General features: G+C 59.5%; 108 protein-coding genes, 3 tRNA genes and 1 other annotated feature (1 of these 112 cut by a window edge). Of the genes, 46 read left to right on the top strand and 65 right to left on the bottom strand.

Annotation, left to right across the window (positions count from 1 at the left end; genetic code table 11):
- On the bottom strand, positions 1-325 hold the 5' portion of the coding sequence (locus AC5I5B_RS17280; RefSeq protein ID WP_003502301.1) for a DUF1269 domain-containing protein. Its footprint begins 212 nt before the window's first position; the window shows 325 of its 537 coding nt (coding positions 1-325); it begins with the start codon at positions 323-325; its stop codon lies off the left edge, out of view.
- A gap of 229 nt (positions 326-554) precedes the next feature.
- Between AC5I5B_RS17280 and AC5I5B_RS17275 the strand changes: the two genes are divergently transcribed.
- The 3 genes from AC5I5B_RS17275 (at position 555) to AC5I5B_RS17265 (ending at position 1,461) form a co-directional block, all read left to right on the top strand.
- Positions 555-631 (top strand) — tRNA-Pro (locus tag AC5I5B_RS17275).
- A gap of 139 nt (positions 632-770) precedes the next feature.
- Positions 771-1,031: a hypothetical protein gene (locus AC5I5B_RS17270; RefSeq protein WP_020012294.1), complete on the top strand. Its 261-nt coding sequence runs from the start codon at positions 771-773 to the stop codon at positions 1,029-1,031.
- 226 nt (positions 1,032-1,257) lie between these two features.
- On the top strand, positions 1,258-1,461 hold the full coding sequence (locus AC5I5B_RS17265) for a hypothetical protein (protein ID WP_111834302.1): 204 nt from the start codon (positions 1,258-1,260) through the stop codon (positions 1,459-1,461).
- Between the two features lie 219 nt (positions 1,462-1,680).
- Here AC5I5B_RS17265 and AC5I5B_RS17260 read toward each other — a convergent pair whose 3' ends face one another.
- Together AC5I5B_RS17260 and AC5I5B_RS17255 are read right to left on the bottom strand one after the other, a co-directional pair.
- Complete coding sequence (locus tag AC5I5B_RS17260; protein ID WP_020810810.1) at positions 1,681-2,235, bottom strand: dual specificity protein phosphatase family protein; 555 nt, start codon at positions 2,233-2,235, stop codon at positions 1,681-1,683.
- A 138-nt stretch (positions 2,236-2,373) separates the two neighbouring features.
- Positions 2,374-2,961 carry a YqaA family protein gene (locus tag AC5I5B_RS17255; protein ID WP_003502297.1) on the bottom strand — a complete coding sequence of 196 codons (588 nt, stop codon included), beginning with the start codon at positions 2,959-2,961 and terminating at the stop codon, positions 2,374-2,376.
- Between the two features lie 522 nt (positions 2,962-3,483).
- On the opposite strand from AC5I5B_RS17255, the gene AC5I5B_RS17250 reads away from it, so the two are divergent.
- Entirely contained in the window at positions 3,484-4,128 is a 645-nt protein-coding gene (locus AC5I5B_RS17250) for an exopolysaccharide biosynthesis protein (RefSeq protein WP_020012290.1), read from the top strand.
- A gap of 3 nt (positions 4,129-4,131) precedes the next feature.
- On the opposite strand, the gene AC5I5B_RS17245 is transcribed toward AC5I5B_RS17250, so the two are convergent.
- Positions 4,132-4,410, bottom strand: a complete 279-nt coding sequence (locus AC5I5B_RS17245) for a hypothetical protein (protein WP_020810808.1) — start codon at positions 4,408-4,410, stop codon at positions 4,132-4,134.
- A 176-nt stretch (positions 4,411-4,586) separates the two neighbouring features.
- On the opposite strand from AC5I5B_RS17245, the gene AC5I5B_RS17240 reads away from it, so the two are divergent.
- Positions 4,587-4,661: transfer RNA gene (locus AC5I5B_RS17240), tRNA-Asn, on the top strand.
- Positions 4,662-4,762: 101 nt separating this feature from the next.
- On the opposite strand, the gene AC5I5B_RS17235 is transcribed toward AC5I5B_RS17240, so the two are convergent.
- Positions 4,763-5,167: a DUF2934 domain-containing protein gene (locus AC5I5B_RS17235; protein ID WP_111834301.1), complete on the bottom strand. Its 405-nt coding sequence runs from the start codon at positions 5,165-5,167 to the stop codon at positions 4,763-4,765.
- A 170-nt stretch (positions 5,168-5,337) separates the two neighbouring features.
- Here AC5I5B_RS17235 and AC5I5B_RS17230 point away from each other — a divergent pair, with 170 nt between their 5' ends.
- A complete protein-coding gene (locus AC5I5B_RS17230; protein WP_003502291.1) occupies positions 5,338-5,577 on the top strand; it encodes a hypothetical protein in 240 nt (79 codons plus the stop codon).
- 58 nt (positions 5,578-5,635) lie between these two features.
- Here the strand turns inward: AC5I5B_RS17230 and AC5I5B_RS17225 are convergent, their stop codons facing one another.
- From AC5I5B_RS17225 to AC5I5B_RS17215, 3 genes are all read right to left on the bottom strand, one after another.
- Positions 5,636-6,079, bottom strand: a complete 444-nt coding sequence (locus tag AC5I5B_RS17225) for a TIGR02594 family protein (protein ID WP_020810805.1) — start codon at positions 6,077-6,079, stop codon at positions 5,636-5,638.
- Positions 6,080-6,192: 113 nt separating this feature from the next.
- On the bottom strand, positions 6,193-6,750 hold the full coding sequence (locus AC5I5B_RS17220) for a methylated-DNA--[protein]-cysteine S-methyltransferase (RefSeq protein ID WP_111834299.1): 558 nt from the start codon (positions 6,748-6,750) through the stop codon (positions 6,193-6,195).
- 135 nt (positions 6,751-6,885) lie between these two features.
- On the bottom strand, positions 6,886-7,155 hold the full coding sequence (locus tag AC5I5B_RS17215; RefSeq protein WP_003502285.1) for a DUF982 domain-containing protein: 270 nt from the start codon (positions 7,153-7,155) through the stop codon (positions 6,886-6,888).
- A 189-nt stretch (positions 7,156-7,344) separates the two neighbouring features.
- On the opposite strand from AC5I5B_RS17215, the gene AC5I5B_RS17210 reads away from it, so the two are divergent.
- The 4 genes from AC5I5B_RS17210 to sseA all read left to right on the top strand — a co-directional run bounded on the left by AC5I5B_RS17210 (position 7,345) and on the right by sseA (position 12,132).
- The gene (locus AC5I5B_RS17210) at positions 7,345-8,784 is read left to right on the top strand and encodes a cryptochrome/photolyase family protein (RefSeq protein WP_111834298.1); all 1,440 of its coding nucleotides are present in this window, start codon (positions 7,345-7,347) and stop codon (positions 8,782-8,784) included.
- A 122-nt stretch (positions 8,785-8,906) separates the two neighbouring features.
- Positions 8,907-9,944, top strand: coding sequence for a cysteine synthase A (locus AC5I5B_RS17205; RefSeq protein ID WP_020810800.1), 1,038 nt, complete (start codon positions 8,907-8,909; stop codon positions 9,942-9,944).
- A 12-nt stretch (positions 9,945-9,956) separates the two neighbouring features.
- Entirely contained in the window at positions 9,957-10,694 is a 738-nt protein-coding gene (locus tag AC5I5B_RS17200) for an alanyl-tRNA editing protein (protein WP_020810799.1), read from the top strand.
- 16 nt (positions 10,695-10,710) lie between these two features.
- The gene (gene sseA / locus AC5I5B_RS17195; protein WP_111834297.1) at positions 10,711-12,132 is read left to right on the top strand and encodes a 3-mercaptopyruvate sulfurtransferase; all 1,422 of its coding nucleotides are present in this window, start codon (positions 10,711-10,713) and stop codon (positions 12,130-12,132) included.
- A gap of 59 nt (positions 12,133-12,191) precedes the next feature.
- Here sseA and AC5I5B_RS17190 read toward each other — a convergent pair whose 3' ends face one another.
- The gene (locus AC5I5B_RS17190; protein ID WP_111784511.1) at positions 12,192-13,076 is read right to left on the bottom strand and encodes a DUF4344 domain-containing metallopeptidase; all 885 of its coding nucleotides are present in this window, start codon (positions 13,074-13,076) and stop codon (positions 12,192-12,194) included.
- Positions 13,077-13,239: 163 nt separating this feature from the next.
- Between AC5I5B_RS17190 and AC5I5B_RS17185 the strand changes: the two genes are divergently transcribed.
- The 3 genes from AC5I5B_RS17185 (at position 13,240) to AC5I5B_RS17175 (ending at position 16,345) form a co-directional block, all read left to right on the top strand.
- Positions 13,240-13,707 carry a DUF1203 domain-containing protein gene (locus tag AC5I5B_RS17185; RefSeq protein WP_003502273.1) on the top strand — a complete coding sequence of 156 codons (468 nt, stop codon included), beginning with the start codon at positions 13,240-13,242 and terminating at the stop codon, positions 13,705-13,707.
- Positions 13,708-13,805: 98 nt separating this feature from the next.
- Positions 13,806-14,141: a PilZ domain-containing protein gene (locus tag AC5I5B_RS17180; protein ID WP_004441225.1), complete on the top strand. Its 336-nt coding sequence runs from the start codon at positions 13,806-13,808 to the stop codon at positions 14,139-14,141.
- A gap of 215 nt (positions 14,142-14,356) precedes the next feature.
- Positions 14,357-16,345, top strand: coding sequence for a bifunctional 2',3'-cyclic-nucleotide 2'-phosphodiesterase/3'-nucleotidase (locus AC5I5B_RS17175; protein ID WP_111834521.1), 1,989 nt, complete (start codon positions 14,357-14,359; stop codon positions 16,343-16,345).
- Positions 16,346-16,389: 44 nt separating this feature from the next.
- On the opposite strand, the gene AC5I5B_RS17170 is transcribed toward AC5I5B_RS17175, so the two are convergent.
- Positions 16,390-17,358, bottom strand: coding sequence for a LysR family transcriptional regulator (locus AC5I5B_RS17170; protein ID WP_111834296.1), 969 nt, complete (start codon positions 17,356-17,358; stop codon positions 16,390-16,392).
- A gap of 149 nt (positions 17,359-17,507) precedes the next feature.
- Here AC5I5B_RS17170 and AC5I5B_RS17165 point away from each other — a divergent pair, with 149 nt between their 5' ends.
- Positions 17,508-18,125 (top strand): FMN-dependent NADH-azoreductase, encoded by a 618-nt coding sequence (locus AC5I5B_RS17165; RefSeq protein WP_026363437.1) that lies wholly within the window; start codon positions 17,508-17,510, stop codon positions 18,123-18,125.
- Between the two features lie 33 nt (positions 18,126-18,158).
- On the opposite strand, the gene AC5I5B_RS17160 is transcribed toward AC5I5B_RS17165, so the two are convergent.
- From AC5I5B_RS17160 to ilvA, 3 genes are all read right to left on the bottom strand, one after another.
- Positions 18,159-19,424 carry a GGDEF domain-containing protein gene (locus tag AC5I5B_RS17160; protein ID WP_080866074.1) on the bottom strand — a complete coding sequence of 422 codons (1,266 nt, stop codon included), beginning with the start codon at positions 19,422-19,424 and terminating at the stop codon, positions 18,159-18,161.
- Between the two features lie 117 nt (positions 19,425-19,541).
- On the bottom strand, positions 19,542-19,853 hold the full coding sequence (locus AC5I5B_RS17155) for an HlyU family transcriptional regulator (protein ID WP_080866073.1): 312 nt from the start codon (positions 19,851-19,853) through the stop codon (positions 19,542-19,544).
- A 75-nt stretch (positions 19,854-19,928) separates the two neighbouring features.
- The gene (ilvA, locus tag AC5I5B_RS17150) at positions 19,929-21,203 is read right to left on the bottom strand and encodes a threonine ammonia-lyase (RefSeq protein WP_107675418.1); all 1,275 of its coding nucleotides are present in this window, start codon (positions 21,201-21,203) and stop codon (positions 19,929-19,931) included.
- Between the two features lie 80 nt (positions 21,204-21,283).
- On the opposite strand from ilvA, the gene AC5I5B_RS17145 reads away from it, so the two are divergent.
- Both AC5I5B_RS17145 and AC5I5B_RS17140 read left to right on the top strand, forming a co-directional pair.
- Positions 21,284-22,741: a TrkH family potassium uptake protein gene (locus AC5I5B_RS17145; protein WP_003502258.1), complete on the top strand. Its 1,458-nt coding sequence runs from the start codon at positions 21,284-21,286 to the stop codon at positions 22,739-22,741.
- Between the two features lie 107 nt (positions 22,742-22,848).
- On the top strand, positions 22,849-23,103 hold the full coding sequence (locus tag AC5I5B_RS17140; RefSeq protein ID WP_003502257.1) for a heavy-metal-associated domain-containing protein: 255 nt from the start codon (positions 22,849-22,851) through the stop codon (positions 23,101-23,103).
- A 380-nt stretch (positions 23,104-23,483) separates the two neighbouring features.
- Here AC5I5B_RS17140 and AC5I5B_RS17135 read toward each other — a convergent pair whose 3' ends face one another.
- From AC5I5B_RS17135 to AC5I5B_RS17060, 16 genes are all read right to left on the bottom strand, one after another.
- Positions 23,484-24,977 carry an ABC transporter substrate-binding protein gene (locus AC5I5B_RS17135; RefSeq protein WP_111780880.1) on the bottom strand — a complete coding sequence of 498 codons (1,494 nt, stop codon included), beginning with the start codon at positions 24,975-24,977 and terminating at the stop codon, positions 23,484-23,486.
- Positions 24,978-25,207: 230 nt separating this feature from the next.
- The gene (locus AC5I5B_RS17130; protein WP_035212373.1) at positions 25,208-26,218 is read right to left on the bottom strand and encodes an ABC transporter ATP-binding protein; all 1,011 of its coding nucleotides are present in this window, start codon (positions 26,216-26,218) and stop codon (positions 25,208-25,210) included.
- A gap of 12 nt (positions 26,219-26,230) precedes the next feature.
- Positions 26,231-27,298 carry an ABC transporter ATP-binding protein gene (locus AC5I5B_RS17125; RefSeq protein WP_060724072.1) on the bottom strand — a complete coding sequence of 356 codons (1,068 nt, stop codon included), beginning with the start codon at positions 27,296-27,298 and terminating at the stop codon, positions 26,231-26,233.
- Between the two features lie 139 nt (positions 27,299-27,437).
- Positions 27,438-28,343: an ABC transporter permease gene (locus AC5I5B_RS17120; protein WP_111834295.1), complete on the bottom strand. Its 906-nt coding sequence runs from the start codon at positions 28,341-28,343 to the stop codon at positions 27,438-27,440.
- On the bottom strand, positions 28,333-29,277 hold the full coding sequence (locus AC5I5B_RS17115) for an ABC transporter permease (RefSeq protein ID WP_003502250.1): 945 nt from the start codon (positions 29,275-29,277) through the stop codon (positions 28,333-28,335). Before AC5I5B_RS17115 ends, AC5I5B_RS17120 begins: the two co-directional genes overlap by 11 nt.
- Before the next feature lie 70 nt (positions 29,278-29,347).
- Entirely contained in the window at positions 29,348-29,836 is a 489-nt protein-coding gene (gene cueR, locus AC5I5B_RS17110; protein ID WP_111834294.1) for a Cu(I)-responsive transcriptional regulator, read from the bottom strand.
- A gap of 11 nt (positions 29,837-29,847) precedes the next feature.
- Positions 29,848-30,858, bottom strand: coding sequence for a 2Fe-2S iron-sulfur cluster-binding protein (locus tag AC5I5B_RS17105; RefSeq protein WP_495752755.1), 1,011 nt, complete (start codon positions 30,856-30,858; stop codon positions 29,848-29,850).
- Between the two features lie 12 nt (positions 30,859-30,870).
- Positions 30,871-33,375, bottom strand: a complete 2,505-nt coding sequence (locus AC5I5B_RS17100) for a heavy metal translocating P-type ATPase (protein WP_111817221.1) — start codon at positions 33,373-33,375, stop codon at positions 30,871-30,873.
- A 233-nt stretch (positions 33,376-33,608) separates the two neighbouring features.
- A tRNA-Leu gene (locus AC5I5B_RS17095) sits at positions 33,609-33,694 on the bottom strand.
- 135 nt (positions 33,695-33,829) lie between these two features.
- On the bottom strand, positions 33,830-34,558 hold the full coding sequence (locus AC5I5B_RS17090; RefSeq protein WP_020810782.1) for a thermonuclease family protein: 729 nt from the start codon (positions 34,556-34,558) through the stop codon (positions 33,830-33,832).
- A gap of 163 nt (positions 34,559-34,721) precedes the next feature.
- A complete protein-coding gene (locus tag AC5I5B_RS17085) occupies positions 34,722-35,255 on the bottom strand; it encodes a MerR family transcriptional regulator (protein ID WP_003502237.1) in 534 nt (177 codons plus the stop codon).
- Positions 35,256-35,529: 274 nt separating this feature from the next.
- Entirely contained in the window at positions 35,530-35,868 is a 339-nt protein-coding gene (locus tag AC5I5B_RS17080) for an integration host factor subunit alpha (protein ID WP_003502236.1), read from the bottom strand.
- A gap of 244 nt (positions 35,869-36,112) precedes the next feature.
- Positions 36,113-37,084 (bottom strand): beta-ketoacyl-ACP synthase III, encoded by a 972-nt coding sequence (locus AC5I5B_RS17075; RefSeq protein WP_111834293.1) that lies wholly within the window; start codon positions 37,082-37,084, stop codon positions 36,113-36,115.
- 4 nt (positions 37,085-37,088) lie between these two features.
- The gene (gene plsX, locus AC5I5B_RS17070; RefSeq protein WP_026363445.1) at positions 37,089-38,150 is read right to left on the bottom strand and encodes a phosphate acyltransferase PlsX; all 1,062 of its coding nucleotides are present in this window, start codon (positions 38,148-38,150) and stop codon (positions 37,089-37,091) included.
- A 101-nt stretch (positions 38,151-38,251) separates the two neighbouring features.
- Positions 38,252-38,815 (bottom strand): YceD family protein, encoded by a 564-nt coding sequence (locus AC5I5B_RS17065; protein WP_003502233.1) that lies wholly within the window; start codon positions 38,813-38,815, stop codon positions 38,252-38,254.
- 8 nt (positions 38,816-38,823) lie between these two features.
- Positions 38,824-39,363 carry a ubiquinol-cytochrome C chaperone family protein gene (locus AC5I5B_RS17060; RefSeq protein WP_060724066.1) on the bottom strand — a complete coding sequence of 180 codons (540 nt, stop codon included), beginning with the start codon at positions 39,361-39,363 and terminating at the stop codon, positions 38,824-38,826.
- A gap of 270 nt (positions 39,364-39,633) precedes the next feature.
- Between AC5I5B_RS17060 and AC5I5B_RS17055 the strand changes: the two genes are divergently transcribed.
- A complete protein-coding gene (locus AC5I5B_RS17055; protein WP_003502231.1) occupies positions 39,634-40,164 on the top strand; it encodes an outer membrane protein assembly factor BamE in 531 nt (176 codons plus the stop codon).
- Between the two features lie 75 nt (positions 40,165-40,239).
- On the opposite strand, the gene AC5I5B_RS17050 is transcribed toward AC5I5B_RS17055, so the two are convergent.
- From AC5I5B_RS17050 to AC5I5B_RS16995, 12 genes are all read right to left on the bottom strand, one after another.
- Positions 40,240-42,378: a sodium-translocating pyrophosphatase gene (locus AC5I5B_RS17050; RefSeq protein WP_111834292.1), complete on the bottom strand. Its 2,139-nt coding sequence runs from the start codon at positions 42,376-42,378 to the stop codon at positions 40,240-40,242.
- Positions 42,379-42,596: 218 nt separating this feature from the next.
- Positions 42,597-43,820 (bottom strand): MFS transporter, encoded by a 1,224-nt coding sequence (locus tag AC5I5B_RS17045; RefSeq protein WP_111834291.1) that lies wholly within the window; start codon positions 43,818-43,820, stop codon positions 42,597-42,599.
- Between the two features lie 21 nt (positions 43,821-43,841).
- Complete coding sequence (gene nusB, locus AC5I5B_RS17040) at positions 43,842-44,339, bottom strand: transcription antitermination factor NusB (protein ID WP_031233928.1); 498 nt, start codon at positions 44,337-44,339, stop codon at positions 43,842-43,844.
- Positions 44,340-44,343: 4 nt separating this feature from the next.
- Positions 44,344-44,790, bottom strand: coding sequence for a 6,7-dimethyl-8-ribityllumazine synthase (gene ribH, locus AC5I5B_RS17035; protein WP_111834290.1), 447 nt, complete (start codon positions 44,788-44,790; stop codon positions 44,344-44,346).
- Positions 44,791-44,967: 177 nt separating this feature from the next.
- Complete coding sequence (locus tag AC5I5B_RS17030; RefSeq protein WP_099085492.1) at positions 44,968-45,600, bottom strand: LysE family translocator; 633 nt, start codon at positions 45,598-45,600, stop codon at positions 44,968-44,970.
- A gap of 203 nt (positions 45,601-45,803) precedes the next feature.
- A complete protein-coding gene (locus AC5I5B_RS17025; protein ID WP_003502222.1) occupies positions 45,804-46,415 on the bottom strand; it encodes a riboflavin synthase in 612 nt (203 codons plus the stop codon).
- Positions 46,415-47,659: a bifunctional diaminohydroxyphosphoribosylaminopyrimidine deaminase/5-amino-6-(5-phosphoribosylamino)uracil reductase RibD gene (gene ribD / locus AC5I5B_RS17020; RefSeq protein ID WP_099085494.1), complete on the bottom strand. Its 1,245-nt coding sequence runs from the start codon at positions 47,657-47,659 to the stop codon at positions 46,415-46,417. The genes AC5I5B_RS17025 and ribD overlap by 1 nt, the downstream gene beginning before the upstream one ends.
- Positions 47,660-47,661: 2 nt before the next feature.
- A complete protein-coding gene (gene nrdR, locus AC5I5B_RS17015) occupies positions 47,662-48,141 on the bottom strand; it encodes a transcriptional regulator NrdR (RefSeq protein ID WP_003502218.1) in 480 nt (159 codons plus the stop codon).
- 12 nt (positions 48,142-48,153) lie between these two features.
- A complete protein-coding gene (gene glyA, locus AC5I5B_RS17010) occupies positions 48,154-49,443 on the bottom strand; it encodes a serine hydroxymethyltransferase (protein ID WP_003512506.1) in 1,290 nt (429 codons plus the stop codon).
- 211 nt (positions 49,444-49,654) lie between these two features.
- The gene (locus AC5I5B_RS17005; protein ID WP_003502206.1) at positions 49,655-50,986 is read right to left on the bottom strand and encodes a L,D-transpeptidase family protein; all 1,332 of its coding nucleotides are present in this window, start codon (positions 50,984-50,986) and stop codon (positions 49,655-49,657) included.
- A 374-nt stretch (positions 50,987-51,360) separates the two neighbouring features.
- The gene (gene ldtR, locus AC5I5B_RS17000) at positions 51,361-51,870 is read right to left on the bottom strand and encodes a transcriptional regulator LdtR (RefSeq protein ID WP_026363448.1); all 510 of its coding nucleotides are present in this window, start codon (positions 51,868-51,870) and stop codon (positions 51,361-51,363) included.
- 234 nt (positions 51,871-52,104) lie between these two features.
- Positions 52,105-52,542 carry a DUF6163 family protein gene (locus AC5I5B_RS16995; RefSeq protein ID WP_003502204.1) on the bottom strand — a complete coding sequence of 146 codons (438 nt, stop codon included), beginning with the start codon at positions 52,540-52,542 and terminating at the stop codon, positions 52,105-52,107.
- Between the two features lie 174 nt (positions 52,543-52,716).
- Between AC5I5B_RS16995 and hemB the strand changes: the two genes are divergently transcribed.
- The 3 genes from hemB (at position 52,717) to AC5I5B_RS16980 (ending at position 55,222) form a co-directional block, all read left to right on the top strand.
- Positions 52,717-53,730 carry a porphobilinogen synthase gene (hemB, locus tag AC5I5B_RS16990; RefSeq protein ID WP_111793082.1) on the top strand — a complete coding sequence of 338 codons (1,014 nt, stop codon included), beginning with the start codon at positions 52,717-52,719 and terminating at the stop codon, positions 53,728-53,730.
- A 97-nt stretch (positions 53,731-53,827) separates the two neighbouring features.
- Positions 53,828-54,286 carry an RDD family protein gene (locus AC5I5B_RS16985; protein WP_003502200.1) on the top strand — a complete coding sequence of 153 codons (459 nt, stop codon included), beginning with the start codon at positions 53,828-53,830 and terminating at the stop codon, positions 54,284-54,286.
- A 177-nt stretch (positions 54,287-54,463) separates the two neighbouring features.
- Positions 54,464-55,222, top strand: a complete 759-nt coding sequence (locus AC5I5B_RS16980; protein ID WP_003502198.1) for an arginyltransferase — start codon at positions 54,464-54,466, stop codon at positions 55,220-55,222.
- Positions 55,223-55,319: 97 nt separating this feature from the next.
- Here AC5I5B_RS16980 and parC read toward each other — a convergent pair whose 3' ends face one another.
- Positions 55,320-57,572, bottom strand: coding sequence for a DNA topoisomerase IV subunit A (parC, locus tag AC5I5B_RS16975; RefSeq protein ID WP_087743751.1), 2,253 nt, complete (start codon positions 57,570-57,572; stop codon positions 55,320-55,322).
- Positions 57,573-57,801: 229 nt separating this feature from the next.
- Here parC and AC5I5B_RS16970 point away from each other — a divergent pair, with 229 nt between their 5' ends.
- Positions 57,802-58,992, top strand: a complete 1,191-nt coding sequence (locus AC5I5B_RS16970; protein ID WP_060724060.1) for an aq_1923 C-terminal domain — start codon at positions 57,802-57,804, stop codon at positions 58,990-58,992.
- Between the two features lie 41 nt (positions 58,993-59,033).
- Here the strand turns inward: AC5I5B_RS16970 and AC5I5B_RS16965 are convergent, their stop codons facing one another.
- The 4 genes from AC5I5B_RS16965 to aspS all read right to left on the bottom strand — a co-directional run bounded on the left by AC5I5B_RS16965 (position 59,034) and on the right by aspS (position 65,197).
- Positions 59,034-60,515 carry a SulP family inorganic anion transporter gene (locus AC5I5B_RS16965; RefSeq protein WP_111834288.1) on the bottom strand — a complete coding sequence of 494 codons (1,482 nt, stop codon included), beginning with the start codon at positions 60,513-60,515 and terminating at the stop codon, positions 59,034-59,036.
- 74 nt (positions 60,516-60,589) lie between these two features.
- Positions 60,590-60,645, bottom strand: a sequence feature (sul1 is cis-regulatory element that is thought to sense ions involved in sulfur or methionine metabolism; They are found in Alphaproteobacteria).
- A gap of 77 nt (positions 60,646-60,722) precedes the next feature.
- Entirely contained in the window at positions 60,723-62,828 is a 2,106-nt protein-coding gene (locus AC5I5B_RS16960; protein WP_111834287.1) for a methyl-accepting chemotaxis protein, read from the bottom strand.
- 103 nt (positions 62,829-62,931) lie between these two features.
- Positions 62,932-63,408: an FUSC family protein gene (locus tag AC5I5B_RS16955; RefSeq protein WP_003502188.1), complete on the bottom strand. Its 477-nt coding sequence runs from the start codon at positions 63,406-63,408 to the stop codon at positions 62,932-62,934.
- A 1-nt stretch (position 63,409) separates the two neighbouring features.
- Complete coding sequence (gene aspS, locus AC5I5B_RS16950) at positions 63,410-65,197, bottom strand: aspartate--tRNA ligase (RefSeq protein ID WP_111834286.1); 1,788 nt, start codon at positions 65,195-65,197, stop codon at positions 63,410-63,412.
- A 181-nt stretch (positions 65,198-65,378) separates the two neighbouring features.
- On the opposite strand from aspS, the gene AC5I5B_RS16945 reads away from it, so the two are divergent.
- From AC5I5B_RS16945 to AC5I5B_RS16910, 8 genes are all read left to right on the top strand, one after another.
- Entirely contained in the window at positions 65,379-66,650 is a 1,272-nt protein-coding gene (locus AC5I5B_RS16945; protein WP_020810429.1) for an MFS transporter, read from the top strand.
- A gap of 82 nt (positions 66,651-66,732) precedes the next feature.
- Positions 66,733-67,893 carry a ribonuclease D gene (rnd, locus tag AC5I5B_RS16940; RefSeq protein ID WP_003502177.1) on the top strand — a complete coding sequence of 387 codons (1,161 nt, stop codon included), beginning with the start codon at positions 66,733-66,735 and terminating at the stop codon, positions 67,891-67,893.
- An 81-nt stretch (positions 67,894-67,974) separates the two neighbouring features.
- On the top strand, positions 67,975-68,580 hold the full coding sequence (locus AC5I5B_RS16935) for a hypothetical protein (protein WP_162695516.1): 606 nt from the start codon (positions 67,975-67,977) through the stop codon (positions 68,578-68,580).
- Between the two features lie 184 nt (positions 68,581-68,764).
- Complete coding sequence (locus AC5I5B_RS16930; RefSeq protein WP_111834285.1) at positions 68,765-69,793, top strand: adenylate/guanylate cyclase domain-containing protein; 1,029 nt, start codon at positions 68,765-68,767, stop codon at positions 69,791-69,793.
- A gap of 154 nt (positions 69,794-69,947) precedes the next feature.
- Positions 69,948-71,306, top strand: coding sequence for an esterase-like activity of phytase family protein (locus tag AC5I5B_RS16925; RefSeq protein WP_080864281.1), 1,359 nt, complete (start codon positions 69,948-69,950; stop codon positions 71,304-71,306).
- 138 nt (positions 71,307-71,444) lie between these two features.
- A complete protein-coding gene (locus AC5I5B_RS16920) occupies positions 71,445-71,792 on the top strand; it encodes a YunG family protein (protein ID WP_003502169.1) in 348 nt (115 codons plus the stop codon).
- 171 nt (positions 71,793-71,963) lie between these two features.
- A complete protein-coding gene (locus AC5I5B_RS16915; RefSeq protein ID WP_111834284.1) occupies positions 71,964-72,311 on the top strand; it encodes a hypothetical protein in 348 nt (115 codons plus the stop codon).
- A 150-nt stretch (positions 72,312-72,461) separates the two neighbouring features.
- Positions 72,462-73,094, top strand: a complete 633-nt coding sequence (locus tag AC5I5B_RS16910) for a DapH/DapD/GlmU-related protein (RefSeq protein WP_111834283.1) — start codon at positions 72,462-72,464, stop codon at positions 73,092-73,094.
- A gap of 31 nt (positions 73,095-73,125) precedes the next feature.
- Here AC5I5B_RS16910 and ppx read toward each other — a convergent pair whose 3' ends face one another.
- Genes ppx through AC5I5B_RS16890 form a run of 4 tightly spaced genes read right to left on the bottom strand, consistent with a single transcriptional unit; the run spans position 73,126 to position 78,834 of the window.
- Positions 73,126-74,649, bottom strand: a complete 1,524-nt coding sequence (gene ppx, locus AC5I5B_RS16905; protein WP_003502164.1) for an exopolyphosphatase — start codon at positions 74,647-74,649, stop codon at positions 73,126-73,128.
- Complete coding sequence (locus AC5I5B_RS16900; protein WP_371412705.1) at positions 74,646-76,949, bottom strand: RNA degradosome polyphosphate kinase; 2,304 nt, start codon at positions 76,947-76,949, stop codon at positions 74,646-74,648. The genes ppx and AC5I5B_RS16900 overlap by 4 nt, the downstream gene beginning before the upstream one ends.
- On the bottom strand, positions 76,946-77,674 hold the full coding sequence (hdaA, locus tag AC5I5B_RS16895; protein ID WP_003502161.1) for a DnaA regulatory inactivator HdaA: 729 nt from the start codon (positions 77,672-77,674) through the stop codon (positions 76,946-76,948). The genes AC5I5B_RS16900 and hdaA overlap by 4 nt, the downstream gene beginning before the upstream one ends.
- Before the next feature lie 2 nt (positions 77,675-77,676).
- Entirely contained in the window at positions 77,677-78,834 is a 1,158-nt protein-coding gene (locus AC5I5B_RS16890; protein ID WP_035212361.1) for an AI-2E family transporter, read from the bottom strand.
- 242 nt (positions 78,835-79,076) lie between these two features.
- Between AC5I5B_RS16890 and AC5I5B_RS16885 the strand changes: the two genes are divergently transcribed.
- The 4 genes from AC5I5B_RS16885 (at position 79,077) to AC5I5B_RS16870 (ending at position 82,806) form a co-directional block, all read left to right on the top strand.
- Positions 79,077-79,871 (top strand): class I SAM-dependent DNA methyltransferase, encoded by a 795-nt coding sequence (locus AC5I5B_RS16885; protein ID WP_111784513.1) that lies wholly within the window; start codon positions 79,077-79,079, stop codon positions 79,869-79,871.
- A gap of 123 nt (positions 79,872-79,994) precedes the next feature.
- The gene (purM, locus tag AC5I5B_RS16880) at positions 79,995-81,068 is read left to right on the top strand and encodes a phosphoribosylformylglycinamidine cyclo-ligase (protein WP_003502155.1); all 1,074 of its coding nucleotides are present in this window, start codon (positions 79,995-79,997) and stop codon (positions 81,066-81,068) included.
- A complete protein-coding gene (gene purN, locus AC5I5B_RS16875; RefSeq protein ID WP_020809928.1) occupies positions 81,065-81,739 on the top strand; it encodes a phosphoribosylglycinamide formyltransferase in 675 nt (224 codons plus the stop codon). The genes purM and purN overlap by 4 nt, the downstream gene beginning before the upstream one ends.
- Positions 81,740-81,870: 131 nt before the next feature.
- A complete protein-coding gene (locus AC5I5B_RS16870) occupies positions 81,871-82,806 on the top strand; it encodes an omptin family outer membrane protease (RefSeq protein WP_495752754.1) in 936 nt (311 codons plus the stop codon).
- A 57-nt stretch (positions 82,807-82,863) separates the two neighbouring features.
- On the opposite strand, the gene AC5I5B_RS16865 is transcribed toward AC5I5B_RS16870, so the two are convergent.
- On the bottom strand, positions 82,864-83,481 hold the full coding sequence (locus AC5I5B_RS16865; RefSeq protein WP_003502139.1) for an NUDIX domain-containing protein: 618 nt from the start codon (positions 83,479-83,481) through the stop codon (positions 82,864-82,866).
- 55 nt (positions 83,482-83,536) lie between these two features.
- Positions 83,537-85,759 carry a molybdopterin-containing oxidoreductase family protein gene (locus tag AC5I5B_RS16860; protein WP_162695515.1) on the bottom strand — a complete coding sequence of 741 codons (2,223 nt, stop codon included), beginning with the start codon at positions 85,757-85,759 and terminating at the stop codon, positions 83,537-83,539.
- A 41-nt stretch (positions 85,760-85,800) separates the two neighbouring features.
- On the opposite strand from AC5I5B_RS16860, the gene AC5I5B_RS16855 reads away from it, so the two are divergent.
- Positions 85,801-86,664, top strand: coding sequence for a 23S rRNA (adenine(2030)-N(6))-methyltransferase RlmJ (locus tag AC5I5B_RS16855; RefSeq protein WP_003502135.1), 864 nt, complete (start codon positions 85,801-85,803; stop codon positions 86,662-86,664).
- Positions 86,665-86,667: 3 nt separating this feature from the next.
- On the opposite strand, the gene AC5I5B_RS16850 is transcribed toward AC5I5B_RS16855, so the two are convergent.
- Positions 86,668-87,615 (bottom strand): lysylphosphatidylglycerol synthase domain-containing protein, encoded by a 948-nt coding sequence (locus AC5I5B_RS16850; protein WP_080866056.1) that lies wholly within the window; start codon positions 87,613-87,615, stop codon positions 86,668-86,670.
- A 187-nt stretch (positions 87,616-87,802) separates the two neighbouring features.
- Between AC5I5B_RS16850 and AC5I5B_RS16845 the strand changes: the two genes are divergently transcribed.
- The gene (locus AC5I5B_RS16845) at positions 87,803-88,561 is read left to right on the top strand and encodes a ribonuclease T2 family protein (RefSeq protein WP_111780898.1); all 759 of its coding nucleotides are present in this window, start codon (positions 87,803-87,805) and stop codon (positions 88,559-88,561) included.
- A gap of 112 nt (positions 88,562-88,673) precedes the next feature.
- On the top strand, positions 88,674-89,270 hold the full coding sequence (locus AC5I5B_RS16840; protein ID WP_087743731.1) for a glutathione S-transferase: 597 nt from the start codon (positions 88,674-88,676) through the stop codon (positions 89,268-89,270).
- Between the two features lie 115 nt (positions 89,271-89,385).
- Here AC5I5B_RS16840 and AC5I5B_RS16835 read toward each other — a convergent pair whose 3' ends face one another.
- Positions 89,386-90,042, bottom strand: coding sequence for an outer membrane protein (locus tag AC5I5B_RS16835; protein WP_003502127.1), 657 nt, complete (start codon positions 90,040-90,042; stop codon positions 89,386-89,388).
- Positions 90,043-90,390: 348 nt separating this feature from the next.
- On the opposite strand from AC5I5B_RS16835, the gene AC5I5B_RS16830 reads away from it, so the two are divergent.
- From AC5I5B_RS16830 to AC5I5B_RS16810, 5 genes are all read left to right on the top strand, one after another.
- Complete coding sequence (locus AC5I5B_RS16830; protein WP_003502126.1) at positions 90,391-91,179, top strand: SDR family oxidoreductase; 789 nt, start codon at positions 90,391-90,393, stop codon at positions 91,177-91,179.
- Entirely contained in the window at positions 91,176-93,221 is a 2,046-nt protein-coding gene (gene uvrC / locus AC5I5B_RS16825; protein WP_060726133.1) for an excinuclease ABC subunit UvrC, read from the top strand. The genes AC5I5B_RS16830 and uvrC overlap by 4 nt, the downstream gene beginning before the upstream one ends.
- Before the next feature lie 103 nt (positions 93,222-93,324).
- Positions 93,325-93,912, top strand: coding sequence for a CDP-diacylglycerol--glycerol-3-phosphate 3-phosphatidyltransferase (gene pgsA / locus AC5I5B_RS16820; protein WP_003502124.1), 588 nt, complete (start codon positions 93,325-93,327; stop codon positions 93,910-93,912).
- Positions 93,912-94,166: a molybdopterin converting factor subunit 1 gene (gene moaD, locus AC5I5B_RS16815; RefSeq protein ID WP_031234579.1), complete on the top strand. Its 255-nt coding sequence runs from the start codon at positions 93,912-93,914 to the stop codon at positions 94,164-94,166. Before pgsA ends, moaD begins: the two co-directional genes overlap by 1 nt.
- A 4-nt stretch (positions 94,167-94,170) precedes the next feature.
- Positions 94,171-94,626: a molybdenum cofactor biosynthesis protein MoaE gene (locus AC5I5B_RS16810; RefSeq protein ID WP_111834282.1), complete on the top strand. Its 456-nt coding sequence runs from the start codon at positions 94,171-94,173 to the stop codon at positions 94,624-94,626.
- Positions 94,627-94,687: 61 nt separating this feature from the next.
- On the opposite strand, the gene AC5I5B_RS16805 is transcribed toward AC5I5B_RS16810, so the two are convergent.
- Positions 94,688-95,584, bottom strand: coding sequence for a branched-chain amino acid ABC transporter permease (locus AC5I5B_RS16805; protein WP_099085504.1), 897 nt, complete (start codon positions 95,582-95,584; stop codon positions 94,688-94,690).
- Positions 95,585-95,636: 52 nt separating this feature from the next.
- On the opposite strand from AC5I5B_RS16805, the gene AC5I5B_RS16800 reads away from it, so the two are divergent.
- Positions 95,637-96,197, top strand: coding sequence for a CGNR zinc finger domain-containing protein (locus tag AC5I5B_RS16800; RefSeq protein WP_020813538.1), 561 nt, complete (start codon positions 95,637-95,639; stop codon positions 96,195-96,197).
- Positions 96,194-96,706, top strand: coding sequence for a hypothetical protein (locus AC5I5B_RS16795; protein ID WP_111834281.1), 513 nt, complete (start codon positions 96,194-96,196; stop codon positions 96,704-96,706). Before AC5I5B_RS16800 ends, AC5I5B_RS16795 begins: the two co-directional genes overlap by 4 nt.
- Positions 96,707-96,912: 206 nt before the next feature.
- On the opposite strand, the gene ndk is transcribed toward AC5I5B_RS16795, so the two are convergent.
- On the bottom strand, positions 96,913-97,335 hold the full coding sequence (gene ndk, locus AC5I5B_RS16790) for a nucleoside-diphosphate kinase (RefSeq protein WP_003502118.1): 423 nt from the start codon (positions 97,333-97,335) through the stop codon (positions 96,913-96,915).
- Between the two features lie 103 nt (positions 97,336-97,438).
- On the bottom strand, positions 97,439-98,134 hold the full coding sequence (locus tag AC5I5B_RS16785; protein ID WP_026363455.1) for a glutathione S-transferase family protein: 696 nt from the start codon (positions 98,132-98,134) through the stop codon (positions 97,439-97,441).
- 237 nt (positions 98,135-98,371) lie between these two features.
- Between AC5I5B_RS16785 and AC5I5B_RS16780 the strand changes: the two genes are divergently transcribed.
- Both AC5I5B_RS16780 and AC5I5B_RS16775 read left to right on the top strand, forming a co-directional pair.
- The gene (locus tag AC5I5B_RS16780) at positions 98,372-99,418 is read left to right on the top strand and encodes a GGDEF domain-containing protein (RefSeq protein WP_162694788.1); all 1,047 of its coding nucleotides are present in this window, start codon (positions 98,372-98,374) and stop codon (positions 99,416-99,418) included.
- A 69-nt stretch (positions 99,419-99,487) separates the two neighbouring features.
- A complete protein-coding gene (locus AC5I5B_RS16775) occupies positions 99,488-101,371 on the top strand; it encodes an ABC-F family ATP-binding cassette domain-containing protein (RefSeq protein WP_003502110.1) in 1,884 nt (627 codons plus the stop codon).
- 59 nt (positions 101,372-101,430) lie between these two features.
- On the opposite strand, the gene AC5I5B_RS16770 is transcribed toward AC5I5B_RS16775, so the two are convergent.
- From AC5I5B_RS16770 to AC5I5B_RS16750, 5 genes are all read right to left on the bottom strand, one after another.
- Positions 101,431-101,913, bottom strand: a complete 483-nt coding sequence (locus AC5I5B_RS16770; protein ID WP_003502109.1) for a GlcG/HbpS family heme-binding protein — start codon at positions 101,911-101,913, stop codon at positions 101,431-101,433.
- 88 nt (positions 101,914-102,001) lie between these two features.
- A complete protein-coding gene (locus AC5I5B_RS16765) occupies positions 102,002-102,610 on the bottom strand; it encodes a response regulator transcription factor (RefSeq protein ID WP_112292804.1) in 609 nt (202 codons plus the stop codon).
- Positions 102,607-104,313, bottom strand: a complete 1,707-nt coding sequence (locus AC5I5B_RS16760) for a sensor histidine kinase (RefSeq protein WP_495752753.1) — start codon at positions 104,311-104,313, stop codon at positions 102,607-102,609. Before AC5I5B_RS16760 ends, AC5I5B_RS16765 begins: the two co-directional genes overlap by 4 nt.
- A 119-nt stretch (positions 104,314-104,432) precedes the next feature.
- Positions 104,433-106,373: an EAL domain-containing protein gene (locus AC5I5B_RS16755; RefSeq protein WP_031234577.1), complete on the bottom strand. Its 1,941-nt coding sequence runs from the start codon at positions 106,371-106,373 to the stop codon at positions 104,433-104,435.
- A 112-nt stretch (positions 106,374-106,485) separates the two neighbouring features.
- Positions 106,486-107,673 (bottom strand): GGDEF domain-containing protein, encoded by a 1,188-nt coding sequence (locus tag AC5I5B_RS16750; RefSeq protein WP_003502105.1) that lies wholly within the window; start codon positions 107,671-107,673, stop codon positions 106,486-106,488.
- A gap of 340 nt (positions 107,674-108,013) precedes the next feature.
- Here AC5I5B_RS16750 and AC5I5B_RS16745 point away from each other — a divergent pair, with 340 nt between their 5' ends.
- Positions 108,014-108,940, top strand: coding sequence for a Gfo/Idh/MocA family protein (locus tag AC5I5B_RS16745; RefSeq protein ID WP_003502104.1), 927 nt, complete (start codon positions 108,014-108,016; stop codon positions 108,938-108,940).
- Positions 108,941-108,971: 31 nt separating this feature from the next.
- Here AC5I5B_RS16745 and AC5I5B_RS16740 read toward each other — a convergent pair whose 3' ends face one another.
- From AC5I5B_RS16740 to AC5I5B_RS16730, 3 genes are all read right to left on the bottom strand, one after another.
- Complete coding sequence (locus AC5I5B_RS16740) at positions 108,972-110,000, bottom strand: sensor domain-containing diguanylate cyclase (protein WP_111792523.1); 1,029 nt, start codon at positions 109,998-110,000, stop codon at positions 108,972-108,974.
- A gap of 196 nt (positions 110,001-110,196) precedes the next feature.
- Positions 110,197-110,646 (bottom strand): DNA polymerase III subunit chi, encoded by a 450-nt coding sequence (locus AC5I5B_RS16735; RefSeq protein ID WP_003502102.1) that lies wholly within the window; start codon positions 110,644-110,646, stop codon positions 110,197-110,199.
- A 25-nt stretch (positions 110,647-110,671) separates the two neighbouring features.
- Complete coding sequence (locus tag AC5I5B_RS16730) at positions 110,672-112,165, bottom strand: leucyl aminopeptidase (RefSeq protein ID WP_111834516.1); 1,494 nt, start codon at positions 112,163-112,165, stop codon at positions 110,672-110,674.
- Between the last annotated feature and the right edge of the window lie 294 nt (positions 112,166-112,459).

The raw sequence follows: 112,459 nt of genomic DNA, 5'->3' as shown, positions 1-112,459 counted from the left end.
CGTCGATACCGAAATCCGTCAGCGAACCCGCAAGGGCGCCCGTGCCGGCACCAATCGCGCCGCCGATGGCAAATCCCGCCAGCGGATTGAGGAACAGCAGGCCGACAAGGCCGCCCCACAGACCGCCAGACAGGAAACCGGAGCTTGCGCCGATTGCCGTCAGATTGACGCTCTGCTTCAGATGCACCTTGCCGTCTTCATCGCGAACGACGACCACGGCATCTTCCAGATCAACCAGATATTCCTTTTTCAGGCCTGCAAGCTTCAGAAGCACCCTGTCGGCCACTTCCGTTCCGTCAAAACCAACAACGACGAGTTCGGACATAGTTCGTCTCCCTGAGTTTCAATTCCGCTGCGATTGAACGCCGAAGAACGCAGCTTGTTCCGGCAATGATGGAAAGAGGATGTGTCACGCGTTTGACGGTCGCCCATGCCGGAAAGCATCACCCTGCCCCGGCCCCTTCCTGCCGTCCACACCCTTTGTTCCTTTTTTTATGAAAAGACCATTTTCCGCTTGCACCCTAACAGGCTTATATATAAACGGCTTTCAGGTTCGGAGCGTAGCGCAGCCCGGTAGCGCACTTGACTGGGGGTCAAGGGGTCGTGGGTTCGAATCCCGCCGCTCCGACCATTAAAATCAGATAGATAGCCAGTTCCCCCAGAGCTGGCTATATTTGTTTTAGCTCTCTAGTAATGAGCGCTATGCGCGAGTTTAAAAGACCCTGTTCGGGTGTGCATTTATCCAAGCCTTGAGAACGAAGTGTGCTGAGATGGCAAAAAAACCGAAAATAGAACACTCAGAATTCTCGGGCGAGTTTGAAGACGAGGGCATCACTGTCCTTGTTGATATCTACCGGCCGGCTGGCACCCAGCAGGATTGGACGCTCGAGGTTATCAGCGAGCATGACGATGTCACCACCTGGGACGAACCTTTCGCTACCGACAAAGACGCCTGGGAAGAATTCCTGGCCACTTGTGAGAAGGATGGGATTCGCAGCTTCCTGGATGGCGAGGATCCGTCGGTTCATTAACGTTTGATTCCACGGCACCAAGTCGTCGGGGTTGTGGGCCGGAATCCCGTGCTCCGACCATTCTCTTCTTGATCCGCCATTTTTGATTGAGAGCGTCCTCCGGTTAAATTTCCGAGAATACAGGCTCAAGTGTAAAGCCGCTCGCCATCGAAGGACGGCGCGCATTGCCTTGTTGACTCTCCGCTAAAATTAGAACATTTAGTGAACAAAAGAGAGGTCATCCACTATGCCCGACGCTGAAAAAATCACCCCTACACGGCCCGACGACATAGCGGGATATGTCATCCAGTGTCATGACGGCGATGCGAAGGCGGCTGTCAAAGCGCTTCTCGGCGAAATCGAGCATTTGCAGGAACAGCTTTCCCTTGCGGTCGCCATCATGGGAAATGGATATACGCGCGGTTGGAAGCCCGACGCGAGGCGGGATTAGAATCGTCTCCGCCACAGTCTTTGGGCGCGATGACGCATGCCGGCAAGCCAGATAGTCAATTGAGCCTTAGACAAAAATCCCTCGCCATGTCGGCTGCCGGGGCGGAGAGATGAGTTTAAGGCTGCGTGGTAGCCCGCTGGGTGGGCGGTAGCCGGCAGGGTGTCCCTACGAAGGGCGGTGCCGGCATCTGTTGCCTACACCGCCTGCTCCACGCGATGTTCAATATTCGTTGGACGCGATCGCGAAATCGTCGATGACTGGCATCTTTTCCGCGTTTTCCCACGTCCGGTCCATGGCGTAGGTTTGCGACAGATAAGGAATGCCGATATGGCCGAAGCGGAAGGAAAGCTGGCTTTCCGCCTGCTCCTCATCAAACCGTGCGACGCGGCTGAGATAGAGAGCGGTGGCGAGGCCTGTCCTGTCCGCACCGGCCTTGCAATGAATGAGAATGGGTTTCGGCGCATCGCGCATGATCGCGACCAGCTCGTTGACCCTGTTCATGTCAAGCTCCTGGCTGGCCGACATGCCGAAATCGATGTGATTCAATCCGAGCTCGCGGGAGGTCTCGACCTCATCCCGATACCAAGCCTTGGCTTCATTCGCACCGCGCAGATTGATGACCGTCCTGATACCATGGTCCCTGGTATAGCGGACGAGCTGCTCATTGCTCGGCTGGTTGGAGCGATAAAGCTGCCCCGCGACTACCTCGTGAAAATTGCCGAGGAGCTGAATGGCGTAGAGATAACCGCCCGTGGCAAGCACAGCAATACCCATGCCCCAAAAGGAGCACTTCCAGAATCTTCGCATAATAAAACGGTTCCCTCATTCGACGAGAGAACCGATACAGGTGGATTCTGACAGTAAGCTGAAAGTTCTGCGACAGTATTGTAAGAGTAGAAAATTTGCGCTTGATCAACGCACAAAAACGTAGACCGCATAGACCGCAATGAGTGCGGCCGCCGCCGCCGCGGTGATGGCGCCAAGACGTTTCTCGATGAAATGGCGTACCGGTTCACCGTATTTCTGCAGCAACCCGGCCAGGATGAAAAAGCGCGCACCGCGCGTGACGACAGCCGAAAGAATGAAGAGGCCGAGGCTGATATTGGCAGCACCGGAGAGAATTGTGACGACCTTGATCGGCGGCAGATGCGCGAGCCCCGATGTCACCAGCAGGAGAACGATTGTCTCGTAATCCACCGAGTTCTTCAGATGCTCGAAGCTGTCGAGCTTGCCGTAAAATTCGAGAATGGGCCGGGCAAGGCTCTCAAAAGCATAATGACCGAGGAACCAGCCGGCGATGCCGCCGAGAACCGAGGCGACGGTTGCAACGAGTGCATAAAACATCGCCTTTTTCGGCTTGGCCAGCACCATGGGCAGGAAAAGCACATCCGCAGGTACGACGAAGACGGAGCTTTCCACGAAAGCCACGATCGCCAGCCACCATACGGCGGTTTTGCGCGCAGCGAGCGCCATCGTCCAGGCATAGATGTTTTTCAGCATTTCATGTCCCCGGGGAAGAGTGTTGCGGAGTGAAGACAGGCAGGAGCCAGGGTAGGCCGGCGGTAATTCATGTGGTTTGCCGACGGCGGCCGGCGGGCCGGAGAGACCGAACCCGAATGAGAATTAGAGACAACGCAAGAGAATGGCAAATGTTGGAAAATTTATTTTTGCATCGCAAAAAATCATAATGACAAGCATTTCCCGCCCATACCGAGAGCCGGTTGCTGCAATGCAAAATTTCACCCTGTGGTAGATAAGTTCGCCTTTTTGCTGTAGAATGAAGGCGGACGGAAGAGGAGGAAGTTATCATGGAATATGTAAGCTTCGTTACATCGATCAATCCGGTCATACTTGTCATTCTGCTGGTGGTTCTTCTTGCAGGGGCTTACAGCAGCTGGGTTTCGCACTGAGCAGGACGGAACCACTCGACCAAATGTGAAAGGCTCCGTTTCTATCAATGATAGGCATTGGGCTGGATGAATGTTATCAAGCCCGGAGTTAAAACAACTCCCGGGAAGCCGTATGACGAACGAATTCGCATTCACTGATACGTCTGAAAAGCTCAGCACGACGCTTGAGAAGCTAATAGGAAAGCTGCAGGGTCAGACGATCACGTTGCGCGAGTTGATGGAAGCAATCGGCGAACAGGGCCTGTTGCTCATCTGCGCGATCGCATCCCTACCCTTTCTCATTCCGGTTTCCATTCCCGGCGTCAGCACGGTCTTTGGCGCAGCGATCATCCTTGTCAGCCTGGCAATCACCCTCAATCGCCTGCCATGGTTGCCGGCAAAAATTCTTGACCGGCAGATGGAAACGGCAAAGCTTGTTCCCGCCCTTCAAAAAGGCGTCGCCATTGTCTCCAAGCTCGATGGTTTCATCCGTCCGCGCATTCCCGCGCTGACGACGGGCATCATCGCCAACCGGATAAACGGGCTTGCGCTGATGACGGCGGGCGTATTGCTGATGATGCCGCTCGGCTTCATTCCCTTCTCCAACACCCTTCCGGGTGTCGCGATCCTGCTTTTTTCGGCCGGGATGATTCAGCGGGATGGCGTCACCGTGCTCGGCGGCTATCTCTTCCTGGGTCTGACGACGATTTATTTCGCAGCGCTCGCCTATGCGGCTTTCTGGGCCGGCCAGGGCATCAGCAGCTCCATCGGCGCTTAAGACCTATCGCCGGCCGCCATTACGGCTGTCGCGGCCGTTCTGCCGCGACGCCCACCAGACCGCCAGCCGTCGCCGCTGGCGGCGAACCACGGGCAGATCGTGGGAAAGCACGATGAGACCAAGCGGAATCATCCAGAAACCAAGGACGGGCAGGAAACCCAGCGTTCCGCCCACCACCAGAGCCGAGCCCGTCGCGATCCTGCCGACGCGCGAACGCGGCATGGCAAGGCTCCATTTTCCGACATGGAGACGATGCGTTCTGTGGTCGATACCGAATTTCATTCCATCCTGCCCTTTTTCATCTGGCCTGTGGATAATTTTTTCACCGTCGACAAGCCCGGAAAATCGGGACTCTGGAGGGATAAAACAAGAGGAATGCGTTTTTTTTGAAAAAACCGCTTGGCAAATCGGAAAAGCATTTGTATTACCCCGCTCACACCGCGCCAAGCGGTGCACGTTCCCTGGTAGCTCAGCGGTAGAGCATTCGACTGTTAATCGACAGGTCGCCGGTTCGAATCCGGCCCGGGGAGCCATCTCTCTCAAAAACATGTTTTGAAGAGCGAAGTGCCGCTGCAATTCGCTCGATTTGGATCGGGGATTTTCCTGCATTCCCGGTTATTCAGCCGTCAAACGGTCAGGTCTTCTTGATCGCCCGTTTCGTCGCCCTTGTGGCGTTGGTCAGTGCCGGCGGATCACTTGCCGGAAAACTCTCCTCAAGGCTCTCGGTCAAATCGTCGTCCTTGTTTCTGACCGTAGATTTCTGCTCCTTCTCAAGCGATTTTACCGCCGGGGATTTGGCCTTTGCCGAGGCTGCCTTTTTCGCTGGCATTTTCTTCGCAGGCGCCTTCTCCGCTGACGCCTTCGCGGCAGCTGGCTTCTTCACGCCATTCCCGCTTTTGGACTTTGCCGCTTCCGCATCTGCGGAAAGTTCCCGTTCTGCCTCGATCCAGTGTCTTTCATGATGCCCGTCGGGTCTTCCTTCCCTCTCCCATATTGCGCGCGCTTTTTCACGGATTACGGCTTCGCGGTCATGGCTCATAACGGACCTCCCTCTTCGTGTTGCACCGGTTTTGATTGTGCCACTGAAAAAACAAAAAAAGCCAGAGTTTGTTCCGCGCGGTTTCGTCGCGGGTGAGCATTTCCGCGTGAAAGGGAACCGTTGTCGACCGCGGATCGTTTGCCCTGCAGAAACCCGCAGGAGACCATTTCATGAACACCCCGCAAAAGCCGAAAACCGAACCGCTTGATATTCGCGACGAGGATGTCGCGCGTTTCGAAACCGACAGCGAGCTGAAAGCAAAGGACGGCGAGATTTACCCGGACGAGAGCATGAGCCTGCGTGCACGCCGGCAGGCGGCAAGGCAGCATGAGGACGCCTTCATCGTCGCCACGGACCTTGAGGACGATGACCAGCGCGAGGCGGCGCCGGGCACCAGAGAGCAGCCATAGGCCGAAAATGGAAAAGGCGGGTCAAAGCCCGCCTTTATCAAAGGAATGCCTGGAGATTTTATCGACGGACCGACACGATGGCCTTGCGATTGAAGTTCGACACCTGCACCCGGCCGGACTGATTGCCGCCGAGGATCTGGGCGGTCTTGCCGCTCATGCTTTTCAAAATGCCGGCGTGATAACCGCGGCCGTTGCGAATGACAACGACATCGCCCGGCTTGGCCTGGCCCACCGGAACGGCATAACCGAAGGATGTCCAGGACTTCGCAAATCCATAGGATTTGGGAGACTGCCGGCCGGCCTTGCTGGCGACAGCATGCAGGAAAAGGCCGCACCATGGGGTGCTGCGGGGATTTGCGCCAAGAATATTCTTGAGGCTCTTGTTGTTCTTGGACTCGTGCAGCCCGGTGTATTTTTCCGCCTGGTTCAGCATGCCGGCCGAGGCCGATGCAACGACTGTAAAAGACAAGGCAACGGATAGAATTAACGCGGATACTCTCAAACGTCTCGCCCTTATGTTAGAGGGCGCCCGTGTATTGTGACAATTTAGCGACAATTTGACGAGAAATGGGCAGAAATCAGACACCTATTCATGTGCGCTGATCTGTCATTGCTTCAGAACAGGCTGCCCTGCACCTCATCGGCGCGGCTGCGGCCGGCATTTTCGAGATCCAGCATGCGCAATTTGGTGGTGGTTCCGCCCGGTGCGGAGAAGCCGCCAAGCCTGCCGCCGGCAGCGAGAACCCGGTGGCAGGGAATGATCAGCGGCACCGGATTTTTCGCCATGGCCTGACCGACATCGCGGGCCTTTTCCATGCCGAGACCAAGCGTTTTTACGATGCCGCCATAGGTCGTGGTGTCGCCCCAGCCGATCTGCCGCGCAACGGCGTAAACATCGAGGAAAAATCGCTCCTGTCCGGCGAGGTCGAGTTCTACGGTCGTAAAATCGATCTGCTCGCCGCCGAAATAACGGGTGATCATTGCAATCACCTCACGCGTGCGTGTTTCCGGAACGGCGATGGAGGCGGATGGCAGGCGCTTCTGGAGAAGTTTTTCAGTCTCACCGGCGTCAGGGCTGGGCAATTGCAGACGCGCGATACCGCGCCCCGCCCAGGCAAGGCCGCAATGGCCGAGGGCCGTCGGAAAAACAATATAGCCGTAGTTATTGCTCATTGCCGTCACTCATTCGCCTTTTCGCATGCACGATGCCATATCCCGCATTCGAAACAACCCGTTTCCTGCCTCTCAACAAACAAGGCCACCCGTTTTTGCCGGGTGGCCTTTTACACGTCAGTCCTGAAAATCCGCTCAGGATGCGATTTTGCCCTGCTCTTCGACAAGGCATTGCGCCTGCCGGCTGGCGGCAACGAAGGCCGTGCGGGCGATTTCTCCCGCCACATCGCCCATCAGCGAGGCGCGGCACAGACGCAGCGCCTGTTCATGCGCCTTGTCGCCACGTTCGGGCCATTCGTGCTGAAGAAAATCGAAGGCTTCGTAAACGCCATTGAAAATCCGGGGAGCACCGTTTTCAAGGGAGATGGTAACGGGCTTTTCCCACTTAACGTCGTTCAGCAACATTGATTGCACTTCCATGCTCTATTAACCCGCGACAAACGCCGGCCCCTCCAGTTGGTTCCCTTCATCAGCGGTTTCAAGGGCGAAAAAATAACCCTCGAGAAACCATGTACCTCCATCTTTCCATTCTAGCCGATTTGCGGAACAAAGCGTCTCAACACTCGTTCAAGCGGAAGTGAACCGGGTCCTTTCATGCCGACAACAGCCTCCCCCGTCATCGTCTGGTTCCGCAAGGACCTGCGCCTTTCGGACAATCTTGCCCTGCTTGCCGCCGTGGAGCATGGCGGCCCCGTCATCCCCGTCTATGTCAGGGAAAAATCCTGCGGCCCGCTCGGCGGCGCGCAGGGATGGTGGCTTCACCACTCCCTCGCCTGCCTTTCCGCCGCGCTGGAAAAAATCGGCGGTCGCCTTGTTCTTGCCAGCGGCGACGCCGGCGAGACGCTGCGCCAGCTGATATCCGAAACCGGTGCTGACGCAGTATTCTGGAACCGCCGTTACGATCCGGCAGGCATGGCGACAGACAAGGCGCTGAAGCAGAAGCTGCGCGACGATGGCCTGACGGTTCGCAGTTTTTCCGGGCACCTGCTGCACGAGCCATCCCGGCTCCAGACGAAATCCGGCGGTCCCTACCGGGTCTATACGCCCTTCTGGCGGGCGCTGGAGGGCGGCGAGGAGCCGCATGCGCCGACGGACGCGCCGAAGAGCCTGAAAGCGCCGAAGGCATGGCCGGAATCTGAGAAGCTCTCCGATTGGAAGCTCTTGCCCACTAAACCAGACTGGGCGAAACACTTCAGCGACATCTGGGCTCCCGGCGAGGGTGGCGCGCAGGAGAAACTCGATGATTTCATCGATGGCGCCCTGAAAGGCTATGAAGAAGGTCGCGATTTTCCGGCAAAGGACGCAACCTCCATGCTCTCGCCGCATCTGGCCCTGGGTGAAATATCACCTGCCACCGTCTGGCACGCGACGAAGGGGCTTTCCCGCAATATCGCCTCAAACGATATCAGCCGTTTCCGCAAGGAAATCGTCTGGCGGGAATTCTGCTATCACCTGCTGTTTCATTTCCCTGGGTTGGACGAGAAGAACTGGAACGAGAGTTTCGACGCCTTCGGCTGGTGGGACGACGAGACATCCTTCAAGGCCTGGACACGCGGCATGACGGGTTATCCGATCGTGGATGCCGGCATGCGGCAATTGTGGCGACACGGCACCATGCATAACCGGGTGCGCATGATCGTTGCCTCCTTCCTCATCAAACATCTGCTGATCGATTGGCGGAAGGGCGAGAAATGGTTCCGCGATACGCTTGTTGATGCCGACCCGGCCTCAAATGCCGCCAACTGGCAATGGGTGGCGGGTTCAGGCGCGGACGCCTCGCCGTTTTTCCGCATTTTCAACCCCATCCTGCAGGGCGAGAAATTCGACGCCGATGGCAACTATGTGCGCCGCTTCGTGCCGGAGCTTGAAAAGCTCGACCGGAAATACATCCACAAGCCGTTCGAAGCGCCCAAAGAGGTCTTGAAGAAGGCGGGCATCGAGCTTGGCAAGACCTATCCGCTGCCGATCGTCGACCATGGAAAGGCGCGGGAAAGAGCGCTTGCCGCCTATGCCGAAGTCAAGAAAAACGCATAAAATTGGGTATCGGCAAAATTTTGCGTGGCTAAGCCAAAGCCGGGAAGATAATTTCTTGCGTTGAAGCGGTTGTAACGGGACATAACGGCACCTAATTTCCGCTCAGACAAGAAGGCTCAATCATGACCATTCACTCCTCTGCGCTCAGTGCTATTGGCAACACGCCGCTCATCCGTCTGAAAGCCGCCTCTGAAGCGACGGGGTGTGAAATCCTCGGCAAGGCGGAGTTCCTCAATCCCGGCCAGTCGGTGAAGGATCGCGCCGCGCTCTACATCATCCGCGACGCCGAACGGCGCGGGCAGTTGCGGCCGGGTGGCACTATTGTGGAAGGCACGGCGGGCAATACCGGCATCGGCCTGTCGCTGGTCGCCAATGCGCTCGGCTACAAGACGGTCATCGTCATTCCCGAGACGCAGAGCCAGGAAAAGAAGGACGCGCTGAAACTTCTTGGCGCGAAGCTGGTCGAAGTTCCGGCAGCACCCTATTCCAACCCGAACAATTACGTGAAGGTCTCCGGCCGGCTGGCGAAACAGCTTGCCGCAACCGATGAAAACGGCGCGATCTGGGCCAACCAGTTCGACAATATCGCCAACCGTCAGGCCCATATCGAAACGACCGCTCCTGAAATTTGGGACCAGACGGATGGCAAGGTCGATGGTTTCATATGCTCGGTCGGTTCCGGCGGAACACTTGCGGGCGTTGCTGATGGCCTGCGCGATTTCAATCCTGACATCAAGATCGGCCTTGCCGATCCCGAAGGTGCCGCCCTCTACGAATTTTACAAGCACGGCGTCCTGAAGTCGGAAGGGTCCTCCATTACCGAGGGTATTGGACAGGGCCGCATCACCGCCAATCTGGAAGGTTTCACGCCTGACTTTTCCTATCGCGTCTCCGATGCAGAGGCGCTGCCGGTTCTGTTCGATCTGGTCACGAAAGAAGGGCTTTGCCTCGGCGGCTCCTCCGGCATCAACATTGCCGGCGCAATCCGCCTTGCCCGCGAGCTCGGTCCGGGGCATACAATCGTGACGATATTGTGCGACTACGGCAATCGTTATCAGTCGAAGCTCTTCAATCCGGATTTCCTGCGTTCCAAGGGACTTCCGATTCCACAGTGGCTGGCGACGAAAAGCGAGATTGCGGTTCCGTACGAAACCGTTTGAGGACATGCCGAAATGCCTGTGAATGCCCTGTTCCGTGACGATTTTTATCTTTCCACCGCAGAAGCGATCGTCACGGCGGTGCATGAGGATGGCGGCATAGAGCTGGATCAGACCTGCTTTTACGCCACCTCCGGCGGCCAGCCGGGCGATAGCGGCTTTCTCGAGCGGGCAGACGGGTCGCGCATCGAACTCGGCATCACCAAAAACGGTGCCGACAAGAGCGTGATCGTCCATGTGCCGCTCGAAGGCCAGCCTTCTCCGGAGATCGGCGAAAAGCTGACCCTGCATGTAGACTGGCCACGCCGCTACAAGCTGATGCGCATGCATACCGCCTGCCACCTTCTGTCCGTTGTCTGCCAATGGCCGATCACCGGAGCTGCCGTCGGCGAGGACGAATCGCGTGTCGATTTCGATATGTCGGAGACCATCGACAAGGATGAGGTCACGGCAAAGCTGATGGACCTGGTGAAAGCCAACCATCCCGTCTTCCTGCAATGGATTACCGACGAGGAGCTGCAGGCCAATCCGGGCATCGTCAAATCCAAGAATGTTCGCCCGCCAATGGGCCTCGGCCGGGTCAGCCTTGTCTGCATCGGCGAAAATTCTGCCATCGACAGCCAGCCCTGCGGCGGCACCCATGTTTCCGAAACGCAGGAAGTGGGCGATATTCACATTGCCAAGATAGAAAAAAAGGGCAAGGAGAACAGGCGGTTCCGCATTCGTTTCGGCGCGCCTGAAGCTGCTGCCTGAAATCAGGAGAGACATCGTGAGCACGGATAAGAGCCGTTTCGTCGTTTCGGCGGACTGGGTAGAAAAACAGCTCGGCACGGCCGGGTTTCGTCTCGTTGATGCCTCGTGGTATCTGCCGGCGCATAAACGCAACGGCGCGGAGGAATTTGCGGCCGATCACCTGCCCGGCGCCGTGTTCTTCGATCAGGACAAGATCGCCAATCATACGACCGGCCTGCCGCATTCCCTGCCCTCGCCGGAGTTCTTTGCCGAACAGGCTGGCGAGCTAGGGCTCAGCGATACCGACACGATCGTGGTCTATGACGGCCCCGGTTTCTTTTCCGCACCGCGCGTCTGGTGGATGCTGCGGGTGATGGGCGTGCGCAAGGCCTATGTGCTGGATGGCGGTCTGGACGGCTGGAAGCGCGAGGGCCGGCCGCTCGAAACCGGCACGCCGGAAATCGAACCCGCAACCTTCACACCCGATTTCAACGAAAAGCGCGTGACGTCGCTGTCAACGATGCGCGGCATCGTCGACAGCGGTGAAAAGCAGATCGCCGATGCTCGCGGCGCAGGCCGCTTCACCGGCGACGAGGCCGAGCCGCGTGCCGGCATGCGTGCCGGCCATATGCCCGGCGCGCGCAGCCTGCCCGCGACCGCCTTTTCCGAGAACGGTCATTTCAAGGACCTCACCGCCATCCGCAAGATGGTGACCGACGCCGGCATCGATCTCGGCAAGCCCGTTGTCACCAGCTGCGGCTCGGGCGTTACCGCAGCCGTCATCACGCTGGCGCTTGAATCACTCGGCCATCAGGACAATTCGCTCTATGATGGCTCGTGGTCGGAATGGGGCGGACTGGAAGATACGCCTATTGTTGCCGGCCCCGCCGAGCCTGTTCCCGTGGTGTCGCATGGGCCTTTGAAGGCGCATGTGACACAGCTGGAAATGACCGCGCCGCCGAAGGTCAGCCTGCCGATCCCCGTCAACATTCAGACGGCGCTGATGCGGGTCAACAATATTCCCCTGCATTTCTACCGTTATCTCTACTGGCGGGTGGGGAAACGCTGGCACTGGCAAAAGCGCATGCGCATGAGCGATGCGGAGCTTTCCGCCATCCTGCGCGATCCAAAAAACAGCGTCACGGTCCTTTATATGAACGGTGCGCCCGCCGGTTTCTTCGAACTGAACAAGGCGAGCGACGAGGTGACAGAGCTGTCCTATTTCGGCCTGCTCGAAGAGGCGATCGGTGCCGGTGTCGGCAAGTGGTTCCTCCTGCAGGCGCTTTATGCCGCCTGGCAAGACAATCCGCAGCGGGTGACGGTGACCACCAATACGCTCGACCATCCGCGCGCGTTGCAGCTTTACCAGATGATGGGCTTTTCGCCCGTCGGCACCTATGAAGCCTGGGTGGAGCCGCTCGCCGATACGGAACTTCTGGAAATCTCGATGCGCAATTGAGGGGTGGCTGGCCTCCTCCCCGTTCAGGAGGCCAGATCACCAGCGTCCGGCAATCTACCTCAGATTTCCCGTTCGAGATTGACCGCCGTCGGAATATGGCCGCCGGCGGCCCCCTTGTCTTCCGTGACCGTGTTCAGCAGATGATCGGCAATCAGCTCCGCCTGGAATTTACCAAGCTCGTAGCAATAGGTGATTTCGCGCTTTTCGGCTGACCAGTAGACATCGGGGCGGCCGCAGGACCTGGCCGTCAGCTTGACGTCTCCCTTCAGGCCATAGCCGCCAAAGCTGCGGCTGATGAGATCGAGAATCTTCGATTCCTTGACCATGATGGCATAGGGCTCAAGTTCTGGATCACGCGGCGGCACATAGCTGACGGCAAATCTGGATGGCGTCTGGCTGCGGTGGGTGCTCAGAAAATTCTCCCAGGCCGACGCAACGCCGGGATAGGCGGCGGCGCATTTGTCGAACTCGGCATTGTTGAGCCCCATCATGGCAGCCAGATCGCCATAACCATCCTTGTCGCGACCGACCATCAGGCAGGCCATGTTGCGGTCGCGGCTCCTGTCGGGCACCAGCGCGGAAAAGACCGGAGCCTCGTGCTCCGGCAGGGTCTCCGTCTCACGTGCGAGATACCAGCTGTCGGTGGCGTTGACGAGCGCGGTGTCGAGCCATTCCTCATTGGCCTGAAGGATGAGCGTGCCGGCCAGCTGATCGGCCGGGGCCTGAACACTTGCCGTGTCCGCTGTCCCGAAATCCGAGATCAGCATGCGTGCGCCTTCGTGATAAAGCGAGAAGATCGCGTTGCCGATAACGAAATTGACCGCCTGCTGAAGCTGATCGTCGGACAGGCCGTCGAGACCGGAGGCGACCTGCGCCTCGGCCTGCATCGGAGCCGTCAACGATACGAAAGCCAGCGGAACGGCGGCCAGAAAACGACGGAACATAAAATCAGACCTTCCGGGAACGAGGAGCGTCACTGATTCCCGAAGCTAACGAGTCACGCAATGGGCTGGTTGCATCGCCTGTCAAGAATCGGGTGGATAGTGATCCGTTTCGGGACCATAGCTGCAAAGAAGCAACGCCGATCCCAACCCAGGAGGCCCCGACATGACCGATCTCGTTTTTACCGCAATGCCGGCTAAGGAAGCCGAGGCCTTCCGGGCGGGAGCCGCCGACGCCTATGGCAATCCGCCGGAAAAAGCCGTTTCTCCAGGCGGCATGCCCTGCCGCCACTGCCTTCGCCAGATCGGCGAAGGCGACGGGATGCTGATCCTCGCCTACCGGCCTTTCCCCTCGCTACAGCCTTATGCGGAAACGGGACCGGTTTTTCTGCATGCCGAGGCCTGTGAGCGCTATCCCCAGACACAGGCTGTCCCGCCGATGCTGGACAGCCCGGATTACATCGTGCGGGGTTATGGAGCCGATGACCGCATCGTCTACGGCACCGGCGCGGTGACGGCGACGGGCGAGATCGTGTCGCGCGCACTGCGCCTTCTGGAGCGCGCGGATGTCGCTTATGTCCATGTGCGATCCGCCCGTAATAATTGCTATCAGTGCCGTATCGACACAGCATAATCGGCAATTACCTGCAATTTTAAGAGAAGAACTAAACGGCTCTCAAGCTTTTTGCGCCATGATGCATGGTATCGGAAACAATTGATTTGAGCAGCAACATGACAAATAACCTCAATATGGCGACCCGGACTGCGCCCCGCAGCAAAACCAGAATTTTTGCGACCGTGCATTATTTCAGCCAGTCGACCAGGGGACGCGTGGTCGATCTTTCGGCGACGGGGATGGCGCTCGAACTGGACGGCCCTTTCGCCGCCGCCAAGGGCAGCCGGGTCAAGGTGCAGAGTGAAGATCTGGGCTTCATCGAAGGCGTCGTGCAGTGGCAGCACATGAACCGCCTCGGCCTGCAGCTCAAGCTTTCCACCAACACACTGGCGCAGCTCTCCTCCTATTTCCGCTTCTTCCATGAAGACGTGAAACCGACCCTCGCCCGCTAATCCGCTGGTCCAACGAAGAGGAATGCGCAGGGCGGACGATGCGTATTCTCCGGTACGGCGACACCCGTGCCGCGCTGCCGTGACAAAAAATTTATCAAACGGTTGAAAACAGGCCCATCCGTCACGGGCCTGTCATTTTGGTGATGGACTCCTCTGCGATTGCTTCTACCCTGTCGTTTTTCATGACAGAGCAAGCTTCATTCGAAGGAGTTCCCATGTCGTCGCTTCTCGCTCTCCACCCCATCACCCGACGTTCGCTTCTGGGCGGCATCGCGGCCTCCTCGGCGCTGGTGCTGCTGCACCCTTTTGCTGCGCGCGCAGCGACCAACCAGGCGCATCTGCGCATCATGGAAACGACTGACATCCATGTTCATGTCTTTCCCTATGATTATTACGCCGACAAGCCGAACGACACGATGGGGCTCGCCCGCACCGCCTCGATCATCGACACCATCCGCGCCGAAGCTGGTAACTCGATGCTGGTGGACAATGGCGACTTCCTGCAGGGCAATCCGCTCGGCGACTATATCGCCTATGAGCGCGGTATGAAGGCCGGCGACAAGCACCCCGTGATCAATGCCATGAATGTGCTGGGCTATGATTGCGGCACGCTCGGCAACCACGAATTCAATTACGGCCTCGACTATATGTCGAACACGCTGGCCGGCGCGGGTTTCCCTTACGTCTGCGCCAACCTCACCAAGGGCCAGCTTGCTTCCGATCCGAAAAACGACGAGCTGTTCTTCAAGCCCTATGTCGTTCTGGAAAAACAGATCCGCGACGGCGGCGGCGTGACGAGCCCGGTCAAGGTCGGCATCATCGGCTTCGTGCCGCCGCAGATCATGATGTGGGATTCCAAGAACCTCGAGGGCAAGGCGCAGACGCGTGACATCGTCGAGGCTGCGAAAGCCTGGGTGCCTGTCATGAAGGAAGAAGGCGCTGATATCATCATCGCCCTTTCCCATTCCGGCATCGACGGCAAGGGCCAGACGGAGCGCATGGAAAACGCCTCGCTTTATCTGGCTGCCGTCGAAGGCGTCGACGCCATCTTCACCGGCCACCAGCATCTCGTTTTCCCCGGTCCGAAGACCTGGGACGGCATTGAGGGTGCGGATGCGGTCAAGGGCACGCTGATGGGCAAGCCGGCGGTGATGGCCGGTTTCTGGGGCTCGCATATGGGCCTCATCGACCTGCTGCTTGAAAAGGACGGCAAAAGCTGGAAGATCGTAGACTTCACCTCCGAAGCCCGGCCGATCTATCACCGTGACGAAAACCGCAAGGTCGTCGCCGATTTCACGGATAAAGCGGAAGTCCTCGCCGCCGCCAAAGCCGATCATGAGGCGGCACTTGCCTATGTGCGCCGTCCGGTCGGTAAAACCTCCGCGCCGCTCTATTCCTATTTCGCACTGGTAGCGGACGATCCATCCGTGCAGATCGTTTCCAATGCCCAGACCTGGTATATCAAGGACATGCTGAAGGAAGGACAATACAAGGATCTGCCCGTGCTTTCGGCAGCAGCACCCTTCAAGTCGGGCGGCCGCGGCGGCGCGGATTATTACACCGATGTCCCCGCCGGTGACATCGCCATCAAGAACGTCGCCGATCTCTATCTCTACCCCAACACGGTGCAGGCGGTGCTGATCAACGGCGCGCAGGTGAAGAACTGGCTGGAAATGTCGGCCGGCATGTTCAACACGGTTGAGGCCGGCGCAAAGGATGCGCCGCTGCTGAACGCGGATTTCCCGTCCTATAATTTCGATGTCATCGACGGTGTGACCTATCAGATCGACATTTCCAAACCGGCGAAATTCGACAAGGACGGCAAGGCCGTCAACCCTGATAGCAACCGCATCGTCAACCTGCAATTTGAAGGCAAGCCGATCGATCCCGAGCAGAAATTCGTGGTCGCCACCAATAATTACCGGGCAAGCGGCGGCGGCAAATTCCCCGATATCGCCGGCGACAAGGTGATCTTCGTGGCGCCCGATACCAACCGCGACGTGATCGTGCGCTATATCATCGATCAGGGCACCATCAACCCGTCTGCGGATGCCAACTGGTCCTTCGCGCCTGTCGCCAATACCACGGCGATCTTCGAGACCGGCCCCAAGGGCCGTCACTATGCGGCTGAGATCAAGGGCGCGAAAATCGAGGATGCCGGTGACGGCGCGGAAGGTTTCGCGAAGTTCCGTCTGGTTCTCTAAAAGCTTCGCCCTCCCGGCTGAAACCGGCCGGGAGGGCGAGACTGTCACTCAGCGGCGACAGCAATGGTCCTCTGCTTGCTGGCCGCAAGCATCCCGTTGAAATCCTTGTGGTTCGGGCAGGCAGACAGGCGCTGCTGAAATGCTTCGGCAAGCCACTGGCCTGCGGGGCCTGCCGGTGAATCCACCCGCCGCAGCGCAAAGAGCGGATATTCGCCCTGCTCATAGGCCTCCAGCTCAAGCGCTTTCAGGCTGCCATTGGTCAGATCATTGCGCACGATCGATGCGGGCAGACCGCCCCAGCCAAGACCACCCTTGATGAGCTGGTATTTCGTGGCGATGTCGCTGACCCGCCATGTCTTGTAAGAGAGAACATTGAAATCGCGGCCCTTGGTGAGGCCCGATGCATCGGTGACAACAAGCTGGACCTCCTCGCGCACGTCGGCGAGAACCAGAGGCCGCTCGATCTGCGCCAGCGGGTGATCCGACGCGACGACGGGCAACATGAAGGAATGGCCCACCTTTTCGACAACGAGCTCATCATCCTGGCGCAGCATCGCCCCGCCGATGCCGATGCCTGCCTTGCGGGAGAGCACCATATCCATGACCATGCCCAATTCGCCGACATTGAGGCTGAGGGTGACGGTCGGGAACTGTGTGCGAAAATCGCGCAGCACGGCCACCACGGCCTCCGCTGGCACCATGGTACTGATGGCGACCAAGAGTTCCGCCTCAAGCCCCTGCTTCAACCCTTTGGCGCGGGCGCGCATCTCCTGCAGGCCGGCGACGATGCGCCTTGCATCCTCAAGCATGGCGCGGCCCTCATCCGTCAGTTTCGGCTGGCGCACGCCGCTGCGCTCAAACAGCGTGACTTCAAGCTGCGCCTCGAGATTGGCAATCGTGTAGCTGACCACCGACTGCGCGCGATTGAGCGCCCGTGACGCAGCGGAAAAGCTGCCGGTCTCGGCAACCGTCAAAAACACCTGCAATTGGTCGAGCGTCGGGTTCGCGTCCATGTTCCATCCATTTCATCGATAGATTGCTTCCATATTATCACAGTTTTCTTGATGGCAGTAATTTTTCATATAGAGCGCAAAGGAAGGGCATCGTGCTCTCCCGCCCTCCCAAGGCGCCCGTCAATTCATCGCTTATGCAAGGAAAGACCATGTCCAACATTCTGCTCATCACCTCCAGCCCGCGTGGCGACGAATCGGTTTCCAACAAGTTTTCGGGTGAGCTCGCAAACAAGCTGAAGGCCAAGTCGGCTTCCAACACCCTTGTCCACCGCGATCTCGCCGCTGACCCGATCCCGCACCTCGACACCGTCAAGACCGCAGCGATCCGCAAGCCGGCCGACCAGCGCACCGCCGAAGAAGCGGTTGCCGCCGATTATTCCGACAAGCTGGTTACAGAGCTTCTTGCAGCCGACACGGTCGTCATCGGCACCGGCCTCATCAACTTCAACATCTATTCCGGCCTGAAGTCGTGGATCGACAACGTCGCCCGCGCCGGCCAGACCTTCAAATACACCGAAACCGGCCCGGTTGGCCTTGCCACCGGCAAGAAGGTCTACATCGTGCTGGCCGCCGCCGGCGTTTATTCCGAAGGCCCGGCCGTATCGATGAACCATGCCGTTCCCTACCTCAAGACCGTTCTCGGCTTCATGGGTATGACGGATGTGGAAGTCATCTATGTCGAAGGCCTGGCATTTGGTCCGGAAGCCGTCGAAAAGGCTGTGGCCGCCGCCGAAGCCAAGGTTGAAGAGCTGGCCCAGGCCGCCTGAGACAATTGAACGGAGGCTGATACCGACAAGGTATCAGCCGACCCACATTCCGTAACGGCCGTGGACCTGATCCCGGCCGTTATTTTTTGCCGCATAGAGCCGCGAGTCGGCTTCGGAAAGAAGTTCGAGGAATACCCGCCCATCCTCCAGACCGGTCGCGACACCGATACTGACAGTCAGGGGCGTTCCGTCGGGCCGGCGCAGACCCGTCAGCACGGCTGCACGAAGACCTTCGGAAAAGGCAAGTGCGGCCTCGTGCGTCATCGCCGGAAGCAGGGCCACAAATTCCTCGCCGCCGAAACGGTAGAGATGGCCATGTGGTTGAACCGACCGCTTCATGACTGCTGCGAATTCCCGAAGAATTTCATCGCCCCGCAGATGGCCGAACGTATCGTTGACAGTCTTGAAATGGTCGATATCGACGATAAGCACGCTGATCGCCCGCCTCTTCTCGGCGCAGTCAAGCACGATGGAGGGCGCGTCGAGCTCCATGCGGGCGCGGTCCGAAACACCCGTCAGCATGTCCCGTCCGGAGCGAGATAACAGCTCTTCGTAGCGCTCACGGAAGGTCAGATCGTTGAAGACATCCGCAATGTTGCGGCGTATCAGGAAACGGCCCTTGGCCGATGTCAGCCACAGATAGATGGCGAAGAGCAGCGAATAGACCGCGACGGCCGCCATCTTCGCCTTCCAGCCATCATAAAACACATCGACCGGCGCGTTGAACAGAAGCCGCAGCGCACCGTAAAAACCCGCCTGATCGAGACTGAGGATGACGACACCGCAGATGCCGAAACGCAGGACGATATGGCGCTGCAGATACCGCCCCAGTTTTTCATAAAACAGGATGATGGCGATGGCGTCGATGTAAAGCAGACTGGTGCCCCAGACCATCAGCACACCCATCTCGTCCAGAAAGCCGGTACTGACAGACTGCCCGGGCACGATCGCCACCGTCTGATGAAAGCGGATGATCTGGGCCATGATGACGGTCAATATGTTGCCGAGAAAAAGGCCATAGATCGGCTGGCGCACCACCGCAGCATCCTCGCGCATATAGAGCATGAGGATCATCATCAGCTTGCCGGCAAAAAGAATCGAGGAACCGGGCGACGCCACGCCGAAAGGCAGCTGCACGTAAAAGACGGCCGCCAGATAGGTTTCCAGAAAATGCATGACCCCCAGCGCGGTGAGAAAAACACCGATGCCGAGAATATGCCGGTAATGAAGGAAGGCCGTCATTACCGAAAAATAGACGATGGCCTCCGTCAAAAAGAGGGCCAGATTTGCCCACTGCATCGGCACATGCCTTATCGATTCACGTCGCGCGGGTTGATTGGCGCGACTCCATGCCCTTCAGAGACGATAGGCCGAAGCAAACAACGGAATCTTAATGTGCGGGGCAAGAAAACGTCATCATTTTCCTGGGAAAAGCGATGCGCCGTTCTGATCGATGATGAGCTTCGCTTTGCGGATCGTGAACTCCACCGCATCGTCCAGGCTGCTGAAGACATCGGCGCGCACGAATTCATGCACCAGCACCTCGTCGCCGGCCTTTTTCTCAATGCGGCCGGCCAGGCGGAACTGACCGCCTTCCTTGATCGGCGTCGCATAGATCAGATAGTCGCCATGCGCATGCGGCTCAGCCTGCGACACCTTCTGCGGCGCGTCCGAGGACGGCTGGCCGGAGCCGAAGGCCGAGAGGATTTTGGAAAAAAACGATGCCATGGCTTTCACTCCCTCAATCTATGTCACGTTTGAAGGGCGGAGGTGATCCGCCCTTCCCTGTCTTTAACTCCCCGATCAGATGATCAGGTTCGACAGGATGTCGTTTTCGGTGATGTCTTCATAACCGAGACCGGCGGCCTCGAAGCGCTCCAGCAGGCCGGCGAAATTTTCCGGCGCGTTGGTTTCAATGCCGATCAGGATCGAACCGAAATTGCGGGCCGATTTCTTCAGATATTCGAAACGGGCGATATCGTCGTCCGGACCGAGCAGGTTGAGGAAATCGCGCAGCGCGCCAGGGCGCTGCGGCAGGCGCAGGATGAAATATTTTTTCACGCCGGTGTAACGCATTGCGCGTTCCTTCACATCCGGCAGGCGCTCGAAATCGAAATTGCCGCCGGAGACCACGGCGATAACCGTCTTGCCTTCCAGCCTCTCACGACCGAGCTTCTCCAGCGCGGCGATGGAGAGCGCACCCGCAGGCTCCAGCACCACGCCTTCGAGGTTCAGCATCTCGATGATCGTCACGCAGATGGCGTTTTCCGGAATGAGCATGACCTGCTCGGCCGGGAAATCCTTCAGCGCCTTGAAGTTCAGGTCGCCGATGCGGGCGACGGCGGCGCCATCGACGAAATTGTCGACCTTGGTGAGCGTCACCGGTTCACCGCGCTCCAGGCTCTTCTTCAGGCTCGGCGCACCCTCGGGCTCGCAGAATACGAAGTTCTCCTTGCGGACGGTGCCCGCCAGAAAGCCGGTGAGGCCAGCCGAAAGACCGCCGCCACCAACAGGCATGACGACGATGTCAGGCTTCGTGCCTTCCGGAAGCTGGTCCATGATCTCGGCAGCAACCGTAGCCTGACCCTCGATGATGTCTTCATGATCGAAGGGCGGCACCATGTAGCCGTCATTATCCTGTACGTGCTGGCGGGCAGCGGCGTAACACTGGTCGAATATATCGCCCACGAGACGGATGCTGATGAATTCACCGCCGAAGATGCGGGTCTTCTCGATCTTCTGCTGCGGTGTCGTCACCGGCATGAAAACAACGCCGTGAACGCCGAAATGGCGGCAGGCGAAAGCAAAGCCCTGCGCATGGTTGCCGGCCGAGGCGCAGACGAAAATCTTGTCCTTGCCGGCCTTGGCCACCGCCTTGCGCAGAAAGTTGAATGCGCCTCTAATCTTGTAGGAACGAACCGGGGACAGATCCTCACGCTTCAGCCAAATCGACGCGCCATACCGACGGCTGAGATGTTCATTCAACTGCAGCGGCGTTTCCGGAAATATCTCCCGCACTTCCCGCCGCGCTGCTTCCACAAGCTGCTTGTCCACGATAGTCAATCCATTGAAATTCATAATGGCACCCGCTATGCCATAGGAAGGCGTCCGAGACAAAGACTCATTTCAGCGCGGCAACGAACTCCGGGTTTCATTTCTTGAACAGCAACCTTCTGCGCTCGGTCATATATGTGGCGTCCATCTTCGGGCTCTACCTTGCGACGGCCATGTTTCTGCCGGCACTGACCGATCTTTATTACGGCAATGATGACTGGATGGTGTTTGCGCTTTCGGGTTTCATGTGCGGCGGCTTTGCACTTGCATGCGCGCTCGCGACCCGCGGACCGATCACCTCCTTCAACAAACGTTTCGGCTTTCTGCTCGTCAACCTGCTCTGGCTGGTGTTTTCCATCATCGGCGCGGTTCCGCTTTATCTGTCGGAACTCGACCTGACGCCCGGTCAGGCGATCTTCGAATCCGTTTCGGCCATCACCACGACAGGATCGACGGCCATATCCGGCCTCGACAACGCGCCGCAGGGCATCCTTCTGTGGCGATCCCTGCTCTGCTGGCTCGGCGGCATCGGTATCGTCGCCCTCGGTCTCTTCATCCTGCCCCTGCTCCGCGTCGGCGGCATGACCTTCTTTCGCATGGAATCTTCCGATACCGGCAACGACCGGCCCTTCGCGCGTCTGGCGAGCTTCACACGGGCTTTCGTGGCGATCTACATCATCATGACAATCGCCTGCACGGTGGCCTTCGATTTTGCCGGCATGTCGCATTTCGATGCGCTGAACCACGCCATGTCGACCGTCGCGACCGGCGGCTTTTCCACCCATGACGCCTCATTCGCCTATTTTGACAATACCGCGCTGCTGTGGATCGCCACGATCTTCCTGATCTTCGGCAGCCTGCCCTTTTCGGTGATGATCCTGCTTGCCGTCCGCCGCCGGCTGGAGACGCTGCGCGACCCGCAGATCGCCGTCTTCCTCGGTTATCTCTGCGCGATCTCCATTGCGGTGGGCGTCTATCATCACCTTAGAAACGGTGTACCGCTGGACGACGCGCTCAGCCATTCCTTCTTCAACATGACCTCTATCCTGTCGACCGGAGGTTTTGCCAGCGACGACTATACGCTCTGGGGTCCGTTCGTCGTCGTCGTCGCCTTTTTCGCGACCTTCATGGGCGGCTGTTCCGGCTCGACTGCGGGCGGTATCAAGGCCTATCGTTTCCTCATCATCTTCAATGTGGCGCGCGCGGGCCTCAAGAAGCTGATCTATCCGAATGCCGTCTATTCGGTGCGCTACGGCCAGCAGGTGGTCGATCCGGAAACCATCCGCACCATCTTTCTGTTCATCAGCTGTTTCATCGCGCTGTGGATCGCCGGCAGCCTTGCCATGAGCCTGATGGGTTATGATTTCCTCACCGCCACATCGGGTGTTGCGACGGCGCTTGCCAATGTCGGACCCGGCATCGGCCCGATCATCGGGCCTGTCGGCAATTTCTCCACAATCAGCGACCCGGCGCTCTATCTCCTGTCGGTCCTGATGCTGCTCGGGCGTCTGGAAATCCTGACGGTTCTGGTGCTGCTGATGCCGATCTTCTGGCGCAGCTGATCCGGCGATACACATGTTGCGCATGCGCGAATAAAGCGCTTGACCTTCCCACGTTGGAATAGTTCAGGCTCCTCCTGTTACGAATTCCAAACCATGGAGAACCGCCTATGTGCACCGCCCATCAGCATCACCCCGAAACCACTGCCGCACCCGTCGATGCCGACCTTTCTTTCCACGTTGAAGACATGACCTGCGGTCACTGCGCCGGTGTGATCAAGGGCGCGATCGAAAAGACCGTTCCCGGCGCTGCCGTGCATGCCGATCCGGCAAGCCGCACGGTCGTGGTTGGCGGCGTCTCCGATGCAGCGCGTATTGCCGAAATCATCACCGCCGCTGGCTATACGCCGGAAGCACGCGCCTGATCCGAAGAGATACCGGCGGCGCTTCCATCCTGCCGCCGCCGGGTCGCCCCGCCTGCCCCGCTTCGCGCTGAACCTGCGTGACAGCCGTCGGACGAGATCAAGCTTCGTCCTTTCACACCTCCCGAACAGATATCTCTACCGAAGCCGGCGGCGAAGGCTTCACGCCTCTCGCGTCATCCTCGGGACAAGCCCGAGGATGACGCCGGAGTGTTTGGCGTAGCTCGTCATTCCAAATCAATGTCACGCACATTGTCCAGAAATTTGGCCCGGACGGCAGTGGGCCTGATCCGGCATCCAACCCCGGCGTGGCGGCACCATATCAGCAATATGGCCCAGCTCTTGCGAGCCGGGCCATACCTCGTCAGCAATGTCATGTCGGCTTATTTCACCGCCAGATCCTTGGTCATGATGAAGTAGTTGATCGGATGCGGCTTGAAGTTTTCGACCTTGTCCGAATAGGCATCGAAAGCGGTCTCGTGGATGAGGTAGACGGTGACGGCTTCGTCGTAAACCCTCTTCGCCGCCTCGGCATAGATGGCGTAACGCTTGGCCGGCTCAGCCGCCGCATAGGCGGATTTGATCAGCTTGTCCGTCTCCTCACTGCAATAATGCGAGATGTTGTAGCCGCCTCCACAGGTGTAGTCGGCGTTGAGGAAACCGATCGGTTCTGCAACATCAGTGGCATAACCGCGTGACAGAAGAACCATGTCGAAATTGCCGGCCAGGAGATCGGGCTCGATCGCAGTGTAATCGGCAACGCGCACATCGACCTTGATGCCGATTTCCTGCAACTGGGCCTGGATAACGGCGGCAACATCCTTGAGTTCGGTTCTTTCAGTGTAGGCCAGAAGCGTCAGCTTCAGGCTGCCGGGAGCAATTCCCGCCTCTTTCAGCAGAGCCTTTGCCTTCTCTACGTCATAAGCGGGCGTGACGTCTTGCGGCGCCCACGGCTCTCCGGGTGCGAAGGGCATCGTTGCGGGCTTTACCACGCCTTCATAGATGCTGTCGGCAATACCGGCGGTGTCGATGGCAGCCCGGATCGCCTGCCGAACCTTGATATCCTTGAACGGCGGCTTCGAATTATTGAGCAGCATTTCCGTAATCCGGGGTACGGTAATCGGCGCAACCTTCACACCCTTCGTGGCTTCAATGGTCTTTACCGCCCAGGGTGGAATCACGCGCGAAATCTGCACTTCACCGCTTCTTATCTGGGTGGCGCGCGTATCGGCATCCGGAATAAAGTTTACGCGGCCGCCCGAGAGCTTCGGCATGCCGTTCCAATAGTCATGGTTCGCGGTCAGCTCCATATATTGGTTGGCATCGACCTTGGTGATCTTGAATGGCCCGGTGCAGGTTCCGATCGGATCGACCTTGCCATCCTTATAGGCGGATGGCGCGAGGATCGAAGTCGCCGGGCTTGCCATTTGCGCCGGCAGCAGCACCGATGGCTCGATGGTCGTGATCTTCACGATATCGTCGCCACCAGCATCGACGGCAGCGATCAGCTTGGGCGAAAAGGCCCGAGCCGGAACGGGCGCCTTGAGAAGATTGGTGAGTGCATTGACTGCGGCCGCAGCGTTAAGCGGCTCGCCGTTCTGGAACTTCACGCCCTTGCGCAGCTTGAATTCCCAGACCTTCGGCGAGGTCTGTGTCCAGGATTCGGCCAGCCCCGGCTCCAGTGCGGTGTCATAGCCGACGCGGACCAGGCTTTCGAAACACCCCGCGCGCGAACCGAGATAGGCATCGTCGGAGGCCATCTGCCAGCCGGTCTTGACGCCGGTATAATCGTCATAGGTGATCGTTCCGGCTGTCGCCGCCTGCGTCCCAAACGAGACCACAACGGCGCACGTCGCCAAAAGTGCGTGCTTCATCATAGAAGATTCCCCTTTTATTTTTGATGACAACGCTCACAATTCGTACATTTTCTCGAAATTTCACTCAATAATTACGAAGACAACAAGAATACTCTATGGATATCTATCGATTATCCATTCGAATATTATCTATTTTACGTTTTATACTCGGAATTTTATTCCGATATTAATTCGCAAACACACGATTCATCTGTTTTTACAGCAACAGAAAACTGTAACTGCGTTGTCCTTCAGCCCAATTCCCGCCAGCGATGGCAGCGGGCAAAATGCTCGCCGGAAACGCCTTCCAGAACGGGTTCCACCTCGCCGCATATCTCGGTCGCATATTTGCAGCGGGTGTGGAATTTGCATCCGTCAGGAGGATTGAGAGGGCTCGGCAAATCGCCGTCAAGAAGCATTTCCGGTGCATATAACCCCGTCTCGTCCAGCATCGACGATGCTATGAGAGCCTTGGTGTAGGGATGCTTCGGCGCCCGGAAAAGCTCCTCCCGGTCAGCGATTTCAACAACGCGCCCGAGATACATCACCGCGATGCGATCGCAGAGATAACGCACCACGCGCAGATCGTGGGAAATCATCAGAACCGTCAAACCGTGACGGCGCTTCATGTCCATCAGAAGGTTCAGTATCTGCGTCCGCATCGAGGCATCGAGCGCCGATGTCGGCTCGTCGCAGACGAGGAAGCTCGGATTGAGAAGCAGCGCACGGCCGATGACGACGCGCTGCAACTGGCCGCCGGAACACTGGCTCGGATAGCGATCATAAAAAGAGCCGTCGAGACCGACCTCTTCCAGCATCCGGAAAACCCGCGCCGTACGTTCCTCGCGGGTGCCGATGCCATGCTGGGCAAGCGGCGCTTCCATGCTCTGGCCGATACGCATGCGCGGATCGAGTGCCGAATAAGGGTCCTGAAACACCAGCTGCACCACCCGGCGCATGCGCCGCAGCGCCTCGCCCTGCATGTGCAGCATATCGTTCTGCCCGATGCTGACCTCGCCTTTGGTTGCGTGGGTCAGCCGCGTGATCAGCCCGGCAACCGTGCTTTTGCCGCATCCGGATTCACCAACGAGGCCCAGCACTTCCCCCTCGCCGATCGTCAGGGAAACATCGTCGACGGATTTCACCACACGGTGACCAAAGCCCGATATGGGATAATATTTGCAGAGGTTCTTTGCGACCACAAAGGGCCGGCTCCTGTTTTCCGCCGGTGACGGGGTCTGTGTCGTCGCTGTCGATAACATTGTCGCCCTCCCTCAGCAGACCGTGTGGCTGGCATGATCATGAGCGGCATGATCGTGACCGACCGCCCAGCATCGCGCCTTGCGCCCTTCGGGCAAGGCATTCAGATCCGGTTCCGACGCCATGCAGCGGCCGCCCATGCCTGCCGAGTTGGCAAGCGTGCAGCGCGGATGAAACCGGCAGCCGCAGGACATGTCATGGGCCTGCGCGCTCGAACCGGGGATCGTCAGCAATTGCCCCTCGCTGTCGGTGGTCAGGAGTGAACAGCTGATGAGCGCCTTGGTATAGGGGTGCTGCGGCGCCTTGAGGATCGCCTGGGTCGGCCCCTCTTCGACGATGCGGCCGGCATACATGACCGCAATCCGGTCCGCGAAAGCGGCGACGACCGAGAGGTCATGGGTGATGAGCAACGTGGCAAGCCGGCGCTTGCGGCGTTCGTCATCAAGCAGGCGGAGTATCTGTGCCTGAACGGTGACATCGAGCGCCGTCGTCGGTTCGTCGGCGATCAGAAGCTGCGGATTGCCTGACAGTGCGGCGGCAATCATGACACGTTGCGCCATACCGCCGGAAAGCTCGTGCGCGAAGCATTGCGCCCGTGCTGAGGGATCGGGAATGCCGACATCGGACAGGAGACCGACGACCCGGTCAAGCGCCGCGTGCCGGCTCATTTTACGGTGGATCCAGAGCGGCTCGGCAACCTGCGTCCTCACCCGGCTGGTCGGGTCGAGCATGGCCTGCGGCTGCTGGAACAGCATGCCGATATCGGCACCGCGCAGTGCATCGAGTTCGGAGGATGAAAGAGCGAGAATATCGCGCCCGGCAAAGGAAATGCGGCCGGAATTGATTTCCGCGCCCTGCGGCAAAAGCCGCATCAGCGACAGGGCCGTCATGCTCTTACCCGATCCGGATTCGCCGACGAGAGCGACGACTTCTCCGGCGTTGACGGAAAGCGTCAGGCCCGAAATAACAAACTTGCGGCCGTTTTGCGCCGGCACAGAAACGTGCAGATCCTCGATCTCCAGAAGCGGTGCGCATTCGGGAGACATGGCCGTCTTGGCAAGCGTTTGTCCTTCGATATTCATAAGAGTTCCCCTTATTTTTATTGAATCGGAGGCATTCACGAATTTTCATGCGGCTTCAGACGATATTACTCTCCTTCCTGTTCCGTTGCGTCACGTATGTTTGACAATCGTCAAATCCGTCATTGCCCGCCCGCAGGCGTCAATGACCGTTGGTTTTCTTTGTTTCCAGATTGAGGCCATGGCCGATCCACGTCACGCTGAGCGCTGCAAGGAAGATCGCCAGACCCGGTGCGATGACGAGGACGGGCATCCGCTCCGCATAGGCCTGCGCGTCGGCCAGCATCAGCGCCCAGTCTGCGGCCGGCGGCTGTACGCCAAGGCCCAGAAATGACAATCCGCCCACCGTGATCAGCTTGTGGCCAAAGCGCAGGAACGCCACGGCCGCAATCGGCCAGATCGTGTTGGGAATGATATGCCGGAAGATGATGAAGCGCCTTGTGCAGCCGAGTACCTCGGCGGCACGGATATATTCACGCGAATTGATCGAGAGCGTCAGCCCCCGCGCCAGCCGCGCAAAAGGTGTCCAGCCGACGATGGTCAGCGACGCGATCAGCGTTCCGTATCCCGGGCCGAAGATGGCCACGAGGAAAATCGCGATCACGACGTCAGGTATGGCGATGAGCAGGTCCACGATGCGCATCAGCACCTCGTCGAGGATGCCGCGGTTGCGGCCGCTGATGATGCCGATGAAGGTCCCGATCACGACAGAAAGAATGACGGTGATGGCGGCAATGGTGACCGTGAAGCGGCCGCCGATCAGCAGCCGGCTGAGCACATCGCGGCCCAGGTGGTCCGTTCCCAGCCAGTAGAGGGCGCTTGGCGCATTCAACCGCAGACGAAGGTTCTGCTTTGCCGGATCATAGGGTGAAATCCACGGCGCGATCACCAGCAGCAGGATGATGACGAGAAAAATCGCCGCTCCCGCATAGAAGGTCCAGTGCCGGCAGCGGATGAAATCCGTGAAGCGGGACAGGCTCGAGGGGCGCTTGGGCATGGTCATCGGCATGGCAGCGGCTGGCGCGCTCGGAAAGAGGCTAGTGGTCATGGTGACCTCGCATTGCTGGATTGATCAGGACATAGAAGCTGTCGGCCAGGGTATTGACCAGGATGGACAGGGCCACGATGCAGATGAAACCACCCTGCAGCATCGGGATGTCGCGATTGACCACGGCGTCGTAGAGAAGCCGGCCCATGCCGGGAATGGCGAAGATCACTTCCACGACCACCGATCCGCCAAGCAGCCCCGCAAGCCACAGGGCAAAGAAGGTGACCACCGGCAGCGAGCCGTTGCGGATGCCGTGGCGCATGACCGTGCCATGCATGCCAAGGCCGCGGCTGCGCGCCGCCGTGATATAGGGCGCGCGCAAAACCTCGGCCATGGCGGCGCGCGTCACCTGCGTGAAATAGGCGAGCGGCCGCAGCGTCAGGGTCAGCGCAGGAAGCACCAGCGAGCGCCAGCTATCCCATCCGGCCGAGGGCAACCAGCCGAGATAGAGCGCAAAGACCAGCGCCGACATGGGCGCGAACCAGTATTCGGGCGTTGCGACGAATGTCTGGATCATCAGCGTCGCGAAATTGTCCAGACGACCGCCCGGACGCATCGCCGCCAATGTGCCGAGCGGCAGGGCGACGGCGATCGCGAACGCCAGCGCCGTCAGCGCCAGCGTCACCGACACCCAGAGCGACCGCATAAGCTCGGCAGCGACAGGCTGGCTGCTGGTGAAGGAAAACCCAAGGTCGCCACGCAACGCATTCGACAGCCATGCGAAATATTGCACGTAAAGCGGCCGGTCGAGCCCGAGACTGGCCCGGAGCGCCTCCACTGCATGTGGATCAAGTGCCGTATCGCGCATGCGTGAAAACAGGATGGTGCGGGCCGGATCACCGCCCGCCATATAGGGCAGAAGAAACGCGATGACGGAAACGATCGCCAGCATCAGGCACAGAATAAAGAAGCGCTGTATTATCTGTATCCACATGGCCCTGTCTCCTTCACAGCAATTGGCATTTCCACTGCAATCGACGCTCGCCCCCAAAGGGAAAAGCCGCTTATTTCGCCAGGCGATGTAAATCCATCACCGGCCCGGACGTACCCTTCAGCATGCCGGGCCGCTTGGGCACGACAGCCACCGGTGCAAAATCGACATTTTCGGAATGGGCCAGATCCTGAATGATCGGGCACTCCGGCTCACCATTGTCGGGGCAATAGGTTGCAAGGTTTCGAAGCGTGTCTGCCATCTCCCGAAGCGTGTGCATCTTCGCTTCCAGATCGACGACATGTTCCATGACGATGCGTTTGACATCGCAGGAGGCGCCACCCGGATCGCGCCACAGGGTCATGAGCTGCCTGATCTTTTCGATGGAAAAACCGAGATCGCGTCCGCGGCGGATGAAGCGCAGCGTTTCCAGATCATTGGCCGTATAGACCCGGTATCCGGAATCCGTGCGGTTTGCCGATTTGATCAGGCCGATCATCTCGTAATGCCTGATCATCTTTGCAGAAACACCGGAGGCGGTGGCGGCTGTGCCAATGTTCATCGATCCTGCTCCTATCTTTCCAGGGTGAAAAACACGTCTGCATGAATGTCGGCGGTGCGCATGCCGCGCGCCAGAAGCTGCGGCACCGTCGCCTCGATCATGGCCGGCGGTCCGGCAATATAGGCTTTCCAGCCATCGAGATCGTCGAAATCATCCGCCACCGCCGCACCGACATAACCGCACCTGATATCGGCATGGTCTTCATGCGAGAGAACCGGAACGAAGCTCAGATTGCCATGCCGCGCGGCAAGATCTCCGAAGCGGTCGAGCATATAGAGATCACGCTGAGCGCGCGCGCCGAAATAGACATGAACCGGGCGTTCACGGCCCGTTGCAAGTGCTGCCTCGACAACCGCCTTGACGGGGGCAAGCCCCGACCCGCCGGCAATGCCGAGGATGGGCCCACAATGTTTTTCCCGCAGGAACGAAGAACCGAAAGGCCCCACGATCGTCACGGGGTCACCAGCCCTGGCGAGCGAAAAGATGCGGCCGCTCGTCATGCCGCCGGGAACGTGCCGGATGTGAAATTCGATCAATTCCTCATCCACCCGACTGGCGATGGAATAGTCACGCGGCGAACAGTCCGCATAAAGCAGGCGCACATATTGTCCGGGCTTGAAGGCAAACTGCCCGCGCTCGTTGAGCCGGATACGGATGAGCTTGATATCATGTGTCGCATCCACCACTTCCGCCACCACGCCCTCAAAGCGGCCGGTCGGAATATCGGCGATCTCATCCGCCCCATCGAGCCAGCTGATCGTCATGTCGCTTAACGGCACGGCCCGGCAGGCGAGCGTCAGACCATCCGCCTTTTCCTCTTCGGTCAAGGAGAAGGGCGTATGCTTGAGAAGATCGATCTTGCCGGAAATGAGATGCGATTTGCAGGCCCCGCAGCGGCCCATGCGACAGCCATGCGGATAGGTGACGCCAGCGGCCAACGCGGCCTGAAGCACGGTTTCACCCTGCGCCGCCATGATGCTGCGCCCGATCTGCGGCAGATAGATTGTGTTGCCAGGCGTCATCACATCCGCCTCCTATTCGGCCGCTGCGAGCTGCATGCCCGCCGGTCTGTCCACCAGCGGTGCACGGAAGCTTTTCAGGCGCAGCGCGTTCGTCAATACGAAGACGCTGGAAAGCGCCATGGCTCCGGCAGCAAGGACAGGCGACAGCAGAACGCCGTTGACAGGATACAATATTCCAGCCGCCACCGGAACGAGTGCAGCGTTGTAAGCGAAGGCCCAGAACAGATTCTGGCCGATATTGCGGATGGTCGCCTTGGAGAGCGCGATGGCGTTGGCAACACCGCGCAGATCGCCAGACATCAAGACCACATCGGCACTTTCAATCGCGACATCCGTACCCGTGCCGATGGCAAGCCCGACATCGGCCGCAGCAAGCGCCGGTGCATCATTGATCCCATCCCCGACAAAGGCGACACGTCGCCCGCCGGCAGCAAGCCTTTTGACGGCCTCGACCTTGCCGTCGGGCAGCACTTCCGCCACCACCTCATCAATACCGAGACGGCGGGCTATAGCTTCGGCAGTGCGGCGATTGTCACCGGTGATCATCGTGACCTTGAGGCCCAGCGCATGCAGCGCCGCAATCGCCTCCGGGGTCGTCTGCTTGATCGGATCGGCAACGGCGATGATCGCGGCCAGCCTGCCATCGACGGCGGCATAAAGCGGCGACTGCCCTTCCCTGCCCAGCCTTTCGGCATCATCGGCAAACATCGCGACGTCATAACCGAGCTTGATCATGAACCGGTCTGCGCCCGCTTCGACCCTGCGGCCGTCAACCATGGCTGCAACACCAAAACCGGGGGTCGCCTCGAAGCCTTCCGCATTGGCAAGCGTCAGGCCGCCATGTTTCGCCGCCTCGACGATCGCCTCCGCAATCGGATGTTCGGAATGGTTCTCCAGCGAGGCGACGAGGCGAAGCACCTCATCCGCATCGAAGCCCTGCGTCGTGGTGAAATGCACCAGCTTCGGCTTGCCGAGCGTCAGGGTGCCGGTCTTGTCAACGGCAATCACGTCGGCATCGCGCAGCGTCTGAAGCGCATCGCCGCGGCGGAACAGCACGCCCATCTCGGCGGCGCGGCCGGTGCCGACCATGATCGAGGTCGGCGTGGCAAGGCCCATGGCGCAGGGACAGGCGATGATGAGAACCGCAACCGCGTTGACGAGCGCGAAGGTCAAGGCCGGATCAGGCCCAAAGATGAACCAGACGGTGAAAGTGGCGAGTGCGGCCAGCATGACAGCCGGCACGAACCAGTTGGTGACCTTGTCGACCAGCGCCTGAATGGGCAGCTTGTCGGCCTGCGCCTCCTCCACCATGCGGATGATCTGGGCGATCAGCGTATCGGCACCCACCTTGGTTGCACGGAAGGTGAAGGAGCCATTGCGGTTCACCGTGCCGCCGACAACCTCGGAACCCGCCGCCTTGGTGACCGGGACCGGCTCGCCAGTGATCATCGATTCATCGACATAAGAAGAACCGCTGAGAACCAGCCCATCGACCGGCACTTTCTCGCCGGGGCGAACGACGATCACATCGCCGGTGCGCACATCCTGCAACGGCACATCAACGGTTTCGCCATCGCGCAGCACGCGGGCGGACTTCGCCTGCAGGCCGACGAGGCGCTTTATCGCCTCGCTGGTGCGGCCTTTGGCGCGCGCTTCGAGGAATCGGCCGAGAAGGATGAGCGTGACGATAACCGCCGCCGCCTCATAATAGACATTGGCCGTGCCACGCGGCAGGATTTCGGGCAGGAAGGTTGCCACCACCGAAAATCCCCAGGCGGCGGCGGTGCCCAGTACGACGAGCGAATTCATGTCCGGCGCCAGCCTTAGCAGTGCGGGTATGCCCTTTTTAAAGAAGCGCAGGCCGGGCCCGAACAGGACCAGTGTCGTCAGCACAAATTGCAGATACCAGCTTTCCTGCATGCCGACCGTTTCCATCACAAAATCATGGATGGCGGGCACCAGATGCGAGCCCATCTCCAGCACGAAGACTGGCAACGTCAGCGCAGCGGCCACGGCAAGGCTGATTTTCAGGCCGCGCAGTTCCGTAGCGCGTCTATCCTGCTCCACATCACCGGCCTTGTCGGCGATGATTTCGCTCGCCGTATAGCCCGCCCGCTTGATCGCCTCCGCCAGGGTGGCTGCAGAGGCGGCATTGCCGGCAACGCGGATGGTGGCACGCTCGGTCGCCAGATTGACGGTCGCATCGGAAACACCGGAAACAGCCTTCAGCGCCTTTTCAACACGACCGACGCAGGAGGCGCAGGTCATACCCTCGATATCGAGTTCGATGGTTTTTTCTTCGACGCCATACCCAGCATTCCGGACCGCCGCGATCACGGCCGGCACGTCGGGCGATCCGGAAAAGGAGATATCAGCGCGTTCCGTCGCGAGATTGACCGAGGCCTTCAGAACGCCCGGCACCTTGGCAATCGCCTTTTCCACGCGGCCGACACAGGAGGCGCATGTCATGCCATCGATCGCAATCTGGTGACTCGCCCGGATCTCCATTTGTGACATGCGTACGACCCCTCTTTTCTTGTGTTAAAAAAAAGATAGGGCTTCCCATCGTGGCAAGGTCAATAGGTTCTTTTGGGTGATTTTCGAAGAAATATGCCGCTTGCTTGAGCAGGATTATTTTTTGGGCGCACCACTAGGAACAAAAGCAACCAACGCCTGAATATCAACGCGAATTGGCAATCTATCCTTGCCGCATCTGCGCTGCAGGGGCGCACTTTGTTTGTGGGTGAAGGTGGTGCGGACGGCGGGACTTGAACCCGCAAGACCAATGGTCGGCAGATTTTAAGTCTGCTGCGTCTACCGATTTCGCCACGTCCGCATTGCCGCGCCTTGCACCATTGCGGTCAAGTCGCTGCAAAAAGTCGTCATCCTTCGGGTGTCCGGCACGAGGCCTCGATCCCAAACGCGACTGAGCCTCATCTACACAGGCCGGACCGTTTCGGTCAATTGGGCCTTAGCCACACCAGGACTGATTTTTTGCCGATACCGGATGGGCGAGCCCTTCTCGCACGAGTTGATCGGCGAAGGAGACGCCCGAACGCGAAAGCCGTTTGCGTTCCGTGGCTTGCCCGCCCGCAGTCCCGGAAGAGGTCACATCGAAGGCGCCGGCATTCAGCATGTCGCGAAGCCTGACCTTTGCAACGAAACCGCGCTGGCGCTCTTCCATGCAGCGCGCCCGGTCGATCTGCGGAACCTCGATGCCGGCGAGCTGCGTCTTCACGCCCTTCATCCAGAAGGTGTTGCCATCGGCCACGCAATTATTGAGGCCCGAACGGCCGCAGAAGGCAAAGGCGCCGCTTTTTTCACCGAGCGAGATTTTTTCGACCGAAGGACGCGTTTCCGGCAGGATAGCTGCAACCTGGCTCGGCTGCGAGACGGATGGCATGGCGATCGGGCGCGGCGGCACCGGTCCATTGCCGGGCAGAGCCGGCGATGCGGGGCGGATGGATGCGACTTTCTCGGTCGTGACCGCATCGCGCTTGGCGGTTGTCGCGACTTTCGGGGAATTCGCGGCTGAGGATGTCGCCTTCGCAACATGGCGCTGCGGCAGAAGGCTGTCTCGATGTTCGTAAGCCTGAATGCCGCCGGCAACGACGCCCAGCATCAACACCCATGGCCAAACGCTGCCGCCGCTCGATTTCTTCGCCGTGCGGCGTCGTGCTGTCGGTTTTCGGTTGCTCACGATCGGACTCCTTTCAACGGAGCCGCATTATCGGCGAAAGGAGTTTCCGAAAAGTTGGCATTCGCGATCGTTTTCGTTTTTCAGAGAAACGGGAAAACGCTCTAACTCTTTGTTTTCTCGAATTCCCGGATGGGAAACGCTTAAAAGACCTGTGGATAAATCGTCAGCGAACCTGATCGAGCAGGCGTTTGCACTCGAGGAGATCGAACAGGGCTTCCTGCAAAAGCGCCTGGTCGTCCTTGCCGATGCTCGACTTGCCGACCGATATTTCGGCATCGCTGTTGCCGCCGCCGAAGCCGAAAAACCGGCCGCTCGGCTTGGCCTTCGGACGGCCGACAACCTCGTCCCCATCGGTATCGATGACACGCGGCTCGGCGACTTCCTTTTCCCCGCTCGCCGCCATGATGGCTTCCATGGTCGCGAGATCACCGGAGGCGATTGCCGCCACGAAGCGGTTACCATTGGCTTTCAGGAGCTTCTGCACGCCCTTGATGGTGTAGCCATGGTCATAAAGAAGATGACGGATGCCCTTCAGGAGATCGATATCGTCAGGGCGGTAATAACGGCGGCCCCCGCCCCGTTTCATCGGCTTGATCTGCGGAAAACGCGTTTCCCAGAAACGCAGCACATGCTGCGGCAGGTTCAGCTCATCCGCCACTTCACTGATCGTCCGAAACGCGTCGGGGCTTTTATCCAAATTTCCACTCCCATCCGAACCGGAGCACCATGCATCCGGCCGGACACTGAACGAGAACGCTTTTCACCCGCCGGTCAAACACCACGCTAAGTCGGTTACGACCCCGCGCCGACGCCGTTGCGGCGAGATACAAATCACTAAAATTGATTATGATGTGAGTCGACCGGATTTCAACGGCTTGCACGTTGAAATTCAAGTATGTTCACAAGAAGAATGGGGAAAAGGGCTTGCGATATGGCAAAAAAGGCGTGTCGCTACGACCTTGAGTGAGGGATTATGCCCCCGCCTTCTGGCCCTTCTGCTTGGCCTTGCGGGCCGTATGGGCCTTCAGAATCCGCTGCTTCAGCACATTCGAGGCCTTGAAGGTCATGACGCGGCGCGGCGAAATCGGAACTTCCTCACCCGTTTTCGGGTTGCGGCCGATGCGCTCGTTCTTTTCCCTGATCTGGAAAGTTGCGAAGGACGAAAGCTTGACGACCTCGCCGCGGGTGATCGCGTTGCAAATCTCGTCGATGATCGTTTCGACCAGTTCGGCGGATTCGGTGCGGGACAGCCCGACTTTACGAAACACAGATTCTGCAAGATCTGCGCGTGTCACTGTCTTCCCGGCCATTTTTCCCCACAAACCGTGTCTGAATTTTTCTCTAGGAGCCGCCGAGATTATTTCCCTTGTGGCGACCGGTCAAGGGATTGTTCCAGATTCATTTGAGGCTTTCGGCAATCAGTGCAAGGGCTTAGACTGACTGATACGGTTTTGACACAGGCTCGGGTCGCCCGGGCGCTTCTGACCGGGGCGTGAGCGCGAAAATCACAACCGATTTCGCCCCGGCGCCCCGGCAAACGCGCAAATCACGCCCTTACCAGCGCAGCAGCACCGCACCCCAGGTGAAGCCGCCGCCCATGGCCTCCAGCATGACAAGATCGCCCTTCTTGATGCGTCCGTCGCCGGCCGCAACGGCGAGCGCCAGCGGAATGGAGGCGGCCGAGGTATTGCCGTGCTGATCGACGGTGATGACGACCTTTTCCGGGGCGATGTTAAGCTTCTTCGCCGATCCGTCGATGATGCGCTTGTTGGCCTGGTGCGGAACCAGCCAGTCGAGGTCATCAGACGTCGTGCCCGTCGCCTCAAAGGCCTGTTCGATCACGTCGGTGATCATGCCGACGGCGTGCTTGAACACTTCCCGGCCTTCCATGCGCAGATGACCAACGGTACCTGTCGTGGAAGGTCCGCCATCGACATAGAGCTTTTCCTTGTGCGAACCGTCGGAACGCAGCTGCGCGGTCAGAACGCCGCGATCGGCGGACGTCCCCTCGCCTTCGCCGGCTTCAAGAATCAGCGCGCCGGCGCCATCTCCGAAGAGAACGCAGGTGGTGCGGTCCTTCCAGTCGAGAATGCGCGAGAAGGTTTCGGAACCGATCACCAGGACGCGCTTGGCCATGCCGCCGCGAATATAGAGGTCGGCGGTCGATACGGCATAAACGAAGCCGGAACAGACGGCCTGCATGTCGAAGGCGAAGCCGTGGGTCATGCCAAGACGGTTCTGGATGTTCACCGCCGTTGCCGGAAAAGTGTTATCAGGGGTCGAGGTGGCCAGAATGATGAGGTCGATATCATCAGGTGTCAGGCCGGCATTGTCGAGCGCGGCACGCGCAGCAGCTTCGCCGAGGGACGCGGTGGTTTCACCTTCGCCGGCGATATAGCGCTGCTTGATGCCCGTGCGCTGCACGATCCATTCGTCTGATGTCTCGACGACACCTTCGATTTCGCTGTTGGTCATGACACGCTTCGGAAGCGCTGCCCCGAAACCACGAACTATAGAGCGGATCATTCCCTTATTCCTCGTCAGCCACGAGAGCTTCGGGCGCCGGGGGCGGAAGCCGTCTTGCGTGGTAAATCTTCAGATCATTTTCAATCTTGGCCGTCAGGCCGTTGTGAACCATGTCGTAACCGACATCGACAGCCGACGCAAAACCAACGGCGTCCGTACCCCCGTGGCTCTTGATGACAATGCCGTTCAGGCCCAGAAACACGCCGCCATTGACCTTGCGCGGGTCCATTTTTTCCCGAAGCACATCAAAGGCGCTTTTCGCCAGGACATAACCGATCTTGGCGAAGAAGCTGCGCGAGATCGCCTCACGCAGAAGCGTGGTGATCTGGCGCGCCGTGCCTTCTGCGGCTTTGAGCGCAATGTTGCCGGTGAAACCTTCCGTCACCACCACATCCACCGTACCCTTGCCGATATCATCGCCTTCGACGAAACCGCGATAGTCGATGGTGCCGAGATCGGCCTCACGGATAAGCCGTCCGGCCTCACGTACCTCTTCCTGGCCCTTGACTTCCTCGACACCGACATTGAGCAGGCCGACGGTAGGGCGGTCGATATCGAAAAGCGCGCGCGCCATGGCGCCGCCCATCAGGGCAAAATCCAGAAGCTGCTGGGAATCGGCGCCGATCGTCGCACCGATGTCGAGCACGATGCTTTCGCCCTTCAGCGTCGGCCAGATGCCGGCAATCGCCGGTCGTTCCACCCGCGCCATGGTGCGCAAACAGAATTTGGCCATGGCCATCAGCGCGCCGGTATTGCCGGCGGAAACGGCGACATCCGCCTCGCCGAGCTTCACCGCCTCGATGGCGCGCCACATGCTGGAAACATAGCGGCCACGGCGCAGCGCCTGGCTCGGTTTCTCGTCCATGCTGACCGAGACTTCACAATCGTGAAAGACCGACTTTTCCCGAAGTGCGGGATATTGTGCCAGAATGGGGTCGCATTTGCTCTTCTGCCCGTAGAGCAGAAAAGTTACATCGTTGTGCCGTTCAAGCGCCTTGGCGGCACCGGGTATGGCAACATCTGGGCCGAAATCGCCACCCATGACGTCAATTGCAATTCTGATCACTCGTCCCTTATCCTTACTTGCCGCCAATCAAGCGGATTTTGCGCGAAAATACCTTTTCCGGCTCTTGTTACAATAAAATTATTTCAGCCCGGCTGGGCCATTCAGTCTTTTTTCCAATCTTTCAGCACGGCAAAGGGCGATGGGCGCTTTTCTTCTTCGGGCTCTTTTTCAGCCGCTTCGGCAAATTCCGCATCCGCTTTGCGCGGATAGGGATCGATCGCAAGCGCGGCAAATTCGGCAACCACGGCGCCGACATCGATGCTGTCGCCGGTGAACTGATCGGGAATATCGGGGCCATCAGGATCAAGCACGATCTCGCCTTCCTCATTGGTCACCATCCGCGCCAGTTTCGATCCTTCCGGGACGAAAATCTGCTCCACCGTCTCGTCGATCTTGCTCGAGACCGGCTCCAGCGTGACGATGCAGGATTGGGTCACAGCCGCATGCACCTCACCCTTGATCTTCACGCCATCCTTCTTCCAGCGGGAAACCTGCAGCTCCGCCTTCAGATATTCGACGGAAACCACATCCCAGAATTTCGCCAGCGCCTTCAGTTCCTCGGCACTGGCTTCGAGACCAATCCTGACGGGATTGGCGGAAATATGGCCTACCTTTACGGGATAGGAAAAAGGCAGGTCGTCATTTGCGGCGTGTCGCGCGTTCATCGTGAACCTCATCGTAAAGGCAAGGGCAGCGTCAGGCTTCCGGTTGCTATTGTCTCTTCGGACTGGGCGGCAAGGGCTGCGGATGCTTCCATCATCCAGCCCGCCAACCCCTCCATATCAGGGGCCTTGTCGTCTACCTGCGGATATATATTGCGCCGGAGCGCTGCGGCAAGAGCGGGGCGGTCGGAAGCATCCAGCGCCGCCGCGTAGGATTCGAGCCGCCCATAAAACATACCGGCGAATTTCTTCATGCGTTTCGGCACGCCCTGGTCACCGATTCCCAGCTCACGGATGGAATGATCGATATCTTGAAAAAAGGCGTCGACGATCTCCTGGGCGATTTCCTGCCCGCTGACACCTGATGATTTGGTGCGGCGGAAATAGAGAATCATGATCGCCGAGAGCATCTCGAAACGGCCCATGACCGTGTCGGGCACACCGAGGTCAAGATAAAATCCGGGCGTGCGGGCGGCAGCCGTCAAGGTCGCATATTGCCGGTCAACTATGGCGCGATTGTTGTTTTTCTTCTTGAACAGCCCGAATATCATCTTTTTTTTCCGAACCGGACGGGTGAATTCGCTTACCGCCCATCGCACTTGTTGCATGATTGTCAAAGCTGGTTTACCGAAGCATCCACGAATTGCAATGCTGTCACGGTCACGTTCGTCTTTGGGCTGAAACAGTCGAAGAGAACCGGAGGAGTTCCAAAAGGCCGGGAAAGCATTGAATTTGGGGGGTGATCGGGATTTTCCGTCCCCGGATTGACACAATCATGTGCACAGACACTGTGCACCACGCAATGCCGGAAGGTGCCATTCATGATCGCAGTCGGGGAAAAGCAGTTGAGCAAGCAGAAATCCGCAAGTCACGGCAAAATTCTGAGCAAGACCGCCATCGCAATCGTGCTCGCATCCGGCCTGCTTTCCGCCTGCAGCAGCACAACCGATGTGTTCCATAACGGCTATGTCATGGACGAGCAGTCGCTCCAGCTGATCCCTGAGGGTTCCAGCCGTGAGCAGGTTCTGCTGACCATGGGCACGCCCTCCACGACGGCGACCTTCGGCAACGAGGTTTTCTATTACATCTCGCAGAAGCGCGTGCGCCGCGCGGCCTTCATGAAGCCGGCGCTGGTCGAACAGAACATTCTTGCGATCTATTTCAACAAGGACGGCGTCATCGAGCGCAAGGCCAACTACACGCTGCAGGACGGCAAGGTCTTCGACACGATTTCGCGCACAACGCCGACCGGCGGCAAGGACCTCACCTTCCTGCAGCAGCTGCTCTCCGGCGGCACCTCCGGCGCCAACATCGCCAAGAGCATTCTCGGTCAGGGCAACAACACCCCCTGACCTCAGCAGGAACGGAAAAATCAAAGGCCCGGGGATCACTCCCCGGGCCTTTTTCATTCGTCGGAACCTCAGCCCTCAGTGGGCAAGAACAGCAAGCAGCAACAGCGCCACGATATTGGTGATCTTGATCGCCGGGTTGACGGCGGGACCGGCGGTATCCTTGTAGGGATCGCCGACCGTATCACCCGTCACCGACGCCTTGTGGGCGTCCGAACCCTTGACGTGGCGCACGCCGTCCTTGTCGATGAAGCCGTCTTCGAAGCTCTTTTTGGCGTTGTCCCATGCACCGCCACCTGAGGTCATGGAAATCGCCACGAAGAGGCCGTTGATGATGACGCCGAGCAGCGATGCGCCAAGTGCCGCGAAGGCCGACGCCTTGGAGCCCGAAATCAGCAGCACGCCGAAATAAACGACGAGCGGCGCCAGAACCGGCAGGAGCGACGGGATGACCATTTCCTTGATCGCCGCGCGTGTCAGCAGGTCCACGGCCCTGCCATAATCAGGCTTTTCCGTCCCAGCCATGATGCCCGGTTTTTCGCGAAACTGGCGGCGCACTTCCTCGACAATCGAGCTTGCCGCCTTGCCCACCGCCGTCATGGCGATGCCGCCGAAGAGATAGGGGATGAGGCCGCCGAACAGCAGGCCGGCAACCACATAAGGGTTGGCGAGGCTGAAGGAAATCTCGCCTATATCCTTGAAGTAGGGATAAGTATCGCCATTGGCGGCGAAATAGGACAGGTCGTTGGAATAGGCCGCAAACAGCACCAGCGCGCCGAGACCGGCCGAACCGATGGCGTAACCCTTGGTGACGGCCTTGGTGGTGTTGCCGACGGCATCCAGCGCATCCGTCGCCTTGCGCACGTCAGGATCGAGACCGGCCATTTCAGCGATACCACCGGCATTATCAGTCACCGGGCCGAAGGCGTCGAGCGCCACGATCATGCCCGCGAGACCAAGCATGGCGGTGACCGCGATGCCCGTGCCGAACAGGCCGGCCAACTGATAGGTTCCGATGATGCCGCCAACGATGACGAGAGCCGGCAGCGCCGTCGATTCCAGCGAAACCGCAAGGCCCTGGATGACGTTGGTGCCGTGACCGGTGACCGACGCCTGGGCGATGGAGTTGACCGGCCGCTTGTTGGTGCCGGTATAATATTCGGTGATGACGACGATAAGCGCCGTCACGACGAGGCCGACCAATCCGCAGAAGAAGAGGTTGGTGCCGGTGATCTCCATTCCGGCCACCGTGCCCACCACTCCCCAGCCGACCGTCGCATGAGTAGCGACCGCAAGACCGGCAACCGAGAAAACGCCGGTGGCGATGAGCCCTTTGTAGAGCGCGCCCATGATGGAATTGTTGGTGCCGAGCTTCACGAAGAAGGTGCCGGCAATCGAGGTCAGGATGCAGGCGCCGCAAATCGCCAGCGGATAGACCATGGCGCTTTCCAGTATCGGCGTTCCCGCAAAAAAGATCGCGGCAAGAACCATGGTCGCGACCACGGAGACGGCATAGGTCTCGAAGAGGTCTGCCGCCATGCCGGCGCAGTCGCCGACGTTGTCGCCGACATTGTCGGCGATCGTTGCCGGGTTGCGCGGGTCGTCCTCGGGAATGCCGGCCTCGACCTTGCCGACGAGATCGCCGCCGACATCTGCACCCTTGGTGAAGATGCCGCCGCCGAGACGGGCGAAGATGGAGATCAGCGATGCGCCGAAGCCGAGCGACACCAGCGCATCGATCACCTCACGCGATCCGGCCGGATGGCCCATCACCGAGGTCAGGACGAAATAATAGATGGAGACGCCGAGCAGCGCGAGACCTGCGACCAGCATGCCGGTGATGGCGCCCGACTTGAAGGCGATATCGAGACCGGCGGAAAGGCTGTGGGACGCCGCCTGCGCGGTGCGCAGATTGGCGCGCACCGACACATGCATGCCGACGAAACCGGCCGCGCCCGAAAGCACCGCGCCGATGAGGAAGCCGATGGCCGCCATGGCCGATAGCAGATACCAGGCAAGAACAGCGACGATCAATCCGACGACGGCGATGGTGAGATATTGACGGGTGAGATAAGCCTGCGCACCTTCACGGATAAAACCTGCTATTTCACGCATACGCTCGTTGCCCTGATCGGCATCGAGAACGCTTTTGGTGGCCCATACCGCGTAAACCACGGACAGGACACCGCATAAAATTACTATGGGTATTACGGTCATGCGCACTTACCTCCCAAAAGGCCGGGTCTCACTCCCTCCCCGGCGCGGCGAAACCTTGTGCAGGGAGATGCGGACGGCCTGTCCCAAATCCCGTCTTGGGCATTTGTTCCCCTCCCAAGGAAAAATGTCCTCGGAGCGGAGATTGCGTTGGCGCAAGGTGCCGCGTCAAGCCCACAAATTTGCCTGAAACTTGAAAGGCGTAGAGAGCGGCGCAGAACTCAGGCGGCTTTTTTTTGCTTCGTGAGGATGAGCGACAGGACGAGCAGGAGGCAAAGCCCGGCAACCGGCCAGATGACGAGGTTCATCACCGACCAGCCCCAGGCCGTAAACACCTTGCCGGAAGAGAAGGACGACAACGCCACCGTGCCGAAGAGCACGATATCATGGAAGCCCTGCACCTTGTCCGCCTCATGCGGGCGGTAGCTTGACGTGATGATGGCGGTTGCACCGATGAAACCGAAATTCCAGCCGAGGCCAAGCAAAATGAGCGCCGCCCAGAAATTCCACAGCTCTATGCCCATATGGGCGACAATGGCGCAGGCCATCAGCACGATGAGGCCGCAAGCAACGATTTTTTCCGCGCCGATTCGGGAAATCAGCATGCCGGTGAAGAAGCTCGGGCCGAACATGGCCAGCACATGCCACTGGATGCCGAGCGTGGCGAGTTCGGTCGGGAAACCGCAGCCGATCACCATGGCAAGCGGTGCGCCCGTCATCATGAAGGTCATCAACGCATAAGAGCCGATGCCGCAGATCATGCCGGTGACGAAACGCTGCGTGCGGACAATCTCCGAAAGCGGCCTCACCGATTCGACATGGGCGGTGGCAGCCTTGGGGTCGGGCAATTTCAGAAACGCCAGAATGGCAATCGAAACGAGGCCGAGCGGAACGAGGGCCAGAAAAGCGCCGGCAAAGGTAACCGGCGCAAGTAAATCCTTGCCGAAGATGGCGAGTTGCGGCCCGACGATGGCGGAAATGATGCCGCCAGCCAGAATCCAGGAGATCGCCTTCGGTTTGTAGAAGGATGGCGAGGCATCGGCTGCGGCGAAGCGGATTTTCTGCGTGAAACCGCCAGAAATGCCAATCAGCAGCAGGCCCACGGCAAACAGCCAGAAATCCGACCGGAAGAGCGCCACCGCAGCAATGCCGCCGCCGATGGAGCACATCAGCGCGCCGACCATGAAGCCTGCCTTGCGGCCAAGAAAGCGGGAGGCGGCCGCCACGCAGATCGCGCCGAGCGCGACACCGACATTAAAGCCGGTGAGCGGCGCGGTTGCCAGTGACTTGTCCGCACCGAGCAGCTGATAACCGGCAAGCGCGCCGACCGAAAAGCTCAAGGGCGCGGCCGATCCCATGATCGCCTGCGCCATGGTGAGAAGGAAGACGTTGCGCTTCGCCTCGTCCAGTTGAACTTCAAGTCCGGGGAGGGAAACTGCGCTCATCTCTTCCTCACCTGTTTTACTTCAGCGTTTTGCCTCGCCGCGCACCTGCTTGGCAATGCGGTCCAGAACCGCATTCACCAGCTTAGGCTCGTCATGCTCGAAGAAAGCACGGGCGATTTCAACATATTCCGTGACGATGACGGCGACCGGCACGTCCTTGCGCTCGAGAATCTCGAAAGCGCCGGCACGCAGGATGGCGCGCACGGTGGCATCGAGGCGCGACAGCGGCCAATCTTCCAGAAGGGCGGAGCGCACCAAGGGGTCGATCTTCGTCTGATCGCGCACCACACCGGCGACGATCGAACGGAACCACGAAGGGTCAGCCTTCAGGTAGGTATCGCCATCGACTTCCTGGCCGAGACGATGCGCCTCATATTCGGCGACGACTTCCATCACGCCGGTTCCGCCGACATCCATCTGGTAAAGCGCCTGCACGGCCGCAAGGCGGGCCGCGCCGCGCTGGTTGGCGGGCTTTACCGAAGGCTGGCGCGGTTCGCCGCCATTATCAACATTCGACATGCGTTCAGCCACCCAGTTTTTTCTTGAGCTTGATCATGGTCAGCGCCGCGCGGGCGGCGAAACCGCCCTTGTCCTTGTCGGAACGGCGTACACGCGCCCAGGCCTGCTCGTCATTCTCGACGGTGAGGATGCCGTTGCCGATCGGCAGCGATTCGCTGACCGCGAGGTCCATCAGCGCGCGGGAGGATTCGTTGGCGACGATGTCGAAGTGGTAAGTCTCGCCGCGAATGACCATGCCAAGCGCGACAAAACCGTCATATTCCGTGCCGTCATTGTCTGCACCGTCAAGCGCCATGGCGATGGCGGCAGGGATTTCCAGCGCGCCGGGAACGGTGATGACGTCATAGGTGGCGCCGGCTTCATCGAGCGCGAATTTCGCGCCTTCGAGAAGAGCATCGGCCATATCGTTGTAAAAACGTGCTTCCACGATAAGAAGATGAGGTTTGGACATGTGAGGGTTCCTGGGGATTTTCCCGAAAAGCTTAACGCCGGATCATACCGGCTTTTGCGGCGGTCAAACCACGGCTGACTGTTTTTGGCAAGTAATTTCATATGTCAGCGGCGCAAGGGGCCGCTTCTGCAGGGCACTTGGCCGGGTTTTGCACCTCCCGGCGCGGCTCCGCGAGAATCAGGTTTTCTGGAAGGCCAGATGGACGCCGAGCCCCATCAGCACCGTTCCGGCAGCGCGGCGGACAAGCATCTGCACCGCGCTGGAACGCTTCAAACGCCCGACCATCGCCCCTGCCAGAAGCACGCCGACCAGATCGGCAGAGGAAAAGATGAAATTGACGGCGATGCCGAGGATCAGCAATTGCAGCCAGACTGGAAAGGCTGCTGCCGGATCGACGAATTGCGGTAGAAAGGCTAGAAAGAACAGCGCGGTCTTCGGATTGAGCACATCGATGATGATGCTGTCGAAAAAGGCGCGGCGCGCCGACTTCGGCTCGATGGTCAGATTGACCGCCTCACCTTCAAGCTTGCTGCGCAGCATCGAAAAACCGAGCCATACGAGATAAAGCGCGCCGCAGAGCTTCACGGCGAGATAGAGCCAGGGAACGGCCTGAAACAGCACCGAAAGCCCCGCCGCAGAGGCAAAAATGTGGAAATAGCAGCCGACATGGATGCCAAGCACCGCCATCAGCCCGGCAAACCGGCCGCGCGCCATGGTCTGCGCCGCCGCATAAAGCATGGCCGGACCGGGGATATAGGCGAACAAAGCGGTGGTTACGAAAAAGGCTGTCAGCAGTTCAAAAGACGGCATGATGTATGTCCCCTACCCCCGTTTGGATGAAAACGGCTGAAGAGACGTCTTATAGTGTTTTGAGCTTCATCGGAAGCAAGGCAGCGACCATTATGCGATTTGGCGTACTCGTCGCTTCCGTTCCGTCATGCCGGCTTTGAGTCGGAATGACGGGAGGAGGAGGCGTCAGCGGGCACAATAACCCGCCGAGTCACCTTTTCGGTTTACGCCGACGGAAATTCCGCAAGCCTTGCGGCATAACGCGCCATGGTGTCGACCTCGAAATTGACGAAATCGCCCGGCTGACGTTCGCCCCAGGTGGTGACGGTGAGCGTATGGCGGATCAGCAGAACGTCAAAATCCGTGCCTTCGACGGCGTTGACGGTCAGCGAGGTGCCATCGAGCGCAATGGAACCCTTAGGCGCCACAAATTTCGCCAGATGCTCCGGGGCGCGCAGGCGGATACGCACCGCCTCACCTTCCGGTTCGACAGCCAATATTTCCGCCTTGCCGTCGACATGGCCGGAGACGATGTGGCCGCCAAGCTCGTCGCCGATCTTGAGCGCCCGCTCGAGATTGACGTGAGTACCCTTCTGCCAGCTGGCGATCGTCGTCAGGCGCAGCGCCTCTTCCCAGGCCTCGACTTCGTACCAGCGCTCGTTGCTGCCATCATCAGGCAGCCTCGTCACCGTCAGGCACACGCCGCCATGGGAGATGGACGCCCCCATATCGATGGTCTTGGGATCGTAATTCGTCGCCACCCGCAGACGAATGCCTTCAGCCAGGGCTTCCAGCTCGGAAACGGTTCCGACGTCGGTGACAATTCCGGTAAACATCAAATTGGCCTTTCATAATCGAAGCAGCGATCCGGCCCATAGGCGGTTTCGCTGATCAGCGCATAATCGCCCGTGATATCGGCACGGTTGAGCGGCGTTTCAATGCCGCCCTCACCGATCACAACAGGGCTTTCGAACAGCATGATACGGTCCACCAGCCCGGCTTCAAGGAATGATTTTGCGGCAAAGGCGCCGCCTTCGACCAGAAGTTCCGACATGCCGCTTTCGGCGAGGATGTGGAGGAGGTTTTCGAGCGTGGAGGCTTCGAGGATCTGGATGCCGGCGTCGGTCAGTAGTTGGCGCTTTGACTCGGAGCTACCCCCCTCTGCCCTGCCGGGCATCTCCCCCTCAAGGGGGGAGATCGATGGGGCGCTACCTTGCCCGACATTGAAGGTAGACGAATGAGAGGTGGAGTCGAAACTTGAGCGAGCGGCCAGCCCCTTGCCGATCTCCCCCCTTGAGGGGGAGATGCCCGGCAGGGCAGAGGGGGGTAACGCCGCAATCACCACCGGAACTTCGCGCGCCGTCTTCACCAGCTTCGATGTCAGCGGCAATTCAAAATGTCGGTCTAGCACGATGCGCACCGGCGAACGCTCCTCCAAACCGGCAACGCGCACTGTCAGTTCCGGATCATCCGCAATCGCAGTCCCGATACCCACAAGAATGCAATCACAGCGCGCCCGGAGTTCATGCACGGCGTGGCGAGCCTCATGCCCGGTGATCGCCACCTGCCCCTCGCCTCTCCTGCCGATCATACCATCGGCGGAAATGGCAAGCTTCAGAATCACATGCGGGCGTTTTTTCATCTGCCGTGTGAGGTAACCGGCAAGCGCTCTCTTGCCTTCGTCGCGCAGCAGGCCGGTTTCCACGACAATGCCCGCATCGCGCAGGATGGAGTAACCACGGCCGGAAACCCGCTCATCCGGATCATCCACCGCCACCACGACACGGGCGACGCCGTATTCCACCAGCGCATTGGCGCAGGGCGGGGTTTTGCCCCAATGGGAACAGGGTTCGAGCGTGACATAGGCGGTTGCGCCACGGGCCGCCTCGCCGGCGATTTCCAGCGCCTGGCGTTCGGCATGGGGCCGGCCGCCGATGGCCGTCACCGCTTCGGCGATGATTTGTCCGTCCTTGACGAGGACGCAGCCGACCGAGGGATTGGTCAGCGTCTGACCCTGGTGGCGAAGCGAAACCTCGATGGCCCGCGCCATGAATTTTTCGTCATCGGCACGGCTCGTCACGTCTATGCTCCACCGTCCGTATCACGGGCGATCTTGGCGTTGATTTCGGCAATCACGTTCTCGAAATCCTCGGCGTGGCTGAAATCGCGATAGACCGAGGCGTAACGCACAAAGGCCACGTCATCGAGGCTTTTCAGCGCTTCCAGAACCTGCAGGCCGATTTCTTCCGAGGGAATTTCCGTCTCGCCGGAACTTTCCAGACGACGAGCGATGCCGGAGACGGCCCGCTCGATCCGGTCGCGGTCAACCGGGCGCTTGCGCAGCGCGATCTCGAAGGATCGCACCAGTTTTTCCCGGTCGAAGGGCAGCTTGCGGCCGCTTTTCTTGATGACCATCAGCTCGCGCAATTGCACGCGCTCATAGGTCGTGAAGCGACCGCCGCAATCCGGGCAGATGCGCCGCCGGCGGATGGAGGTATTGTCCTCCGCCGGACGCGAGTCCTTGACCTGTGTGTCTTCGGAACCGCAGAATGGGCAGCGCATCGTCTCTTTTCCTTACATATACGGATACATCGGGAAACGGTCCGTCAGGCCGACGACCTTTTCACGTACCGCAGCTTCAACGGCAGCGTTGCCCTCATCCGAATTGGCAACCTTCAGACCATCGAGAACCTCGACGATCAGCTTGCCGATTTCGCGGAATTCCGCTTCCTTGAAACCGCGCGTCGTGCCGGCCGGCGTGCCGAGACGCACACCCGAGGTGACGAAGGGCTTTTCCGGATCGAAAGGAATACCGTTCTTGTTGCAGGTGACGTAAGCGCGGCCGAGTGCTGCTTCCGCACGCTTGCCGGTGGCGTTCTTCTTGCGAAGATCGACCAGCATCAGGTGGTTGTCGGTGCCGCCTGAGACCACGTCCAGACCGCCTTCGATCAACGTTTCGGCCAGCGCCTTGGCGTTCTTGACGACCTGTGCGGCATAGTCCTTGAATTCCGGCTGCAACGCTTCACCGAAGGCGACTGCCTTGGCGGCGATGACGTGCATCAGCGGGCCGCCCTGAAGACCGGGGAAAACGGCGGAGTTGAACTTCTTGGCCAGATCCTCGTCATTGGTGAGGATCATGCCGCCACGCGGGCCGCGCAGCGACTTGTGCGTCGTCGTCGTGGCAACGTGGCAATGCGGGAACGGCGACGGATGCTGGCCACCGGCAACGAGGCCGGCGATGTGGGCCATATCGACCATCAGATAGGCACCGACTTCATCGGCAATCTCGCGGAAACGCTTCCAGTCCCAGATACGGGAATAGGCGGTGCCGCCAGCGAGGATAAGCTTCGGCCGGGTTTCCTTGGCCTTGCGCTCCACTTCGTCCATGTCGAGCAGGTTGTCGCCTTCACGCACGCCGTAAGACACGACGTTGAACCACTTGCCGGACATGTTGACCGGCGAACCGTGCGTCAAATGGCCTCCCGAGTTCAGGTCGAGACCCATGAAAGTGTCGCCCGGCTGCAAGAGCGCGAGGAACACGGCCTGGTTCATCTGCGAACCGGAATTCGGCTGGACGTTGGCGAAGTTGACGCCGAACAGCTTCTTGGCGCGCTCAATGGCAAGCTCTTCAGCGATGTCTACGAACTGGCAGCCGCCATAATAACGCTTGCCCGGATAACCTTCGGCATATTTGTTGGTCATGATCGAACCCTGCGCTTCAAGCACGGCGCGGGAAACGATGTTTTCCGAGGCGATCAGTTCGATCTCGTGGCGCTGGCGACCCAGTTCCTTCTCGATCGCGCCGAAAATATCCGGATCGACTTCGGCAAGCGGACGGGAGAAGAAAGCATCTGTGTTCGACATGGTGAAGGCTCCTGAAACAGTAATGCGATGGCGTCTTAGCGCCCTGCCCGAACAAGAGCAATACGGGCAGCGAGATTTGCCCGTCAAACTGCGACGTTGCGACAAAAAACGGCAGCTGTTTTTTTCAAAACCAGCAGCGAAAATGAAAAAAGCCGCACCCGACGGGGTGCGGCCTTTCACTTAAATATAAAAACCTGACGGCAGCGCCGGATCAGTTGCGCGGCAACAGGTCGTCGTCGACAGGTCCAGCCGGCTGTTCGATGCCGGTGGTGGTGTTGAGCGCCAGTTCGGCGTTGCCGTCCTTTTCATAGATGTCGTCGCGGAACTGCACCACGCCGTCCTTCGCCGACCATGCGGTGATGTAGACGAAATAGACAGGCACTTCCTGCGCCAGCTTGATCGGTGTGTTGACGCGGGTGGCGATGACGCGTTCCATTTCCTGACGCGACCAGCCGGGCGTGTCGCGCAGCAGCCAGCTTGTGAGGTCGCGCACGTTCTGTACGCGCACGCAGCCGGACGATTCGAACCGCATCAGCTTGTTGAACAGACCCTGCTGCGGCGTGTCGTGCATATATTCGTTGTTCGGATTGTGGAAGTTGATCTTCGTCGAGGACATGGCGTTGATCTTGCCGGGGTCCTGGCGGAACATCAGGTTCGGCGCCTTTGGCGCAAACCAGTCGACCGCCGTCGGCGAAACTTCCTGTCCCTTGCCGTCGATGAGGCGGATGTTGTTCCGCTCCAGATAGGTCGGGTCCTTCTGCATCAGCGGCACGATGTCCTTTTCGACGATCGAGCGCGGCGCTGTCCAGTAAGGGTTGAGGATGACTTCGTAAATCTTGGAATTGATGACGTGCGTCGGGCGGCTGGCGCGACCGACGACGGCGGTGTTGCGCAGCACGACGCGTTCATTCTCCACTGCTTCGATGGCGGCGGCCGGGATATTCACCATCAGGTGACGCTGGCCGAGATCACCCGACATGGACTGGATGCGCACGAGGTTGGTCTGCAGTTGCGCCAGACGGATCTGCGCGGAAACATTGAGCGCCTTCGTGGTATATTCGCCGCTGACACCGTCAGCCGGAAGGCCATGACGGGCCTGGAAACGCTTCAGTGCGCCATCAACGTAAGAGTCAAAGGCACTGGAAATGCCGGCTTCGCGCGGCAGATCGCCGGATACCATCAGTCGCTGGCGCAGCGCCTGTACGGAAGGATCGGAGACGCCGATCTGGAGGCGCTGCTGGGACGCAGGCACTTCCGGCCAGCCGCCATTCTGCACGATCTGCTGATATTGCATGATCGCCTGCTGCATATAGACAGGTGCTTCGCGTCCGAGAACCGGATTGTTTGAAACGACACCCACGGCCGAACGCGATGAATTGGCGTCGAACTGGTCATCCCAGTTGCCGCGGCGCGAAGAGCCCATGAGATCGTTAAGCGCGTTCTGCGCAAAGGCCGGCGCGGCAAGTGCTGCAGCACCAACGGAAACGGCCGAACGCAGAAGCGCGCGGCGCGATACGGAATCGGAAACGGATTTCTTTGTCATTCTACCTACCAGCCACTCTCTTCGGCATCCTCAACGATGCCTAAATCAATATGATTAACAAACACGTACAACGTGTCTGCCGGCCGGTAATGCTCGATACGCCATGATCTTGGCGCTGGTGTCTGGCACAGCAGTCGAGGCTTGCCACGACAGCAGGAGAAACCGCCGGCTCCTATGCCTTTGCGCCTCCCATATCAATATGGCCGATTCGTGTCACGGTCCTCTTCTCACGAAGCTGTGTTCGCCTGCAAAACAGGGCGAAGGCCGGATGAAGGGGCGGACTTGACAGGTAAAATGCGTGGCGGGTGACCTGCGGAATCCGCAAGCCGGGAGCAAAGGATGCCCCCGGCTTAAACAGTGAAACCGTCGCGGTATTACAGGCGGTAAGCGATCGAGTCGTTCCAGAAGCGATCAAGGCGCTGCAGCAGCTTGTTCATTTCGGAGAACTCGCCGGTGCCGATGCCGCCGACCTTTTCGATCGAACCGACGTGGCGTTCATAAAGGCGGGCAACCGTTTCGGCGATTTCCTGGCCCTTTTCCGTCAGGCTGATGCGGACCGAGCGGCGGTCGACACGCGAGCGCTGGTGGTTGATGAGACCGAGGTCGACCAGCTTCTTGACGTTATAGGAGACGTTCGAGCCGAGGTAATAACCACGCGAACGAAGCTCGCCGGCCGTCAGTTCGGAATTGCCGATGTTGAACAGCAGCAGGGCCTGAACGGCGTTGACGTCATCACGACCCTGACGGTCGAACTCGTCCTTGATGACATCGAGGAGGCGGCGGTGGAGACGTTCCACCAGGTGCAGCGACTCCATGTAGAGCGAGCGGATGGTATCTTCATGTGCATCGGCAACAACGGCCTGGGGCTTAACTTTGCTATTGATCATGACTGCCTCACTGTTTTGTTTGGCGGTGTGTTTGTTTGTCTCCCGCCTTGAGTGAGAACCTAATCAATGCGCATAAAATTCTACTTAAAAGCTACGATTAACAAATGGTTACATGCATTTTCCCCAGCGGGCCGAATCTGTGGCGAAGCGGGAATGGGTCTTAGTCATCCGTTATAATTCAATGACTTAACGATAAAATTCGGCAGGAAAACGGGGCGAATTGCTTTATTATTATGGTAAATCAATTCTTGCGCGCTCTTCATTCTGGCGCTGATCCAGCCAGAAAGCGACCAGGAATAGTATATAAATGGTTGCCACGAGACCGTGCATCACGGGCACAAGCGTGTTGGCACCGAAGATATGTGGCCAAACCTTATACATGGCGATCTGCGCGCCCGCGCCCATGACCCACATGACGGCACCCCAGGAGGCGCCGAGCCAGAGACCCAGCGCCGCAACCGGGAAAATAACCGCCAGCGCACTGCCCGCCACGCGCCAGGGCAGGTTCAGCATATCGAAGCGCCCATGGCCGCCAAGCGAATAGCCCGTCAGCATCGCCCAATATTGCAGGCCGAACCAGAAACAGGAAACCGCAACCAGTCTCATGAAGACCAGAAAGAGGATTTCGGCAAGCGGACGCTTCGGCAGAGGTTGAGAATCAGGTTCCATGGCCGGAAGATACGGTCTCGATGGGCGGGCGACCAGTCCATATTGAATTCCGCCATCTGCCTTGTCAAAGCATGATCGCCGGCGCTGTGCCTCAATGAGGGAAGATTGTCGCATTCGCATGGCCCACGCTTCATGATATGCAGCTTTCGAAATTTGACCGAAGGACATTCTGACATGCAGGACAAAACGCATCTGGTCGACGAGATCACCGGCCATCGCCGCATGCGGCGCAATCGCAAGGCGGATTGGACGCGCCGTCTGGTTCAGGAAAACCACCTGACCGTTGACGACCTCATCTGGCCGGTATTCATCGTGCCGGGCAGCAATATTCTCGAGCCCATTCCCGCCATGCCCGGCGTCAACCGCATGAGCGTCGACCGGCTGGTGGAAGCGGCAAAGGAAGCCGCCGATCTCGGCATTCCCGCCATCGCGACCTTCCCGAATATCGAGATGGAGTTGCGGGACGAGACCGGCTCGAACGCGCTCGAAGCAAACAATCTCATCAATCAGGCGACTATCGCGGTCAAAAAAGCCGTGCCAAATATCGGCTTGATCACCGATGTCGCGCTCGATCCCTTCACCAGCCACGGGCATGACGGCATTCTGCGCGGCGACGAGATCGTCAATGACGAAACGGTCGAACAGGTTGTCAAGGCGGCCATCCTGCAGGCGGATGCCGGTTCGGACATTATCTCACCGTCGGAGATGATGGATGGGCGCATCGGCGCCATCCGCCGGGGGCTCGACGCCGCCGGACACCAGAATGTCGGCATCATGTCCTATGCGACGAAATTTTCCTCCGGCTATTATGGCCCCTATCGCGAGGCCATCTCCACCGCCGGCCTGCTGAAGGGTGACAAGGCGAGCTATTACATCAGCCCAGCCAATAGCATGGAGGCGATCCGCGACGCAGCACTCGACGTTGAGGAAGGCGCCGACATGCTGATGGTCAAACCCGGCCTGCCCTATCTCGACATCTGCTGGCGGCTGAAGGAGAATTTCGGCCTGCCGACCTTCGCCTATCAGGTGTCCGGCGAATATACCCAGATCAAGGCTGCGGCCATAAATGGCTGGATCGACGGCGAGCGGGTGATGATGGAAACGCTTCTCTGTTTCAAGCGTGCGGGCTGCGATGGTGTTCTCACCTATTTCGCCATGGAGGCCGCACGCAAACTGGCAAAGGGCTGAGGCCGGCGCTTATTGTATTCGGTCGTTTTCTTCCCATATTGTCTGCTGACACGGCACTCATGCCGCGCTGTCATACCCTCTCAGGAGAAAACGACCGATGAGCCTCGACCAGAACCCCACCTATGCCGCACCGGATGACTGGCGCGCCTATAGCGGCGTCCTGAGCCGGCGCGTCTTCGCGTTCGTGATCGATTACGCGATCGTTCTGCTTCTGTGCATCCCGGCCGCGGTCATCGTCTTCTTTCTCGGCGTGATCACGCTTGGCCTGGGATTCTTCCTTTACCCGGCGCTGTTCGTCATCGTTGCGGTGCTTTATTTCGGCATGACGCTTGGCGGCCCGTCGCAGGCCACTCCCGGCATGCGGGCGATGGGGATCGCGATGGCGCGCATGGACGGGCGGCGAATCGATTTCCTGCTGTCGACGGTGCATATCGTGCTTTTCTGGGTCATCAACTCGGTTTTGACGCCGCTGATCCTGCTTGCAGGCCTGTTTACCGAGCGCTCGCGCCTCGTTCATGACTTCCTGCTCGGCACCGTTATCGTCAGAACGCGCTGATATCGATGAAAGCCACGGAAACGTGGCTTTCATCGCGTCAAATACCTCATCCCGCAGTTGACGTTTTCCGTCATTTTGCCATTCTGTGACATTATGCATGTCGCTTGAAGCGCCGCCGCCAACCCCGTGAAATCGCGGCGCGCTTTCATAACAGACGCAGGAGGCGATCACGGTTCGATGAACACGCAGGCGACGCCCTCTCCTCAATTCTATCTTACGGCGCCGGCCACCTGCCCCTATCTGCCGAACCAGATGGAGCGGAAGGTCTTCACCCATCTGGTCGGCCCGCGCGCTTCGGAAATGAACGATCTTCTGACCCAGGGCGGTTTCAGGCGCTCGCAGAACATCGCCTATCGCCCGGCCTGCGAAAACTGCCGCGCCTGCGTCTCCGTACGCATCCTCACCGAACAGTTCCAGCCGACGAAATCGATGCGGCGTGTACTTGCCGCCAACCGGGATGTCGTGGCCACGGTGCACGCCGCCGAGCCCTCCACCGAACAATTCGCGCTGTTTCGCCGTTATCTCGACCACCGCCACCAGTCCGGCGGCATGTCCGACATGTCGGCGCTGGACTACGCGATCATGGTGGAAGACACGCATGTCAACACCCGCATCATCGAATACCGCGTGCGCGAACCCGGCTCCGGCATCGATTCCAGCAAGCGCGGCGAACTTCTGGCGGTGGCGCTCAGCGACGTGATGAGCGACGGTCTGTCGATGGTCTATTCCTTCTTCAATCCCGATCTCGAAAAACGCTCGCTCGGCACTTTCATGATCATCGATCACATCACCCGCACGCGCGCGCTCGGCCTGCCGCATGTCTATCTCGGCTACTGGGTCGATGGTTCGGAAAAGATGGGGTACAAGACCCGCTATCATCCGCAGGAGCATCTGACGCCGCGTGGGTGGGAGGTTTACCATCCCGAAGGAGAATAATGGGTTCGCCAAGTCCTGAAGCACATGTTCGGCTTGGACAGCAAAACAAAGGCGGGAAAGACGCCCCCAGACAATCTCCGAGGACGTCTTTCAGATATTACCCACCAAATTTCCCGCTGCGCGGAAAGCCCTTCGGCACGGTGCGGCCAACGGTGGCGCGGTCCGCCAGCCATTCGCGCAGTTCCTCACCGACCTTGGTGAACAGACGCCCGGCCGTGTCGGACCAGCTCAGACCCTCGGCGAGCGCGAAGCATTTCACATCGACAACGCCGCCATCCTTGTAGCGCTGCAGGCGCACGCCCTTACCGCGTGACATTTCCGGCACCTGCGACAGCGGGAAGGCCAGAAGCTTGCGGTTCTCGCCGACCACGGCGACATGATCGCCCGTTACCGGAACCGCGAGCTTCGCTTCATCAGGCATGGAGACATTCATGATCTGCTTGCCCTTGCGGGTATTGGCGACCATTTCGCTCTCGGGCACGATGAAGCCATTACCGGCGGTGGAGACGAGCAGCAGCTTGCGCGACGGATCATGCACGAAGGCGGTCAGGATGTCCTGATCGTTCTCCATATCGACCATGATGCGGATCGGCTCGCCATGACCGCGCCCCCCCGGCAGCTTGTCAGCGCCGAGCGTATAGGCCTTGCCGCCTGTCGTCAGCAGCAGCAGCTTGTCGGTCGTCTGCGCCGGGAAGGCGATCTTGGGTCCGTCGCCTTCCTTGAAGGTCAGGGCCGACGTATCGGACATGTGACCCTTCAGCGCCCTGATCCAACCCTTCTGCGAGATGACGATGGTGACCGGTTCCTTCTCGATCATCGCCTGCTGGATGGCCTCGATATCGGCATCCGGGGCATCCGCGAACTGCGTGCGGCGACGGCCGATCTCGGTAGCCTTGGCATACTTCTTTTTGACCTCGCCGATTTCCCAGGCGACGGTCTGCCACTGCTTTTCATCGGAGGCGAGCAGCGACTCGATTTCGGCCTTCTCGCTGCTGAGTTCATCGAATTCCTTGCGGATTTCGAATTCCTCGAGCTTGCGCAGATTACGCAGCCGCATGTTGAGGATGGCTTCGGCCTGATTGTCGGTGAGCGACCACTTCGCCATCATCACCTGTTTCGGCTCATCCTCCTCACGGATGATGCGGATCACCTCGTCGAGATTGAGATAGGCGACCAGCAGGCCGCCGAGAATCTCGAGCCTGCGGTCGATGGCGGCAAGACGGTGGCGGGAACGGCGGACCAGCACGTCCTTGCGGTGCGCCAGCCATTCGCTCAGCACCTCGTTCAACGCCATCACCTTCGGCACCTTGCCGAGCGACAGCACGTTCATGTTGAGCGGCAGGCGGCTTTCAAGGTCGGAGAGGCGGAACAGCGATTCCATCAACAGCGTCGCATCGACGGTGCGGCTCTTCGGCACCAGCACGATGCGCACGTCTTCGGCGGATTCGTCTCTGACATCCTCGAGCAGCGGCAGTTTGCGTGCGAGCAGCAGCTCGGCGATCTTTTCGATCAGCCGCGATTTCTGCACCTGGAACGGTATTTCGGTGATGACGATCTGATAGCCGCCACGTCCGAGGTCTTCCGTTTCCCATTTTGCGCGCACGCGGAAACCACCGCGCCCGGTCTTATAGGCATCGAGAATATTCTCGCGGCTTTCGATGATCACGCCACCGGTCGGCAGGTCAGGGCCGGGAATGAATTCCACCAGCTTTTCAACCGTCGCATCGGGATGCTTGATGAGATGGAGCGCCGCATCGCAAAGTTCATGGGCGTTGTGCGGCGGGATCGATGTCGCCATGCCGACTGCGATGCCTGAGGCACCGTTGGCAAGCAGATTGGGGAAGGCGCCCGGCAGGACAACCGGCTCTTCGTCTTCCTCATTATAGGTGGCGCGGAAATCCACCGCATCCTCGCCGATGCCTTCCAGCAGCAGCGCCGCCACGTCAGTCATGCGCGCTTCGGTGTAACGATAGGCAGCAGCACCGTCGCCATCGATGTTGCCGAAATTGCCCTGCCCGTCGACGATCGGATAACGTTGTGAGAAATCCTGCGCGAGACGCACCAGCGCATCATAGACCGACTGGTCGCCGTGCGGGTGGAACTTACCGATAACGTCACCGACGATACGGGCGCATTTCTTGAAGGCCGAGTTGGGGCGGATGCCCATTTCACTCATGGCATGAATGATGCGGCGGTGAACCGGCTTCAGGCCGTCGCGCACATCCGGCAGCGCACGATGCATGATCGTGGACAAGGCGTAAGCAAGGTAGCGCTCTTCAAGCGCCGCCTTCAAATCGACCGGATGAATGTTATCGTCTCCGCCGGACGGAGGTACAAGATTTTTTCCCATGGTGCTTGACTAGCGGAAATGCCGATTCCCGGCAAGAAATTCAGGGGTGTGCCCTGTGGATGAAAGCACCCCTTTCATGCGATTTTTTGTTAACCGCGTTGCAAATGCCGCAATGCCGCCGTCATGGGAATCGATCTAAATCCTATAGACCTTTGAATAATCGCGAATATAAGTATCACCATTCGAATTCGGACACGGTGCACAGCCGTACGTTGAGGGAAGAAACATCATGAGACTGAAATCCACCCGGCAGGTTCTTTTCGCGAGCGCCGCGCTTCTTACGCTTTCGGCACCGGCTTTCGCGCTGGATGGCGGGGATGTGCTGAAGAAAATCAACGCAGCCTATGCCGCGCAGGGAGGCGAGATCGCCGCCGGTTCCGTCGCCGTCAACGGCACGACGGTGACGCTGAACAGCGTGACCTTCAACTCCGTCGCCGATCCTGCCAAGAAGATCCCCGTTGGCAATGTGTCGCTCGAAGGCGTCGAGGAAAACAACGGCGGCTACAAGATCAAGAACGCCCGTTTCGATAATATCGACTACAAGCAGGACAAGGTTGAGATCAAGGCGAGCGACATCTACATGTCCGGCCTCGTCATTCCGGGCGATGCGACCACCGGCACCGTCGACGCCCTGATGTTCTACGATGAAGCCCATAGCGGTCCGATTTCCGTTTCCGTCGACGGAAAGCCGGCTTTCTCGCTTGAGGAAAGCAGCGCGACGATGTCCGTCAGCGACGACAAGAACTCGATCGGTTTCGAACTCGACGCCTCCGGCTTCAAGGCCGATCTCAGCGAAGCCACCGATCCGGCCACCAAGGACGCGATTGAAAAGCTCAATCTGCAGGCGCTTTCCGGCAACATGACCATGAGCGGCAGCTGGGAAGTTGCCTCCGGCACCGTCGACGTCGAGGAATACGCCATCGACCTCGACAATGTCGGCCGTCTCAACATGTCGTTTGGTTTCTCCGGCTACACGCTCGACTTCATCAAGTCGATGCAGGAGACGGTAAAGGCGCAGGCCGCCAATCCGAACAAGGAACAGGCGGACCAGGCAGCAAGCCTCGCCATGCTCGGCCTGATGCAGCAGCTTTCCTTCATCAACGCCGAAATCAGCTTCGAAGACGCCAGCATCACCAAGCGCGCCATCGACTATGCGGCAAGCCAGCAGGGCATGACGAGCGACCAGCTTGCCCAGACCATCAAGGGCATGGCGCCGATCATGATGGCTTCGCTCAACGTTCCAGAGCTGCAGAACATGGTGTCGGCGGCCATCAACGCCTATATCGACAATCCGAAGAACCTCTCGATCACGGCAGAGCCGGAGAAGCCGGTTCCTTTCCCGATGATCATGGGCGCCGCAATGGGCGCGCCGAACACCCTGCCGAAAATGCTCGGCGTCACGGTGACGGCAAACGAATAAAACCAAAAAGCCCCGGTCTTGCCGGGGCTTTTTTTTTGCGCTCAGTGCAGCGGTGCGGCAGCGCCGTCCTGTTTATCGTGCAGGGCAAAGCGGTCGATCATGTGGGCGCTAGCCTCGTTGACACCGATCACCTCGACCTTCTTGCCGGTCTTGCGGAATTTCAGAACCACCTTGTCCAGCGCACCAACTGCCGAAATATCCCACAGATGCGCCTCGGTGACATCAATCGTCACGGCGTCCACCTCATCGGCGAAATCGAAGGCGGCGATGAAGCTTTCGGTCGAGGCGAAGAAAATCTGGCCATCGACGCGATAAATCCGCTCGCGGCCATCGGCAGAAAGCTCCGGCCGGACGTGGAAGAGTTTCGACACCTTGCCCGCAAAAAATACGCCGGAGAGAAGCACGCCGGCCAGCACGCCTTTTGCGAGATCATGGGTGGCAAGCACCGTGCCGACCGTCACCAGCATGACGATGCTCGATGATGGCGGGTTGCGTCTAAGATCAAGGATGGAGCGCCACGAGAATGTGCCGATGGAGACCATGATCATCACCGCCACCAGGGCTGCCATCGGGATGATGCGCACGAGATCATCAAGCACCAGAATGAGGAACAGCAGGAAAGCGCCCGCCACGAAGGTGGAGAGCCGGCCCCTGCCGCCGGAGCGGACATTGATGACGGACTGGCCGATCATGGCGCAGCCGCCCATGCCGCCGATGAGGGCGGAGGCGATGTTGCTCGTCCCCTGCCCGATGCATTCCTGGCTCTTGTTGCTGCCCGTATCCGTCATGTCGTCGACAATCTGCGCCGTCAGCAGCGATTCCAAGAGACCGACGGCGGCGAGCGCCACGGAATAGGGAAAGATGATCTGCAGCGTCTCGAAGGTCAGCGGCACCTGCGGCAGGGCGAATATCGGCAGCGTCGAGGGCAACTCACCGAGATCGCCGACCGTGCGGATATCCATGCCAGAGAAGACGGCAACACAGGTGAGAACGACGATGGCGACCAGCGGTGACGGAATGATCTTCGTGACCAGGGGGAAAAGATAGATGATCGCAAGGCCGGCGGCGATCATGACGTAGGTTTCGACCGGCACGCCGATCAGCTCAGGCAATTGCGCCATGAAAATCAGGATCGCCAGCGCATTGACGAAGCCGGTCATGACCGAGCGCGAGACGAAGCGCATCACCCGGCCGAGTTTCACAAGACCCGCCAGGATTTGCAGCACGCCCATGAGGATGGTGGCGGCGAAGAGATATTGCAGCCCGTGTTCCTTGACGAGCGTAACCATCAGGACGGCTGTCGCGGCGGTTGCCGCTGAGATCATGCCCGGACGGCCACCGGTGAAAGCAGAAACGCAGGCAATGGCGAAGGAGGCGAACAGCCCCACTTTGGGGTCGACACCGGCGATGACGGAAAAGCCGATGGCTTCGGGAATGAGGGCAAGCGCCACGACAATGCCGGAAAGAACATCGCCGCGAATATTGGAAAACCACTCACGTCTGTAAGTCTGAAATCTGTTCATCTGATTTTTTCGCAAAGAATGACGCACCGGCCGGAACCGTGTCCGGTAGATTGAAAACGAATGTCGGTGCTTTGCGTTATCTGGCGGATCGGCGGCCAGAAGAGCCACCCGGAATTTCACCGGGTCCGTGGTGAGTGGCCCAGCTATAAACGGCAAAAAAGCGGGCCGCAAGTTGCGCGCCCGCTTTTCGATGACTGCTGTCGCGTCTCAGGCCGCTTCGCGCCCGCCATAGCCCCTCGCCTCCACGTCGCTCAGCCGGAACTGATGAACCAGTTCCTTGAGACGCGCGGTCTCGCCCGCCAGCATGGCGCTCGCGGCATTGTTTTCCTCGACCATGGCGGCGTTCTGCTGTGTGCCCTGATCCAGATGGTTGACGGCGGTGTTGATTTCGGCAAGGCCCAGTGACTGCTCGTGCGTGGCAGCGGCAATGGCTTCGATATGGCCGTTGATCGTCTTCACCGAGCCGCCGATGCGCGACAGGGCAGCACCCGTTTCCCGCACGAAGCGCGCGCCCTCCTTCACCTCTGTACCGGAGGTCTGGATAAGCGCCTTGATTTCGGCAGCGGCCCTTGCCGAGCGCTGTGCGAGTTCCCTCACCTCCTGCGCAACGACGGCGAAACCGCGTCCCGCCTCACCCGCGCGCGCAGCCTCCACCCCGGCATTGAGGGCAAGAAGGTTGGTCTGGAAGGCGATCTCGTCGATAACGCCAATGATATTGCCGATCTTGCCGGAGGATTGCTCGATCTTTTCCATCGCGCTTACTGTGTCAACGACGAGATTGGCCGTGCGGTTGGCATCCTTGTCGGCCGAATGGGCGACTGCGCGGGCTTCCACGGCGCGCTCCGCCGAGATGCGGATATTCGCCGTCAATTCATCCAGCGCGGCAGCGGTTTCCTCCAGTGAGGCCGCCTGCTGCTCGGTACGGCGGGCAAGATCGGCAGCGCTCTGACTGATTTCCTGGCTGCCGCCGTCGATGGCCACGCTCGACTGCACGACGCCGGACATGGCGGCATCGAGCTGGCGGATCGTCTGGTTGAGATCATGGCGCAGCGCCTCGAAATCCGGGGCAAAAGGCTCGTTCAGCTCGAAAGAGAGATCGCCGCCTGCGAGGCGGCGAAGCGCCGCCGCAAGCCCCGTGGTCGCCTGCATCAGCCGCGCCTGCGCTTCGGATTCCGCCTCAAGCTGGAACCGCACCTTTTCGGCTTCGGCCTGTTGCCGGGCTGCGTGCGCCTGCGCCTCCAGTTCGATCTTTGCGATGGCGGCCTGTCGGAAGATTTCCAGCGCATGCGCCATGGCGCCGAACTCATCTCCACGCTGGAGACCGGGAACGGCAAATTCGGTTTCACCGTCGGCCAGACGACGCATAGCCCCCGTGATCGCGGTCGCCGGGCGGGTGATCGAGCGGCCGATGAGGTAGACCCCGGCAAAAAGACTTACCACGGTCAGGGCGATAAGAGCGACGACGATCGAAACCGTTCTTTCCGCCGCAGCGCTGTTCGCGAGAGCGCTTGCGTCCCGCTCCTGCCGGTAATTGGTGGAGATTTCGGCGACGACAGGCAACAGGGCACTATAGGCGGAGGCGACAGTTTCGCGCGCCTTCTCCTCCTCCAGCACGGCGGCGGCGTAAAAGCGGAACGAGGCGGTATATATTTCCAGTGCATCCATGATGCGCTGACGCTCAGCGCCTGGCCGGTATTCCAGCTTCACCAGCGCCTTGAAGGTTTCCACTTCCGCCGCATGTTTCGTCACATAGGCCGCTTCGCGCCGCAGGATGAAATCCTTCTCGTGCCGTCGCATCATCAGCATGCTGGCGCGGATTTCGGCATTGGCGACGACGTCGACGAGTTTCTCGATGGAATGCACGCCATTGCGCATGGCGCCTTCGAGACCTTCCGCGGGGGTTAGGCCCAGTTCCCTGTTCTTGGCGACAAGGGCCTTCATGCTATCGGAATAGACCACCGCGCCCTCAGCGAGCGCTTCGAGCCGCGTACGGGCCTGCGATGTCGCGCTGCCTTCGAGATGGCTCAATGACTGCCGGATCTGGTCCATCGTCTGGTCAAACTGCCCGACGGATTTCATATCGCGGGTCAGCAGGAAGTCTCTCTGGTGAACACGGCTTTCATGCAAACCGTCCTCCAGCGCCGCCAGCACTCCGTCTCGCTCGATCAGCGTCTCTTCAGCGACGCGATAACGCGCCTCCATGTGTCCTTGCCAGAGCAGCATGCCCGCGATGACGGCGATCCCGCACAGAGCAGCCAGGGCCAGCATGGATACGCGATGCGCAATTTTGAACGTCGAGACCAGCGAAAACATTCAACCCTCGTTTGCAGATTTCACGATGGGATGAATGATCGAGAAGGCTTAAGAACTCCTCTACCGGATTTGTCAGTTTAATTAAGGTTTTATGACAAGATCGCTAGAGCTTCAGCCGCTCGCGAAAGAAGACCAGCGCAACGACCACACCCGTCGCCACGCCCACGATCACATCGACAAAACGGACAAAACCGGCAACCTGCGGTCCCATCAAAAGAACGAGCATGGCCGAAGCCCCGGCCTGTATCGGCACCACCGCCGGCAGGCCGAACATGGTGGCGAGGATCATGGCGATGAAGGTCGCCGAGGCGAGCCGGATTTCGGCGAAGTCATGCGGGACGAGAAGAGCGACCTCCCCGACGAGGATGCCGATGGTGACGCCGACCATCAGCCCAAGCCCCTGACGGACATGGCTTGGAATGCCGGGGGACAGGCAGATCAGCGCGCTTATTGCGGCAAAGACGGGCTGTGGGTGCCCGAGCCAGCGATGAGCGACCCAGAACGCAAAAGCGGCCGCAAGCGCGGCCGCCAATGCACGGGTGAAGGCTGCACGAACCCGGTCGAGCAGCGTCTTCAACATATCAGTCCTTCTTGGACGGAACGACGCGCAGCGCCAGTTCGCGAAGCTGCGTCGGCGTTGCCGGCGACGGCGCGTTCATCAGCAGGTCCTGCGCCTGCTGGTTCATTGGGAACAGCGTGATTTCGCGCAGGTTCTTCGCACCAACCAGAAGCATGACCACACGGTCGATGCCGAAGGCGCAACCGCCATGCGGAGGCGCACCGTACTGGAAGGCGCGGTAGAGACCGCCGAAGCGCTCTTCCACGTCGCTCTGCGACAGGCCAACCTTTTCGAAAGCCTTGACCATCAGCTCGGGCGACTGGTTACGGATCGAGCCGGAGGCGATTTCGAAGCCGTTGCAGACCGCGTCATACTGGAATGCCTTGATGGAGAGCGGATCCTGGCCCTCCAGCGCTTCCATGCCACCCTGCGGCATGGAGAAGGGGTTGTGAGCAAAGTCGATCTTCTTTTCTTCCTCGTTATATTCGAAGAAGGGGAAATCGACGATCCAGCACATTTCAAAACGGTCGCGGTCGATGAGGTTCAGCTCGTCGGCAGCGCGAGTGCGCGCCTCGCCGGCGAACTTGTAGAACTTCGCGGGATCACCGGCAACGAAGAAGCAGGCGTCGCCCGCCTCAAGGCCGAGCTGCTGACGCAGCGCCTCGGTGCGTTCCTCGCCAATGTTCTTCGCAAGCGGGCCGGAGCCGGCAATCTTGCCGTCTTCTTCCTTCCAGAAGATGTAGCCGAGGCCAGGCTGGCCCTGGCTCTGCGCCCAGGCGTTCATGCGATCGCAGAAAGCGCGCGAACCACCGGTTTTGGCCGGGATCGCCCAGACCTGAACCTTGGGGTTGGAGGCGATCATGTTGGCGAAGACCTTGAAGCCCGAACCGTCGAAATGTTCGGTCACAGCTTCCATGACGATCGGGTTGCGCAGGTCGGGCTTGTCGGAACCGTATTTGCGGATCGCCTCGTCATAGGGAATGCGCGGCCACTGCTTGGTGACAGGCTTGCCTTCGGCAAACTTCTCGAACACGGCCGTCATCATCGGTTCCATCGTGGTCCAGACATCTTCCTGGGTCACGAAGCTCATTTCGACGTCGAGCTGGTAGAATTCGCCCGGGAGACGGTCGGCACGCGGGTCTTCATCGCGGAAGCACGGCGCGATCTGGAAGTAGCGGTCGAAACCGGCCACCATCAGAAGCTGCTTGTACTGCTGCGGCGCCTGCGGCAGCGCGAAGAACTTGCCTTCGTGGATGCGCGAGGGAACGAGGAAATCGCGCGCGCCTTCCGGCGAGGATGCGGTAAGGATCGGCGTCGTATATTCGGCAAAGCCCATATCGCCCATGCCGGTACGCATAGCGGAGATGATCTGCGTGCGCTTGACGATGTTCCTGTGCAGGGTTTCGCGGCGCAGGTCGAGGAAGCGGTACTTCAGGCGAACGTCTTCCGGATATTCCGGCTCACCGAAGACCGGCAGCGGCAGTTCCTTGGCAACACCAAGAACCTCGATCTCCTGCGCGTAAAGCTCGATCTCGCCGGTCGCCATGCCCTTGTTGACGGTGTCTTCCGAGCGCGCCTTGACGAGGCCGTCGATGCAGATGACCCATTCGCCGCGTACGGTCTCGGCGACCTTGAAGGCCGGGCTATCAGGATCGGCCACCACCTGGGTGATGCCGTAATGGTCGCGAAGGTCGATGAAGAGAACGCCGCCATGATCTCGCACGCGGTGAACCCAACCGGAAAGGCGAACGGTTTCGCCGACGTCGGACTTGCGGAGAGCGGCACAGGTGTGGCTGCGGTAACGATGCATTTTTATATCCTGGAACGTGTCGTGGGCCAGATGGGCGGCACTGTCGAAATTTGCCGGAAAAGCGCATGGTCAGCCTGATTTGTCAAGGCAAAGCACAAGATTGTCGCCTTGCGCCTGTCCTTTCCCCCGCCTTCGCTTTAGATAGGGTTCAATCCAGCCCGCCAAACCGAGTCGGCCCGCAATGAGCCAGATCAGACCTCTCATCCCGCTTCTCGTCACCGCCGGCATTCTGATCGGCGGCAACGGCCTGCAGGGAACCTATATCGCGCTGCGCGGCCTCTCCGAAGGGTTCTCGGCCAGCACCATCGGCCTCATCAGCGCGGCCTACAGCCTCGGTTTCGCGCTTGGCTGCATTTCGGTGACGCGCCTGCTGCGCAAGATCGGCCACATCCGCACTTTCGCCACCATGGCGGCCGTTGCATCAGCCGCCTCGATCGCCATGCCGCTCATCACCCATCCGCTCTTCTGGCTGGCGATGCGTTTTGTGATCGGCATCGCGGTCGCCTGTCTTTTCGCCGCCATCGAAAGCTGGATCAACGCGCAGGTGACGAATTCCAATCGCGCCCGCACGCTCTCCATCTATCGTTTCGTTGATCTCGGCTCCGTGACGCTCGCCCAATATATCATTCCCGTCGCCGGCATCGACGGGCCCATCGTATTCTCACTGATCGCCATGGCGCTCACCCTGTCGCTGGTGCCGATCTCGATTGCCGACAAATCCAATCCCGCGCCGCCGAAACAGATTCCCTTCAATCTTTTCGCCGTCTGGCGTATCTCGCCGCTCGCCGTCGTCGGCTGCGTGGCCGTCGGCCTCAGCATGGCGGCGTTCCGTAATATCGGCCCGATCTATGCCGAACAGATCGGCTTGTCCGTTACCGCCATCGCCACCTTCATGAGTGCGGGCATCATCGGCGGCGTGGTGCTGCAATATCCGCTCGGCGTCTATTCCGACCGTTATGATCGCCGCATCATCATTCTCGCCACTACCGCTGGTTCTGTTATCGTCGGCCTGTTCCTCGCCTTCTTCGCCGGCACGGACGAATGGAGCAACATCATCGGCGTCTTCATCTTCGGCGCCTTTGCGCTGCCGCTCTATTCCCTCAGCTCCGCGCACGGCAACGACCATGCGAAAGAGGGCGAACATGCGATGGTTTCCGCCGGGCTTTTGTTCTTCTGGTCGGTCGGCGCAACCGTCGGGCCGCTGCTCGCTTCCGTGCTGATCGACCAGTTCGGGCCGAAGGCGTTGTTCAGCTATACGGCCGCGATCCAGATCGTTTTCATCGCCTACACCATCTACCGGCTGCAGGTGCGCGAGGGCGTTCCGGTTGAGGAGAGGAACTGGCGGTTCCGCTCGCTTTTGCGCACCTCGGCCTATTTTCAGAAGCTCGCCGCGCCCCCGCCGCCCAAAAACGATGGGCCGGAGCCAAATCCGCCCGAGAAAAACGATCCTTGAGCCTTCAAAAGCGGGCTTTGTATTGACATGCGCCCGGCAAAGGGAAAGTAAGACGGATAATTTTCACGAGTGGCCATTTGCAATGATTGAAACGACTGCCGCCCTCGCCGAAGCCTGCACGGAACTGGCGAAATCGGAATTCATTACTATCGACACCGAGTTTCTGCGCGAAACCACCTTCTGGCCGGAACTCTGCCTCGTGCAGATGGCAAGCCCGACGCTTGAGGTGCTGGTCGATCCGCTCGCAAAAGGTATCGATCTCACCCCGCTGTTCGAGCTGATGGCCAATCCTGATGTCGTGAAGGTTTTCCACGCCGCGCGGCAGGATATCGAAATCATCTACCATCTGGGCGGGCTTATTCCCCATCCGATCTTCGATACGCAGGTCGCCGCCATGGTCTGCGGTTTCGGCGATTCGATCTCCTACGACCAGCTGGTTCAGAAGATCAAGAATGTGCAGATCGACAAATCCTCGCGTTTCACCGACTGGAGCCGCCGCCCGCTGACCGAAAAGCAGCTGGACTACGCGCTCGCCGACGTGACCCATCTGCGCGATGTCTATCTGGCGCTGAAGGCGCAGCTGGAGCGCGAAGGTCGCTCGCTGTGGCTGACCGAAGAGATGGACATCCTGGAATCGCGCGACACCTATGACATGCATCCCGACGATGCATGGCTGCGGTTGAAATCGCGCCTGCGCAAGCCAACGGAACTCGCCATCCTCAAATTCGTCGCCGCCTGGCGCGAGCGTGAAGCGCGTTCGCGCAACGTGCCGCGTTCGCGCGTCCTGAAAGACGATGCAATCTTCGAAATCGCCCAGCAGCAGCCGAAGGATGCCGAGGCGCTGTCGCGTCTGCGCACCATCCCCAAGGGCTGGGAACGATCCGCCTCCGGCACCGCCATCATCGAGACAGTGAATGCAGCGCTGGCGCTTCCGAAAGAGGAAATGCCGAAGGCGCCGCGCCACAGCCATGCACCGGAAGGTTCCGGCGCTGCCGTGGAGCTGCTCAAGGTTCTCCTGAAGCTCACCGCAGATAAGCACGGCGTCGCCGCCAAGGTCATCGCTAATAGCGACGATCTGGACAAGATCGCCTCCGAAGGCGAGAAGGCGACCGTTGCGGCGCTGACCGGCTGGCGGCGAGAACTCTTCGGTGATGTGGCCTTGAAGCTCATCAATGGCGAAGTGGCATTGCGTTTCGCCGGCAAGAAGGTCGAGGCGGTGGAGGTTGCGGCAAGCGAGGCGTAATCGCCCGCTGCTTTCTCCCCAATTTTGCCCGCATCGCGTCCCATCTCTTAACCGATGGTCGCGCGATTTGAGGGTATTGCCATGAAACCTGCCCACACTCTGCTGCTCGCCGCCCTTTTTACCGCGGCCGGCATTCTTCCCTCTCTTCCCGCCCGGGCCGCCGAAGAGAAGGTCGATCTTCAGGGCGAATGGACGACCGACTGCCTTAAGATCGGCAAGAACGACCGTCATGGCATCGTCACCCGCATCACCATTCGCGACAATCGCATGCACGCGGTCTCGCAGATCTATGCCCGCAGCGGCTGCCAGCAGCCCACGGTTCAGGTGCGTTATGAAGGCACGCTGGATGGCGGCCTGAAAGATCAGGACAGCCTGCTATTTGCCCATACCGTCACCGCCATCACCATGACGCCGAATGACGGCGACGTCGTTGACCACTATAATCGCGACCCGAAAGGCATGGGCTGCGGCTTGAGCGGCTGGAAGGAAAACATTCCCTTCGATGTCGACGGCCGCACCTGCGCCGCCATCGCCTTCGCCCGCAAGGGCGAAACCCTGTTCGACCGGGCATGGATCGACGGTAACAAGCTGCGTTTTGCCGCCTTTCCCGTCAAATGGTCGAACCGCTCGCCGGACGACCGGCCGCAATCCCCGCTTGAAACCGTCTATTACAGAACATCCTATTAGACGTAGAGCGGCGGCGGTGCCGATTTTGCGGCAACGGCGCAACAGCCTTACCAATCCTTCATGCAACCTTACCGATTGCTCACTTTTTGCAGCGCTTTTTCCACACTAATGTCGCATATGACCTGAACAGAAGCTTCGCCCGAAGGGAGCGCGGGGCCTCGCCTTCCCGAGATCAAGAACCGACATGAAAAAATTGCTGCCCATTCTGGATTACGTGGTGCTGTTCGTTGCCGTGGCCGGCAGCGGCGTGGCCTACGCCTTTCTGGAATATGGCGGCGGCGCGCTGATCGGCGCGACCTATGCGCTCTTCGCCTGCGCACCGATTCTTGCTTTTGAACGCGGTTACATCATGCCCGGCCTGTCGCGGCAGGTCAGCGCTTTGCCCACGCCCGCCTATATCGCCGTCGGTCTCATCATATACGCCATCCTCGTCTTTTGCGGATTCGGGCTTGGCGGCACCATCCTGTGGTTGAGCGGGATATTTCCCGGCACCTGGAAACGGGCGGTGCACGCCGAAGTGCAGACGCTGATCTTTACCCTCATCGTCTGCGGCATCATCGTCTTCATCATGCGCGTACGCGAACTTCTCGGCCGCGATATCTTCATCGATCTCATTCTCGGTCGCTATCGTCGCCCCGTCAGCGAAGACCGCGTCTTCATCTTCATCGATCTCGTCGGTTCCACCTCCTTTGCCGAAACCCATGGCGACCTGAAAGCCCAGGAGTTTCTCGGCGAAATTTTCGCAAGTTATGCCGCGCCGGTCAGAAAACACGGCGGTGTCATCGACGATTATATTGGCGACGCCGCCATCATCACCTGGCCCTATCACATGGCGATCAGGCGGGCGGCCTGCGTGCGCTGCGTATTCGATATTCAGGCGACCGTTGAAAGCAACCGAGACATGTGGCTCTCCCGCTTCGGCGAAGTGCCGCGCCTGCGCTTCGCCATCCATGGCGGGCCGGTCATCACGGCGGAAATCGGCGTCGATCATCACAAGATCACCTATTTCGGCGATACCGTGAACACCACATCGCGTCTCGAATCGCTCAGCAAGATGCTCGGTCATCCGGTGCTCATATCGGCAGACCTCGCTCATCAGCTGGTGCTTCCGAAAGACGTTCGCAGCGAATATCTGGGCGAACATGCCGTGAAAGGTCGTGGCCAGACGCTGGGCGTCTGCACACTCAGCCAATACCAGCCCCCTGTGGTTTAAGGGGTAAACGGCTGCAAAATGCCGCGCCGTTCCATTTACCGCTACGGCCGTCATCAAAATTCATCAAAGCTTCAAACGGCAATCACCTGCCTGTCATGCGACGACCCTATCGCCTCAATCCTATCTTCAACAGGTATTGAGAGGGGTCTCCATCATGAAGCACATTCTTTTTGCATCCTGCGCCATTCTTGCGCTCGCCTCCGCGTCGCATGCGGCGGAACAGGAGTTTCCGGCAAAGCTGGTCTCCCACGCCATCCTGCCGGCCAATACCATCATCGCAGCACCTGCTGACGCGCCTGAACATCTCAAGACCTCCGCCAAGTTCACGACCGCTGATCGCAAGCGCGCCGAAGGTCTCGGCACCGTGCCCGGCAAGGATGGCGTGCGCCTGACCGGCCTTTCCATGCCGTTCAACGGCCAGCCGATGCAGGGTTTTTCCGGCATCAAGGCCATGCCCGACGGCAGCTTCTGGAGCCTTTCCGACAATGGCTTTGGCTCCAAGCTCAATTCCAGCGACGCCATGCTGATGCTTCACCATCTGAAGTTCGACTGGGACGCCGGCAAGGTCAACGCGCTTGAAACCGTGTTCCTCTCCGATCCCGACATGAAGGCGCCTTTCCCCATCGTTCTCGAAGGCTCGAGCAAGCGCTACCTGACGGGCGCCGATTTCGACGTCGAATCCATTCAGCCCGTCGCCGATGGTTTCTGGGTCGGCGAGGAATTCGGCCCTTACATCCTGAAATTCACCCGTGACGGCAAGCTGACCGACGTGATCTCCACCAAGGCCGGCGACATCGAGGTGAAGTCTCCCGATCACCCCACTCTCGCCCTGCCCGGCAACCCCACGCAGAAGATGGCGGCCTTCAACCTGAAGCGCTCGGGCGGTTATGAAGGCATGGCGCTCTCCAAGGACGGCTCCAAGCTCTACGGCCTGCTGGAAGGCCCGCTTTACATGGCTGACGGCCAGGTGGAGAAGACCGAAGACGGCGCGACCGCACTGCGCATCATCGAGCTCGATACCGCCAAGAAGGAATGGACCGGCCGCACGTGGCTCTATCCGCTGGCGCAGGGCGGCGAAGCCATCGGTGACTTCAACATGCTGGATGACAGCACCGCGCTGGTCATCGAGCGTGACAATGGCGCCGGCACCGCCGACAAGGCCTGCGCCGACCCGAAGAAGCCGGAAGCAAACTGCTTTGCCGTGCCTTCCAAGGTGAAGCGCATCTACAAGATCGAATTCAATGACGCCAATGTCGGCAAGGCCGCGCGCAAGATCGGTTATATCGATCTTCTGAAAATCTCCGATCCTGATAACAAGAAGCGTCAGGGTGGTGGCAATGGCTATTACGACATGCCTTTCGTCACTATCGAGAATGTCGATCGCGTCGATGCCACGCATATCATCGTCGGCAACGACAACAACCTGCCCTTCTCGGCCGGCCGTGCTCTGGACAAGGCTGACGACAACGAGTTCGTCCTGCTTGAGGTCAAGGACCTGCTCGACGCGAAGTAAGACCACGGCCGCTGCCAATCGCCCTGGCAGCTGCAAATGATCCGGACGGAGCGCCCGGTAGACCAGATGGTCTGCATGGCGCTCCGTTCCGATTCTCGTATTCCAACCGAAACATGCTTGCGGAAAAGAAGACGTTTGATGCAGGACCACGCAGAGAGACTTTATTACGCCCTGAAGAAAAGCTGGTCGGGTGAGACCAGCAGCCTCTGGTCACGCGAAAACCCAGCCAGAGGACAAGGCAGCGTCACCGCGCTGGTGGTGCAGGATATTTTCGGCGGCGAGCTTGCCAAAACCGCCGTCAGCGGCGCCGACCATTTTTACAATATCCTTGAAGGCACCCGCTGGGATTTCACCTTCAGCCAGTTCGATATTCCTGTCGGTTACCAGGACAGACTTGCCAGCCGCACGGAAGCCATGGCGACGATAACGCCCCTGCAATATGCCTATCTCAGCGCCTGCATCCGGAAAGCACTGGGGCACGGCTGAGCCGTTTGCAAAGCAGTGCCAGCCCATTGCCGTTTCGCCCGCGAACCCGGTATGTGGTCAATCATTGCGCCATGCTTCAGCACCATCATTTCAATCTTTCCCGTAAAGCGGACACAATCCATGCGATAATATCGCTCAGCGAAATGGTTGCACCGACAGGAGAGACATTCGATGAGCGAGAGTTGCCCGGTTCTGACACCGGCGGAGCGGCAGGTTCAGGACATATTGCAGCGCAAGGAAGCGGCAATGATGGCCACCATTCACGCAGCGCTTGAGCGCGCCAGCAAAGAGGTCGCCGAGGCATTCCAGGCCACCGATTCAGACATGCAGCCACCGCCCAGCGATTATTTTGTCGCTGTCGCTCATCAGCAGCTCTTCCTGCTGTTATGCGGTGCCGACCCGGAAACATTCAAGGGTGGAGACCCTGACATCGCTGGTCACATCATTCGAAACGCTCAAAACATCACCGAACACTACTGGAAGAAACGAGATCCCGCCGCCAATATCTCCAATGAGTGACATACGTCCGTAAAGACAGGATTTCGCTCTCCCACGCAAACCACATGATGCGTATTTGCGAGGGAGCGGCCGGCCCGCTTGAACCGCTTTTGCCGTCGTCACAGGCCTTTCATCATCCCCGGTTAAGTAGGCGCAAATCCGGAGGCTGGAATGGATTCGACCACACAGATCAAGCGCCCGAAAATCGCGGAAACCGTCATCCATGCGACGGCGAGCATAAGAGATTCAAACGTCGGCGAGTGCTGCGAAATTCTGGCGGATACATCCCTGCACAATGTCGAACTCGGGAATTATTCCTACCTTGGACCCCGCTGCATGGTCGGTGACGCGATCGTCGGAAAATTCTGCGCCATCGCTGCGGAGGTCCGGATAGGCGCGCCGAACCATCCGATGGACCGGCCATCCATGCATCGTTTCAGCTACTGCCCGGAATATTACTCTGCCGATGCGGTGCGCGATGACGCCTTTTTCGACCAGCGCAAGCAGGACCGCGCCATTATCGGTCACGATGTCTGGATTGGTCACGGGGTTATCGTCTTGCCGGGCGTGACAGTCGGAGACGGTGCAGTGCTTGCCGCCGGCGCCGTCGTCACCAGGGATGTGCCGCCCTACACCATTGTCGGCGGTGTGCCCGAGAAAATCATCCGCGAGCGGTTTTCGCGATCCATCGCGGAAAAGCTTACGTCCATCGCCTGGTGGGACTGGCCATTCGAAACGATCATGGCGCGGCTTTCCGACTTTCAGTCGAACGATATCGAAGCCTTTTGCGAGCGCTGGTCCTAGCCTGCGCCGCAAAACAGATCGTTCCCGTTCTTTACTCGAACACGAATGCCAGCCGCTTGCCGGTCAGCTTCGCCAGCTGCTGCAAACGCCCGTCCAGCCGCTCGCCGGCGAAATCGCAATAATCGTGCGGCACCACGAATTCGAGATCGAGGTCCGGATTGTCGGACTTGCGGAATTTCAGGTGATCAACGACACCGGGCATCGAGGCCGAGAAGAGGTAAACCACGCGCAGCAGGCCGCCGAGCAGCTTGCCAAGTTCCTGCAACCGGTCGCCTGCCATCGCCGCGAGCGGCTCGGTAGTGCCGTTGTCGTTCAGACCTTCGAAACGATAATAATTGGCAAGCGCAATATAGGCGCGGCCGGGATGGGTGATCGCCACGAAGGAGGAATGGGCGATGATGTTGAGCGCCTGCAGGCCACGATAATCCGGATGGGCGCGCCAGCTGATATCGGCGAGAAGGCAGGCCGCCTGCCGGTAACGGCTTTCCTCTTCCGTCTCGTCGACGCCGAAAACCGGAAAGGTGCGGCCGCTCCAGTCCGCCAGTTCGCGCGCATGTTCCGGCGAGCGGGCGCGCAGAATGGCAAGTTCATCAGCCGCGACCAGCAGCGGATCGGATTCACGCTCGGCTTCCGTCAACAGCGAATAGAGATAACCTTCGCGCACACCCTGCGCAGAGAAGGCGATCTTTGCCGGTTTCATCGCCTTCAGAACTTCGCGCATGGCGATGGCGCCAAACGGCAGAAGCGAACGGCGGTTCTTGGAAACCGCCTGCCAGGCCGGGTCCTTGCTGTCCCGGGAGACGATGACCTCCTCGAGAAAATTCAGCATTTCCTCGAGCGGCAATTCATAACCCTGCATCATGTGCAGCGGATAGCCTGATATTTCCATGTGCAGCTTGGCAATGTTTCGCCAGGTGCCGCCGACTGCATAGAAGGTGCGTCCCTCGCCCGCCGCCAACAGCTTCGCAAAGGATTTGACATGTTTTCTGGCGATGGTCGTCGCCTTTTCCAGCGAGCCATCCGACTGTTCCGACAGCCGCAGGCCGCCGAGCGGCAGGGTGATGCCCTGGCCGCAGCTCTTGCCCTTTATGTCGATGAGTTCGAGCGAACCGCCACCGAGGTCACCCGCGATGCCGTCTGGATCATGGAAACCGCTGATCACGCCATAGGCGGAATAAAGCGCTTCCTTTTCGCCTGAGAGCACCTCGATCTCGCAGCCGAGAATGGCTTCGGCCTCACGGATGAAATCCGGGCCGTTTTCCGCTTCACGCGCCGCCGCCGTCGCCAGCACATAAAGCTTCTGCGCCTGCGCCTGCTCGGAAAGTACATGAAAACGCCTGAGCGCCATCAGCGCCCGGCTGACGCCTTCCTCATGCATGCGGCCCGTCAGCGCCAGTCCCTTGCCAAGGCCGCACAGGACCTTTTCGTTGAACAGCACCGCGGGCGCGCGGGAAAGACCTTCATATACAACAAGACGAACGGAGTTCGAACCAATATCTATGACGGAAACGGGGGCAAGGCCGGTCAGCCGCCCCTGTGCTTCTGATCGAGTCATTCAGCCTGTTTCTTGCGGGACGAAATCAACCCGGCAATCAATTTGGGCGCACTGGATTTCAGGGCTTCACCACGTCCGGAAAGGCTGGGATTGGTCATGAAATAGTGCTGCGCGTTGAACGGTTCTTCGCCTTTACGCACCTCGATGCGCCTCGACGTTCCGTCCGCAAGTATCTCGTAGCTCTGCTGGTTGTCAATGAGATTGCCCAGCATAATCTGTGAAAGAACCTGCTCGTGCACCGTGGGATTGGTGAGCGGGACAAGCGTTTCCACGCGCCGATCAAGGTTGCGCGGCATCATGTCGGCCGAGCCGATATAGACCAGCGCCTTGTCCGACGGCAGGCCGAAACCATTGCCGAAGCAGAAGATGCGGCTGTGTTCGAGGAAGCGGCCGACGATGGATTTGACGCGGATATTATCCGACAGGCCGGGCACCTGCGGGCGCAGGCAGCAGATGCCGCGTACAACGAGATCGACCTCCACGCCCGCAGCACTTGCGCGGTAAAGGGAATCGATGATTTCAGGGTCGACCAGCGAATTCATCTTCATCCAGATCGCCGCCGGCGCACCGCGCTTGGCGTGCTCGATCTCTTCATTGATGTGCTTTACGATACGTGCGCGCAGCGTATAGGGCGAAATCGCCAGCTTCATGCCCTCTTCCGGCTCGCCGTAACCCGTGATGAAGTTGAAGATATTCGCCATGTCGTGGGCGATCTTCGGGTTGCAGGTGAAGAAGGACAGGTCGGTGTAAATCTTGGCCGTGATCGGGTGATAGTTGCCGGTGCCGAGGTGGCAATAGGTTCTGAGCTTGCCGTCCTCGCGACGCACCACCATCGACATCTTGGCATGGGTCTTGAGTTCGATGAAGCCGAAGACGACCTGCACGCCGGCGCGCTCCAGGTCGCGCGCCCAGCGGATGTTCGCCTCTTCGTCGAAACGCGCCTTCAACTCCACCAGCGCGGTGACGGATTTACCGGCTTCCGCCGCATCGATCAGCGCGCGAACGATCGGGCTGTCATTGGAGGTGCGGTAAAGCGTCTGCTTGATGGCGAGCACTTCGGGATCGCGCGCGGCCTGCAGCAGGAACTGCACGACCACGTCGAAGCTTTCATAGGGGTGGTGAACCACCATGTCCTTTTCGCGGATCGCGGCAAGGCAATCGCCGGCATGTTCGCGCACGCGCTCGGGGAAACGGGCGTTGTAAGGCTCGAACTTCAGGTCATCGCGCGGCGCGCGGACAATTTCCGAAATGGTGTTGAGTGCCAGAAGGCCAGGCAGAACGGCGACGCGATTATCCGGAACGCCAAGTTCATGCACCACGAACTGGCGCAGCGACTGCGGCATTTCGCTGTCGGTCTCGATACGGATCACCGAACCACGGCGGCGGCGCTTCAGCGCGCTTTCGAAGAAACGGACCAGATCTTCCGCCTCTTCCTCCACCTCGATATCGCTGTCACGGATAATGCGGAACGTGCCGAATCCCCGGACGGTATAGCCCGGATAAAGCCGGTGAATGAACAGGCCGACCACATCTTCAAGCGTGATGTAGCGGATGGCGTTTTTCTCATCAGGCAAACGAACGAAGCGGTCGAGCGCGGTCGGAAGACGCAACAACGCCGTCATCGGCTCGCGGCCGTTGACGCTGTCGAGTTGCAGGCCCATCGAGAAGCCGAGGTTCGGAATGAAGGGGAACGGATGCGCAGGGTCGATGGACAGCGGCGTCAGCACCGGGAAAATACGCTCTTCGAATTCCGTGCCCAGCCAGGTCCGATCCGCTTCGGAAAGTGCCGCCGGACGCACGATGAAGATTTCTTCCTTGGCGAGATATTGCTGCAGAACGGCAAGCGAAGCCTGCTGCTCCATCTGCAGATTGTCGATTTCCTTCAGAATATCTTCGAGCTGCTCGGCCGGCGTCTTGCCGTCGGGCGTCTTGACGGTGATCTTCTGACGTACCTGGCCTTCAAGACCGGCGACGCGGACCATGAAGAATTCATCGAGATTGGCGGCCGAGATGGAAAGGAAACGCAGACGCTCCAGAAGCGGGTGATCCGTGTTCAGCGTTTCCTCGAGAACGCGGCGATTGAACTGGAGCCAGGAAAATTCGCGGTTGATGAAACGCGCCGGGCTGTCCCAAAGGCTCTCGCCCTCAGTCACCGGCTGAACCTTGTTGAAGTCGTCCTGCGCGATAGCGTCCATTCCCTGTTCCATCCCCTGACCTATTTCCGTCCCGTGATCCTGCTGCATCGCGCGATCGTCCTTCTTGCCCGTATAACAGTTTGACGACGGAACTGTGACAGTCAATCGACGTCCAGTCCGCTATCCGCTCTCGCATTGTCCATCGCATTGAGGACCTCAGCTACCAGCGGACGTGTAATTCTCGTTCCACGCGCAAGCGCCAGCCGGTCGATCCGGTCCACGATCGTCTGCGCCGTATCGAGCGAACGCTCCATTCTATTGACGATGTAACCTATGAGTTTGTCATCCATGTAAAGCTGCCGGTCGGCGAAGAGTTTCACCAGCACCTGCGCGAGCAGCCCTTCGTCCGGTTCACCGGTTTCCACCACCGTCACGGCTTTCAGGCGAGAGCGCAGGTCCGGCAGCGTCACCGGCCATGCCGCCGGCCATTGCCGGCTGGTCATCAAAAGCGTCGTGCCATGCTGGCGCACGCTGTTGATGACATGGAAGAGCTCGGTCTCGTCGAAACCGCGCCGGTCGGCATCTTCGAAAAGAACCGGTCCCGTTTCGGCCGCGCGCGCGGCATCCGCGCCGGCTTCGGGGTGAATGTCTCGCGCGTCGCTGATATTTTTCCAGATATTGGCGAGATGCGATTTTCCCGAGCCCGGCGGCCCGGCGAGCACGACGACGGGCGAGCGCCAGTTCGGCCACTCATCGATGAGGCTGACGGCAGCCGCAAGCGAGGCGGAGACGAGGAGATCGTCCCTGCCGGAAGCGGACTGGTGCGAGAATGCGAGCGGCAGCTGCTCGGCCTTCGACCGGGCATTGTCGGTTTTGATTTGGTCAGTCATCGTCAGCTCTGAGAGTCAACCTTGCCGGAGGATGTTTCCCCTTCTTCCGGGGCAGTATTTGTGTCCCAGGGAAGGTTGGCGGCATGCCCATGGTAAAGATCGCTTTCAAGATACCGCGACAAGGCGAAGCGGACAAGCACGCCGACCGCCGCCGCAGCCGGCACCGCCACGAGAAGCCCGACGAAACCGAAAAGCGCACCGAAAGCGAAGAGGGCGAACATCAGCCAGACCGGATGCAGGCCGACGCTTTTGCCGACAAGCTTCGGCTGCAGGATGTTGCCTTCGATGAACTGGCCGGAAAAGAACACGACGAGCGTCAGAAAGACATAAATATAGTCCGGCCAGAATTGCACGATGGCGACGCCGACGGCGAGGATGAGGCCGACCATGGATCCGATATAGGGAACGAAGCTGATGAGACCCGAAAAAAGGCCGATCAGCAGGCCGAAATTCAAGCCCACCAGCGACAGGCCGACGGCGTAATAAACCCCGAGAATGATGCAGAGCGACCCCTGCCCGCGCACGAAACCGGCAATGGTCTTGTCCATGTCGCGGGCGATCTGGCGGACGGTATGGACATAGTCGCGCGGTATCCAGCTGTCGACCTTGTCGATCATCCGGTCCCAGTCAAGCAGAAGGTAGAAGGCGACGACGGGCGTGACGACCAGCAGCGACATGACATCGACCAGCGATTTGCCGGAATTCCATATCTGCGTCAAAAGCGTGCCGATGAAGCCTGCGCCCTCTGTCAGGAGCTTTGAAAAGTTCTCCTTTACCGAGTTGATCTGGCTGCTCACCCAATCCGGCAGGAGGTTGGTATCCGCGCCGGCGATCAGCTGCTGCAGCGACGAAATATATTGCGGAATGCGCGTGATGAATTCCGAGGCCTGAGCGGCAATCAGCGGAATGATGATGATGAGCGACAGCGCGAAGATCAGCACGAAGGAGACGAGGATGACGACGGTCGCCATCAACCGGCTCAAACCGCGCCGCTCCAGCCAGTCGGCCACCGGATCGAGAAAATAGGCAAGCGCCATGCCCGCCACGAAAGGCAGGAGAATGGAGCTGAAGACCATCAGGAAAAGGATAAAGACGGCAAGCACGCCGATCCAGAAAAACACCTGCCGACGCAGGTTCATACCACTCACATGGGGTTGCATCCGTTCATCCTTTGTCGCCGTACCGTCACTGCCCATGATGGAGATAGGATGGGCATGTGCACATGGTCAAGACCGGCGCTTTGGCGCGACCGCAGAAGGAGACTGCCCGCACAGCGATAAAATCCCTCATTTCCGGTCAACCCCTCGCAACGGCAGGTTGACCGGCGGAAAATATTAGACAACTATCAAATATTGCCGGGCGGGCCAGCGTCGCCCCTTCACGCCCGGTGGCCGGAGGCACGATGCAAAGTACCAGTGAAAATGGCATCGCGGACTATAATGCCGGTCTCTTCGATAATCCCGAAGTTGCCGAATGGTACGACAACCAGCAGCTTTACCCCGCTGAACGCATCATTCTCGATCAGTTCCGCCATGCCTATGCGGGCAAGCGGCTGCTGGATCTCGGCGTCGGCACCGGCCGAACGACGAAGCCGCTTCTGCCGCTGGTGGGTGAATATATCGGTATCGACCGCTCGCAGCCCATGCTTGCGCTTGCGCGGCGCAATTTTCCCGCTGCCACGTTTCTGGACATGGATGTGCGGGCGATCGACCAATTCGGCGCGGAGCGTTTCGATTGCGTGCTCGGCGCGCTCGCCATCTTAAGCGCCTTCGGCCATGAGGACCGGCTTGCCATCATCAATGCCGTCCGAAGCATTCTGTCACCGGGCGGTTACTTCATCTTTTCGTTTCATAACCGGCAATGGAAGCGGGCTGGCGGCATGCCGCTGCATCGGCGTTCCTGGCACCCGCGCGAGGTGGTGAATTCGCTGCATCCGCAAAGCTGGATCAACTATCTGCGTCTGCAACCTCAGACAAGGCGGACGCCGGAATATGCAATTCTCGCGGATCAGGCGCACCGCTGGAGCGGCCTGTTTTATTTCATCGACCTTGCCGCCCAGACCCGGCAGCTGGAAGCGGCGGGCTTGGAGATCGTCGCGCGTTATGGCGAAAACGGTCGGCCGATAGAGGAAAATTCCGATACCTCCAATGACGGCCTGCTCAATCTCGTCTGTCGCGCCGCTCCGCAGCCATCGTGAGCACTCAATCCGGCAAGCCCCGCCAAAGCCGTTAAAAACCGGAGCTTTTGCCACTCAAACCCTTGCATCAGGTCCCGTCCCGTGCGAATGGCGACGCCAAAGGAACCAGCGGAGACGAGAGCCATGAGCCAGTCGGGCAAGAACGGTCTTACCTATAGTGATGCAGGTGTGGATATCGACGCCGGCAACCTGATGGTCGAAAAGATCAAACCGGCGGTGCGTTCGACGCGGCGTCCCGGCGCGGATGGCGAAATCGGCGGCTTCGGCGGCCTGTTCGATCTGAAGGCCGCAGGCTTCACCGATCCGGTTCTGGTGGCCGCCAATGACGGCGTCGGCACCAAGCTGAAGATCGCCATCGACGCTGACTACCACGACACCGTCGGCATTGATCTCGTCGCCATGTGCGTCAACGATCTCGTTGTCCAGGGCGCAGAACCGCTGTTCTTCCTCGATTATTTCGCAACCGGCAAGCTGGACCCGGATCAGGGCGCCGCCATCGTTTCCGGCATTGCCGCCGGTTGCCGCGAATCCGGCTGCGCGCTGATCGGCGGAGAAACCGCTGAAATGCCGGGCATGTATTCCGATGGCGACTACGATCTCGCGGGTTTTGCCGTAGGTGCTGCCGAACGCGGACAGCTTCTGCCCGCTGGCGATATTTCCGAAGGCGACGTCATTCTCGGGCTCTCTTCCTCCGGTGTTCATTCGAACGGCTTTTCGCTGGTACGCAAGATCGTATCGGTTTCCGGTCTTGGCTGGGACGCCCCTGCCCCCTTCGCGGATGGCAAGAAGCTTGGCGAAGCGCTGCTGACGCCGACCCGCATCTATGTGAAGCCGCTTTTGAAGGCGATCCGCGAGACCGGCGCACTGAAGGCGCTGGCGCACATCACCGGCGGCGGTTTCCCCGAAAACATTCCGCGCGTTCTGCCCAAGCATCTCGCCGCCGAGATTGATCTCGACGCGATCAAGGTTCCGGCCGTCTTCTCGTGGCTCGCAAAAACCGGCGGCGTTGAAGCGAAGGAAATGTTGCGTACCTTCAATTGCGGCGTCGGCATGATTGTGGTCGTTTCGGCTGAAAATGCCGAGAAGGTCACCGACGCCCTGACGGCGGAAGGTGAAACCGTCTTCCCGCTCGGCCGCATGGTCGCCCGTGAAGAAGGTGCACACGGTACGATCTACAAGGGCACTCTCGGCCTATGATGAGCGCCGCCTTCTCGTCCGGCCGCAAACGCGTCGTCGTTTTCATTTCCGGCAGCGGCTCCAACATGGTGTCGCTGGCCAAGGCCTGCCAGGCGGTGGATTTTCCGGCGGAAATCGTCTGCGTGATTTCGGACAAGGCATCTGCGGGCGGACTGGAAAAGGCACGGGATCTCGGTATTCCGACGCTCGTTTTCGAACGCAAGACTTATCCCAGCAAGGCGGAGCATGAGGGCGCCATACTGGCCGCACTTGGCGAGATTGCGCCTGATATCATCTGCCTTGCCGGTTACATGCGACTGATATCGGGGGATTTCATTGCCCCCTATGAAGGCCGCATCATCAATATCCACCCTTCCCTGCTGCCGCTTTTCCCCGGCCTGCACACTCATCAGCGCGCCATCGACAGCGGCATGAAGATTTCCGGCTGCACCGTGCATTTCGTCACCGAAGGCATGGATGAAGGCCCGACCATCGCGCAGGGCGCGGTGCCGGTCATTTCCGGCGATACGGCCGACACCCTCGCGGCACGGATACTGACCGTAGAGCACCAGCTCTATCCGCTGACCCTGAAGCGGCTTGCCGAAGGCAAGGTACGAATGGAAGACGGTAAGGCCGTCTTCACGGAAAGAGAAAGTAAAGCCGAGTATTCCAACCTCATTTCCGCTTCCTGATAGAGTTATTCCTAAAGTACAAAAATACCTGAAATGGTATTTTTGGAAAAATAAACCGATCATTTACCATAATCACCTTTAATGCCCGCAACGGCCCTTATTTCGGGCTCTCCGGCCATTCAGGAGCGATTATGCCATTTTCGAGATTTTCCCTGCCGCTTTCGGTTGTTCTGCTGGCGGGCGCCAGCCTGCCTGTTGCGGCTGAGCAAAGCGGCATTACGGCCTCGGTGGATGCCGGCGTTCTCAATCTTCGAGCGACCGAAACCGTCCATATCGGTGGCCGCAAGCTGAGCGAACTCGAATGGGAAACCAAAAACGCCGTGGCATTGCGCGGCTCGCTCGGGCTTGAACTTGCGCCCGGCTGGCGCGTCAAGGCGGAAGGCCGCGTCGGCTTTGAAGGCGATGGCTACATGACCGACTATGACTGGGTCTGGCCTTTTTCCAGAGACAGCTCCAAGGACAATTGGAGCCACCGTTCTCAGCATGACGACACGCGGCTCGACCATTATTTTTCGGGAAACCTCGAACTCAATCGCATGTTGCTGGACGATCCGCAGCAATATCTCAGCGCCGGCGTCGGCTTTCGTTATACGGATGTGCAATGGTCGGCCTATGGCGGCAACGCCGTTTACAGCGTTTTCTCCCCCCGTGATCTCTCGGGCAAATTCAAGGATGGCCTCAAGGGAATCACCTATCGCCAGAAAATCCCTGTCTTCTACGGCAACCTGACGGGCGGCCAGAGGTTCGGCAACTGGTCGCTCAACGTTGGCCTCGAAGGTGGCGCCATGGTCTACGGCAAGGCGACGGACGATCACTGGCTGCGCGATATGCGCTTCACCGACAAATTCGACGTTGCCGGTATGTTCGGGGTGAAAGCGGGCGTCGCCTATGACCTGACCGAGAATGCCTCGATCTATCTCGATGGCGCGTATGACTATACCAGTCTCGGACGCGGAGACACCCACTATAGTGGCGCAGGTGCCGGAGGCCTATCATCGGAAAAGAATGCCGGCGGCGGTGACTTGCAGTCGATTTTCGTGGGGATGGGCGTCAAAGGTCGCTTCTAGTATTGACGGCTTCACCCGAAGGACAAGTTTACCAGATACGCTCGGATAACCCCGCCCTCAAAGCCGGGCGCGATTTAACATCGCCCATTGCAGGAGAATGATCGTCTTGGAATCGGTAATTTCACCCGATGCGATCATCGCGAAGGCCTCGTCCAGTCCGTAGGTCAGAACCTCCAGATCCTCGCCTTCGTCCTCCAGCCCGCCGCCGCTGCCGGCCTGTACGTCGAGATCGATGCGGGCGACGAAGAGGCTGACCTTTTCCGTCAGCGTGCCGGGGCTGGCATACATATCGAAGAGGTAATCGACCTTTTCGACCGCGTAGCCGGATTCTTCCATTGCCTCACGGCGGATGGCATGCGCCGCATCGTCATCATCGAGAAGCCCTGCCGGCACTTCGACCATGAAGCTTGGATCGCCGTTCACGAAGGCGGCGGGGCGAAACTGGCGAACCAGCACCACGCTGTCGCGCTTCGGGTCGTAAAGGAGAATGGCGGCCGCGCTGCCGTGGTCGTGGACTTCCCGGACAATGCGGATCGTTTTACCATCAGGCATGCGCTGGTCGAAAACGAGCTTCTGCATATGCACGAAGCCCTTCCACACCGTTTCCTTTTCCACCAGCCGGATTCTGCCCGCGTCCGTGTCGGCCGGAACGTTTTTCGCCTGCGTCTGTGTCACCGGATATGTCCTTGCCTGTCGTGGGATTTCAGCCTGCCCGTGTTGCGGCGCGATATCAAGCCTCGCGGCTCTCATCTTCGCGGCGGAGCCACACCTTGTTGTCGTGGAATGCCGCGCCGCCATAAGGCGCAACGGCATCGGCGCCGGTCAGCACATTGATGCCCTCGCCATCCAGATGCGCCTTGTTGGGCCACAGCCCTTCGGCAATCAGCACACCCGGTCTTGCTCCCTCCACGATTTTCGCGTGGAGCCGCACTTCACCGCGGCCATTGCCGATGCGGACGACGTCGCCATCGGCGATACCGCTGGTGGCGGCATCCTCGGGACAGATCATCAATTCCGGGCGGCCTTCCTTCTGCACGGAGGTCTTCGTTTCCGCGAAGGTGGAGTTCAGGAAATTCCGCGCCGGCGATGTCGCCAGCCGGAACGGATGATCGCCATCCACGGTTTCGATGACGTCGACCTGATCCGGGAATTTCGGAAATTGCGAGACCGGCCCCATGACGCCGATGTTTTTCGGCGGCTTGTTCGGAGACGGTCCGGTCGCCCATTCGGGGCTGAAACGGAATTTGCCGTCACCGTAACCGAAACCTTCGAGATAATGCGCCACCTCGAAGGAGGGCTGCGCATCGATCCATTTTTCTTCCGCCAGCGTGTCGAAATCGCCCCAGCCGCTGACTTTGAGCATACGGTCGACATGATCACGGGCCGAAAGGCCAAAGCCCGGCATATGGTCGACACCGAGACGTTTCGCCAGTTCTTCGATCACGAAGAGGTTGGTGCGCACCGTTTCGGGCGGCTCCACCAGTTTCGGACCAAGCAGAATGTGGTTCTGGCCGCCGGCGCGGTAGATGTCGTCATGTTCAAGGAACATGGTGGCAGGCAGCACGATATCGGCCACCTCCGCCGTTTCGGTCATGAATTGCTCATGCACGGCGACGAAGAGATCGTCGCGCAGGAAACCCTGTTTCACCAGCCGCTGTTCGGGGGCGACATTGACGGGATTGGTGTTCTGGATCAGCAGCGCCGTCACCGGGCCGCCATGGCGCAGCGCTTCAGCGTCTCCGGTCAGCACGCGGCCGATCTGTGACTGGTCGAGCTGGCGTACCTCGGGGTCGGCGTAAGAACTGCCCATCAACTCCGACTTGTTGAGCCGGAAGATATCGCCATTATTGTGGAAAGCGCCGCCGCCCTCATATTGCCAGGAGCCGAGGACGGTGGCGATGGAAAGGGCCGCATGCATGGCGACAGCGCCGTTGCGCTGGCGGGCAAAACCATATCCAAGCCGGAAGAAGGTCTTTTTCGTGGTGCCGACCAGCCGGGCGAAATCCTCGATCTCGTCGACGGAAAGACCGGTGATTTCCGATGCCCATTGCGGCGTCTTCGTCTTCAGGTGCGCCTCAAGCCCGGCCGGATCATCGGCGAAACGCGCCATATAATCACGATCGGCGTAACCGTCGCGGAAGGCGATGTGCATCACGGCGCAGGCGAGCGCCGCGTCCGTGCCGGGGCGGACAACGAGGCGCATATCCGCCTGCTTCATGGTCGGATTGTCGTAGATATCGACCACGACGATCTTCGCGCCGCGCTCCTTGCGGGCTTTCACCGCATGGCTCATGACATTGACCTGCGTGGCGACCGCGTTGGTACCCCAGATGACGACGACATCGGCCTTGGCGATCTCGCGCGGATCGGGGCCACGCAGTGCGCCGGTGCCCATCACGTAGCCGGTCCAGGCCATGTTGGTGCAGATCGATCCGAAGAAGCCGGAATATTTCTTGGCGTGGCGCAGCCGCTCGATGGAATCGCGCTGCACCTGCCCCATGGTGCCGGCGTAGAAATAGGGCCAGATGGCTTCGGCACCACACCGCGCTTCAGCCTTGACGAAAGCGTCCGCCACCTCGTCCAGAGCCGCGTCCCAGGAAATTTCCTGCCAGTCGCCCGCGCCCTTCGCGCCCTTGCGGCGCTTCGGGGTCAGCAATCGGCCGGGATGATAGATGCGCTCGGAATAACGCGCCACCTTGGCGCAGATCACGCCGGCGGTGTAAGTATTGGCGTTGGCCCCGCGCACGCGGCCGATCCGGCCATCGGCATTGATGTCGACCTCCAGCGCGCAGGCGCTCGGACAGTCATGCGGGCAGACCGTGTGTCCGATACGGACTTCGGGCTTCGGGGCGGCTTTTTCAGCGGAAATCGGGGTCGCAACGTTCATGTCTTTTGTATATTGCATCAACGATGCGGCAAAAAGGCCGAAGTGACGTCCATCAAGAATATTCATCCTGACCATTCACCCCGATAAGCCGCAAGCGAGACATATCCATGAACTACCGCCACATCTATCACGCCGGCAATTTCGCGGATGTCCTCAAACATGCCGTTCTTGCCCGCCTCGTGCGCTACCTGCAGAACAAGGACAAGGCATTTCGGGTGCTGGACACCCATGCCGGCATCGGTCTTTACGACCTGACCTCGGAAGAGGCGCAGAAGACGGGCGAATGGCAGACCGGCATCGGCAAGCTGATGGAGGGTGATCTGCCCGCCCCCATTGCCGAATTGCTGGAGCCCTATCTTGACGCCGTGAAGGAACTGAACCCGGAAGGCGGCGTGAAATTTTATCCCGGTTCGCCGAAACTCGCACGCATGCTGTTTCGCCCGCAGGACCGGCTTTCGGCCATGGAACTGCACCCGGATGACAGCCGCGCTCTGGCACGGCTCTTCGAGGGCGATTATCAGGTTCGCGTCACCGAGCTGGATGGCTGGCTGTCGCTCGGCGCGCATCTGCCGCCGAAGGAAAAGCGCGGCCTCATCCTCGTTGATCCGCCGTTCGAGCTTGAGAATGAATATCAGCGTCTGGCCGATGGCCTGAACAAGGCCTATCGGCGTTTTTCCACCGGCACCTATTGCCTGTGGTATCCCCTGAAGAAAGGCGCGCCGATCAAGGACTTCCATGAGCGGCTGCAATCCTTCGACATTCCGAAGATGCTGTGCGCGGAACTGTCAGTCAGAAGCGACCGGCTGGATGGCCTGAGCGGCTCAGGCCTCATCATCGTCAATCCGCCCTATACGCTGAAGGACGAGTTGCACACGCTGCTGCCTTACCTGAAGACAACGCTGGCGCAGGACAGGTTCGCCTCGCAGCGCGCGTTCTGGCTGCGCGGCGAGGAAAAGCCGGAAGAAAGCTGAGGGCTATCTCAACCCTTCCCTTTTCTGCGCCGCCGCAAGCTGTGATCGTTCGAAGAACAGGATCACGAACAGCGCCATGATGAAGGGGATGATGAGATAGAACAGCCGGAAGACCAGCAGCGCCGCGATCACATCCGCCGGGTTCATATCCGGCAGGCCGGTGACGAAGACCAGCTCCAGCACCCCCAGTCCGCCCGGCGCGTGCGAGATGAGCGCCGCCGAGAAGGAAACCAGAAATATGCCGAGAATAACCATATAACCGGGATTTCCGGCTTCCGGCAGCGCGAAATAGATGATGCCCGCCGCGCCGATCAGCTCGATTGGGCCGATGACGAGTTGTTGCGCAACAAGCTTCGGCGCGGGGTAAGGCAGCACGAAAGAGCCGATTTTCAGGGGCTTCAGCCTGAGCAGGCTGCCGAGAACATAAAGCCCGACAACAAGGAGCAGCAGGACGCCCGTGGTCGTGGAGGCTTCGACGGGCAGGATTCCGGTAAACCGTTCGGTGATGTCGGGCTCGTAAAGCAGCACCATGCCGATGAGCATGATCGTGCCGATGAGGAAGGTGAAGGAGCAGAGCCCCACGAGGACGCCCACTTCCGCGACACTCAGTCCCTTGGACGTATAAGCCCTGTATCGCACCACCGCTCCCGAAAACACCGAGGCCCCTACATTGTGGGACAACGCATAGGTGGTGAAAGAGGTGAGCGTGATGAAGAACCAGTTCACCTTGCGGCCAAGATGCTGCAGGGCGATGCGGTCGTAACCGGCAAGCGCGGCATAGGCCAGCAGGGTCGCAAGACCCGAACACAGCCAGTCCCGCACGCGAATGGCTTTCAGGCTGTCCCAGAGATCATCGAGCGACAGGCCACGCAATTCGTGAAAGAGCAACCAGGCGGAAAAACCGATCGTCGCAAAACCAACGACGGGCCAGATGTATTTCTTGAATTTCATGCGGTCATGCCGCCTATTACCCCCAGCCCTGTTTCCGTCTTTTGCGGAAGATTCGTTCGACTCTATTCGTTATGCGGCGAAGCTTTCAACCTTTTTGCCCGTTTGCCTCGTTCACAAATTTATGTAAGACCGGATCGTCGCCCGACGGCGGTATGAACTGGTCCAGTTTCCGGGGAACGTGCACGGAATGAAACGTTACGCAGGTTTCATCGCCTTGGGTCTTCTATCGCTTGCGGCGCTGTGGTTTGCACAGGAAAAACCCGCCCCGAAAGGACCCGTGAACGATCAGCAGGCGCAAGCCTCGCCGCAATCCGCGGGACACCCGCAGCAAGAGACACCACGGAGAAATACGGGCAATAATCCGGCACCTCGCGGAACGGGTTTCGATTTCTACGTGCTTTCCTTGTCCTGGTCTCCGGCCTTCTGCGCCAGTTCCGAAGGCTCGGGTAACCGTCAGCAATGCGGCAGCGACAGGCGTTACGGTTTCGTCGCGCACGGGCTTTGGCCGCAGAACGAAAACGGCTATCCCGAATTCTGCCGAAGCAGCGAGCCTGAGCGTGTTCCTGACGCGATCGGCCGCAGTATGTTCGATATCATGCCGTCTATGGGCCTTATCGGCCACCAGTGGCGCAAGCACGGCTCCTGCTCCGGCCTGTCGCAGAGGGATTATTTCTCGGCAACGCGGGCCGCCTTCGAGGCCGTCCGGCTGCCGGAAAAGATCGCCTCGGGCGCCGCGGCCTCCACACTGTCCGCCGACGCCATAGAAAACGCTTTCACCGACGCCAATCCGGGCCTGTCGAAACGTGGCATCTCCATCAGCTGCGACGGCAAACGCCTTGAGGAAGTACGCATCTGCCTCAACCGGGACATGACGTTCCGCGATTGCCCCGAGCTTGACCGCAAGGGCTGCCGCGCCAACGCCGCAGAAATCATCCCCATTCGCTAGAGCGCATCGAATGCGCTCTATTTCTCGTCTGTACACATTTTCCAGACATAAAACCGCTATCCAGTTTTACTGAATACTCCAGTCCCCAGACGACAACCCATAGGACCTGACCATGGAACTGCTTTACTCGCCCGCCTCCCCCTACTCCGCCAAGGTGCGCATGGCCGCCCGCCATCTCGGCATCGACATCACCTCGGTACGCGTCGACACCAATGCCGAGCCCGCAACGCTGATGGACAACAATCCGCTCGGCAAGATTCCCGTCCTGCTTCTGGATGGAGGCGGCTCGGTCTATGACAGCGTGGCGATCATGCACTATCTCGACCGTCTTTCAGGCGGCAAGCTCTACCCGAAAAAGAACGGCAAGCGCACGGATGTGGAAATTCTGGAGGCGCTGTGCGACGGCATCATGGATTGCCTGCTTGCCATCGTTTACGAGCGCCGTTTCCGCCCGGAAGACAAGATCCATCAGCCCTGGATCGACAAGCAGTGGAGCAAGGTGGTACGCGGACTTGATTACCTCAACGCCAACCTGCCCAAAACCGGCAAGAAGCTGCATGGCGGCCATTTCGCCCTTGCGGCGATGATCGGTTATCTCGACCTGCGTTTTGCCGGCGAATGGGCCGAAGGGCGCGATGCGCTGGCCGCCTGGCCTGAAACCTTCGGCAAGCGTTTCGAAGCCTACACGGAAATGAAGGCCGCCGCCTGAGGTTAGCGAAAGAACAATGCCCGGCCTGATCGCCGGGCATTTATTTCGGCGGTATGCCACAAAACAAAAAGCCGGGGCATAAACCCCGGCTTTTCTTTAACCGATCCAAAAAGGATCAGAACTTGACGCCGATACCGGCCTTGACCGAGTGATCGTCGAAACCACGCGAGAACGCGCCGGAGTCGAGACCGTAGTCCTTCTTCTGGTAGTCGCTGTAGCGATATTCCAGACGGGCGGTGATGTTATCGGTCACCATGGCTTCTACACCGGCACCGACAGTGTAACCGAGGGCGGTGGCGCTGTCCTTGGAGGTCGCGTCACGTACCTTGTTGTCGGAGACGGCAAGACCAGCCGTACCGTAAAGCAGGAACGGGTTCATGTCGTAACCAACGCGGCCGCGCAGCGAGCCGTTGACGCCCTGCTTGCCTTCGATGGCGTTGCCGGCAACCGTACCGGCAGAACCCTTCTCGTCGCCGAGGTTGACGTCTGCTTCGGCGCCGTAAACGATCTGGCCGCTCTGCATGTTGTAACCACCGTACAGACCGCCGCCGAAGCCCTTGGCGTCACGGCCGTCATTGCTGGAGCTGAAACGGCCCCAGTCATAGTTGACCGTACCACCGAGGTAAGCGCCGGACCAATCCTTGACCGGTGCGGGCTGGTCGTAGGACACCGGTGCCTGCGGCACTTCATTTACGGCGTCAGCGGCGTGAGCAGCCGAAAAGCCGGCGGCTGCCATGGTCGAAGCCATAAGGGTTGCTACGAAAATACGCATGCTATTCTCCTTTCAGGACCGCTCTGCACTCAAAACATTGTTTTCAGACGCGGCATAATTCGTCGGGTTAATCGCCCCTCTGGAAACTGAACTTGATGGGAGAATGCGGAGATCAAAGAGCCAAAATGTGAATTGTTTGGGGCAGAGGCGTGACTAGAATTAGACGTTGCCTAATTGCCACAAGGGTTTTATTAACCATAACAGAAGCCTAACCAGCAATAGATCGCCTTTAAACTTAGTTATATTCAAATTAAACCGAAATTGCATTGTGAATAAAAAATCGCCCAATTCTTTTGGGGCTGACGGACAGCTTGCGATTTGCATTTATATCCAGCAAATAGGGCTGAGATGAGCAAATGCAGGTCCGCCGTGAAAGAAAATATACCGAAGACAGTCTTGATAACGGGGGCCGCCCGCCGGCTTGGGCGGGCAATCGCCACCGATCTGGCCGCCCATGGCTTCGCGATCGCCGTCCATGCCAATGAATCGATGGCGCAGGCCGAGGAATTCGCTAACGAAATAAGGCAAAAAGGCGGCAAAGCCGTTGCCGTCCAGGCGGATCTGACACAGTCCGGGCCCACTTCTGGGCTCATCGAACAGGCTTCTTCGGCGCTGGGACCTATCGGCGTCGTTATCAATAATGCATCGGTTTTTCTGGACGACTCGGCGGATAAACCCGATCCCGCGATCTTCGACGCGCATTTCGCCGTGCATGTGCGGGCCCCTTCACTCATCGCCGCCGCCTTTGTCGAACAATTGCCTGCCGACAATTCCGGGCTGATCGTCAATATCATCGACCAGCGCGTGCTTGCCCTCACGCCGCGTTTTTATTCCTACACACTTTCTAAATCCGCCCTGTGGACGGCCACGCGGACGATGGCGCAGAGCTTCGCACCGCGCGTGCGGGTCAATGCCATCGGGCCGGGTCCTACCTTCAAAAGCGAAAGACAGACGCCCGAGGACTTTCAGGCGCAGATCGACGGCCTTATATTAAAGCGAGGTCCCGCACCGGATGAGTTCGGGCGAACGATTCGCTTTCTTTTCGACACGCCGTCGGTCACCGGACAAATGATCGCGCTCGACGGCGGCCAGCACCTCGGCTGGGAAACCCCTGACGTGGCGGAGATAAATGAATGAACGGAAAGAAGCTGCCTGATGGCGGTATTCTCTTCGATGAAACCGACGACGAAGACGACGATGCAAACCTTGCCGCACCGGAAGCGGCCGAGGCTCCGCGCGACGTTGCCGGCATGGATTGGAATGCAGGCTGGAAGAACGAATCCGGCCTGAAGGGCATGGATCTGATCGGCGAATTCGTCAAACACCTGCCGAACTCGCCGGGTGTCTATCGCATGTTCAACGATGCGGGCGACGTACTTTACGTCGGCAAGGCGCGCTCGCTGAAGAAGCGCGTCGGCAATTACGCGCAGGGCCGCGTGCATTCCAACCGCATCGCCCAGATGGTGCGTTTCACCACCCATATGGAATTCGTCACCACCCGCACGGAGACGGAAGCGCTTCTGCTGGAAGCGAATCTGATCAAGCGTTTGCGGCCGCGCTTTAATGTGCTTTTGCGAGACGACAAATCGTTTCCCTATATTCTCATCACCGCCGACAACCGCGCACCGGCGATTTTCAAACACCGTGGCGCCCGGGCGCGCAAGGGCGACTATTTCGGCCCCTTTGCGTCGGCTGGCGCGGTCGGCCGCACGATCAATTCACTGCAGCGCGCCTTTTTGATCCGCACCTGCACCGACAGCGTGTTCGAGACCCGCACGCGCCCCTGTCTTCTTTACCAGATCAAGCGCTGTTCCGGCCCCTGCACGCATGAGGTCAGCGATCAGGGGTATGCGGAACTCGTCAAGGAAGCCAAGGATTTCCTGTCCGGCAAGAGCCAGAGCGTCAAGACCGCGATTGCGCGGCAGATGAACGAGGCGGCCGAAGACCTCGATTTCGAGCGGGCCGCCGTCTATCGCGACCGGCTGGCCGCACTTTCCCATGTCCAGAGCCATCAGGGCATCAACCCGGCTGGCATCGAGGAAGCGGATGTTTTCGCCATCCACCATGAGGGCGGCATCTCCTGCATTCAGGTATTCTTTTTCCGCACCGGCCAGAACTGGGGCAACCGCGCCTATTTCCCGAAGGCCGATCCTTCCCTGCCCGGCTCGGAAATTCTCAACGCGTTTCTGGCGCAGTTTTACGACGACAAGCCCGTGCCGAAACAGATCCTGCTTTCCGAAACGGTGGAGGAGCAGGAACTGCTGGCCGCCGCTCTCGGTGAAAAGGCGGGACACAAGGTCACGATCAGCGTGCCGCAGCGCGGTGAGAAGAAGGACATTACCGACCACGTGCTTGCCAATGCCCGCGAGGCGCATGGCCGCAAGCTGGCGGAAACCTCGTCCCAGGCGCGGCTGCTGAAGGGTTTTGCGGAAACCTTCGGCCTTTCCTATGTGCCGCGACGGATCGAGATTTACGACAACTCGCATATCATGGGCACCAATGCCGTGGGCGGCATGGTGGTGGCGGGGCCGGAAGGTTTCGTGAAGAACCAGTACCGCAAGTTCAACATCAAATCGACCGACATCACCCCCGGCGATGACTTCGGCATGATGCGTGAGGTGATGACCCGCCGTTTCTCCCGTCTGTTGAAGGAAGAAGGCAAGCCCGACCGCGAGCGGACACCGACACCGGAGGAAGCGGCCGACATGCCCTTCCCCGCCTGGCCGGATGTGATCCTGATCGACGGCGGCCAAGGCCAGATGACGGCGGTGCGCGCCATTCTCGACGAACTCGGCATTCGCGACTGTGTGACGGCCATCGGCGTCGCCAAGGGTGTGGACCGCGAGGCGGGCCGCGAGCGCTTCTTCGCGGACGGGCGCAGCGATTTCTCGCTGCCGCCGCGCGATCCCGTGCTTTATTTCATCCAGCGCATGCGCGACGAAGCGCACCGTTTTGCCATCGGCTCGCACCGGGCGCGGCGCAAGAAGGAAATGGTGCGCAATCCGCTGGATGAAATTTCGGGAATCGGGCCGGGCCGCAAACGCTCCCTGCTGCAGCATTTCGGCACGGCCAAGGCGGTTTCCCGCGCCGGTCTCAACGATTTGATGGCTGTCAGCGGTATTTCCGAGACGGTGGCGCGACAAATCTATAATCACTTCCACGAGAGCGGCAGTGATTGATACCGCGACGTCGTGGCGAACTGCTAAAAAAACATAATCACATGTTGACGCTATGCCCTAGCGGCGGCATCAAGGCAGCTGATCTTAGACTGACAGGTTTCCCATGGCTTCGCGCGCATATAGCATTCCCAACCTTCTCACCTATGGCCGCATCCTCGCGGTTCCTGTCATTGTTCTTTGCTTTTTCATCGAAGGAAAGCTGGAAAGCTCGGATTTCGCGCGCTGGACAGCCTTGTGGCTGTTTATCATCGCGTCGCTGACCGATTTCCTCGATGGTTATCTGGCGCGTATCTGGAACCAGACGTCGAATATCGGCCGCATGCTGGATCCGATTGCCGACAAGCTGCTGGTCGCCTCCGTGCTGCTCCTGATGGCGGCTGATGGCACCATTGCCGGCTGGTCGCTCTGGGCGGCCATCACCATTCTCTGCCGTGAAATTCTGGTCTCCGGCCTGCGCGAATATCTGGCAGCACTGAAGGTCAGTGTTCCCGTTACCCGCATCGCCAAATGGAAGACCACCATCCAGATGGTGGCCATCGCCTTTCTGCTTGCGGGTCCTGCGGGCGACAAGGTTCTGCCCTACACGACCGAGATGGGAATTACGCTTCTCTGGCTCGCCGCGGCACTCACCATGTATACCGGTTATGATTATTTCAAGGCCGGCCTCAAGCACATCGTGGACGAAGAATGATGGCACGGATCGTTTATTTCGCCTGGGTGCGCGAGAAGATCGGCACGGATGAAGAAGAGCTGGATATCCCCTCCTCCGTCACCACGGCCGGCGAGCTGATCGCCTGGCTTGCGACACGCGGCGAAAATTACGAAGCCGCCTTCGAGTTTCCCAATGTGATCCGTGTTGCCGTCAATCAGGAACATGTCGAGCATGACGAAAGCATTGTCGGCGCACGCGAGATCGGCATTTTCCCACCGATGACGGGGGGATGAGCGGATGCAGCCGACAGTCCGCGTCCAGGCACAGGATTTCGATGCTGCGGAAGAAACCCGCCGGCTGACGGAAAGTGACAGGAGCATCGGCGCGGTGGTGGCCTTCACCGGGCTCTGCCGGGATGATGGCGGCACACTCGCGGCGCTGGAGCTAGAACATTATCCCGGCATGGCGGAAGCGGAAATAACCCGCATTGCCAAACTTGCCATGGAGCGTTTCGGCCTGCTTGGCCTCACCGCCATCCATCGCCACGGCAAGATCGCCACCGGCGAAAATATCGTCCTCGTCATTGCAACCTCGTCTCATCGACAGGCGGCCTTTGATGGCGCCAATTTCGTGATGGACTATCTCAAGACATCCGCCCCGTTCTGGAAAAAGGAACATGGCAGGGATGGCTCGACGGGCGACTGGGTTGCAGCAAAGACAACCGATGATACGGCCAAGGACAAGTGGCGATAGTGCTTGTTCTTTTCTCGCATTTCCGGATGGACAACCGACGTCCACTTTTTCCGGAGATGCTCTAGGGCGCTTCAACCCTGCTGCGCATGATGATCAGCCAGCCGACCAGCATCGCCAGAACCGCTGCGTCGCGCCAGGCGGCCGGGCCGTAACCGACCCAGAAAGTTTCCGCAAAACCAACGGCGGCGGCCCCAAGGCCGCAGATGAGCGGGCTGGCATAACCGCCCGCCGCTGAAATCAGCACCACCTTCAGTCCAAAGACCAGACCGGCCCCGAAATCCATGGTGCCGTAATAAAAAGTGGCCAGCACACCGGCGATGGCGGCGACGAGGCCCGCCGCGCAATAGGACAGCAGAAATATCCTGCCCGCATTCACCCCGCATAAAGCGGCGGCAAAAGCATCGTCCGACACCGCCTTCCAACGCCTGCCGAAAGCGGAAAGGCTGAGATAAAACGACCCCGCGAGAATGAGCAGGCAGAACGCCGCCGTGTTCAGCATCTGCATCGGTGTCAGGGTTACGGCAAATCCCCCGTCGGCCCAGAAACGCACCGGCTCAGACAGAAGCGGCGGCAGCCATAACTGCCTTGTGTCGGCGACCAGCCTCGCGCTTTCCGTGAGGGCGATCAGCACGCCGACCGAGGCGACGGTCACCGCATTGGGAGAGGCTTTCGCCAGCGGCCGCATCACCGCCCTGCCGACAAAACCCGCCGCCCATAGCCCACCGAACACACCCGCCCCTGCCCCGAGCGCAAGTGTTGCCGGCAGAACCAGCCACAGCCGGTTCCAGCCGAAATCGGCAAACAGCAGGCAGGTCTGACCGGCAAAGGCGAATATGGCGCCATAGGTGACATCGGCGCGTCTGGTGACCGAAAAGGCGATGGCATAGCCAAAGGCCAGAACCGCATAAAGCGAGGCGACCGGCACGGCATTCAGCAATTGTTGCAGGAAATAGGCCAAGCGCGTCCTCCCGCCATTATTATAACTGTTAAAACCTGTTTTGATAGTTATAATGTGCGATATGACCTTTCGCTGGACAGAACATCGTTTCGCAGGCGGCGCATTGGCGCTGGATGTCGCCAATAGCGTGATCCTGCGCTCGGAGGCGGCAAAATCAGTCGACCGTTTTGCTGTGCCGGCGCAGATCGCTGCCTTTGCCGAAGCGGCGACAAGGCTCGGTGCGGAGCGCCACAGGTTTCCCACGCTCATCGCGCCCGAAGCGGAAAGGCGGCCGATTTTTCTAGAGCTTCGCGAGGCTGTCGACGATTATTTCCGCACGTCCATCAGCGGCAGCGGCGATGGCGACGGCAAACTAGCCGGGCTTCTTTTCGCCTGCGGCACGGCGCTGCGGACGTTTCCGCTTGCCGAAAGCCTCGGCAATGCCACCGCCCATTCCGCCCTCTCGCTACTTGCGGGCGAGACGCAGGAACGGCTGCGCATCTGCGGCAATTGCGGCTGGCTGTTTATCGATCGCAGCAAGAACAAGAGCCGCATCTGGTGCGATATGGCGGTGTGCGGCAACCGGCAGAAAGCCAACCGGCACTATCACCGGAAAAAGGAGGCGCGGACATGAAAGGAATCGCCCTTCCATTGCTGGCGATTGCAGGGATGCTCGCCCTTTCCGGCTGCCAACGGGACGAACCGCGTGAGGTGGCGAAGATTTCCGGCCGGATGTTTGTGTTTAACTACCGCGTGGCCATCGCCACCTATCTGGTGACCCTTCAGCGCATCGCCCCCATTCGCGACGGCAGCACCATTGAGGCGACGTTCGAGAACCCGCGCGGTGGTCCAGACCTCACCAGCCGCGAGAAGATTTTTCCGAAAGACGAAAAGATCACGGTTCAGAGCCCACCGGTGGAATGCGTGAAGCAGGACCGGCCCTATAAGGTCACCATCCGTATCAAAGGGCCGGAAGGCGACATTCTCCAGACCATCGAAACAGCGATCCGTTCCGACACCGACCAGTCACTTCTGCCCGCCAAGCCGCTGGTGGTTGGCCCGCTTTATACGCCCAATCCTGAGGTGTTCAAACCGGATGGCACGACGGATATGCGGCCGGTTCAGGATTGTCCGGCGTCGTAGGGACTGACGGAATGAATGACGTGAAGGCGTCCCATCCCTCATTCCTGTGCTCGTCACAGGGATGAGGAAGGTGGGAATGGCTGCAGCCTAACCCTTTACCCCTATCAAAACAAAAAAACGGAGCCTTTCGGCTCCGTTTCCTCGAGTCTTTTCAGCAGCTTCACGTAATCGCCTGCAACAGCGATTCAAGCCGTTGAGATTTTGAATCAGCCGACGATTTCGGTTTCGGCGAACCAGTAGGCGATTTCCTGTGCAGCGGTTTCCGGAGCGTCGGACCCGTGAACGGAGTTTTCGCCGATGGAGAGCGCGAAGCTCTTGCGGATGGTGCCTTCCGCAGCCTGGGCCGGGTTGGTGGCGCCCATGATTTCGCGGTTCTTGAGGATGGCGTTTTCGCCTTCCAGAACCTGAACGATGGTCGGGCCGGAGGTCATGCCTTCAACGAGTTCGCCGAAGAAGGGACGCTCTTTGTGAACGGCGTAGAAGCCTTCGGCTTCGCGCTTGCTCATCCAGACGCGCTTGGAGGCGACGATGCGCAGACCGTTGTCTTCAAATACCTTGGTGATCGCGCCCGTGAGGTTACGCTTGGTTGCGTCCGGCTTGATCATCGAAAATGTGCGTTCAATCGCCATGTGTCCGTTTCCTTTTCCTTCAGAGAAAGTGGGCGGTCTTTACCCGCCCAAAGGCCCGAAAACAAGGGGGATCAACGAGATTGCGACTGTCACCGCAGACATTTCACGCCGCTGTCACACTGCGGCCTCTCGCATCATAGAGATCGAGGCAGCCTTCGAACCAGTCCCGCACCGGATCGTTATCGGCAAACAGATCCAGCCCAGTGGTGATCCGCGCCCATTGCAGCGCGCCGAACACGATGTAATCCGCAAAGAGCGGCGACGTACCGCCGATGAAAGGCTGGAAGCTCAGCATACGCCGGATCGGTGCGAGCAATGCCGGAAATGCTGCGATCTCCGCCTCGCGGTTCGCCACCACGTCCTCGAGCGGACGGCCGAGCGCTTTCGTGCGGCTATCGCGGAAATAATGGCGATCCGGCTCATCCAGCATATTGTGGATATCGAGCACGGCAATGCGGACGATGGCGGGGTGAAGCACCGTCTGCGACCAGCTTTCGACGAAACGGGCCATTGCCTTGCCACCCTCGCCGTTAAACAGCGAGGGGCGCTCCGGGTAAGTCTCGTCAAGATAAAGCGCAATTTCGAAACTGTCGCTCACCAGTTCGTCACCATCGCGCAGGATGGGCACGGTCTTCGAAAAACCATCCTCCACCGTGGGGATCACCGTAAAAGGCAAAGGCCTTTCCTCGAAATCCAGCCCCTTATGCGCCAGCGAAAGCACGGTTTTCCAGCAATGGGGAGAAAATGGCCGGGAAGTGTCGCTTCCGCATAGCGAATAGAGCGTTCTGGAAGTCGTCATGGGCTGCCCCTCTTCTGCAACATCGATGAAGCGATATAAAAACGGTCGCCACCCGAAATCAAATCAGGATTTGTCATATTATCGATCAAGGTGCGCCAATGCGGATTCATGCTTCGTGACGGCAAAATTCCCTTCTGGGTTTATTCTATTTTAAACCGTTGCTTGTAAGAATAGCGCCGTTCAACAATCGGTTATCGCCGGTCTATTCATAATAATCCATTGGTATTGGGGCTGTCAGTGACGACATCGGCGGGCGATAAAAAACGCGAGCATGCAAGAAGTGCACTTGTCGTTACCAAAATCACGCAGTTCATCGCCAAGATGAACATTGCGCCTTTGCCGCGCAATTACGAATTGATCTATGAAATATTGTCTGGACACAACCCGGCCATGGGCCGCGACATTCTCGCGCTCGGCAACGCGCCGCAGCAGCATGAAATCGACCTCATCGGCCAGCGGCACAATCTGCCCGGTTTTTCGCGGATCGAGGCGGAACAGATGGCAAGCGAAGCCTTCGAGACACTGACGCAGATTTCCGTGCGACTGGATGCGAGCCTTGAACGCACTGAAACCTTTCTGGGCAGCCTTGAGCAGGACGAAGATGGCGAGCCGCCCGCAACGGAGCGTTTCGTGGAGTTGCTGGGTGATATTCGCGAGGAACAGACAAGCCTTCGGCATTTCATCGCCATGGGGCTGGTGAAAATCCGCGAGGTTGAAAGGAACCGCGCGGAGCTTCAGGCCGCGTCGCTGCGCGATGCGCTGACGGCATTGCCAAACCGAGCCGCCTTTCTCGAAAAGCTTGGCGCTCTTTTCGCGAAGGACCGGGCTGCATCCGCCACCTCGCTGGTGCTGCTGGATATCGACCATTTCCGGGAAATCAACGGCAAATATGGCTCGTCTGCAGGCAACAAGGCATTGCGACGTCTCGCCGCCCTGTTTCGCAAGACCATCAAGAAGGACGATTTCGTCGCCCGTATCGGTGGCGATGAATTTGCCTTTCTGTTTGCCGGCGTGCCGCAAAACACGGCCGAGGCCATTGCCGAGCGGCTGCGGCAGAGCGTGGAGGCATTGCGCTTCGCAACCACTGGCGGCGATGGCGAACATCTGACGGTTTCGATCGGCGTCGCGGAAGTGGATGGCACCGCCACGCCGGCCGAGTTTTTCGGCCATGCGGAACTCGCCCTTCTTTCGGCCCGCTGCGGCGCGCGCAACTGCGTCGTCGGTTATTCGCGGGAGGTGTCGCAGCACAGCCGCAGCAGCTATCTGGCGCAACTCGGCTCCTGAGACAGCATTCTCTCATGGTGTGGCGCGGGCGCTCTTGCCTTGGCCAGACAGTTCGGCCAAAACGGCGCCATGATTACGATTACCGATCTTTCCGCCCGCATCGCCGGGCGTCTGCTTCTTGACCATGCCAGCGTGACGCTTCCCGCCGGCGTGAAGGCGGGCCTTGTTGGCCGCAACGGCGCCGGCAAATCCACTCTGTTCCGGGTCATCACCGGCGATTTTTCGGCTGAAAGCGGTTCGGTGACGATCCCGAAGATGGCGCGCATCGGCCAGGTCGCGCAGGAAGCGCCGGGCACCGAGGAATCGCTGATTTCCATCGTGCTTTCCGCCGACAAGGAACGCAGCGCGCTTCTCGCCGAGGCGGAAACCGCAACCGATCCGCATCGTATCGCGGAAATCCAGATGCGGCTTGTCGACATCGACGCCCATTCGGCCGAAGCGCGCGCGTCAAGCATTCTTGCCGGTCTCGGTTTTGATCACGAGGCGCAGCTTCGCCCCGCCTCCTCCTTCTCCGGCGGCTGGCGCATGCGGGTGGCGCTTGCGTCGGTGCTGTTTGCCGAACCCGACCTTTTGCTGCTCGACGAGCCGACCAACTATCTCGACCTCGAAGGCACGCTCTGGCTGGAAGATTACATCAGGCGTTATCCGCATACCGTCATCATCATCAGCCATGATCGCGATCTTCTCAACAACGCCGTCAATTCCATCGTGCATCTGGACCAGAAGAAGCTGACCTTCTATCGCGGTGGTTACGACCAGTTCGAGCGGCAGAAGGCCGAGGCCGACGAATTACAGATGAAGGCGAAGGTAAAGAACGACGCCGCCCGCAAACATCTGCAAAGCTTCATCGACCGTTTCCGCGCCAAGGCGACAAAAGCGCGACAGGCGCAGAGCCGCATCAAGGCGCTGGAGCGCATGGGCACCGTCGCCGCCGTGATCGAGGATCACGTCCAGCCGATCACCTTCCCCGAGCCGGAAAAGCAGCCGGCCTCGCCCATCGTCGCCATCAATGGTGGTGCTGTGGGTTACGAGCCGGGAAAATCCATCCTGAAGCAGCTCAATCTGCGGATCGACAATGACGATCGCATCGCGCTGCTCGGCTCGAACGGCAACGGCAAATCGACCTTTGCGAAATTCATCTCCGGCCGTCTTGCGCCGCAGGCGGGCGATCTTCGTGTCGCGCCCGGCATGAAGATCGGCTTCTTCGCGCAGCACCAGCTCGATGACCTCGTGCCGGATGAAACCCCGGTCGAGCATGTGCGCAAGTTGATGCCGCTGGCGCCCGAAGCGCAGGTGCGCTCCCGCGTGGCCCAGATGGGACTTGCGACGGAAAAGATGGCGACGGCGGCGAAGGATCTGTCCGGTGGCGAGAAAGCTCGCCTGCTGATGGGGCTTGCGGCCTTCCATGCGCCGAACCTGCTGATCCTCGACGAACCGACCAACCACCTCGACATCGACAGCCGCCGCGCGCTGATCGAGGCGCTGAATGATTATAGCGGTGCGGTCATCCTCATTTCGCACGACCGCCACCTCATCGAGGCGACGGTGGACAGGCTGTGGCTGGTCGCCGACGGCACGGTCAAGACCTTCGAAGGCGACATGGAGGAATATCGCGATCTCGTCGTTTCCTCCGGCAGGAAGAAGGAAGACAAGACCGAGGCCGCTGCCGATCAGGCGTCGAAGGCGGATCAGCGCAAGGCCAACGCAGAAAAGCGCGCCCAGCTTGCGCCGCTCAAGAAAAAGATTAACGAAATCGAGTCCCTGACGGCAAAGCTTGAGAAACTGATTCAGTCGCTCGACACCGAACTGGCTGACCCGGCGCTATACGAAAAAGCCCCTGCCAAGGCCGCGCAGAAAGTCAAAGAGCGTGGCGAAGCCGCTTCCAGGCTTTCGGATGCGGAGGAGCAATGGCTGATGCTTTCCAGTGAATACGAGGATGCGATGGCGGGTTGATGCGCGACAGCGCAGAGCCGGCGGCCTCTTGCGAAGCCGCCGTATCGCATTGACGCAGTTTACTTCGCGCCGATCGTGTTGAGACCTTCACGGGCGCATTCGGCATCGATCGCGCCCGATGGCGCGCCGCCGACACCGATACCGCCGACCAGGGCGTCGCCGATCTTGATCGGCAGGCCGCCGGCCTGGATGACCATGCGCTCATCCATGTTGCGAAGGCCATCATTGGCGGGCTTGGAGGCGATGAATTCCGCGATCTCGCCAATATCACGGCCGAGCGATGCGGCGGCAAAGGCCTTGCCGGTTGCGCTGGAGACCGTGTGTGGACCGGAGCCATCCGCCTTCAGCACAATCTTGGTAGCACCATCGCGGGCGACGATGGCAACGGTGACGGCGCTGCCCTTGGCGGAGCAAGCCTGAAGCGCTGCCTTGGCTGCCTTTTCCGCCATTTCGAGCGGCAGATAGGGCGCGGTCGGCAGCGTCTGCGCCAATGCGGCCGAAGGAGCGATCAGGGCGGAAGCGATGAGAAGGGTGCGGATCATGGAAAGTCCTCTTGCTTGATGAGGACTGCAGCTTAAGCGGATGGCGCTCGGCCGCGAATCCGTAAGACTTGCCGGCTGCTCGGTAGTTCTACCGATCCGCACCGGCTTCCAGCCAGAGCCTTGTCATTTCCGCCTGCGAGGTGGTGCCGAGCTTGAGGCCGATGGCGGCACGATGGCTGTCCACCGTGCGCGGCGAAAGGCCAAGCCCGTCGGCGATCTGGCGTGTGGTAAACCCAAGTGCGATGCGTTCGAGTATTTCCCGCTCCCGCGCGGTCAGCAGCGATAAAAGCGCCATATTCTCCGCCTGCAGTGCCTTTGCATCGAGTGTGCGGGCCAATATCCGGTGAGCCTTCTGGATCGCGTCGATGAGATCCTGCTCATCCACGGGCTTGGAGAGAAAATCCACCGCGCCGTTGTGAAAGGCCCGGCGGCAGGCTTCGATATTGCCGTGACCGGAAATGATGATGACAGGCCAGTCGATCCCCTCTTCCGTCAGCTTCTCCTGCAGCTTCAATCCGGTGATAGCAGGCATGCGGATATCGAAGATGAGGCAGCCCGGTTCGAGCCCGGAGAGCTGACCGAGAAACACCACCGGATCGGCAAAGCCCTTCGCCTTGATGCCGACGGTGGACAGGAGCAATATCAGCGCCTTGCGTACGGCGTCATCATCATCCACGAGATAAACGGGGAGCGTCATGGGGTCTGTGCCTCCGCTGCAAGCGGAAGGACAACCCGGAAAAGCGCACCATTCTCACTCTCGACATAAAGGATTTCACCGTCGGCGCGCTCCACCAGCCGTTGGCTGAGGGCAAGTCCCAGACCCATGCCGTTCGTTTTCGTGGTGGCGAAAGGCGTGAACAGCCGGTCGCGAAGGCCCGGTGCGACGCCGGGGCCGTTATCGGCAACGTCGAGAACGGCGAAATCATCGCTCCGGCTCAATCTGGCGGTGATGGCGCGCCTGCCTTCGATGGCGGTGAGCGCATCAAGCGCGTTGCGCAGCAGATTGAACATGACCTGTTCTATTTCGACGGGGTCGACCCGCACCAAGAGCGGTGTATCGGGCATGGCGATGTCGATGCTGGCTTCGTGCCGGGCCGCTTCTCCGGCAAGCAGCGCATCGACATTGCGCAGAGCCGCGCGCAGATCATGCGCCGCCACCGGCTTGCGGTGCGGCAGCGACCAGTTGCGAAACCGGTCGAGCATATTGGCGGCGCATCGCGCCTGATCGATCATATCGTCGAGAGCACCGGAAAGGGCCGTGACATCCTGACGGGCAAGCAGCCGCCGTCCGGCCTGCGCCTGCGCCAATATCGCCGTCAGAGGCTGGGTCAGCTCATGGGCAAGACCGCTTGCCATTTCTCCGAGTGCATTGACCCGCGAAGCATGGGTGAGCCGCGCCTCCATGCCGCTCAGTTCGGCCCGTCTTTCGGCGGCGCGCATGCGCGTCCTCTGTCTTGCCATGACAGTGCCGAGCAGGAAAACGATGCTCGCGCCGGCCATGCCCGCCAACAGGGCGCGGCCGGGTAAAAGATCGCGCCAGGTGATCGAGAGCGCGACTTCGAGCATAAGCGGCTGGGTAGCGCTGCTCAGTTGCCGGACATATTGCGGTGCTTCCGGTAGCGAGGGCGGGCCGAACAGGACTGTACCGTCAGGCATTTTGAGGCGGATCACCGCCTGTTTCGCCGACCAGAACGGAGCATCGGACGCCAGAAGCCGCGCGGCATCGACGGCAAGCACCAGCGCTTTCGAGGCGGTCTCGTTATTGGGGCTGCGCTTGACGATCATGTAATGGCCGGGCCTGAGACCGCTCGCCACCAGGGCGGGCCGGCCGGTAAAGACCGATGCCGCCTTGCGGATCGCCGCTGCCAGCTCGTTTTCCAGCGGTCGGGTGCCGATAACAGGCCCCGCCTCGTTGAGGGGAACCAGCTGAACCTCATCGATGCGCGGGTAAAATTGCAGAATGGGTGCGGCGACATCAAGCAGCAGGCCGTAGTCCGCCCCCTGCTCCGCCTGCGCTACCGCCGAAAGCGCCGTCACATGGGCATCATGCTGATCGGCGCGGCGGGATGCCTCGGCCTGCAACGCGTCGCTCTCTCGCCCCAGCTCGCCGAGCAGGCTGACATATTGATAAGCCGCCAAAGCGGAAATGACGGCCGCCATGAACAGTGCCCAGACCAGAAACAACCTGAGAAAAGGCCATCCTGAAAGCGGCTGCGGATTGTCCGCCGTAGGCCGGTCGCCTGATACGGCATGGGCGGCCGCGCGAAGCGAGCGGCCGGCGCCACCCTCGCCCTTGGCCGATTCATTCGGCAAGTGCTGAGCCGGCTTTCCGGGCATGTCGTTCCATGCGTCATTGTTTTCAAGCATCGGCTCGCCCGCATGATCTTTAAAAAGGATCATGACATTCGTTCATCAAAGGAGTTTCTCAGCACAGACCGGGAAAACATTCAATGCAGCAGTCGCCGAATTCCCTTTGATGGCCATTGGCCGCAGCAAGGGCCTCGATCGGTCTCCACGCGTTAGGCGCACGCCCTGCGAGGCTGCAGCCGGGCGAGCGGCACGGCAGGGGAATAAAGATAACCCTGCCCGAAGCGTATGCCCATCTGCATGAGAAGCCGGCTCTGCTCCTCCGTTTCGATGCCTTCCGTTACCAGCTTTGCGCCGTAGCGCTCGGCGCTCTCGAAAGCGAGTGCGATGGCCTCCCTGAACCGCGATTGGTCGAGCCTCGACGTCATCCAGTGATCGATCTTGACCTCTTCGAAAGGGAACCGCGCCAGCAAAGTAAGCGCGGCATAACCGGTGCCGAAATCATCGAGCGCCAGCCGGACGCCTGCGGCGACCAGCGCATCGAAATTCTGCTGCACGACATCAGTGGTCGGTATCCTGCTCATCTCCGTCACTTCGATCGAGAGGCGATGCGTCGGCACTGCCATTTCGCGTAGAAGCGTCACGACCCGGTCTCCGAAACGCGCAGTCGCAAAAGACGACGCGGAAATATTCACGGCCAGATGAAAATCCGCGTCAAGGCCGTGCAGGTCACGAAGGTCGCGCACGACGGCTTCGATCGTCGACCATTCGAATTCCACCAGCAGCCGATGGCGTTCGGCGATCTCCAGTACATAATAAGGCGAAAGCGCCTGTCCGTGTGCATCGACCGCGCGCAGCAGCGCTTCAGCGCCGATCATGCGGCGATCACGCATTTCGAATTTCGGCTGATAACAAATGGGCGGTCTGCCGGATTTAACCCAGTTGACCAGCATCTGCCGCACCGCCTCGTCCCGTGTCGCTTTCTCGGCAAAGGAGAAAGGGAAAATCTGCACCGGATGATCGCTTCCCTTCAGCGCCAGACTGAGGTGCCTGAGGAAGGAGGCGACATTTTGCCGGGAAAGCTGGTCCAGATTTGCCGCACCGATTTTGAGATGCGGAACCGGCCCCGCCTCCGCCGAGCGGCAAAACGTGCTCAATCCATCATGCAGATGCATCATGAGTTTCGCACTTTCCGACTTCTCCAGCGAAACCCCCTGCATGACGACCGCAAGTGTCGTATCGCCGAACATGAAGCTGCAGGGCGTGCTGGACCTGCACAGCAGACCGTCTTCGGTATCGCAGATTTCCCGCGCCAGCCTGGGCCAGAAAAGATCGCTCCAGTCCTCGCCCTCGCAGGCGGCGACATCGGCAATATTGATGATTTCGATGAGAATGAGAGCATGCGGAACGGCCGGCTCCTGCCGCATCGTTGTTTCTATGTGGTCTTTGAGGGCACGCCTGTTGGGCAGGCCGGTCAATGAATCGGTCCGCGCCGCAACGTCGCGCTTCTTTGCCTCGTCCCGCGCCCGCGCCTCGCTGCGCAGAAGGATGAACAGGCAGACGATCATCGGCAGACCGACGGCGACCGCGCCGAGGGTTCGGCGGCCGACTGCACTCAAAAACAGCGCCTGATCGACCAGACCAAGCGCGAATGAGGCCGCGATGGCAAGCAGCACGGCAATGAACCTGACCGCAAAGACGGTGAGGATATCCCGAATTCCAAGGTCGGCGAGACGGCGCTTGCGCATCCAGCCATACATGATGATGCCGCAGGCCGAAATGACGACCATGTCCTGCAGGGCCGCAAAAAACAGCACGGGACCACCGAACACAAAACGCCCGGCCGCCACGAGGAAGAGGCTGATCAGTCCGCCCTGCCAGGAGCCGAGCACCCCGGCGAGAAACAGCAGGTCGGAGCGGATATAAGGTTTGGAAGGCAGCTTGATGAATTCGGAAACCAGCAGCGTCAGCAGAAAGCCCGTCATTCCGAACACGATGCCATAATAGATTTTATAGCGGGGGTCCTCGAGGGCGATATTTCGCCGCAGGAGGATCAACACGGACACCATGCCAACGACGGCGGCCGCCTGAAGCAGGAGGAATGGAAGTTCGGCAGCGGATGCTGCCGCTTGTGAGGCGATCAATTCCATCATCTGCATTCCCCGGTTATTATGTGTTCTGGGGCCGGATTTCCGGCACATGGCCTTCACAGATCCCGCTTCGCGCAGGACACAACTTATAACACATCGCCTAGCCTTCAGTGCCCTATGCCGACATTGCGGCTTCGACGCCGTAAAGTTCCGCTGGCCCGACAATCGTTCCCATATGCCCCGAGGCCAGCACCAGCCGGTCGCGGCCCTGGCGCTTCGCCTCGTAAAGCGCCATGTCGGCCCGGTTGACCATCTCGTATATGATCTCCCTGCCGTCACCGGAAACCGCAATGCCGAGGCTGACGGTGACGATTTCCCGCCCGTCGGGGCGGTTGAGATGGGGTATGGCCTCGTCGATCACAGCCAATCTCAGTCTTTCACCGATGGCGAGTGCAGCGGAAACAACGCAATTGTCGAGCAGAACCACAAATTCCTCGCCACCATAACGCGCGACGAAACTTCTGTCGCCATCGTCCCTGCGCAGGGCGCTGCGCAGCCTGCCGGCGATCCTGCGCAGGCAATCATCGCCGGCCACATGGCCTTCTGAGTCATTGTAGTTCTTGAAATAATCGACATCGAGAAGGATGAGCGCCCGCGGCCTGCCGTTGCCGCCCGAAGCCTCGTTCGCCGCCTCGTCAAAGCTGCGGCGATTGCGGATGCCGGTGAGCTGGTCGGTATTGGAAAGCTGCTGAAGCTCGTGATTTGCGTTTTGAATCCGCTGCAGCAACGTCTTCTCGCGCAGCGACGCCAGATAGTCCCGTCTTTCCACCTGCTCGATACGATAGGCCGCAAACAGTGAGACGGCGCTGATTCCGACGGAACACATGATCGCGGGGAGCTTGGCCACCTCGCTCGTCACGGTGACATATTCCATGCCGATGATGAAAACCGCCATGCAGCCGACCGTGCCCATGACCGCAAGCGGAAACGGTTTGCGATGTATCGTATTCATATAGAGGACGACGGTGACGATCCCCATGTAATATTCGCTGGCCGATGACGTCTGCGCATTGGCATAGATGAACATGATCGAGGCGACGACCATCATGCAGCCCAGCCCGTGAAGCACCTCATGCACCACCGCATCCGGCCGCACACTGATCGCATAATAGCGCGCGGGAAAATAAAGAAACAGAAGCGGCGTGATGATAAACAGGCGGACTGTAAGATCCAGCCAGATGATCTCCGGCACCAGACTTATGTCCACAAGCACGTAGAGATTGTAGAGGGTGACGCCGAAAATCAATCCATATGTATTGAATTGCCGGCTGTTTTCGTTGACTTTCTGAACGAAGCCAGACAAACGGTCATCTCTAAGTAAAACCAACACACACCTGCTATTCAGAAAATCTATTCAAGTGAAATATAAAATTACCGCTAACATCCATGGAATATACCTGAAAAAATCAACATTAAAACCGCTGACTGATAAAAAAAATAACACTAAAAACTCAAAAATAATGTTTTTTAATCTCAAATATTACACAACAAAAGAATGCCCATACCGAAAAATTGTTATGAAGTTACAACTTGAAAAAAGACGCGCCGGGCGGAAACGATCACCTTGCTCCTTCGAGCGTTTCTGCTAAAAACTTGTAAAAATCACACTTTATCCCATGCAGCACTCACACGGGTTCCACTTCATGTCAGCCACCAAGCTTGCCATCGTCGGCGTCGGCAAAATCGTTCGTGACCAGCATCTTCCGGCCATCGCAGGTAATCCGGATTTTGAATTGATCTGCACCGCGAGCCGTCATGGCACGGTGGACGGCGTCGCTTCCTATGGCACCATCGAGGCCATGCTGGAGGCTGTGCCTGCTATCGATGCGGTATCGCTGTGCATGCCGCCGCAATATCGTTACGAGGCCGCCTATGCGGCACTGAATGCCGGCAAGCACGTCTTCCTCGAAAAGCCGCCCGGCGCCACTCTTTCGGAAGTGCAGGATCTCGTGCGGCTTGCGGATTCAAAGGGCCTGTCGCTGTTTGCAAGCTGGCATTCGCGTTATGCGCCGGCGGTCGAGGCTGCGAAGGCGTTTCTGGCCTCGACGAAGATCGACAGCGTTCATGTCATCTGGAAAGAGGATGTGCGCCACTGGCACCCGAACCAGGCCTGGATCTGGCAGGCGGGCGGTCTCGGCGTGTTCGATCCCGGCATCAACGCGCTTTCGATCATCACGCATATCCTGCCGCACGCGCTGTTCCTGACCAAGGCGACGCTTGAATTCCCGGAAAACCGTGACGCGCCGATCGCCGCCGACCTGCATTTTTCCGACGTGACGCAAACGCCCGTCCATGCGGAATTCGACTGGCGCCAGACCGGCAAGCAGAGCTGGGATATCGTCGCCGAGACGGCAGCGGGACGGATGGTGCTTTCGGAGGGGGGCGCGAAGCTCTCGATCAACGGCGAAGAAAAACTGTCCGAGCCTGAGCGGGAATATCCGGCCCTTTACGAGCGTTTCTCCGAGATCATCAAGGCAGGCCGCTCCGACGTCGATCTCGCGCCACTGACCCACGTGGCCGACGCCTTCCTGCTCGGCCGCCACAAATTCGTGGATTCCTTCTACGACTGAGAAGCGGAAACGCTTCCCGAAGGACAATGCCTTAGAGGGCGCGGCTGACGAAACGGTCGCGCCCTGATTTTTTGGCCTGATACAGCGCTTCGTCGACGCTCTGCAGCAGCGTCGCGCGGTCTGCTCCGGCCTGTGGGGCCAGCGCGCCGCCTATGCTGAGGCGGGCACCCACCTCGTTCCCATCGACATCAAAAGGTTTGCGGAAGGCGGCAAGCAACTGGTCCGCCAATCCGTTCAGCACCTCGGAGGCGCTCGGCCGGGGCATGAAAATCGCGAATTCGTCGCCGCCCATACGCACCACGATATCCTCGCTGCGGACCGTTTTGCGAATGCGCCCCGCAGCTTCGGTCAGAACTCGGTCTCCCGCCGGGTGGCCGAACGTATCGTTGATGGTCTTGAAACCATCAAGATCGAGATAGAGGACACCGAAGGCCTCGTTTGCACCGAGGGCCGCGCCGAGCTGGCTATCGACGATCGCCTCCAGAGCCTTGCGATTATAAAAACCGGTCAGCGGGTCGGTCATCGCGGCGTCGCGCAGCTCGCGTTCGGCAAGACTCATGGTGAAATTGGCTTTCTGGAGCCGCAGAAGCGCGGCGGCCAACAATGCAAAACGTCTTAAGCTGTCGATTTCCGTACGAGAGAATTTCCGCGGTACCGTATCGACCAGGCAGAAGGCGCCAACGACGAGGCCCGGCTCCAGCTCGATCGGCGCACCGGCATAGGAACGCAACCCGGGACCGCCCTTTACATAGGGCATGAAACGGAAATCCGGATGCTCGGTCAGATCGGAGATGATCACCACATCCCTCTTGGTGATGACGCGGCTGCAGATCGACAGGTCACGCGAGCATTCTGAAAGCTCCATACCCGCCTGTTCCGCGATATGAAGCCAATCCTCGTCAACGATGTGGACGGCCGCCCGTGGCACGCCGAAAACGCCCTGCCCCAATTGCGACAGCACTTTCAGTTCCGGCATGTCGGCATTCTTGAAGGACATGATCGACCGCACCGCGACCAGACGCTCCATTTCCCCGTCCGGTCGTGAAATTGCCTGCCCCATGCTCATGTCCCTCTGCTGTTTCGTCCGCGGCACCCGCCTTTGACCGGATGAAAAGACCACACCATGAAAGCCGCGTCTGTTTCGCGGCTTTCCTTTCGGCGCATAATGCAAAAACCGGCAATTGACGCCACATGCGAAATTTTGCCGGTCTGTTTGCGTATGGAACCAATCGTGGGGTTACAAACCTGCTGTGCGATCAGGCCTTCTTCTGCCAGCGGCCTTCAGGCGACTGCTGCCAGTAAGTCAGAGAATGCCCCTCTGTTTTCAGCCTCTTCCAGTGATTTCGCGCCATTTCAAGCTGGTAGGCATCGTATCCGTCGAACATGAACACGATACGCTCATAGGCTTCCACCGCTGGCGGCTCTGCGCCATCAACGACAAAGCGGACACTCGCCGCGTTGGCATTTTCGTCCGACGCCGTCAGGAGAATCGGCTGACTTTGCGGTGCGGGCGAAGTATCGGTGGCGTGCGGCAGGAAGCTGTCGTCACGAAAGGTCCACAGATGTGTGTCGAGGAAATCGCGGCGCTCCTCACCCGCCGTCTGGATCGCGACCTTCCAGCCGCGCTCCAGCGATTTCTCGAGCAAAGGCGGCAACGCGTCCTCCAGCTTCGATTCCGTCAGATGGTAGAACAGAATTTCAGTCATCCGCAGACGTGCCGCCCCACTCGTTTCAATCTTCGTAATGGGCGCGAACGAGTTCGTTCAGCAGCCTGACGCCGTAGCCCGAGCCCCAGGACTGATTGATCTCAGTCAGTGGCGAACCCATTGCGGTGCCGGCGATATCGAGATGCGCCCAGGATGTTTCACCCACAAAACGCTTGAGGAACTGCGCGGCGGTGACGGAACCCGCCAGACGGCCCGAGCTGTTCTTCATGTCGGCGAATTTGGAATCGATGATCTTGTCGTAATCCTTGCCGAGCGGCATGCGCCACAGTTTTTCGGCTGTCACGTCGCCCGCCTGCGCAAGACGCGCTGAAAGCTCGTCATCATTGGAGAAAAGGCCGGCCTGCAGATTGCCGAGCGCAACCGTGATGGCGCCCGTCAGCGTCGCGAGGTTCACCATGAATTTCGGGTTGAAGCGGTCCTTGGTGTACCAGAGCGCATCGGCCAGAACCAGCCGGCCTTCGGCATCGGTATTGATGATCTCGATGGTCTGGCCAGACATGGAGGTGACGATATCGCCCGGACGCTGGGCATTGCCGTCAGGCATGTTCTCGACAAGGCCGATGACGCCGATCACGTTTGCCTTGGCCTTGCGGGCTGCGAGCACATGCATCAGGCCGGTGACGGCAGCAGCGCCGCCCATGTCACCCTTCATATCCTCCATATTGAGGCCGGGCTTCAGCGAAATGCCGCCAGTATCGAAAACGACACCCTTGCCGACAAAGGCAATCGGCTCGTCTTTCTTGTTGCCGCCGTTCCACTGCATCACCGCAAGCCGTGGCGGACGCGCTGAACCCTGCGCGACGCCGAGAAGCGCATTCATGCCAAGCTTCTTCAGCTCTTTCTCGCCGAGAACTTCCACCTCGACGCCGAGTTTGCGTAGTTCCTCCGCCTTTTCAGCGAATTCAACCGGGCCGAGAGCGTTCGGCGGGAGATTGACGAGATCGCGCGCCAGAGTAACGCCGCCCGCAACTGCCTCCGACACGGCAAAGGCCTTTTCCGCTTCCTGATACGCAGCCGTGACGATGACGATACCGACCTTCTTCGGCGTCTTTTCGTCATCGGACTTTTTCTTGGTCTTGTAAGCATCGAAGCTGTAAGCGCGCAGCAGAACGCCAAGCGCGAAATCCGCAGCCGCCTGCCCGCCTGCCTCTACGCCCGGCGCATCGAGATAGATGACGACCTTGTCCGCCTTCTTGAAATTGGCGGCGGCGGTGCCGCCGGCGCGCAGCCAGTCATGGGCGATCAGCTTCGACGGCTTGCCCAGGCCGATGACGAGCAGCCGGTCGGCGGTGGAACCCTGCGGCGCGATCACGTCGAGCGTCGTCATGGATTTTGCGGAAAAGCCCGAGATCTTCGCCGCCCTCTCGATCACGCCGCCCGGGTCGGCCTCGGAAGCACCGGCGACGGCCTGCGCCTCACCCGAGGCCTGCAGCACAACGGCCAGGGCATTTTCCAGCGAGGCGGAATTGGCGAAAGAAATATCGAATTTAGCGGACATGTTTTCCTGCTCTTCTTGGACGACTTGCACGATGCGCATGATCATGGCCTTTTCGGCCCGGGGCGCAACCCCGCATTCTTTAAAGGCCTACGGTCGTTAAAGGAAAGGCATTTTTGTGGAATGCGAAATCACGTCATGAAACCGACAGCTTGTTCCACAAAAAGACACAGGCGACGGAAAAATCGTCGCGCAAAACATATTTGTGAGCATGCCGGAATAGCCAATTGCAAACGATGCGATTAGATAAGCGGAAATTCGGCGAGCGATCGCACGAAAAAACAATGTCGAACAGGG

This window comes from Agrobacterium sp., assembly GCF_059499945.1.
This window is presented reverse-complemented; position numbering and strand designations above follow the sequence as displayed.

What these genes read in the sequence shown, in the direction of transcription:
- AC5I5B_RS17270 (WP_020012294.1), top strand. Translation starts at nt 771, where the DNA reads ATGGCAAAAAAACCGAAAATAGAACACTCAGAATTCTCGGGCGAGTTT.
- AC5I5B_RS17265 (WP_111834302.1), top strand. Translation starts at nt 1,258, where the DNA reads ATGCCCGACGCTGAAAAAATCACCCCTACACGGCCCGACGACATAGCG.
- AC5I5B_RS17260 (WP_020810810.1), bottom strand. Translation starts at nt 2,235, where the DNA reads ATGGGTATTGCTGTGCTTGCCACGGGCGGTTATCTCTACGCCATTCAG.
- AC5I5B_RS17255 (WP_003502297.1), bottom strand. Translation starts at nt 2,961, where the DNA reads ATGCTGAAAAACATCTATGCCTGGACGATGGCGCTCGCTGCGCGCAAA.
- AC5I5B_RS17250 (WP_020012290.1), top strand. Translation starts at nt 3,484, where the DNA reads ATGACGAACGAATTCGCATTCACTGATACGTCTGAAAAGCTCAGCACG.
- AC5I5B_RS17245 (WP_020810808.1), bottom strand. Translation starts at nt 4,410, where the DNA reads ATGAAATTCGGTATCGACCACAGAACGCATCGTCTCCATGTCGGAAAA.
- AC5I5B_RS17235 (WP_111834301.1), bottom strand. Translation starts at nt 5,167, where the DNA reads ATGAGCCATGACCGCGAAGCCGTAATCCGTGAAAAAGCGCGCGCAATA.
- AC5I5B_RS17230 (WP_003502291.1), top strand. Translation starts at nt 5,338, where the DNA reads ATGAACACCCCGCAAAAGCCGAAAACCGAACCGCTTGATATTCGCGAC.
- AC5I5B_RS17220 (WP_111834299.1), bottom strand. Translation starts at nt 6,750, where the DNA reads ATGAGCAATAACTACGGCTATATTGTTTTTCCGACGGCCCTCGGCCAT.
- AC5I5B_RS17215 (WP_003502285.1), bottom strand. Translation starts at nt 7,155, where the DNA reads ATGTTGCTGAACGACGTTAAGTGGGAAAAGCCCGTTACCATCTCCCTT.
- AC5I5B_RS17210 (WP_111834298.1), top strand. Translation starts at nt 7,345, where the DNA reads ATGCCGACAACAGCCTCCCCCGTCATCGTCTGGTTCCGCAAGGACCTG.
- AC5I5B_RS17205 (WP_020810800.1), top strand. Translation starts at nt 8,907, where the DNA reads ATGACCATTCACTCCTCTGCGCTCAGTGCTATTGGCAACACGCCGCTC.
- AC5I5B_RS17200 (WP_020810799.1), top strand. Translation starts at nt 9,957, where the DNA reads ATGCCTGTGAATGCCCTGTTCCGTGACGATTTTTATCTTTCCACCGCA.
- AC5I5B_RS17190 (WP_111784511.1), bottom strand. Translation starts at nt 13,076, where the DNA reads ATGTTCCGTCGTTTTCTGGCCGCCGTTCCGCTGGCTTTCGTATCGTTG.
- AC5I5B_RS17185 (WP_003502273.1), top strand. Translation starts at nt 13,240, where the DNA reads ATGACCGATCTCGTTTTTACCGCAATGCCGGCTAAGGAAGCCGAGGCC.
- AC5I5B_RS17180 (WP_004441225.1), top strand. Translation starts at nt 13,806, where the DNA reads ATGACAAATAACCTCAATATGGCGACCCGGACTGCGCCCCGCAGCAAA.
- AC5I5B_RS17175 (WP_111834521.1), top strand. Translation starts at nt 14,357, where the DNA reads ATGTCGTCGCTTCTCGCTCTCCACCCCATCACCCGACGTTCGCTTCTG.
- AC5I5B_RS17170 (WP_111834296.1), bottom strand. Translation starts at nt 17,358, where the DNA reads ATGGACGCGAACCCGACGCTCGACCAATTGCAGGTGTTTTTGACGGTT.
- AC5I5B_RS17165 (WP_026363437.1), top strand. Translation starts at nt 17,508, where the DNA reads ATGTCCAACATTCTGCTCATCACCTCCAGCCCGCGTGGCGACGAATCG.
- AC5I5B_RS17160 (WP_080866074.1), bottom strand. Translation starts at nt 19,424, where the DNA reads ATGCAGTGGGCAAATCTGGCCCTCTTTTTGACGGAGGCCATCGTCTAT.
- AC5I5B_RS17155 (WP_080866073.1), bottom strand. Translation starts at nt 19,853, where the DNA reads ATGGCATCGTTTTTTTCCAAAATCCTCTCGGCCTTCGGCTCCGGCCAG.
- ilvA (WP_107675418.1), bottom strand. Translation starts at nt 21,203, where the DNA reads ATGAATTTCAATGGATTGACTATCGTGGACAAGCAGCTTGTGGAAGCA.
- AC5I5B_RS17140 (WP_003502257.1), top strand. Translation starts at nt 22,849, where the DNA reads ATGTGCACCGCCCATCAGCATCACCCCGAAACCACTGCCGCACCCGTC.
- AC5I5B_RS17135 (WP_111780880.1), bottom strand. Translation starts at nt 24,977, where the DNA reads ATGATGAAGCACGCACTTTTGGCGACGTGCGCCGTTGTGGTCTCGTTT.
- AC5I5B_RS17130 (WP_035212373.1), bottom strand. Translation starts at nt 26,218, where the DNA reads ATGTTATCGACAGCGACGACACAGACCCCGTCACCGGCGGAAAACAGG.
- AC5I5B_RS17125 (WP_060724072.1), bottom strand. Translation starts at nt 27,298, where the DNA reads ATGAATATCGAAGGACAAACGCTTGCCAAGACGGCCATGTCTCCCGAA.
- AC5I5B_RS17120 (WP_111834295.1), bottom strand. Translation starts at nt 28,343, where the DNA reads ATGACCACTAGCCTCTTTCCGAGCGCGCCAGCCGCTGCCATGCCGATG.
- AC5I5B_RS17115 (WP_003502250.1), bottom strand. Translation starts at nt 29,277, where the DNA reads ATGTGGATACAGATAATACAGCGCTTCTTTATTCTGTGCCTGATGCTG.
- cueR (WP_111834294.1), bottom strand. Translation starts at nt 29,836, where the DNA reads ATGAACATTGGCACAGCCGCCACCGCCTCCGGTGTTTCTGCAAAGATG.
- AC5I5B_RS17105 (WP_495752755.1), bottom strand. Translation starts at nt 30,858, where the DNA reads ATGACGCCTGGCAACACAATCTATCTGCCGCAGATCGGGCGCAGCATC.
- AC5I5B_RS17100 (WP_111817221.1), bottom strand. Translation starts at nt 33,375, where the DNA reads ATGTCACAAATGGAGATCCGGGCGAGTCACCAGATTGCGATCGATGGC.
- AC5I5B_RS17080 (WP_003502236.1), bottom strand. Translation starts at nt 35,868, where the DNA reads ATGGCCGGGAAGACAGTGACACGCGCAGATCTTGCAGAATCTGTGTTT.
- AC5I5B_RS17075 (WP_111834293.1), bottom strand. Translation starts at nt 37,084, where the DNA reads ATGATCCGCTCTATAGTTCGTGGTTTCGGGGCAGCGCTTCCGAAGCGT.
- AC5I5B_RS17065 (WP_003502233.1), bottom strand. Translation starts at nt 38,815, where the DNA reads ATGAACGCGCGACACGCCGCAAATGACGACCTGCCTTTTTCCTATCCC.
- AC5I5B_RS17060 (WP_060724066.1), bottom strand. Translation starts at nt 39,363, where the DNA reads ATGATATTCGGGCTGTTCAAGAAGAAAAACAACAATCGCGCCATAGTT.
- AC5I5B_RS17055 (WP_003502231.1), top strand. Translation starts at nt 39,634, where the DNA reads ATGATCGCAGTCGGGGAAAAGCAGTTGAGCAAGCAGAAATCCGCAAGT.
- AC5I5B_RS17050 (WP_111834292.1), bottom strand. Translation starts at nt 42,378, where the DNA reads ATGACCGTAATACCCATAGTAATTTTATGCGGTGTCCTGTCCGTGGTT.
- AC5I5B_RS17045 (WP_111834291.1), bottom strand. Translation starts at nt 43,820, where the DNA reads ATGAGCGCAGTTTCCCTCCCCGGACTTGAAGTTCAACTGGACGAGGCG.
- nusB (WP_031233928.1), bottom strand. Translation starts at nt 44,339, where the DNA reads ATGTCGAATGTTGATAATGGCGGCGAACCGCGCCAGCCTTCGGTAAAG.
- ribH (WP_111834290.1), bottom strand. Translation starts at nt 44,790, where the DNA reads ATGTCCAAACCTCATCTTCTTATCGTGGAAGCACGTTTTTACAACGAT.
- AC5I5B_RS17030 (WP_099085492.1), bottom strand. Translation starts at nt 45,600, where the DNA reads ATGCCGTCTTTTGAACTGCTGACAGCCTTTTTCGTAACCACCGCTTTG.
- AC5I5B_RS17025 (WP_003502222.1), bottom strand. Translation starts at nt 46,415, where the DNA reads ATGTTTACCGGAATTGTCACCGACGTCGGAACCGTTTCCGAGCTGGAA.
- nrdR (WP_003502218.1), bottom strand. Translation starts at nt 48,141, where the DNA reads ATGCGCTGCCCATTCTGCGGTTCCGAAGACACACAGGTCAAGGACTCG.
- glyA (WP_003512506.1), bottom strand. Translation starts at nt 49,443, where the DNA reads ATGTCGAACACAGATGCTTTCTTCTCCCGTCCGCTTGCCGAAGTCGAT.
- AC5I5B_RS17005 (WP_003502206.1), bottom strand. Translation starts at nt 50,986, where the DNA reads ATGACAAAGAAATCCGTTTCCGATTCCGTATCGCGCCGCGCGCTTCTG.
- AC5I5B_RS16995 (WP_003502204.1), bottom strand. Translation starts at nt 52,542, where the DNA reads ATGGAACCTGATTCTCAACCTCTGCCGAAGCGTCCGCTTGCCGAAATC.
- hemB (WP_111793082.1), top strand. Translation starts at nt 52,717, where the DNA reads ATGCAGGACAAAACGCATCTGGTCGACGAGATCACCGGCCATCGCCGC.
- AC5I5B_RS16985 (WP_003502200.1), top strand. Translation starts at nt 53,828, where the DNA reads ATGAGCCTCGACCAGAACCCCACCTATGCCGCACCGGATGACTGGCGC.
- AC5I5B_RS16980 (WP_003502198.1), top strand. Translation starts at nt 54,464, where the DNA reads ATGAACACGCAGGCGACGCCCTCTCCTCAATTCTATCTTACGGCGCCG.
- parC (WP_087743751.1), bottom strand. Translation starts at nt 57,572, where the DNA reads ATGGGAAAAAATCTTGTACCTCCGTCCGGCGGAGACGATAACATTCAT.
- AC5I5B_RS16970 (WP_060724060.1), top strand. Translation starts at nt 57,802, where the DNA reads ATGAGACTGAAATCCACCCGGCAGGTTCTTTTCGCGAGCGCCGCGCTT.
- AC5I5B_RS16965 (WP_111834288.1), bottom strand. Translation starts at nt 60,515, where the DNA reads ATGAACAGATTTCAGACTTACAGACGTGAGTGGTTTTCCAATATTCGC.
- AC5I5B_RS16960 (WP_111834287.1), bottom strand. Translation starts at nt 62,828, where the DNA reads ATGTTTTCGCTGGTCTCGACGTTCAAAATTGCGCATCGCGTATCCATG.
- AC5I5B_RS16955 (WP_003502188.1), bottom strand. Translation starts at nt 63,408, where the DNA reads ATGTTGAAGACGCTGCTCGACCGGGTTCGTGCAGCCTTCACCCGTGCA.
- aspS (WP_111834286.1), bottom strand. Translation starts at nt 65,197, where the DNA reads ATGCATCGTTACCGCAGCCACACCTGTGCCGCTCTCCGCAAGTCCGAC.
- AC5I5B_RS16945 (WP_020810429.1), top strand. Translation starts at nt 65,379, where the DNA reads ATGAGCCAGATCAGACCTCTCATCCCGCTTCTCGTCACCGCCGGCATT.
- rnd (WP_003502177.1), top strand. Translation starts at nt 66,733, where the DNA reads ATGATTGAAACGACTGCCGCCCTCGCCGAAGCCTGCACGGAACTGGCG.
- AC5I5B_RS16935 (WP_162695516.1), top strand. Translation starts at nt 67,975, where the DNA reads ATGAAACCTGCCCACACTCTGCTGCTCGCCGCCCTTTTTACCGCGGCC.
- AC5I5B_RS16930 (WP_111834285.1), top strand. Translation starts at nt 68,765, where the DNA reads ATGAAAAAATTGCTGCCCATTCTGGATTACGTGGTGCTGTTCGTTGCC.
- AC5I5B_RS16925 (WP_080864281.1), top strand. Translation starts at nt 69,948, where the DNA reads ATGAAGCACATTCTTTTTGCATCCTGCGCCATTCTTGCGCTCGCCTCC.
- AC5I5B_RS16920 (WP_003502169.1), top strand. Translation starts at nt 71,445, where the DNA reads ATGCAGGACCACGCAGAGAGACTTTATTACGCCCTGAAGAAAAGCTGG.
- AC5I5B_RS16915 (WP_111834284.1), top strand. Translation starts at nt 71,964, where the DNA reads ATGAGCGAGAGTTGCCCGGTTCTGACACCGGCGGAGCGGCAGGTTCAG.
- AC5I5B_RS16910 (WP_111834283.1), top strand. Translation starts at nt 72,462, where the DNA reads ATGGATTCGACCACACAGATCAAGCGCCCGAAAATCGCGGAAACCGTC.
- ppx (WP_003502164.1), bottom strand. Translation starts at nt 74,649, where the DNA reads ATGACTCGATCAGAAGCACAGGGGCGGCTGACCGGCCTTGCCCCCGTT.
- hdaA (WP_003502161.1), bottom strand. Translation starts at nt 77,674, where the DNA reads ATGACTGACCAAATCAAAACCGACAATGCCCGGTCGAAGGCCGAGCAG.
- AC5I5B_RS16890 (WP_035212361.1), bottom strand. Translation starts at nt 78,834, where the DNA reads ATGCAACCCCATGTGAGTGGTATGAACCTGCGTCGGCAGGTGTTTTTC.
- AC5I5B_RS16885 (WP_111784513.1), top strand. Translation starts at nt 79,077, where the DNA reads ATGCAAAGTACCAGTGAAAATGGCATCGCGGACTATAATGCCGGTCTC.
- purM (WP_003502155.1), top strand. Translation starts at nt 79,995, where the DNA reads ATGAGCCAGTCGGGCAAGAACGGTCTTACCTATAGTGATGCAGGTGTG.
- purN (WP_020809928.1), top strand. Translation starts at nt 81,065, where the DNA reads ATGATGAGCGCCGCCTTCTCGTCCGGCCGCAAACGCGTCGTCGTTTTC.
- AC5I5B_RS16870 (WP_495752754.1), top strand. Translation starts at nt 81,871, where the DNA reads ATGCCATTTTCGAGATTTTCCCTGCCGCTTTCGGTTGTTCTGCTGGCG.
- AC5I5B_RS16860 (WP_162695515.1), bottom strand. Translation starts at nt 85,759, where the DNA reads ATGAATATTCTTGATGGACGTCACTTCGGCCTTTTTGCCGCATCGTTG.
- AC5I5B_RS16855 (WP_003502135.1), top strand. Translation starts at nt 85,801, where the DNA reads ATGAACTACCGCCACATCTATCACGCCGGCAATTTCGCGGATGTCCTC.
- AC5I5B_RS16850 (WP_080866056.1), bottom strand. Translation starts at nt 87,615, where the DNA reads ATGAAATTCAAGAAATACATCTGGCCCGTCGTTGGTTTTGCGACGATC.
- AC5I5B_RS16845 (WP_111780898.1), top strand. Translation starts at nt 87,803, where the DNA reads ATGAAACGTTACGCAGGTTTCATCGCCTTGGGTCTTCTATCGCTTGCG.
- AC5I5B_RS16840 (WP_087743731.1), top strand. Translation starts at nt 88,674, where the DNA reads ATGGAACTGCTTTACTCGCCCGCCTCCCCCTACTCCGCCAAGGTGCGC.
- AC5I5B_RS16835 (WP_003502127.1), bottom strand. Translation starts at nt 90,042, where the DNA reads ATGCGTATTTTCGTAGCAACCCTTATGGCTTCGACCATGGCAGCCGCC.
- AC5I5B_RS16830 (WP_003502126.1), top strand. Translation starts at nt 90,391, where the DNA reads ATGAGCAAATGCAGGTCCGCCGTGAAAGAAAATATACCGAAGACAGTC.
- uvrC (WP_060726133.1), top strand. Translation starts at nt 91,176, where the DNA reads ATGAACGGAAAGAAGCTGCCTGATGGCGGTATTCTCTTCGATGAAACC.
- pgsA (WP_003502124.1), top strand. Translation starts at nt 93,325, where the DNA reads ATGGCTTCGCGCGCATATAGCATTCCCAACCTTCTCACCTATGGCCGC.
- moaD (WP_031234579.1), top strand. Translation starts at nt 93,912, where the DNA reads ATGGCACGGATCGTTTATTTCGCCTGGGTGCGCGAGAAGATCGGCACG.
- AC5I5B_RS16810 (WP_111834282.1), top strand. Translation starts at nt 94,171, where the DNA reads ATGCAGCCGACAGTCCGCGTCCAGGCACAGGATTTCGATGCTGCGGAA.
- AC5I5B_RS16800 (WP_020813538.1), top strand. Translation starts at nt 95,637, where the DNA reads ATGTGCGATATGACCTTTCGCTGGACAGAACATCGTTTCGCAGGCGGC.
- AC5I5B_RS16795 (WP_111834281.1), top strand. Translation starts at nt 96,194, where the DNA reads ATGAAAGGAATCGCCCTTCCATTGCTGGCGATTGCAGGGATGCTCGCC.
- ndk (WP_003502118.1), bottom strand. Translation starts at nt 97,335, where the DNA reads ATGGCGATTGAACGCACATTTTCGATGATCAAGCCGGACGCAACCAAG.
- AC5I5B_RS16785 (WP_026363455.1), bottom strand. Translation starts at nt 98,134, where the DNA reads ATGACGACTTCCAGAACGCTCTATTCGCTATGCGGAAGCGACACTTCC.
- AC5I5B_RS16775 (WP_003502110.1), top strand. Translation starts at nt 99,488, where the DNA reads ATGATTACGATTACCGATCTTTCCGCCCGCATCGCCGGGCGTCTGCTT.
- AC5I5B_RS16770 (WP_003502109.1), bottom strand. Translation starts at nt 101,913, where the DNA reads ATGATCCGCACCCTTCTCATCGCTTCCGCCCTGATCGCTCCTTCGGCC.
- AC5I5B_RS16765 (WP_112292804.1), bottom strand. Translation starts at nt 102,610, where the DNA reads ATGACGCTCCCCGTTTATCTCGTGGATGATGATGACGCCGTACGCAAG.
- AC5I5B_RS16760 (WP_495752753.1), bottom strand. Translation starts at nt 104,313, where the DNA reads ATGATCCTTTTTAAAGATCATGCGGGCGAGCCGATGCTTGAAAACAAT.
- AC5I5B_RS16755 (WP_031234577.1), bottom strand. Translation starts at nt 106,373, where the DNA reads ATGATGGAATTGATCGCCTCACAAGCGGCAGCATCCGCTGCCGAACTT.
- AC5I5B_RS16745 (WP_003502104.1), top strand. Translation starts at nt 108,014, where the DNA reads ATGTCAGCCACCAAGCTTGCCATCGTCGGCGTCGGCAAAATCGTTCGT.
- AC5I5B_RS16740 (WP_111792523.1), bottom strand. Translation starts at nt 110,000, where the DNA reads ATGGGGCAGGCAATTTCACGACCGGACGGGGAAATGGAGCGTCTGGTC.
- AC5I5B_RS16735 (WP_003502102.1), bottom strand. Translation starts at nt 110,646, where the DNA reads ATGACTGAAATTCTGTTCTACCATCTGACGGAATCGAAGCTGGAGGAC.
- AC5I5B_RS16730 (WP_111834516.1), bottom strand. Translation starts at nt 112,165, where the DNA reads ATGTCCGCTAAATTCGATATTTCTTTCGCCAATTCCGCCTCGCTGGAA.